This window comes from Streptomyces sp. NPDC001153, assembly GCF_053598315.1.
This window is the reverse complement of sequence record NZ_JBSFJZ010000005.1, coordinates 1-111,914: the sequence shown is the minus strand read 5'-3', so window position 1 is coordinate 111,914 and position 111,914 is coordinate 1. Positions and strand designations below refer to the sequence as shown.

Below are 111,914 nucleotides of genomic sequence, written 5' to 3'. Positions count from 1 at the left end.
CCATCCACAACAACGGCCACGGTCCCCACGGCATCTGGCCGAGCCCCGACAACACCAGGATCTACATCGCCCTGCAGAACTCCGACGCGGTCGATGTCATCGACACACACACGAACTCGGTGATCAAGACGCTTCACATCGGCCAGTCGCCCATGGCACTGGTGTACGTGGCGCGCAGTACGCCAGCAACCAGCACACACAACCTGGGCCGACAAGGACTGGGCATGCGCACGCAGATCCTCGCCTTGCGCGTATCGGGCAGCTCCGGCCAGGGCACGGCCCTGATCCGGGAACTCCCAGGCATCAACGAAGTCACCATCGGGGCCACCGGGTTGCCACCCAACCAGCAGTTCACCGCCTACGCCGGCGACGGCACCCGCACGACCGCACTGATGTCCATGATGAGCAACCAGTTCGGCAACATCGACGAAGCCCTGTCCTATTCGTACTTCTTCGCCAACCACTACACCTCCGTCGTCCTCAAGCCTGGAGCTCCGTCCGGCGAGCAGGAGTCAGGCACGGCAATGCCTCAGGCATCAGGACCAAGAGGGCAGGGCGGCGTAGTCGGTGTGGTCAGCGCGTGTCGGTGACGGGGCCACCGGTCAGCATAGTGATCGGGAATTCGGTGTCCTGAGCCGCCCCGGCCGAGGAAAGTCGACGTAGGCGCCGCCATCAGCCAGCGCCTCGGCTCTCTGCCGGGTCCGGTCCCACACCAGCACATCGAACCCGGCATGCGACAGATTCTGCGCGATGGGGCACGCATGGCAGCGGCGTCCACGACAGCGACCGTCGTCTGCCCATTCCCCTCCCGCCCAGCCGTCACACACCCTCCGGGGACGGGCCGGCGACGGGGACGGCCGCGGCCATCATCGAGTCGATCTCCTTCAGGTCGGCCTCGTCCAACGACAGATCTGCCGCCGCGAGGCTGTCCTCGATGTGGTGGGCACGCCGCGTACCGACGATCGCCACATCCACTCCCGGCTGAGCCAGGGTCCACGCGACGGCCAGTTGACTCACCGTCATGTCGCGGAATGCGGCGAACTCCTGGAGCTCGCGTACGACAGCGAGGTTGCGCCCATAGGTCTCGCCTCGGAAAACGTTGCTCTTCGCCCGCCAGTCGTCGGCAGGGAAGACGGTCTCCTTGGAGAGGATGCCCGATAGCAAGCCGTGCGCGAGGGGCCCGTAGACCAGGACACCGATGCCGTGCTGCCGGGTATAGGGCAGCACCGTGTCCTCGATCTCGCGGCGGAAGAGGTGGTAAGGCGGCTGCAGCGTCTCCACCGGAAGGGTGCGGGAGAACTCGGCCATCTGCTCGGCGGAATAGTTGGAGACGCCGACATGCCGGATCTTGCCCGCCTTGACCAGTTCCTTCAGTGCACCTGCGGTTTCGGCGAACGGCACCTTCGGGTCGGGCCAGTGGACCTGGTAGAGGTCGATGTGGTCGATGCCGAGCGCGGTCAGACTGGCGTCGACACCCTGGCGCAGCGCCCCGGGACTCGCATCCCGGGCGATGCCGGTAGCGGTCCTGCGCAGACCGCCCTTGGTGGCGATCACCAACTCGTCGCGCCGACGCCGCAGTTCGCCCCGCAGCGCGGCGCCGAGCAGTCTCTCCGAGGCACCGAATCCGTACGCCTGGGCGGTGTCGAAGAAGTTCACCCCGAGCTCGCGGGCCCGGTGGATGGCGGCCTTGGCATCGTCCTCGGCGAAGGCGCCCCAGTCGCCCCCCAGCTGCCAGGTGCCGAGGGCGATACGGGAGACCTGCAGGCCGGTCGATCCCAGTGTGGTGCTCCGCATGGTTGTCCTCCGTGCGTCATTGATCGTTCGGTGTCTCTGATGCTTAGGGGCAGGAGGCCCGTTCATCGGTCAGCCGGTTCTGGTGCCGATCACATGCCCGATGACGAAGACAGCGGCCACGGCGCCGACACCCACCGGGTGATCCCTCATGATCGCCGTCGCAACGTGCCTGGCGTCTCGGCAGCCGTGCCGGGACCGTGGCGGCTCGTCCGTGTGGCGACGGCGGCGAGGAGTGCCAGCACGACGACGGTGAACCACGTCGTCGCATCGGTCAGGCTCATGGACCGGCTGGCGACGCCCAGGCCGACGGGCAGCAGGGCCAGGCCGAGGTACGAGGCGAGGAACAGGCCGGCGAGGGCTTCGCCGCGCTGAGCCGGGGCGGCGGTGGCGGCCACGTGTCCGACGGCGGACTTGAACAGCACACCGGCACCGGCTCCGGCGGTGATCCCCGCGAGCAGGAACACGGGCAGACTGCCAAGGCGCATGCCGACTGCGAGTACGGTCATGCCCACCGCCTGGGCGAGCAGCCCGAGGTACCAGCGCGTCCGGGTGCCGAGCCGGCCGGTACCCGTCTGGGCCGCCGCGGCGGCTCCGAAAACCGCGAATACGACCAGTCCGGCCAACGCACGGGACGGCTGGTGCAGGACCCCGCCGAGGAAGCCTGGGACCACGGACGTGAAGAGCCCGAACACGGCCATGGACGTGAATCCGGCCGCGGCGGCGGCGAGATGTCCACGGTCGCCGTGCGCGCCCCGGACCCGCTGGGGCCGGTAGGCCGGCCTGACCGCGGGCCTGCGAACGGTCTCGGGGGTCAGAGCGATGGCAGCCACTCCGATCAGCAGCAGCACGACGAAGACCGCATACGGCAGTGTGAGCGGCGCGACCAGGTACTGGGCGAGCGCTCCCGCGGTGATGGGTCCCAGCCCGAGGCCACCGATGTTGGCGACGGTCGACACGATCTCGAACCGCCGCGTCGAGGCGCCGGGCAGGTGGGCGCCGTGCAACTCCTGCAGATACGCGGTGGCGGTCGCCGTCAGCATGCCGACGCCGAGACCGGTGACCAGCCGGGCGACGATCAGCACGGGCAGAGACGGCGTGGCCAGGAACAGCGCGGCTGCGAGCAGTTCCAGTGCCAGCGCCGAAGCCATGACCTTCTTGCGGCCCAGCCAGTCCGAGACGTGCCCGGCGAGCAACAGGCTGGTCAGGACCCCGATGGCGTAGACGGCGAACACGACGGTGACCGTGAAGGTCGAGAACCCGTCATGGGCCTGGTAGAGGGGATACAGCGGGGTGGGAACCGTGGAGAACGCCATCGCCGTCACGAACACCGCGGCGACCGTCCAGAACCCTGCGCCGTACCTGCGAGCGGCGTGTGTCTCCTCGTGCGGGCGGGCCTGTCGGGCGGATACAGGGTTCGCGTGCGGCTCCATGGCCGATGTCACTGACATCAGAGCACTCCGATCTTTGACGGTGGATTCCGTCGGCGGGGGAAGCAGGGGCGACCGCTCGTTCACCGCCGTTCGTGCCAACGCGCGGACGCGGCCGTTGTTTCCCATTGGAGAGTGATAGTCCAAGATGATGGTTATCGACGTAGGAGATAGCCGGCTCTCAGGCGGCCGACTGCGTCCCGCAACATGTCGTGCAGGCAAGGCGGCGCGTCACGACGACGAGGCCGATCACGCGCTTGCTGGGAGCTGGGGTGATCGTCGCATGGTCGGCGCACACGGCCAGACCGCAAAGGGAACATATGCCGATGGCGGCGCTATCATCCCGCCCCGCTTGGGTGCACTCGTAGCACGTCATTTCTGCCTCCTATGAGGGATTCAGGTGATTCCGGTGGTAGTGGGCCAGGGAATGCCGGCTCATCGGCGTCGTTCCTTCACGCCCGCTTTCAGGCGGCTGCCGAAGTCGGAGTCGGCACGGCGGAAGTTGTCGATCGCCCGCTCGACGATGTCGTCGCGGTCGGCGGAGACGCCGGCCAAGGCGATGGCCAGGTTGTTGATCAGGCGCTCCTTCCCCTCCTGCGGCATCAGTCGGTAGAGGTTGCCCGCCTGGACGAAGTCGTCGTCCTGGGCGTGTGCCGGTGCGGCGTGGTTGCCGGTGAGCCCGGAGACCCCGGTGGCGGCCCACAGCGGCCGGTCGGTCTGGGCCGGGCCGTCGAAGCTGTTCGGCTCGTAGTTCTTCGAGCCGCTGTGCCGGCCGTCGTACAAGGCCCCGTCGCGGCCGTAGGTTCGAGCCTCGGTGGCGTGCGGGCGGTTCACCGGCAGTTGGTCGGCGTTGATACCGACGCGGTAGCGGTGGGCGTCGCCGTAGGCGAAGAGGCGGCCCTGGAGCATTTTGTCCGGGGAGGGGCCGATGCCCGGCACGAAGTGCGCGGGTGAGAAGGCCGACTGTTCGACTTCGGCGAAGATGTTCCGCGGATTGCGGTTGAGCTCCAGCCTGCCGATCTCGATGGGCGGGTAGTCCTCGTGCGGCCAGACCTTGGTGAGGTCGAAGGGGTTGAAGCGGTAGGTGGCCGCGTCTGCCGCAGGCATGATCTGGACCTGGACCGTCCAGCTCGGGTACTCGCCGCGCTCGATCGCCTCGGGCAGGTCGCGCTGGTGACTGTCGGGGTCCTTGCCCGCGAGGATCTCGGCCTCGGCGGAGTCGAGGTTCCTGATGCCCTGGTCGGTCTTGAAGTGGTACTTGACCCAGAACGCCTCGCCGGCCGGGTTGTTCCACTGGTAGGTGTGCGAGCTGTAGCCGTTCATGTGGCGGTACGAGGCGGGGATGCCGCGGTCACCGAAGAGCCAGGTGACCTGATGGGTGGACTCCGGGCTCAGGCCCCAGAAGTCCCATACGCTGTCCGGCTCTTGTGAGCCGGTGTGGGGGCCGCGCTTCTGGGTGTGGATGAAGTCCGCGAATTTGCTCGGGTCCTTGATGAAGAAGATCGGGGTGTTTGTTGCCGATGAGGTCGTAATTGCCCTCCTCGGTGTAGAACTTGATCGCGAAGCCGCGCGAGTCCCGGACCGCGTCCGCCGAGCCGAGGCTGCCCGCCACCGTCGAGAAGCGGACGAACACCTCGGTCTGCTTGCCGATCTCCGAGAGGAACGCAGCCCGGGTGTACGTCGTCACGTCGGCGGTGACGGTGAATGTGCCGTACGCACCGGCGCCGCGCGCGTGCACGATCCGCTCCGGGATGCGCTCACGGTTGAAGCGCGCCAGCTTCTCGAACAGTTGCTGATCCTGGACGAGCAGCGGCCCGCCGCGGCCGGCCGTCTCGGAGTTCTGATTGTCCGCGACAGGCGCACCCGTCTCGGTGGTGAGAAGGGGACGCCCTCCGTCTTGTGTGGTCACCTTGTGCCTCCGCTGGCATGGATCGTTGAGGAAACCGGCATCGGACATGACTGCCCTCTGCCTTCCGCGTCCTTTGCGGTGTCGGTGTATCTGCCTGGTTTCGCGGCCGCCGGGCCCGTGCGAACGTGTCAGACGTGGCGATGATGTCGCCGTTCGCCCGGTCTGACGCGGTGAGCGACGAGCGCGGCGACGTCGTCGTCGCGGGTGCCGGGAACGTAGGCGTTCATGTCGTGGTGGAGGTGGTGCAGGAGTTGGCGGGGTGGGGCCGAGGCCCATCTGCGGATGCGTTGGGCGAGGGGGTAGAAGGTGCCGGTCAGGTCGCGGCTTTCGCTGATGCCGTCGGTGTAGAGCAGCAGGCGGTCGCCCAGGCCGAAGGGGATGGTGTCGAGCTGGTAGTGGTCGCCCAGAAGGGCAGCCATGTTGATGGGCGGCGAGGGTGCGCTGGGTTCCACCTCGCGCGCCTCGCCGTTGTGGAGCAGCAGCGGCGGTGGGTGTCCGCAGTTGACGAGGCGGGCGATGGGCTCGTCTGCGGGGATCTCGGCGAGCACGATGGTGACGAAGCGCTCGAGCGCGTCCTCGGGCAGGGCTTCTTCGACGTGTTCGTGCATGCTTGCTTCCAACATGTGTGCCAGATACGGCAGATCGGGCGCGTCCCGCACGTGCGCCCGGAAGGAGTTGAGCATCGTGGATGCGGCTTCGACGGCGGGAAGTCCCTTGCCGCGCACATCGCCGATGATCAGCCGTACGCCGTGCGGGGTCCGGCGCGCCTCGTAGAAGTCGCCGCCGATGCGGGCATGCGCGGCAGCGGCCTGGTAGATGGTCTCGATGTCGACGTGCCCGAGGTGGCGTGGGATCGGGGGCCGCAGTGCGTGCTGTGCGGTTTCCGCCACGCTGCGGACCGCAGCGAGGGTGCGCTCCCGGTGCTGCCGTACCCGACTGGCGTATGCAGCGGCCAGTGTGATGGCCGTGATCGCCACGACGGTGAACACACTGGGTGTCTGACCGAGATCGTGGTGGGTGGCGGCGAGGGCGATGCCGGCTATCAGGGCCAGCAGTCCGATGACCAGCGTGCCGGCCACGGGCCACATGGCGGCGGCCAGCGCCGGCGCCACGCCGAGCAACCGGTTGAACTGCAGGTTGGGTGTGAGTAGATCCGCGGTCGTGTCCAGCGCGATCACCAGCAGAGGGGCGACGAGCATGGACTCACAGGCGCCGCTCCTCTCCCGCATTCGCCCAGGAAGTCGTTTCGGGATGATCACCCGGGCGAGCGATGGGAGTTTGTTCCAGCGGGACGGGATGGGCCTTTCGGCCTGTACACCCATGGCTTCAGCTCCTCACGTCGAGTGGGACTGTTGGGTCCACACGGTCTTGCCGCGAGCGGTGAGGCGCGTCCCTTGGTGCTGTGTGAGCTCGGAGACGATGGACAGGCCGCGACCGCCCTCGTCGCTCGGGCGGGCCTTGTGCAGACGGGGAACGGCACCGTTGGTGTCGGAGACTTCGCAGATGAGTGTGTGACCGTCGTTGATCAGGCGCAGTTCTGTCGGCCCGGTCGCGTAGCGGAGGGCATTGGCCACGAGTTCACTGACGATCAAGGCGGTGGTGGAAGCGAGTTCGTCGAGCGTCCATGTCGCCAACTGCCGGCGGGTCCAGGCGCGGGCAGCGGCGACGGCCGCAGGGTCGGACGGTACGGCCAGACTTGCGACGTTCTTCGCGTCCAAGGCCTGTGCACGGGCCACGAGCAGGGCCGGCTCATGGCCCGGGTCCACATCGCGACGGGTGCTCTCGATGATCTTCCGCACGTCGAGGCCGGACCGGTTCACCACCTCATGGAGGTGTTCCGTGGCCGCGTCGCCGTCGGGGTGGGCATCGTCGATGCCACCGCTCTTGAGGAGCAGGACGGTACCTGGGGGTACGTCGACCTCGGCGCTCTCGTAAGGATGCCCATCGGTACCCAGAGCCGGATGGGAGGGCAGGCCCGGCGCGCCGACAACACCGTCGGGGTGGATGATCACCAGCTGCGAACCGCCGGCCCGGGACGAGGTGCAGCGCCCGGTGACGGGGTCGTACACCACCAAGAGGCAACTGGCGCCTGCATACTTCACATCGGACGGGAGCCGGCCCGACATCAGGTGCTCCCCCAGGCGGGTCGCCATGTCCTCCAGGCGCGCGAGTATCTCGTCCGGCGCCAGGTCCTCCATGGCCAGCGTGATGATCATCGCTCTCAACTGGCTCATGCCGACCGCGGCATCGACGCCCTGACCTCGTGCGGCTCCCACCACCAGGGCCACGCGTGCACCGGACAGCGGGATGATGTCGAACCACTCGCCTCCTGAGCCCTCCACCGGAAGCTCCCCTTCCGCAGCCTCGATCGCTCCGAAGGACGGAAGCGCCTCAGGAAGCAGCTTTCGCTGCAGGAGCTGGGCATGGACACGTCCCTGGATCCGGCCACGGACCGCGTCCAGACACTGCGCGGCCCGGTCCGCGAACCTGACGGCCGCCTGGAGGTCGTCCACGTCGAAGGGAGCGGACTCCGCCCGCCGATACAGGCCCACCAGGCCGAGAACGGCGTCCCCGACGATCAGGGGGATCACCATGGCGGAGTGGGCCCGTGCCTCCCGGATGCAGTGTGCGCGTGCAGGATCATGCACCGGCCACCGCCCGTCGCGGACCAGGTGGGCGATGAGGCGAGGGCGCAGATCGACGAGGGCCTGCCGGTAGGGGGTCGCACGCGGGATCCGGGACACGTCACCCACCGCGTACGCGGGCCTGACGTCGGTTCCCGGCTTGGACTGGAAGGCAGCACGTCGAAACAGTGTGCCGCTGGGCAGAGGGCGGGGTATGGACACGTAGCCGTGCAGTATCGGCTCCGACACCTCGATGGCGACGAAGTCGGCCAGTTCGGCCACCGCGGCATGAGCGAGCCTGTCTGCGGTCTGGAAGACGTCTGTGCTGGTGCCGAGGGCGGGACTCTCCGACCCTGGGCGGATGCAGGTAACCACGATGATCGTCCTGTGTTGATTGGACACCGGTTCGCGAGGCGCCGAGCGCGAACCCACCTCATGAACGCCGTCGATGCGCCGCTGGTGGATGTGTGACCGCGCAGTGGTGCTGCTGGGGTCCGTTCCTCCTCTACCGCTGAACTCTGCGGTGCTGGGGTTCCGGATCTTCTTGAGCTCCACTCTACTTTGTGGAGTGACTCCAGACAATGGAAACAGTTTAAGAACTTGACAAGGTACTGGAATTGCCCCCGGGACGCACCATGAAGACGACGTGCCGCGATGCAACGCCGTGCACGAAACCAGCACTGACCGGTGCCAAAAGCGCGCAGCTCCAGGCCTACGCCATGGCGGAGCGACGTTTGGACGTCGCTCCGCCATGGGGAGTCCGGCATGGGGCGTAGGTATCGCTGCGAGTCCGCGCCAGGAAGCGACGGGGTCCGGCAGTCGCGCGGGGCGGCGTGGGACAGCGGGAGCCGCAGCCGACGAGGCGGGATCCGGTCGACCGTCGACGTTCAGGATTCGCCGCCCGCAAGCGCGGCTTGGAGAGGAGGCCCAGGCGTCGCCGCATCTCGTGGACATGCGACGCCTGGGTCATGTGTCGGCGAGGCGATCAGCGCCGCTGGGCGGCGCAGCGCTCGCAGGTACCCCAGAAGGTGACTGCAGCTTCGTCGACCCGGTAGGAAGCGGGCAGGTTGCTCTCAAGGCAGGGTGCCGCACCGACCACGCATTCCACATCGATGATGTCGCCGCAGAGGCGGCACACGAAGTGGTGGTGATTGTCGTTGCGTTCGGGTTCGTACCGTGCCGGCAGGCCCGCGATCTGGGTGCAGCGGATCATACCCGCCTCCGTCAGCACACGAAGGACGTTGTACGTGGCTTGCAGCGACAGTTGACCCGTCACCTGCTGCGCCCGGGCCCGAATGGCTTCGACCTCGGGATGCCCGGGCAGCTCCTCGACAGCGGCGAGTACGGCCATGCGCTGCGCAGTCACCCGAAGCTGCGCGTCGCGCAGACGCGTGGCAGCTCGGGCCATCGGCTCCTGTTCTGCTCGATCCCCGTCTGCTGTCGGGGCATGGCGGGCGTCTGGGTGTCCGGCGCCGGTCGGCATCGATCGATTCCTGACCATCACTGCCTCCAGAGTGCACAAACTCGCCGTCGGAGTCGTTTGCACGCTTCATCCAGAATCTTTTATGTATCCAATCCTAGTTCTGGAGTGACTCAAGTCAATAGAGTCCTACTACTCAATGCCTGGCCGCGGCCAGTCATTCCGGACAGTCGGAGTTCTTGACGACCTCGACGAAGCCGGTGGGCCGGAGGCCGGGAGCGTAGAAAGTCGGCACATCCACCTTGATGTTCCCGAAGGCGGCGTCCGGCCGGTCCTCGATGCCCTCGGTGAACGCGGCAAGGATCCGGACCCCGGCCACCAGGGTCGGTGGGGCCATCGTCGAGCCTGTCGCGCCGGCGACATGGACCGCCGCACGGCCGGCCCAGAACGAAAGCCAGGCCCGCGAGCCGGAGGAGGCCGACCATCGTCGCCGCCACACCCAGCCCGGCACTCGTCGGCATGATCGGCGGGCTCGATGCGGTCCTCCGATCGGCGGCGCAGCAGCCGGGCACACGCGGCAGGAACGCCATCGGTTGATGCAGCCCCGGTCAAAGGGGAGGGCAGGCGTGCCGACACAGCGACACGGCTGGGCCGATTGCCGCGACCGACAGCTCGCGACGCCAGGGGGCCCGGGAATCCACACATACAGATCCCGAGCACCTCGAGCGCCCACGCGGCCGCGGTCTGCGCACGTGTCACACAGCGAGACACCCGGGAGCGCATGTGGGCGACGTGAGACACCTCACCTCACTAGTTCACCATTCAACCTCTTGCGCAGAAATATCTGGCTTGGAAGATTGATTGACATGGGCGTCCCACCCGGGGACGGATCCCGTCCTCACGAGACACCCGAGGAGGCCGCAATGCCGGCATCCGAGAACCGACCGCAGGGACTGCTCGCGCGGATCGGCCGCTTCTTCGGCCGGCCCTCCGGCAGGCACGCAGGACGCGTGTCCCTGCTCCTTTCAGAACAAGAGGAACCCATCATGTTCAACATCGCCAATGTCAAGGCCGCCCCCAGCCCGGATCTGCTGACCCCTGAGAACTCGGTGATGCTGTTCGTCGACCACCAGCCGCAGATGTTCTTCGGGACCGCCAGCGGCGACCGCACCGCGATCGTCAATGCCACCGTGGGCCTGGCGAAGGCGGCCAAGGCGTTCGGTGTGCCGACGGTGCTGACCACCGTGGCCGCCGAGTCCTTCTCCGGCCCGCTCCTGCCTCAGCTGGCCGAGGTCTTCCCCGGTCAGGAGATCATCGACCGCACCACGATGAACGCCTGGGAGGACAACGCGGTCGTCGAGGCGATCAAGGCCACCGGCCGCCGGAAGATCGTCATCTCGGGCCTGTGGACCGAGGTGTGCATCGTTCTCCCCGTGCTGTCCGCGCTCGGGCAGGGCTACGAGGTGTACGTCGTGGCCGACGCCTCCGGCGGTGTCACCCCGCAGGCTCACGAGCACGCCATCGAGCGGATGGTCAATGCCGGTGCCGTGCCGGTGACTTGGATCCAGGTCCTGCTCGAGCTGCAGCGCGACTGGGCCCGTGCCGAGACGTACCTCCCTGTCATGGAGATCGTCAAGGAGCACGGCGGCGCCTACGGTCTCGGCGTCGTCTACGCCCAGTCCGTCATCGGCGCCCACGCCGCGGGCTGATCCACCGGGTCGCCGGCCCGAGGGCGCCCCGCCCCTGGGCCGGCACCGGCCCGCAGCCAAAGACCTCGAAGTACCCGCCGTCCGGGGATGCAGCGGCGCAGAGGTCATCCCGCGTCCCAGAAGCAGCGGGCCTGCCACCTAGCGGCCGGCCCATGGACGGCCCACGTTCGCGTGCGCGAGCAATCCGAACCCGGCATGGGCCGTGACCCAAGGAAACGACAGTGAACCTCAATCATTCCTCGGCGCCCGGCGCGTCGGGCGGTCGTGAGCCGCTGCTGCCGGCCCTGATGACCGTGACGGCGGTGAGCGGGCTCATCGACGCGGTCAGCTATCTGGGGCTGGGCCATGTCTTCACCGCGAACATGACCGGCAACGTGGTCATCATCGGCTTCGCCGCCGCCGGCGTCCCCGGCTTCTCGGTGCTCGGCTCGCTGGTGTCGCTGGCCGCCTTCCTTCTCGGGGCGGGGGCGGCCGGCCGTCTGGCAACCGTGATGGGTCACTGGACGTCGCCGAGCCGGCTGCGCTGCATCCTGCTGCTGGAAACGGTGCTGCTGGCCACGGCCACCACGGTCGCCTTTGTCGCGAGCCATGCGCTCCATGCGCTCATCGCCCTGATCGCACTGGCCATGGGCCTGCGCAACGGGACGGTTCGCAAACTCGCCGTTCCGGATGTGACCACGACGGTGCTGACCCTGACGCTGACCGGACTGGCATCCGACTCGACTCCGGCAGGCGGTACCAATCCGCGTGCCGGCCGTCGGCTGGCCTCGGTGCTGGCGATGCTGGTAGGCGCGTTCGGCGGAGCCCTGCTCGTGCAGCACACGGGGCTCGGCTGGCCTCTGCTGGCAAGCACATTCGGTACCGCTGCCGCCGTCCTGGCCGTACCACGCGGCCCGTCCGCGGGCTGACTCAAGCCCGCCTGCCAGTCCCCCTCACTGCGGCCCCGGTAGCCGCTTCACCCCCCACACCCCCCATTTTTTGGGCTTGCTCATTGGAGATGATTTCCATGGCCACTATGCCCGTGGCTGGCCTCCCCCCGGTCAGCGACGACCACGTCGCCGACCTCGTGATCCGCAACGCCAAGCTCTACACCGGCGACCCGACAAACCCCCAGGCCAGCGCCGTCGCCATCAAGGACGGCAAGGTCACCGTGGTCGGTGACGACAACGACGTCGCCCGACTGATCAGCGGCCGGACCCGAGTGGTCGACGCGCTGGGCCACCGGGTCGTGCCCGGCCTCAACGACTCCCACCTGCACGTGATCCGCGGCGGCCTGAACTACGTCCTTGAACTGCGCTGGGACGGCGTACCGACGCTGCGTCAGGCACTGGCGATGCTGCGCGAGCAGGCCGCCCGCACCCCCAAGGGGCAGTGGGTCAGGGTGGTCGGCGGATGGTCGGCGGACCAGTTCGCCGAGAAGCGCCTGCCGACCCTGGCCGAGCTGAACGCGGCCGCTCCGGACACACCGGTGTTCGTGCTGCACCTGTACCAGTCCGCCCTGATGAACCGTGCGGCGCTGAAGGCGGCGGGATACACCAAGGCCACACCCGACCCCAAGGGCGGCCAGCTCGTGCGCGGCCGTGACGGGGAGCCGACCGGCATGCTCCTGGCCGCCCCCAGCGCGCTGATCCTGTACTCCACCCTCGCCGCGGCACCGACCCTGCAGGGCGAGGACCTGAAGACCTCCACCCGCCACTTCCTGCGCGAGCTGAACCGATTCGGTCTCACCTCGGCCATCGACGCGGCCGGCGGCTTCCAGAACTTCCCCGACAACTACGGCACCGTCATCGACCTCGCCAAGGCCGGCCAGCTGTCGCTGCGCATCGCCTACCACCTCTTCCCGCAGACCCCGGGACAGGAGATCGACGACCTCAAGCGCTGGATCGACATGGTCAAGCCCGGAGACGGCGACGCATGGCTCCGGCTCAACGGCGCCGGAGAGAACCTGACTTGGTCGGCTGCCGACTTCGAGAACTTCACCGAGCCCAGGCCCGAGCTGGCCGCGGGCTACGAGGGCGACTTCGAGAAGGCCGTACGGCTGCTGATGGAGAACGGCTGGGGCTTCCGGCTGCACGCCACCTACGACGAGACGATCCGCCGCGACCTCGCGGTCTTCGAGAAGCTCGCCGCCGAGGGCCTCTTCCCCGCCGGCAACCGCTGGCTGTTCGACCACGCGGAGACCGTCTCGGGCGAGAGCCTGGACCGCGTCGCGGCACTGGGCGGCGCCATGTCGGTCCAGAACCGCATGTCCTTCCAGGGCGAGGCGTTCGTACGCCGCTACGGCGCCGCTGCCGCTGCAGCCGCACCCCCGGTGCGCGCCATGCTGGAGCGCGGCCTGACCGTCGGCGCCGGCACGGACGCCACCCGGGTGTCCTCCTACAACCCGTGGGTCGCGCTGCACTGGCTCGTCTCCGGCCGGACCATCGGCGACCTGACGATCTACCCGCCGGAGAACCGCGTCAGCCGGGAGACGGCACTGACCATGTACACCCAGGCCGGCGCCAAACTCACCGGTGAGCAGGACGTCAAGGGCATCCTCAAGCCCGGCTTCTACGGCGACCTCGCCGTCCTCTCCGACGACTTCTTCACCGTCCCGGAGCAGGACATCCCGCACATCGAGTCCCTCCTGACCGTCACCGGCGGACGCATTGTGTACGCCGCAGGCGAGTACGAAGGTCTGGACGAGGCGATACCGGCGATCAGCCCGGCTTGGAGTCCGGTCGCCCACTACGGGGGCTACCAGGCCACCGTCAAGCCCAGCATCTCGGGCGCGCGACAGGCGGAGCTGCTCGGCCAGGCCGTCGCCGAGTCCGAGCAGCACCGGCACTGGCGCGCCCAGCGCGGCTTCGCGCCGGAGGCTCCGACCGAGATCTTCGACACCTGCTTCGTGCTCTGAGGCACCGCAACCGACCTCTACCGCACCACCCACCACGCACGAGGAGAGTGTGATGAACACCGGACTGCTCATCCTGAGGCTGGTCGTCGGCCTGCTGTTCGCCGGGCATGGGATCCAGAAGGTCAGCCACCGCCTGGGAGGTCACGGGATCGAGGGTGGAGCTGCGGAGTTCCGAGCGGACGGGTTCCGTGGCGGCCGGCTCACTGCGGCCGCCGCGGGCCTGGGACAGATCACCGCAGGTCTGCTGCTCAGCGCGGGAGCGCTCACCCCTTTGGCGGCCACCATCTCGGCGGGAGTCATGACGGTCGCGGCCACGGTGAAGTGGCGCAACGGGCTCTGGGTGCAGCACGACGGGTACGAGTACCCGCTCGTCCTGACCGTCCTGCCGGCCGTGCTGACGCTCACCGGGCCCGGCCGCTGGTCGGTCGACCAGGCCATCGGCCTGCTTCCCTGGGCCCCCTGGTGGGCGGCCTCGGCCGTCGGCCTCGGCATTCTCAGCGGGCTGACGACCCGCGCCGTCCTGGCACGGCCGGGCCTGCCCGTCTGAGTCATCAGGAACATCTGCGCCGCCGGCGCGTTGAGACTGGCATGGAGAGAGAGACGAGAGGGCGGCGGAGGGCGGAGCCCACGCCGCCCTCCGCCAATGGCGACGTCCGTAGTGGCGGCGAGAGCATCGACCGTGAGCTGCTCGACGGGTGGATGTTGGTGATGCAGGGCTTCCAGGCCACGCAGGACTCTCTCGCGAGCGAACTGGCCGAGCGCTTCAACCTCCGCCATGGCGCCGCCGAGGTTCTGGTGCGCTTGCTCACCGCGCCCAAGAACCGGATGCCGATGACACGCCTGGCACACGAGACACGCATGTCCAGTGGCGGGTTCACCAAGCTTGCCGACCGGCTCTGTGCGGCCGGTCTGACTCGGCGTATGACCTGTGAGGAAGACCGGCGCCTCATCTACCTCGAACTGACGGACCTGGGCAAGGACACGGCCCGGGCCGTCTCCGAGGCCGTTACGGGGATACTGCGCGACCGAGTCCTCGCCCCTCTCGGCCGCGACGGGTTGGGCAAGCTCGCCGATGCCATGCGCGCGGTGCGCGACGCCAATGACGATCCCGGGAAGTGACGTCGGCACGCGGAACGTCCGAGGACAGAAACGTCGTCTGCGAATGCACTTCCTCATGAGTGAAGCGCAATTACGGAGTTGCGGTGGAGGAAGGCGACGTCAGGCTGACCGTTCCGAGTATTCCGAATCCGCACCGACGCCTTCGTCATGGTGGTCCACCGGCCCGATAAGTGCCTCACTGATCTCACGCAATTGCTCAACCTGGGCAGGCGTCAAACGGTCGAGGAAATGAGAGCGCACGCAGGCGAGCTGGAGGGGAGCTGCGGCCCGCAAGGCATCTCTTCCCGCACCGGTCAACCGCGCCAGGACGATGCGGCGGCTGACGGGATCCGGTACCCGCACCACCCAGCCGTGCTCCCGTGTGCGGTCCACCAGATGGGAGAGTCTGCTGGTCGATATGCCCATCCGCCGGGCCAACTTGGTCAGGCCCAGTTGCCCCTCAGGGGCTTCCGCCAGCCAAGAGAGCATCTCATAGTGGATCTGCCACATGCCGGTCTCACGTCGAATTTCCTGTCCGACCTGCTCGGTCAGCCACCGTGCCGCACTACTGAAGACGCGCACAGAGTGCTGCGCGTCAACGCCGGCCGATTCAATGCTCTCCACAAGGACTCCTTGAATTTCGCGACACCCCTCAGTGTAATTTAATGTTGAACCAAATGGGAGTGTGACGTACGCACTTGGTCATACGCCTTTCCCGGTCACCAGCACGGCATGGGCGATTCCGGTGAGGTTGCCCTGTGCGACGAGGATCTCCTTGCGGTCCGATCCGTCGAGGCCGGCGGTGTAGATGCTGCCGCCCAGGTCGGTCACGTACATACGGCCGCCGTCCGGGTCGAGGGTGATGCCGATGCCTTCCATCAGGTGGGTGAGGAGGATCTCGGGCGAACGTACTGCGTTCCGCGGGTGCATGGGTGCGCGGTTCACTGTGTTGCCCCGGGGCGGGTCGCCGCGGTCCGTCCAGTACAACAGGCGCTGCGCGTGATCGAGTTCGAGGTCGATCGGCTCCGGCAGCCCTTCGAAGAGCACTTCGATGTCGCTGCGTTCGGCCGCGCTCTGCCCCTCGGGAAGGTCGATTCCGGCCCGCAGGATCTTCCCCTCCCCCGCGTCGCTCGGGCCCTTCTGGGACCAGTAGAGATGTCCGCCGGCCGGGTCGACGGCGACTCCCACGCACCACCTTCTCTCGTCCTGGCGGTCGTCGGCTCCCTGTCCCGTCTGCACGAGTGTCTCGACGTTCGAGCCGTCGAGTTCGCAGCGCATCACGCGCATGCCCTCACGATCACCCCAGTACAGCTTCCGGCCCACGGCCTCGAAGTGGAGCTGCTTCGGGGTGTGCGTGACGCCGCTCGGCACGATCGTCGTCCGGTTGCCTCCGTCCAGGTCCACACGCTCGATCGAGCCGTCGTTCTCCTCCGGCACACCCATGTTCGTCCAGTAGACGTGCCCGGCCGCCACATCGACCGCCACCCCGTCAGGAATCCTGCACCCGGTGACGAGGACCGTCTTGCCCGAGCCGTCGGGATGCACGCAGAACAGCCGGCCGCCACCGCTGGCTTCGAGTACGAACAGCCTTTCCTGCCGCTGCGTCATGCCCCCTCCTCTGTCACGGGGTCGGCTGTGGACCCCGGGGCGGAGGAGTCATGCCGGGTGCGCACGGCCAGCAGGGCCGAGAGCATCGCGTCGCGCCGGTCGGCCAGCTCGTCGACCGAGTGGCCGCCCGCCTCATCGAGGACTCCGGCCACGATCGTCTGCTGGAGCTCGGGTGTGAACTCCGGGGTGCCCAGGTCCTGCCAGGACGCCACCATCCGCGGCATGAGCGTCTCCATGAAGTGCTGGATGCCGCCCTCGCCTCCGCCCAGATGCCACAGCAGATGGGGTCCCATGACACCCCATCTGAGCCCCGGGCCCCAGGACACCGCGTCGTCGGAGTCGGCCACGTCGAGCACGCCCTCCTGGACCAGGTACACCACCTCGCGGTACAGGGCGACCTGGATGCGGTTGGCGACGTGCCCGGGAAGTTCCTTCTTGAGGTGGACCGGCTTCTTGCCGATCGCGGCGTAGAACGTCATGACGTCCTGGATCGTCTCGGGAGCGGTCCTCGTGCCGCCGACGACCTCGACCAGAGGGATGATGTGCGGCGGGTTGAAGGGATGCCCGATGACGGTCCGCTCCGGGCGCCGGCACTCGGCCTGGATGACGCTCATCGTGATGCCCGATGAACTCGACGCGAGAATCGCGTCCGGCGGCGTGGCCTCGTCGATGTCGGCGAACAGCTTCACCTTGAGCTCCGGCCGCTCTGGTGCGTTCTCCTGGACGAAGTCGGCGTCCGCGACGGCCTGACGCAGGTCGGCGGTGAAGCTCAGCCGGTCGGGCGAAGCCCCGGGCGCGAGCCCGATCGAGGCGGCCGCGTCCCAGGCCGCCTCCACGTACGACCGCAGAGCCGTCTCCGCGGTGGGGGCGGGATCGGTCGCCGTGACGTCGAAGCCGCGCGCGAGATAGTGCGTCGCCCAGCTCGCACCGATCGTGCCGGTCCCGACGATCGCCACGCGCTGGACAGGCCTGTGCTCATTCATGACTGGCTCACCGTTCCTGAGGGAATCGGACACGGGCGGTAGGGGGCTGACGTGACCGGCATCAACGGCCGTGCCAGACGGGTGCGCGCTTCTCGGCGAACGCCCGTGCGCCTTCCCTGGCGTCCTCGCTGGTGGCCAGCCCGCTGGTGATCTCGTCCTGGCGTGTGAACGCGTCGCTCTCGTTCAGGCCCTGGGTTTCGCGCAGGACCTCCTTGACGGCTGCGAGCGCCAGCGGTGCGTTCCCCGCGACGCGCCCCGCCAGTTCCCGGGCCACAGCCAACGCGCTGCCGGGTGGGGTCAGTTCGTTGACGAGCCCGTACTGCTTGGCTTCCGCGGCGGTCAGCGGCTCGCCGGTGAGCAGTACGCGCGCGGCGACGTGGTACGGAAGGCGGCGCGGCAGCCGGACCAGTCCGCCCTCTGCCGCCACGAGACCACGGGTTGTCTCGGGAAGCCCGAACCGGGCGTCCTCCGCGGCGACGATCAGATCGCAGGCGAGCACCATCTCGAAGCCGCCGCCGAGCGCCCAGCCCTCGACCGCGGCGATCAGCGGCTTGCGCACCGCCGCGCGGGTGAGCCCGCCGAATCCCCGGCCGGGGAGCACCGGCAGCTCCCCCTTGGTGAAGGCTTTCAGGTCCATGCCGGCGCTGAACACCCCGCCGCCGCCCGTGAGAACGCCGACCGAGAGTTCCGGGTCCGCGTCGAGCAGATCCACGGCCGCCGCGAGTTGTACCGCGACCTCGTGGTCGACGGCGTTCTTCTGTGCCGGACGGTTGATGGTGAGGGTCAGCACGCCGCCGCGGCGCTCGTGCAGCACCAAGGCCGCCGCTTCGGGCGCCGTGCTCATTGCGGCGCCTGCGCTTGCGTCGAGCCGGGAATCGCTCCCTGGGCGCGCAGTTCGGCGATGTCGGCAGGGCCGAATCCCAGCTCGGCGAGGATTCCGTCGTTGTGCTCACCCAGGTCCGGGGCCCGCTTCGCCGGGACTTTCTCGACGCCTCGCACGGTGACCGGGCTGTTGATGGTGTACTCCAGCCCGCTGACCCCTGCCAGCGGCACGACGATGTCGTTCGCGCGCAGCTGCGGGTCCTGTGCTGCCTGCTCGGGCGTCTGGATAAGGCTGTAGGTGACGCGTTCCCGGGTCAGGGCGTCCTTCCAGTGGGCGAACGGGCGTGAGCGGAACTCGGCGTCGAGCAGTTCCGTCAGCGCGGCGGAGTTCTTGACGAAGCCCTCGATGCTGGCGAAACGGGGGTCCTCGAGGAGCTCGGGATGCCCGATGGCCCGCGTGAGTCCCGGCCAGTGCGGGGGTGAGGCGACCAGCATGAACCACTCGTCGTCCGCGGTTCGGTAGGGATTGATCAGGGGGTTCGCCGGTGCCTTCCGGTCGTGCAGCTCGAACGGGGTACCGCCGGCGAGCGCGCCGGCCACGAGTGTTCCCGTCGCCCATACGCCTGCGGCGAGCAGCGACGTCCCGACACTGGCCCCTTGTCCCGTCCGCTCGCGGCGGTACAGGGCGGTCACGATCGCGGCGTAGATCGCGATCGCCGACATGTAGTCGCCGCTGCCCCAGACCGGCACCGTCGGCGGTGCTCCCGCGTCCCGGGTGGAGGCCAGCAGCCCGCTGCGCGACCAGGCGGCGGTGAGGTCGAAGCCGGGCAGCCCGGCGTCGGGACCGGCATCCCCGAAGCCGGTGATGTCGGCGTAGACGACTCTCGGGTTCCAGCCCGAGACCTCCTCGTAGCCGAGGTGCAGCTTCTCGCGCGTGCCGTGCGGGAAGTTGGTGATCACCACGTCGGCCCACTGGACGAGCCGCTTGAGAACCTCGGTGGCCGCCGGGGACTTCAGGTCGAGCACCATGCCCCGCTTGTTGCGGTTGGCGAGGTGCCAGCTGTAGTTGGCCTCGGCCCGGGGGCTGGGCGGCACGGAGCTGAGCCGCCGCTGGGGGTCCCCCTTGTCCGGTGGCTCGATCTTGATGACGTCCGCTCCGAAGTCGGAGAGTACGGTGGCCGAGGCCGGTCCCGCGATGAAGCTCGACGCGTCGAGGACCTTCAAGCCGGTGAAGACGGATTCGGTGGTCATGGTCATCACCTCACGAAGGCGCTCAGGCCGCCGGTCACAGCACGTCCGACGATGAGGGTCTGGATCTCCCGTGTGCCCTCGTACGAGTAGATGGCCTCCGCGTCGGCAACGAAGCGGCCGATCTTGTAGTCGAGGACGATCCCGTTGCCGGCCATCAGCTCCCGCGCCCACCCGACGTTCTCGCGCATCCGCACGGTGCACTGAGCCTTCGCCAGCGCGGACTGCTCGTCCCGGTACGCCCCGGCGTCCTGCAACTGGGCCAGTCGCGTCACCATCCCGCAGGATGCCGTGGCGTTGCCGAGCATCTTCACCAGCAGGTCCTGCACGAGCTGGAAGCCTCCGATGGGGCGACCGAACTGCTCGCGCTCCTTCGCGTAACTCAGGGCGATCTCGTAGGCGCCGAACATCACTCCCACCGCTTGCCACGCCACGCCGCTGCGCGTCTGGCGCAGGATCTTGGCGGTGTCCTTGAAGGAGTTCGCGTTCTGGAGCCGGTTGGACTCCGGGACGCGGCAGCCGTCGAGCACGATGTCGGCGTTCTGCACGATCCGCAGCGCCATCTTGTTCTCGATCTTCGTCGCGGTGAACCCGGGGGTGTCCCTCTCCACGACGAATCCCAGCACATGCTGTGTTTCGACGTCGCGGGCCCAGATGACGACCAGGTCGGCGAACGTCGCGTTGCCGATCCATCGCTTGGCTCCGTCGATGACCCATCCATCGCCGTCACGTCGCGCGGTCGTCCGCAGGCCACCCGCCACGTCGGATCCGCCGTGCGGCTCGGTCAGCCCGAAGGCGCCGATGTTTTCGAAGCGGCTCATCGCCGGCAGCCACCGCCGCTTCTGCTCGTCGGAGCCGCAGGCGAGGATGGTGCCCATGGCCAGACCTGTGTGCACGCCGAAGAACGTCGCCAAGGACGCGTCGAAGTGTGCGAGCTCCAGCGCGGTGAAGCCAGAGAAGAGGTTGCTCGGCCTGGATTCCGGGGAGTCGGGGTCGGCCCATTCCATCAAGCCCAGCTTCCCGAAGCCCTCCACCAGCTGGAAGGGGAACTCGGCCCGGGCCCAGTAGTCGTCGACGAGCGGGGCGGCCTGCGTGCGCAGGAATTCGCGCAAGGATGCGATCTTCCCCCGTTCCTTCTCCGACAGCAGTTCCTCATGGGCGTAGAAGTCGGCGGGCAGCAGCCCTGCGTCCAGGTAGGGACCGGACGGTGTCGGCAAGGTCGTCGTACCGCTCATGGCAATCTCCCTCAAACGCAGTGGGCATGGCTCGCAGGTCCGTGCCCTGGAGCCGACTCCTGCGCGGCGAATCGGTTCTCTGCCTCGATTGAACGAGGAGCCGGGGCCGGTTCCCCGGCCCCTCGCCGCTGCGGGGTGCCTTTGCCACCGCGTATCACCCCAGTGGCCCGCCGCAGCCCGGTGAGACAGAGGCGCGGGGCGCGCAGCATCAGCCCATCGGGTCTGTACAAGATCCGCCCAGGCCCCACCACGGCGGCTTCTGGCATGGCCTCGCGAAATGCCTGCGCCAGACCCGGCCCGCGTCTCTTCCTCGGCTGCCTGGTGGGAGCCGGTGAGTCGGCCGCCGTGCCGACGCAGCTGTTCCTCCAAGGAAGCCAGCAGGAACGTCTCGAGGCAGTGGTCGGGATGCGCCCCGTCCCGGCAGGCATCCGCAGCGTCGGCTACCGCCAAGGCGACCGCGAACTGGCCGTCAAGGACCAGAGGCTGGCATGAACACCCAAAGATTCCTCGTCCCCACCCTGCGGGCGGCGACCGCCGCAACCCTCGCCGCGGGCGGATACATCCACGCCCAGCTCTACATCGACGGGTACCGCTTCATCCACATCATCGGCCCCCTGTTCCTGCTCCAGGCCAGCGCATCCTTCGCACTGGCTGCCCTGCTGCTGATCGGGACACCACCCCCGCTGCTGAGGGTCTCCGAGGCAGGCGTCGCGCTCGGCGCCCTCGGCGGCTTCACCGCTTCGCGCACCATTGGCGTGTTCGGATTCACCGAGCGCGGTCTGCAACCGGCACCACAAGCCGTCCTCAGCCTCCTCGCCGAAACCGGCACGCTGCTGCTCCTCGCCGTCTGGCAAGTGAGCGCGACCAGACAACGCCGCGCTGCCCGACGGGCCGTCAGTACACCCATCCGGAACCGATACATCACCCGCACACCACCCAACTGAACCACCACCACGACGGGTCACGTCCGCTGGAGTGGTGTGCTGACGGCCACTCGGTGATCTCGTTTCGAGGCTATGCGGTCCTACCTTGTTCCTGGGTTGGAGGGGCCATCGTAAGGTCCAGAGACTCAGAGGCACTGGGTATGGCTTCTATGCGGTTGCCCTCGATGGTTCTACTCACCTGGCTGCCCGGTGTCTCACGACGACTCGGCCGCTGATCAGGAGCTGCGACCGCCTTCGGGTGGATCGCTGAGTAGGACCGCGCCGGCGAGGTCGTCCGGGAGAACAGCGCATCGAGCGACCGGAGGAACTGGTGGTCCAGATCTGGGCGGGTACGGACATCGGCAAGACCCATCACCATTGCGTGGTTCTGAACGCGGAGGGCGAACGACTGCTGTCGCGGCGCGTCCTGAACGACGAGCCGGAGCTGCTGGCCCTGCTCGCCGACGTACTTGCCCTCGATGTGGATGTGGTCTTGGCGGTCGACGTCGCCGATGGCATGGCCGCCTTGTGGATCAGCGTGCTGCTCAACCACGGCCAGCGCCTCGTCTACATGCCCGGCCTGGCCGTCAACCGGGCCTCGGCCGGCTACCGGGGCATGGGCAAGACCGACGCCAAGGACGCCACCGTCATCGCCGATCAGACATCCGCCTGGATGCGTCGCGATCTGACGGTCCTGCGGTCGGACGACGAACAAGCCATCGCGGGCGAAGGCGGTGGCCCGATGTCAGTCCCGCTTCATCAGCGCGCGCAGTCCCTCGGTGTCGACGAGGTGGGCGCGGGAGGGAAACACCTTGTCCAGCAGGATGCGGTGGACGTCTTGGTCGCGGTCGGCGACGCCGTCGGTCAGGACGTACACGCGGTAGTCGCGGTCGGCGGCGTCGATAAGTGTGGACAGGACGACGCCGCTGGTGCTGATGCCGGCCAGGATCAGCGTGTCGATGCCGCGGGAGGAGAGCTGCTCGTAGAGATCGGTGGTGGAGCCGGCCCCGTAGCGGATCTTGCGGACGACGATGTCGCCGTCCTCGGGGGTCAGGCGGTCGTGGATCCGGGTGATGCCGTCCTCGTGATGCATACCGCGGGCCGCAGCTACCGCGCTGAACGACTTGTTCGTTTCGGGAATCGCCGCCCAGTCCTCCTCGGTGAAGGCGACGCGGACGTGGCCGATGGTGCCGCCCGCGGCGCGGAAGTCGGCGATTGCATCTGCGACCCGGTCGACGAGCGCGTCAGCGTCGGGAGCGAGAGGAACGATGCCGTTCTGAAAGTCCATGGCCAGCAGTGCGGTCCGCTTGGCTATCGGGGCGGGGAGGATGGGGGTGGTCATGTGTGGTGCTCCTTGCGGATGTTGAGCCGGGGTTCGGGAAGGGGCGTGTCGGTCAGGATGTTGTGACGCGGCGCATGAGGCGGCGGTCGAGCACGGTCAGGAGGAGGACGGCGACACCCGCCACCACCAGGACGAGGCCGAGGGAATGCAGACCCTGGTCACTTGCGCCGTCGCGGAAGACGATGCCGCCGATCACGGACGACGTGATGGTGCCGAGGTAGCCGAAGGTGCGGAACAGGCCGGAGGCGGTGCCGATCTGGTCGGCGGGCGCCGCTTGATAGAGCGCTGTCTGGTTGCCGACGGTCGTGGTCGCGCTGGTGACGCCGAAGACGAGCGAGACCAGCACGAGCGCGATGACCGGGCTGCCGGAGTCGAGCAGCATGATGCCGGCCGATCCGAGCAGCATGCTCAGTGCGGAGGCGATCACCGGTCCACGGACCAGGTTGCGGCGGGCGAGTGGCCGGGAGAGCAGGGCGGAAACGGCTCCCATCGGCAGCAGCATCAGGCCCGTCTCCAGAGTGGACAGACCGTAGGCGGCTTCCATCCACTGGGTCAGGCCGAACATCATCGAGTAGACGCCGAGCAGAGTGAGGGCCTGGCGCAGGTAGGTGCGGGCCAGGGCACCGTTGGAGGCCAGGCCCCGCAGGTCAAAGAAGGGCGCAGAGCGGCGCAACTCCCACCAGGCGGTGAAGGCCGCGGCCACGAGGAAGACAATCAGAGCAGCCCACGTGACGTGCGGCAGGGGCATCAGGAAGACGACCAGAGAAGTCATCGTGGTGGCGAAGCCGATGATGCCGAACAGGTCGATTCGCGCGGCGATCTGACGCAATCCGCTCTGCGCGGCCTCGCGCTGCGGGTCCTTGGGCAGCCGCAGGGCCATCACCAAGGCGATCAGCGTGACCGGGATGTTGATGAGGAAGGCCCAGCGCCAGCCGGCCGCTCCCACGAGGAGTCCGCCGACGGGCGGACCGATCGCTGCGGTGGCCATGCCGGCGATGGCGAGCCCGCCGAGCACCCCGCCCGGTGGCTGGTCCAGTCCGGCCTGTTCGGCGCGGCGCCGGATCATGACCATGGCGCAGGGAAACGCGGCCGATGTGCCCAGCCCGATCAGCACGCGGGCGACCGTGAGCATCGCCAGATTCTGGCCCGGACTGCCGATGACACCGCCGAGCAGCACGAGCACGATCCCGGCGAGGAAGACACGCCGGGCGCCGAGGACCTCGGCGAGCTTGCCGGCTGTCGGTTGGGCAACAGCGCTGGCGAGGTAGAGGGAGGAGACCAGTACGGCCGTGGCGCCCACCGCCACGTTCAGCTCGGTCGCGATGGGGACGAGCGCTGTGGCGATGATGGAGCTGTTGATCGGGTTGAGACTGGCACCCACGTACAGCGGCGTGGTGAAGGTCCACGTAAAGGGATTACGGATGGCACCGGTCGATATCGAGTCGACCTCGGCAGTGCCGGTTCTCATATGGCGGCCTCGTTCAAGTCGGCGTCGGCGAGCCGCTCGAGCAGCTCGATCGCCTTGTCCATGTCCTTGCGTTCGTGCGGAGCGACGACCTGGTCGATGGCGCGTGCCAGATAGGCGGCGCGCCCCGTGAGCAGCTTGTCGATCAGCTCCGTCGCGGAGTCGTCGGCGCTCATCAGCTTTTTGCGGCCGTCTTTCGGGTCCGCCTCGCTATGCACCAGGCCCGCGGCCTTCAGTACGGCGAGGCTTTGGGCGATGGCCTGCCCGCTGACGTGTTCGATCGACGAGAGTCGGGCGGCGGTGACCGGGCCCTCGCGGACCACGCTCGCCAGCACGCCGAGCTGTGTGGCGCTCAGCCCGGTCGCATGCTGGCCCGACTCCGTACGCATCCGCGCACGAAGCCGCTTGATCGCGTCGTTCAGGCGCTGTGCGGTCGCGGTCGACTCCTGCGACTCGGGGTTCTTGTTCATGCCTCCACCGTAAAACTACCCAAGTAACTTGTCAAAGTTACTTGGGTAGTTTTATGCGCTGCTCCGATCGCCACAAGGCAGGAGGTCGTTCACCTGCCAGCCGAACGACCGAGGAGGGGCACCAGGCGGGGCTCCGTGGCGGCTCTCGTAGGCATCCACCGAGGGGGGAGCGACTCACTCGCCATGCAGCGGATCGACATCGATGTCCGCCTCGGCTGGCCACCGGTGGCCAGCCTCCCTGTTCGCCGGGGTGCCAGGCGCCGAGGCGTCCGCTTCGGAGGATCCTCAGTTGCCCGTCTGCTGCATAGCGCTGATGTCGTACCCGGTGAGCAGCGCGGTGAGGATGCCAGTCAGACGGAGTTCGACGTCGCCGATGAAGTGGGACAGTTGCGTGCCAGGCCATGGCTCCCAGCGCAGGTGGAGACGGGGCGTCCGGCTGGCGTGACACGGCCACGACGCCGTCACCCGGCTTCCCGAGGTCGCCCACACCCAGCATGTCGCCAACGTGGCCAACGTCAGCAGCTACGTCACCATAGAGACGCTCCCCGCCGGAATCCCGTGATCCTGCGGCAGACGTGATCAGAAGGAGTGTTCATGCCCCACAACGTTGCCGACCTGATGCGCCGCAACCTCCTCGATGTGTTCAACGAGCCGGATCCGGAGCGGCGCAGCGCGGCCATCGCCCAGACCTACGCCGAGGACGTCGTGTGGCACGAACCCGACCGTGTCGTCCACGGCCGCGCGGCCCTCGCCGAGCGTGCGACGGAGCTGCGTGCGCAGGCCCCGGACTGGACCTTCCGCGCCGATGGCCCCGTCTCCGTCACCGACGACCTCGGCCACCTGGGCTTCCGGTACGGTCCGGCCGACCAACCGCCCGTGGTCACCGGGATGGACATCGCCCACTGCAAGGACGGTGTCATCATCGAGCTATACACCCTTGTCACCGGATCCCCTCAGCCCTCCTGAATGCGCCTGTCAGTCCTGGGAGCACAGTGCCATCATCAGAGGGACGGGCACGGAAGTCGTCCGGCCGGTGGGCTCCAGCTCGCCCGTCTCGGGGTCGACGGCGAACTGGGCGATGTTGTCGGCCGTGCTGTTGTTGACGTAGAGCGGTCGTCCGCCGGGGTCGATGACGAAGTTGGTCGGGCCGCTCACGCCCTGGCCGGTGTGACCGACGGCGGAGAGCGTCCCGGTGGGCCGGTCGATCCGGTAGCCGGTGATGGTCTGTGAGCCGCGGTTGGAGGCGTAGCGGAAGTCACCCGACGGGTGGACGGCGATCTCGGCGCCGCTGGGCGGGCCCGGGTAGCCGGGTGGTGCGGTCGCGACGGTCTGCAGGATCTCCTGGACCGTCCCCGTCGTGGCGTCGTAGGCGAACACCGTGATGGTCGCGTCGAGTTCGCCGATCACGTGCAGAGTGCTGGCGTCGTCGGTGAAGGCGAGGTGGCGGGGTCCGGTGCCGGGCGGCAGGGGCGCCCGGCTGACCGGTTCGAGGCGGCCGTCCGTGAGCCGGAGGATCCGTACCTGGTCGATGCCGAGATCGGCGGTGGTGAGGAACCGGCCGCCCGGGTCGAAGACGACGGCGTGCGGGTGCGCCGAGTCCTGGCGTGGGTGCGGCCCGCTGCCGGTGTTCTGCAGCGTGCCGCTCACGGGACCGAGCCGCCCGTCCTCGCCAACGGGGAGCACGACGTACGCGCCGCCGTAGTAGTTCGCCACCACCACATGGCGTCCGTCCGGAGCGACCGCGAGATGGGCGCAGCCGCTGTCGTGCAGCGACACCCGGTTGAGGAAGTCCAGGGTGCCGGTGCCCGGATCGATGGCGAAGGCGTCCACCGCGCCGACGCGTCCCGTCTCGCCGTCCTCCAGCGAGTAACAGGCATACAGGAAGCGACGGGACGGGGCGCACCTCGGCCGTGGCGGACGGTTCCCGCTCGGGCGGCAGCCACTCGGAGCGCAGCCTGCCGGCTGGCTCGTTCCACGGCTTTGCCCAGGTTCTGCCACGTGGTAGCGGTCCGCACACTGCTGCGCCCGCGGAGCACCACGGCGGGCGCCGTCACCGAACGAGGACCCGCGATCCCTGCAGATCGCCTCGGCTCCGGGATGGGACTGCAGCCAGGCGGCCAGCGTGTCGCCGATGTAGTCGTCCAGGACGTCAACGACCCGGTGGCTCTCGACGTCGACCAGCACAGTGCCGTAGCGGTGCGACCGCTTCAGGGCGAACTCGTCAACCCCCAGGATGCGCGGGCACTCCACGACCGGTTCAGGCAGCGCGAGTACGAGGGACAGCAGGGTCACCCGGCTGACCACGACGTTCAGCATCCTCAGCAGCCGGGCCCCGGCACTGCCGGCCAGAGCCAGCCCGACCGCCTGCGACATCCCCAGTAGCAGAGAGGTGTAACGGCCGTACCGGATGGTCATTCCGTCGACCTGCTCGGCGAACGTACGGCGTCGGCATTCCCGAGTGTCACAGAACAAGCGCCGCACCGTCAGCTCGATCACCACCGGTCTGCCGCCCACCGCGGCATCGGCCAGGTGCCGCTGGTGCCGGCTGTGGACTCGTCCGGATGTCGTCCCGCAGTCCGGGCACGGCAGCGAGTAGTCGTCGCGGGTCCGGGCCGTGACACGCAACCCCCCGCTCTCCACGACCACTTGCTCCACCAGCACCTTCTACCAGGTGCGGAAACACCATTCCGAGCAGGTCCTCACACACTGCGGACGATGGCACTGCCGTGACGGTCTGTCACCTCGTCACGAAAATCTTGCGAGACCCGATTCAAGTGGCCGTCGCTGCGGTTACGCAGAGTAGCCGGGGCCCATTCGCGTCGAGCTCCCGATGCTGGCGTAACGCAGCGGGCAAGTCTCATCCCGAGTGGGGGCTCTCAGCGAGCTGCGATGCCCTGGCCTTGGTAGATCTCGTCGTAGTAGTGGATCACCAGTGGGCGGGTGAGCATGGCCTCGAAGGTAGCGGTGAAGCCGTGCTCCGTGCGCCAGGTGAGGTAGTCGGTGTAGTTGTGTGCCTCGGTCCATTGGGTCAGGCCGGTCACGTGGTCGGGGTCGTTCTGGTCGCGCAGGATGCGGATGTCTTCGCAGCCCTCGTGTTCAAGGCTCTCGCCCAGGATGTCCAACAGCAGCTTCGCGACGTCGTCGCCGCGGCCGGTTTGGGCGAACAGCTCGGCGGTGACCAGTGTGCTCATGGGATGTTCCTTCCACGAATGGCGACGGACTCGGCCCGGTACCGGCGAGCGTGCGGCCCGAGCACCGCGCGGAGGCGGGGGCAGCCATCGCCGGGGAGCCGCCCTCAGTAGGGAGAGGGCTGGTTGTGCACGATGACCAGCGAGGTGATCTTGCCGTCGGCGACCGTGAGGTAGTTGGTGAGCACCAGTTCGTCGGGCAGGTTCGTCTTGTCGTATTCGCCGTCGTAGCGCGCCCGCACGACCATTAGGTTGCCGTGACGCGCGAACTCCGTGACCTTCATCGTGACCTTGTCACCGACGATCTCGCGGTCCAGCCAGGCTCGGATCGAGGCGGGATCGGCGAACTCGCGGCTCGCGTCGTTGACCACGGCGTCGTCGGCGAAGGTCGCCAGGACGGCGTCCACGTCGAAGGCGTTGACCGCCTCGATATAGGCGGCGACAACATCGGGCAGAGCTGTGGCCTGGGTATTGGTGTTCATGGGAAGTCTCCTCGTAAGGCCTCGGCGCTGTGCGGCGCCTACCGCCGACCCTGGGGCCTACCTGTACGGGAGGGTCAACCGGAGATCGTCCGCTGGACCCTCCAGTTGGGGGAGGGTTGACACTGGTGCCATGCACACGGGCATGACGGTCGGCGAGTTCTCCCGCGCGACCCATCTGAGCGTCAAGACGCTGCGGCACTACCACGACGTCGCGCTGCTCACGCCGGCCGATGTGGACCCGGTAACCGGCTATCGGTACTACTCCCCGGACCAGGTGCCCACCGCTCAGGTGATCGTGCGCCTGCGGAACCTGGACATGCCGGTGGCGGACGTGAAGGCGGTGCTGACCGCCGAGGACGTGAGCACCCGCAACCAGCTGATCGCCGCGCATCTCGCGCGCCTGGAGAACCGGCTCGCGCAGGCGCAGAGCGCCGTCGAATCGCTGCGCGACCTACTGGCCCGGCCCGTGCATGGGTCGACCGTCGAGTACCGCACAGTCCGTGACCAGGCGGCCATCGGGATCCGCGAGGTCATCGACCGCCAGGACCTCGCGGGCTGGTGGCAGGGGGCGCTGGGCGAGCTGCACGGCTTCACCACCGCCCGCAGACTGCGCACCACCGGCCCGATGGGCGGTCTCTTCGCGAATGAGCTGCTTGAGGACGAGCACGGGGAGGCGCTGGTGTTCGTCCCGTTCGACGGTGAAGTTCGCCCGGTCGGCCGGATCGACGCCGTGGTCGTGCCCGGCGCGGAACTCGCGGTCGCGGTTCACCGCGGGACTCTGCAGACCATAGATCTCACCTACGGCGACCTGGGCACCCATGCCGCGCGCCACGAGATCAGTGTTGACGGCCCGCTGCGCGAGTTCTATCTGCGCAGCCCCCTCGATGTGACCGTCGAGGACGAGTTGGTCACCGAGGTCGGCTGGCCCATCTTCCGCGCGAGCAGCTAGCCGGGCCGTTCGGACGGTACCGACACGGCGTCCTGCTCGCATGAGGCCGTCACCGACGGTCACCTCGTCACGAAAATCTTGCGAGACCCAATCTCAGCTGGCCACTACTGACTTTGTTGGAGCAAGGCGCCGGCGAGCCACTCGGGCGGTTGCGGCCTCACCCGCTGTGGCTGTCCGCCCTGCGGCACCGTCATGTGATCTGATCACCGCCTTGATGGCGATGCAACGGCTTCTTGCGCGCCCTGACCCGCCTGATCTCCAGCGATCACGTAGTCGTGCGCGGAGCGCGACCACGAACTGCACGTGATGTGGCGCTACGCCGGAGATGACAGCATGTGTACACAGGCACCGCCTGCCAATGCGGCAGGTCTGACTCTGTTGCAGCAGTCATGTTGCGTGGCGCTCGGCTTCGCTGCGGCTGCCGGCCTTGCTTTGGTCACCCCTCCCCCACCGCTGGGAGCGGCTCTCACCGCAAGACTGCCAGGAGACGACCTACATGATCGCGATTCATCTCGTTCAGTTCGGGGAGCCTGAGCAGAGCCTGAAGGTGGTCGACGTTCCCGAGCCACCGGCTCCCGCAGCCGGCCAGGCGCTGGTCCAGGTCGAGTACGCCCCGCTCGACCACCACGACCTGCTCTTGGCGAAGGGCGTCTACCCGGTCCGCCCGGTACTGCCGAGCGTCATCGGCAATGAGGGTGCCGGCACGGTCCTGGCCGTGGGGGCGGACATCACTGACGTCAGCCCCGGCGACACGGTCCTGCTTCCCTTCGGCACCTTCGCCTGGTCCGAGCAGGTCCTGGCGGAGGCCGCGAAGCTGACGGTCGTCGACAAGGCCATCAGCCTCGATCCCATCACGGGAGCGCTCCTTGTGGGGTCGCGTGACCTGCCCGCCGGCTCGTGGGTGGTGCAGAACGCGGCGAACAGTGGGATCGGCCGTTCCGTCATCGCTTTCGCCAAGGAGCGCGGACTTCGCACGATCAACATCGTCCGCCGAGAGAAGCTGGTCACCGAGATCGAGGAACTGGACGCTGACATCGTGCTCGTCGATCATCCGGACGTGGCCGCGCGGGTGCGTGCGATCATCGGCGACGATCCGGTGCTGCTGGGACTCGACGGCGTCAGCGGAGAGGCCACCTCACTGGTGCTGGACGTGTTGACCGAGGGCGCCTTGCTGGTGATCTACGGCTACATGAGTGGCGAGCCCTTCGCCCCCGATCAGGACATGTTGCGGACCAAGAACATCACCACAACGGAGTTCTGGATGTATGACGACGAGTATCTGCCCCGTCATCCGGCCCTGAGCGCAGAGTCCGCGCAACCGGTCGCCGATGGCAGGCTGACGTTGCCCTCCGCTCCCGTCAAAGTGCACACGAGCCGGTGTCGGGCAACCGAGTGGTCTTTGCTCACGATCAAGGAACAGCACCATGACCCCACACAACATCATTGGCGTACTCGGTGCAGGAGAGGTGGGCCAGGCGGTCGCCGACCAGGCCGTCCGCCACGGCCATGAGGTGGTCATCGGCAACAGCCGGGGCCCCGACACCCTCCAAGCCCTCGTGACCAAGCTGGGGCCGATGGCTCGCGCAGCGACGGCCGAGGAAGCGGCCGAGCCGGGGCTCGTGTTCCTCTCGGTGCCGTTCTTCGCCGTGCCGAAACTGACCGGCCTCACCGACTGGTCCGGAAAGATCGTCGTCGACACGACCAATCAGTTCGCTGCGGCCAACCCCTGGCGGGGCAGGTACGACGTCGGTGACCTCACGGGCAGCGAGTGGGTTGCCGAGCACCTACCCGGAGCTCGGGTCGTGAAGGCTCTCAACACCCTGTTCGCCCCCTTCATCGCTGCGGACCCCCGGCATGCCGAAGGCCGGCAGGTGGCCTTCTACGCGGGTGACGACACCGATGCGAAGGCAACCGTGGCCGCATTGCTGGGCGAATTCGGATTCGCCGCGCTGGACCTCGGCGGCCTGCGTGAGGGCGGGCGACTGATGCAGTTGGACGGAGCACTCAGCGCGAAACACTTGCTGCTGCAGGACGTCGGCTGACGCCGCGGCCCAGGTCTGCGCACATCCGTCGCGCGGGAGGAGAACCATGAACCGTCGTGTCGTCTGCACCCGTGGGGGGCTGCCCGCCGACGTCCTGACTGTCATCGAGGAGCCGGAGCCGGCAGCACCGGGGAGTGGTCAGGTCCTCATCCGTACCACGGCATTCCCGGTGCATCCTGGTGATCTGCAGGCCGTCGAGGCCTACCCGAGGAAAACTGCACAGCCGGTTCCAGCCGGTGTCGAGGCCACGGGCGTGGTGGAGGCAATAGGGCCACATGCCCGTGTGGCCCCAGGTGTCGAAGTCGGCGGGCGCGTAACGGTCTTCCCTCAGCCAGGTGCGTGGTCCCAGTGGATCGTGGCGAACGCCGACGTGGTCGTCACCGTACCGGACGAGCTGTCGGACGAGGTCGCAGCGCAGATGCTGGTGAATCCACTCACCGCGGTCATGCTGCGCCGTGAGGCGGAGGAGCACCAGGCCATCGGATACGACGGTGTTCTGGTGCAGACCGCTGCCGGCTCGTCGGTCGGGCGGCTGCTGACCGGCACGTGCGAACTCCACGGCCTCGGTCTCGTCAACGTCGTCCGCAGCAACCGAGGCGCCGCCGAGCTGCGCAAGCGGTTCCCGAACGTTCCGGTCGTGTCGACCGAGCATCCAGGCTGGGCCGACGAGGTCCTCGAGGCGGCCGCCGGCCGCCCGGTGGGTGTGGCCTTCGACCCGATCGGCGGGAAGCTGACGGAGAGCCTTCTGGACCTGTTGACGCCGGGCGGGAAGCTGGTCAGCTACGGGCAGATCGCCCAGGAGCCGATCTCGGTGCACGCGTCGAAGCTGCTGCACAAATCGCTGACGCTGCAGGGCAAGAACGTCGGCCGGTGGCTGTCCGAGGTCTCCGCCGAGAGGCGGGCATCCGACGTCGCCGCCGCGAAGCTGATCGCGCTGGCGCTCAAGGACCAGTTCGAAGTGGCCGCCACGTACGGCCTCGGCGCACTCGCCGACGCCGTTGAACACGCAGTACGGCCCGGCAAGGTCGGCACCGTCCTCGTCCGCCCTTGGTAGCTGTTTCGGATGGGACACCCCGGGCCCACGGCGCGCATCTGCCGAGCGGTGACCGGCTCGCGTCCGTGTCACGGGCTACGCGACCCACTGCCACCGGGCGTATCGGCTCATCGGGCTCCGGTTGCGCCCCGGCGACGTGCACCGCACGCTGCTCGTATGGACCGCCCCCCGGAAGGCAGTTTGCTGCCCATACTGGTGACGGGCGCGGCGGGTAGCGTCGGCGCTGTCGGCCGAACCGTGGTCGAAATTCTCCGGCAACGGGACCTGCCCGTGCGAGCCATGGTGCGTCGTGACGACGAACGGGCGGAGGCGCTGCGCGCGACGGGTGCCGAGGTCGTCGTCGGAGACCTCACGCGTGCGGGCGATGTGGCTGACGCCCTGTCCGGTTGCGGGCGGATGTACTTCGGCATGGGCGTGTCGGCGCAGTATCTGGAGGCTGCCATGACGGTGGCGGCCGTGGCGCGTGCGTACGGGCGCCTGGAAGCGCTCGTGAACATGTCGCAGCTGACCGTCTCCGAGATGGACCTCACCAGCACCTCCGAGTCCGTGCAGCAGCGGCACCACTGGCTGGTGGAGCAGGTCCTCGGCTGGTCAGGCCTGCCCGTCGTCCAGATCAGGCCCACCGTGTTCATGGAGAACCCGCTGTTCCGTGTCGGCTTCTCCTCGATCGCGAAGGACGGAAGCATCAGACTGCCCTTCGGCCAGGCGAAAACCTCCCCCGTGGCAGCCGGGGACGTCGCCGCGGTCGTGGCGGAGATCCTGGCCGATCCGTCCCGGCACACCGGCCGCATCTATGAGCTGACCGGCCCCCGCTCGGAGGACATCTCCGCCATGGCGGAGGAGGTTTCCGCAGCTCTGGGCCAGCCGGTCAGTTACACCGACGTCGGCCTGCAGGAATGGATCGACGACGACCTCAGACCGCTGGGGCTGCCGGACCACGTCTTCCAGCACATCTCCACCATGGCTCGCCTTCACGCGGAGAACCGATACGACCGCAAGGCGGACGGCGTCGAGCAGGTCACAGGGCGGCCTCCGACCGGGGTGGCCGAATACGTCCGTGAGAACCCCAGCCTGCTCAGTCCCTGAAGCCGAATAGCCCTCGACGCGTGGCCGCCACCGCTCCACGCCGCCATGGGCTTCGAGGACATCCGAGACCAGGGCGCTCATTGTCCTCTGCTGTCCCAGTGAGCCGGGTGCCGTCCAATACCACCTCTCGCACGTCTACTCGAAGCTCCGCATCTACTCCCGCAGCGAACTGGTTGGGTCAAATCCCTCGCCCTGTTGGCGCTTTCAGCGCGACATGCCCGTAGGCACGCTGGGCCCTGCCGAACGTGGAGGAGTCGGCGGCTCGGGGCACCGTGTGAGTCACATCTCCGGCTCCGACCAGAAATCGGGCGGGACGATACCGACGGAGCGGCCGTGGGGGTCCAGGAGGCGTCCCATCAGCTTGTCCTGCCGCAGGGCGATGACGCGGTCGACGATGTCGAGGCTCGGGTGGGCGGTGGCGAGCTGGGTCTCCAGGCGCAGGACGTCGCTGACGGAGTGCAGGCTGGCCTGGAGGATGAGGTTGTGAGGGCCGCTGACGGCGGCGCAGTTGCGGGTCTCGGGCAGACGGACGAGGGCGTGCCCGATCTCGGGGAGATCGGCGGGTGGGACTCTGGCCCAGAGGGTGGCCGCGACCGGCCAGCCACCGAGGGGGCGGGCGAAGTCGCACCGGAACCGCAGCAGGCCGCGTCGGGTGAGCTGTTCCGTGCGGCGTTTTGCGGTGTTGAGGCTGACGCCGAGGTCGCTCGCCAGGGTCTGGTAGGGCGCGCGGCCGTCGTGGGCGATCCGGGTGATGAGGGCGCGGTCGAAGGGCGTGATCTCGCCCGGGGCGACAGGGGTCTGGGACGGGGGCGGGCCGGTCAGCTGGGCACGCTGGGCGGGGTCCAGGGCGGCGATGCGCCACCGGCCGCCCTCGGTGAACATGTGGGTGACGATCCGGACTTCCACGGCGGTGATGCCGGGAAGGTGCGGGAGCAGGTCGAGGGTGTAGCGGGAGAGGGTCGGCAGGTCGCGGGTGGCGGCGATGGCCAGGATGTCGTGGCCGGCGGCCGCGCGCTCGATCGTGAGCATGTGGGGGTGGGCGCTCAGTGCCTGGGCGACCCCGGTGGTGGCGCCGGGAGCGCAGTCGATCACGACGAAGGCCACGCAGATCTGCTCGAACAGGCGTGGGCCGGGTGAGAATCCCACCCAGGCGGCGCCCTGCTCGGACAGGCGGCCGAAGCGGCGGGCGACGGTGACCGGGTCGACCTCCAGGGCACGCCCGAGCTCGGTCCATGAGGCCCGCGGCTGCAGTTGAAGGGCGTTGATCAGCGCCAGGTCGTCCTCTGTCAGCAGCGCTGGTGCATCATCCTGCATGAGCCTCTCCTGAGAGGCAGAATCCTGCGTTTGGCGGCTTTCACGCGTCACTCTCCCATTGTGGACTTCAGGGGCCCGCACCTGTCGAGCGTGAGGAGGGCCGGACCATGGCGTACGGCGACTATCAGGACGAGATCTACATGGACGGGCTGCGCGGGGTCGTGCCGTGCTTCCCGATGACCTACGACGAACTGGAGCCGCTGGCTCAGGCCGCGATGCCCGCCTCGGTGCGCTCCTACGTCACGGCCGGAGCCGGCGACGAGCGCACCCAGCGGGCCAACGTCACCGCGTTCGAACGCTGGGGTCTCGTCCCGCGGATGATGGTGGGGGCCACGGACCGGGACCTGTCCGTCGACCTGTTCGGGATGCGCCTGCCCTCACCGCTGTTCATGGCCCCGGTCGGCGTGATCGGGCTGTGCGCGCAGGACGGCCACGGCGATCTCGCCACGGCCCGTGCCGCCGCCCGCACCGGCGTGCCGATGGTCGCCTCCACCCTGACCGTCGATCCGCTGGAGGAGGTCGCCGCCGAGTTCGGCGCCACCCCGGGCTTCTTCCAGCTCTACACGCCCACCGACCGTGAGCTGGCCGAGAGCCTGGTGCACCGGGCCGAGAAGGCCGGCTTCAAGGGCATCGTGGTCACCCTGGACACCTGGATCACCGGCTGGCGCCCCCGCGATCTCGCCGTCAGCAACTTCCCCCAGCTGCGGGGAAACTGCCTGACCAACTACACCCGCGACCCCGTCTTCCGCGCCCGCCTCGCCCGCAGCCCGGAGGACGACCCGGCGGCCGCGGTCGCCGAGTGGGTGCGGATCTTCGGCAACCCGCTCACCTGGGACGACCTGTCCTGGCTGCGCTCGATCACCGACCTGCCGCTGATCCTGAAGGGCATCTGCCACCCGGACGACGTCCGCCGCGCCAAGGACGGCGGCGTGGACGGCATCTACTGCTCCAACCACGGCGGCCGCCAGGCCGACGGCGGCCTGCCCGCTCTCGACGCCCTGCCCGGCGTGGTCCAGGCCGCCGACGGCACGCCCGTCCTGTTCGACTCCGGTGTCCGCACGGGAGCCGACATCATCAAGGCCATCGCCCTGGGCGCCACCGCCGTCGGCATTGGCCGCCCCTACGCGTATGGCCTCGCCTACGGCGGCGAGGCCGGCGTCGTCCACGTCCTGCGGTCCCTGCTCGCCGAAGCAGACCTGATCATGGCCGTCGACGGCTATCCCACCCTCGCCGACCTCGCCCCCGAGGCCATCCGCCGCCTCACCTGACAGCCGCCGACCAGCCGGGGCGGACGCATCGGCGAGACCTCGCTCACCGAGTGGTCGGCCATGGTCCACCTCCTCAGCGACCCGGGCCCAGCCCTCCCATCAGGCTCGTCATCGAACAGTGTGTATGTCATGACAAGTACCTATTTGTACAGCAGGATCAGATTGGCGCACGTTTCCGGCACCCCACGACGCCGAAGACGGCACTCGACACCGCACGGAATAGCGCGCACCCCTCCACCAGACCCGTCGAACCAGAAACCCAGCCCCAGCAAGGAAGTCGATGGCAACCATGACTGAGAAGTCCACCGTCCGCAGCGTGACCTACGACCTGCTGCGAACCTTGAAACTCACCACGGTCTTCGGTAACCCCGGTTCCACCGAGCAGCCGTTCCTGCAGGAATTCCCCGAGGACTTCACCTACGTCCTGGCGCTGCAGGAGGCTTCCGTCATCGCGATGGCCGACACCTTCGCCCAGGTCACCGGCCGCCCCGCGCTGGTCAACCTGCACTCCTCGGCCGGGATGGGAAACGCGGTGGGCAACCTGGTGGCGGCCTACCACGGCAACACACCCCTGATCATCACCTCCGGCCAGCAGCACCGGGAGCTGGTGATCGGCGACCCGTACCTCGGCAACCGAGAGGCCGTCACGCTCCCCAAGCCGTGGGTGAAATGGTCGTACGAACCGGCCCGCGCCGAAGATGTACCGGAGGCCTTCATGCGGGCCTACGCGGAGGCGCTGCAGCCGCCGACGGGCCCGGTGTACCTGTCGATTCCGATGGACGACTGGAAGCGGCCCCTGTCCGGCTTCACCCGGGTGCGGACGGTCAGCGACCGCGTCGCCCCCGACACCGCGCGGCTGCGCATGTTCGCCGATCGCATCTCGGCCAGCCGTCGTCCCGCGCTGGTCTTCGGTCCGGAGGTGGACCGGGCCGGCGGCTGGGACGCGGCCGTCGCGCTGGCGGAGAAGCTGCGCGCGGCCGTCTACGGCGCCCCGCTGCTGGACCGGGCTTCCTTCCCGGAGGACCACCCCCTCTTCGGCGGCCCGCTCGGCATGTCGGTCAAGACCATCAGCGATCGGTTGACGGGCCACGACCTGGTGGTCGTGATCGGCGCGGAGGTGTTCCGCTACTACCCCTATGTGCCCGGGCCGTACCTGCCGGAGGGCGCGGAGCTGCTGCAGATCACCGGCAACCCGGCGGTGGCCGCGGCGGCCCGGGTCGGCGACAGCCTCCTGGGCGATCCCAAGACGGTGATCGAGCTGCTCCTGGACATGGTCGCCGAGGGATCGGAGCGGACCGCGCCGGAACCGATGCAGCGGCCCCGCGAGCTCCCCCAGGCGCCGAACACCCCGCTCACCCCGCCGGAGGTGTACGCCACCCTCAGCAGGGTCCGGCCGGCCGACGCGGTCATCGTCAACGAGTCGACCTCCACGATGGCGCAGCAGATCGAGTGGCTCCCCACCAACCGGACCGGATCGTTCTTCGCCACGGCCAGCGGAGGCATCGGCTGGGGCACCCCGGCCGCTGTGGGCGTCGCACTCGGCGACCGGGACAGGGGCGCCGAACGGCCGGTGATCGGCCTGATCGGCGACGGCTCCTTCCAGTACTCCGTGCAGGCCATCTACACGGCCGCCCAGCACAACCTCCCGATCGTCTACGTCGTCATGCGCAACCAGGAGTACTCCATCCTCAAGTCGTTCGCCGTGCTGGAGGAGACCCCCGGGGTGCCGGGGCTCGACCTGCCCGGGCTCGACATCGCCTCCGTCGCCCGGGGCTTCGGATGCCGCGCGGTCGACGTGGAGACCACAGAGGACCTGGAGCGCGAGTTCAAGTCGGCCCTGACCGCCGGCACCACCACCGTCATCGTCGTCGCCACACAGCCCCAGAAGGCGATGTTGTAGGCCACGCGGATCGCACCGTCGAAGAAAGAACAGCGGAGAGAGGACAACAAACATGGACTTCGGACTGAAGGACCGGGTGTACATAGTCACCGGCGGCACCCGCGGGCTGGGCATGGCCGCCGCGCGCGAGCTGGTGGTGGACGGCGCGCGGGTGGTCGTCAGCGGCCGCGACGAGAAGTCGGTCGCCGCCGCTCAGGCGGACCTCGGCGGCCCGGCGCAGGCAGTCGGCATCGTGGCCGACAACGCCGACGCCGACACCCCGGACCGACTGATCGCCGCCGCCCGCGACGCATTCAAGCGCCTGGACGGAGTGCTCATCAGCGTCGGCGGGCCCCCGGCAGGCACCTCGGACACCATCGACGACGACCAGTGGCGCACCTCCTTCGAGTCGGTCTTCCTCGGCGCGGTGCGGCTCTCCCGTGCCGTCGCCGCCGAGCTGGGCGACGGAGGCGCCATCGGCTTCGTCCTCTCCAGCTCCGTGTACGAGCCCATTCCCGGGCTCGCGATCTCCAACGCCCTGCGGCCGGGCCTGGCCGGCTACGCGAAGAACCTCGCCAACGAGCTGGGCCCCAGAGGCATCCGTGTCGTCGGCCTCGTGCCCGCCCACATCGAGACCGACCGGGTACGCGAACTCGACGCACGGCACGGTGACGCCGACGCCGCCCGCGAACGCGCCACCGCCGGCATCCCCCTGCGCCGCTACGGAACCCCGGACGAGTTCGGCCGCAGCGCCGCCTTCCTGCTCTCGCCCGCAGCGTCGTACCTCACGGGCGTGATGCTGTCGGTCGACGGGGGTGTGCGCAGAGGCTTCTGACGGAAGCCACGGCGAACTCTGTGAAGGTGGGCACGCGCTGCCGAACCAGGTGAAGAGTAGGAGTGGTTGCGCCGAACCGAGGGTTGAACAGCGTAGGCGTCCTTGCAGTTGTCCATGGCGGAGGCCCTCGACCAGTCCGCCGGACAACAACCCACTCTCGCTCTCGGACAGTTCGACATGGGTATCGTCCAGCACCACTCACACGCGCACCATCCGCCGTGCTGTGCTGATCCGCGCGGGCCGATGCCTTACGCTGCCGCGCCCTCGCAGGGTCAGATCGCGAGGTCCACGTGCATCTCCCGGACGGGAATTTCAGCGGGCTCGTTCACACTGATCCGCTGGCCGCCACTCGCAGTGAAGCGGACCGCGTCACCCGCGGCCAGCGCGCCGGTACCTTCGAGTTCGACCGAGCCACGGGTGACGAACACGTGCACATAGGGAGCCTCGGGCAGCTCCACCGGCCGACCGGGCCGCGTGCATCGCCGTGTGACGGTTCCGGATACGGATGGCGGCATCGCCGTCATGCCGAGCCATGCCCGAGGAGACCGTCACCAGGGCGCCCGGCAGCAGGTAGTCATGGATTTCCAGCTGTTCATAGCCGGGCGTCACGCCTGTCTCGTCGGGCACGACCCACATCTGGATCAGGTGTACGGGGTTGGTGTGGCGCTCTCGGCCGAGGTGCCAGGAGTCGTTCTTCTCCGAGTGCAGGATGCCGGTGCCGGCGCTCATTCGCTGGGCAAGCCCCGATAGATGAGTCCGGAGTTGCCCACGGAATCCTGATGTACCAGCGCTCCCTCCAGCACCCAGGTGACAATCTCCATGTCCCGGTGGGAATGGGTGCCGAAGCCGGTGCCCGGCCGGATGGTGTCCTCGTTGTGGACCAGCAGCAGGCCGTGGTGGGTGTTGCCCGGATCGTAGGGCCGACCGCCGACCCAGACCGAGTGCCTGTCGCGAAGCCACGTCGCGTGGGTCTCCAACCGGTCGTCGAACCGGCGGACATCGATGAGCGGAGCGGGTGTGGTGCGCACGGGGGCGTTCTTCCGCGTCGAGGTGTGGTTCGCCGGAAACCGGCCCGGTCGCGCGGCACGGTGCGAGCGGGCCGGGACCGCGGGCCGTGCGAGGGGGGCCGGAGAAGGAAGGGGTGCGTCTGTCCGGCAGACGCAGATCTTCCTCGCGATCGGCCGGGTCGGTCAGTTGGCTGCGGCGGACGACGTGACGGCGGAGGCGAAGTCCGGCTGCACACCCAGCTGGGCGAGCATGACGCTGAGGCCGACGTAGCAGTTGAACTCCTTGATCTTGCCGTCTTCGACGTACCAGAAGTCGGCAGTCGGGATGCTGAGCTTGGCGCCGGTCGGCTGGATGACCCCGGCGGGCGTTTCGAACGGCCCGGTGAAGGTGCCCTCGATCGTCAGCTCGACGGCGACGGTGTTGCCCATGACGTGGAACCGGTGGAGCTCGCGGTGGACGTCAGGCGCGAACGTGCCCATGAAGACGACCAGGTCACCGAGGTGCTCACCCCGGTAGCTTTCCGCCGCGACGACGTTGTTGAACACTCCGTCCTCGGAGAAAAGGTCCATGAACCCCTGGACGTCCAGGACGCTGCCCTCGGCCGCGTGGTAAGCCGCCCTGACCACAGCTTCTGCGTCGGTAGCCATCGCAGTTCTCCCCTTCCTCGAAGTTAATCAAATGCTTGATTAAAAATATGCCGACAGTACGAGACCTTGTCAAGCAATCGTTTGAGCTATTTGGTCTTCGGCAACTTTGCCCTGGTCAGCGGCCTACTGCGGCGTACCCGCAGAACGCCCCGGCCACCACGGGGACCAGTTGCCGCTCGATCTGCCCGGCGGACACAGCGGCCAGCTCGGTACCGATGGGCGCCAGCGCGAGCCAGTTCAGCAGGCCCGCCGCGCACCGCGTACGGAAGATCAGTTCCTGCTCGTCGACTCCGGGAAGGTTCGCCGTCAGCACCCGGAGGGCATCCCGGCGAGTCTGGTCGAACTTCCCGGCCAGCCGCTCCCACCCCTCGGGCGGATCGATTCCGACGCGCGCCACGGTCCGCATCACAGCCAGCTCCTGTCCACCGGCCGCCAGCGCGCGCACCATCGGCCGGGCAAACGCAGACGCCAGCTCCTGGAGCGTCGAAGTGGGGCCAAGGGAATCGAGTGCCCGGATCTGCGCGTCCAGATACCGTTCCAACGCATACTCGATCGCCGAGTCGCACAACGCCTTCAGTGACCCGAAGTGGTAACTCACCGCGGCGACATTGGCTCCGGCGCGATCTGTGATCTCGCGGAGGGTCACACCCTCCTGGCCTCGCTGTGCGAGCAGCTCCAGAGCGGCCGTCAGCAGGCCGTCCCGCGTGCGCTGACCAGCCTCTCGACGCAGATCCGTCTTCTCCGCCCGCACCACAGCATGAACTCAAGCAGTCGCTTGAGTTCATTGTCAAACAGCTGCTTCAGTGCACCGCCGGCGCCCCTCCCCCGATTCCCCACTACGGCTGCTGGTCGCGGCCTGCGTCTCCGAGTTCCTTGAGCAGCAAGGTCAGGGTCGCGAGCCGCTCGGGTCCGAGCAGCTCCTCGATCCAGCGGCTTGTCTCCTGTGCCTGCTGGCGGCCAAGGGCCGCTCGTTCGTGCCCGGCAGGAGTCAGGGAGACCAGTTGCCGGCGGCGGTTACCGGGGTCCGTGCTCTTGGTGATCAGGCCGCGGGCCACGAGCCGGTCGAGAAGCGGAGTGAGCGTCGACCGGTCGACCGCGGCGAGGGCGCCCAGCGTCTTCTGGTCGAGGCTTCCACGCTCGTCCAGGACGTGAAGCACCGCGAACTGCGGAGGAGTGAGGTCACCGCTGCGCAGCTGCCACGAGGCGTTCACCGCCTGCGAGGCGCGTCGCAGCTGGTGGGCCATGCCGTCTTCCAGCGTCCCGTCGTATCGCGCTCCGGTCGTCATAAGTACAGGCTACCTCCGTATACGGTCAGTCGGTACACGGACTGTTTGCAATCGGAAGTTTCGGCAGCTACATTGTTCCGTGTACGGACTTACCGTGTACGGAAGGTGCATCCCATGTCCCGACGTGTGATCTTGGGGATGACCGGAGCGACCGGCGCCGTCTTCGGTGTCGAACTGCTTCGCCGGCTGCGGGAGCAGCCGGATGTGGAGACTCATCTCGTTCTGTCCCAATGGGCCAGGGCGACCATCCATCTGGAGACCGACCTGTCGGTCCGCGAAGTCACCGACCTGGCCGACGTGACCTATACGTGGAACGACCAAGGGGCGGCAATCTCATCAGGTTCATTCCGCGTGGACGGAATGATTGTCGCGCCGTGCAGCATGAAGACCCTCGCCGGAATCCGAACCGGATATGCCGACGGTCTCATCCCCCGAGCTGCCGACGTCACGCTGAAGGAGCGCCGCCCCTTGGTGCTCGTACCGAGGGAGACTCCGCTCAGCGAGATCCATCTCGAGAACATGCTGGCGCTCTCGCGCATGGGAGCGAGGATCGTGCCGCCGATGCCGGCCTTCTACAGCCGTCCGAAAACCATTGACGAGCTCGTTGAGCATGTCGTTGTCCGAGTCCTGGACCAACTCGATATCCAAGTGGCTTCGGCGCAGCGCTGGGACGGAATGCCGCGCCCCTCCGAACTGAAAGGCGTAACCAACTGATGTCTGAAATCAATGACTTCCGGTCCTACATCTCCGCGCTCGAAGAGCTGGGGGACATTCAACGGATCTCACGCGTGATCGATCCGAACCTGGAAGCGTCGGCCATCACCCGTCGGTCCACCGAGAACGGCAGGCCCGCCCCGTTCTTCGAGCACCTCAGCGGAGTCGACGAGGGGTTCCGCATGATCGGCGCCCCGGGTGCCCTGTCGAGCATTCCCGGGCATCCGCTGGCGCGGGTCTCCCTCTCTCTCGGCCTGCCGTACACGACGACTGCGGCCGAACTGGTCGAACACCTCAGGGAAGCAGGCACCAGGGAACTGCTCCCACCTCGGCGGGTGGCATCCGACTCGGCGCCCTGCAAGCAGAACATCCTGACGGGTGACGAAGCCCGTCTCGACCGGTTCCCCATTCCACGCGTGCACCAGGACGACGGCGGCCCCTACGTCAACACCTGGGGCGTGATCATCGCCAGGACGCCGGACGGCCGATGGACGAACTGGTCCATCTCCCGGATCATGAAGATCGACGACCAGCACATGACCGGACTGGTGCTGCCGAGCCAGCACCTCGGCATGATCTGGCGCGAGTGGGAGGCCATCGGTGAGCCGATGCCCTACGCCCTCGTGCAGGGAGGCGACCCCGGCATTGCCGTCGTCGGCGGAATGACCGTCCCGACCGAGGTCGACGAGGGCGCGTATCTCGGAGCGGTGCTGGGCAAGCCGGTCGACGTCGTGAAGTGCGAGACGAACGATCTGGAAGTGCCCGCCTCCGCCGAGGTCGTCATCGAGGGACACCTGTCCGCGACCCGCGACGCCGTGGAGGGTCCGTTCGCGGAGTTCCACGGCTGGGCACTGCCCGAGACGTCGCCGCAGCCGCTTTTCAGCATCGAGGCGATCACCTACCGGGACGACCCGATCTGGCCGCTGGCCGCCGCCGGCCGGCCTGTCGACGACTCGCACGTCGCACCGGCTGCCGGCATCTCCGCAGAGGTCGTCGCGGTCCTGCGGAAGGCGGGACTGCCGATCACGACGGCCTGGCTCCCGCTCGGTGCCGCCTGCTTCTGGACGGTGATCACCGTCCCGCAGAACTGGCGCGACTCGCTGCCGGGGATGGACACCGCGCGCTTCGTGCACCGCATCGGCGAGGTGCTGAACGGCACCCGGGTGGGGCGGCTCTCCCCGGTCGTCTACGTCCTCGACGACGACGTGGATCCGTCGAACGACTCGGATCTGCTGTGGGCACTGGCCACCAGGGTGCACCCGTCCCTCCGCCAGGAGCAGTGGCACGGACCGATCATGCCGTGGTACCCGTGCTTCACCGAGGAGGAACTGCACAACGGCTGGGGAGCCATCGTCGTGCACGACGCCCTGCTCCCGGCGGTGGGAAGCGGACGCGTACCGCCCGCCACGTTCGACGGCGTCTTCCCGGCAGATGTGCGCGCGAAGGTCCTCGCCGCCGAATCCGAGTCGGCAGGCGGCACCGGCTCTGCCGCATCGCGCTGACGCCTGGGTGCCGCGGATCGCGGGAGGTATCCACCAGGTGGCCGTCTCCCGACCGGCATGCTCGGCCGCCGGCCCCGAGAGACTCTCGCTCGGAGCCGGTCGGCTGCCACCGCCCGGGTGAATGAGTCATCACGACAAGCCGCCGGCCGAGTGACCCATGGGATTTGGCGCTCACCTGGCGAGGTACCGATCAGCGTGCGTGTCGGACCGACGCGGACAGCGGTCCTCAACGACGGCCTCGAGACCTCCATCCGTCAGGCACGAGAAGGTGCGGCCGCCAGCCCGATGCGTCAAGAAGGGGACAGACGTGACCCAGCAGAATGTGACAGTTGCTGTCACGGGAGCGGGCGGCACCGGAGTGGCCAAAGCCTTGCTCGCCTCACTTCAGAGAGACGACCGGGTCGGCCACGTCAACCTTCTGGTGTCGGCCAACGGGCGCAAGCTGGTGGCTTTCGAATTCCAGACCGGCGAAGATCCGGACTCGGTGGTCCAGGCCCTGGAGGCCACGTCGACGAAAGTCCGCTTCCTCGATCCGGCCGACATGTCAGGACCGGTGACCAGCGGCAGCTACCCCACCGACGCCATGATCATCCTGCCGTGTGCCGCCGGCGTACTCGGACGCATCGCTCACGGCCAGACCGAGAGCCTCATCGAGCGAGCCGCGGACGTGATGCTCAAGCAACGGCGCAAACTCGTCCTCTGTCTCCGGGAAGCACCGCTGAACCTCATCCACCTGCGCAACATGGTCGCCGTCACGGAGGCGGGAGCCACCGTGTACCCGATGATCCCGACGTACTACAACGTGCCGGAGACACTCGCGCAACTGCGGGACGAGTTCGTCGAACGCGTCCTGCAGTTCCTGGGCCTGCCCGGCACCGATCGCTACCAGTGGGACGGCACCGACACCACAGCGCGACGCGAGCACACTCAGGCGCGGTAGCGGACCGTGGCCGGCAGCTTCGGGCGCGTTCGCCTCCCGTTGCTACTCACCAGCGGTCCTGGGTTCGCTGATACGGCGGGCGGCCTCAACGACCGCCGCCCGGTGCAGGGCCAGCCGCTGTGCCGACCAGGACTGGCCGGCCTCCTTGGGGTCGACGCCCTCGGCGGCCCAGAACCACGCCTGGGCGGCGGCGAGAACCATGGTCAGGAGATCGGCAGGCTCCATCTCCCGGGCGAGGTCACCACGCTGCTGCGCGTCGGCCACTTCGGCCGTCTTGTGAGCGAAGGCCTCGGCCTCGGGTCCGGTGGCGGTGGGGCGCTCCAGCAGTTTCCACAGTCGCAGGCGCATCAGATCGGGCCGGGCGACGAGGTGGTCGAAGATGGCGCCGGCGTATCCGGGCAGGTCCTCGACGTCGAACGGCACAGACTCGGCGCCCGCGGTCAGCGCACGCCGCAAGACCTCGTCGAACAGCTGCTCCTTGTTACCGAAGTAGACGTAGATCAGCCGCTTGTTCACCCCCGCGGTCTCGGCGATGCGGTCCACTCGGGCACCGGCGATGCCGTACGCGGCGAATTCGGTGAAGGCGGCGTCGAGCAGCCGGGCCTTGGTGGCGCTGGAGTCCCGTGACATGCCCGCCACACTAGCAAGTAACTATCTAGTTATTGACACGCGCGGGCCGCAGGCCTACGGTCGTGTATCTATCCAGTTAGTTACCCCTGTCGACAGAACGGGAACCCTCATGGAACACCGCGCCCTGGGCAGCCAGAGTCTGATCGTCGGCGCGCAAGGCCTCGGCTGCATGGGCATGAGCGCCTTCTACGGCGCCACCGATGAGACCGAGTCGCTGGCCACCATCGACCGCGCGCTGGAACTCGGTGTCACCCTGCTGGACACCGCCGAGAGCTACGGCCCCTTCATCAATGAGCAGCTGCTCGGCAAGGCGCTGGCGGGGCGGCGGGATGCCGCGGTGGTCGCCACCAAGACCGGCGTGGAGATCACCGACGACGGCAGCGTGCTCGGCCTCAACGGAAGGCCCGAGTACGTCCGGCGGGCCCTCGAACGCTCGCTGCGGCACCTGGGCACCGACCACATCGACCTCTACTACCTGCACCGCATCGACCCCAAGGTGCCGATCGAGGAAACCGTCGGCGCCCTGGCCGAGCTGGTCGCCGAGGGCAAGGTGCGGCACATCGGGCTGTGCGAGGCCTCGGCGCAGACCATCCGGCGGGCACACGCCGTGCACCCGCTCACCGCCGTCCAGACCGAGTACTCACTCTTCGAGCGGGGCATCGAACAGGACGGGGTACGCGACACGCTGCGGGAGCTGGGGATCGGCCTGGTCGCCTACTCCCCGCTGGGACGCGGCTTCCTGTCCGGGGCGATCACCAGCCCCGACGACTTCGCCGAGGACGACTGGCGCCGTACCGACCCCCGGTTCCAGGGCGAGAACTTCGCCCGCAACCTGGACGTCGTCCGCGAGGTCCGCCGCATCGCGTCCGACAAGAACGTCACGCCTTCGCAGCTGGCGCTCGCCTGGGTCCAGCACCAGGGCGCCGTGGCCATCCCCGGCACCAAGCGCCGCCGCTACCTCGAGGAGAACGTCGCCGCGACCGAGGTGACTCTGACGTCCGACGACATCGCCGCGATCGAGGCCGTCGCCCCGCACGGCGTCGTCACCGGCGACCGCTACGCACCCGAGCTGATGGGGACGCTCAACGGCTGACCGCCGACCGGCCCGTCACAAGATTCATTGCGAGGCCACACCCCCCGTGGCCCCCGACACACAGCACCAGGCCCCCCACGTCTTGAGCGGCTCCCGTGCCACCAGCCGGCCATACGGTCCCGGATCAGCGTGGACTCCTGTCGGCCGTTCGCCGTCTTCCCGGTGCCCCGGCCAGACCCCGTACCGGCGGTCCGGCATCACCTTTCGACCAACCCCCATTGCCGGGGCCGCCGAACGCAATCGGCAACCAGGCCGCACGCGTTGAGGCCCTCGGTGTTCTCAGATCAGGAGACTCGACTCATGTCCGTGCCTCAGACACCCCCCTCGTTCGGGGCAAGCACAACCGCCGCCGACGTGATCGACGGCGTCGACCTTCACGGCCGCCGGGCCGTGGTGACCGGAGCCAGTTCCGGAATCGGCGTGGAGACTGCTCGGGCGCTCGCAGCGGCAGGCGCCGACGTCACCTTGGCAGTGCGTGACACTGACGCGGGAGCCCGGGTGGTGGCGCGCCTGGAGGCCGAACTGCCCCCGAAGTCCGGGAAGTTGGCCGTGGGGCGACTCGACCTGGCCGACCGCTCGACGGTCGCGGCGTTCGTGTCCGCCTGGACGGGACCGCTGCACATCCTGGTGGGCAATGCCGGAGTGATGGCCCTGCCGGAACTCACCCACACCCCTGACGGCAGGGAAACCCAGTTCGCCGTCAACCACCTGGGGCACTTCGCCCTCGCCGTCGGCCTTCGCCCGGCCCTCGCGGCGGCGGGCGGCGCTCGGATCGTCTCGGTGAGTTCCATCGGCCACCTCTTCTCACCGGTGGTCTTCGACGACCTGGACTACCGCTTCCGCCCCTACGACCCCTGGACCTCCTACGGTCAGTCGAAGACCGCCAACATCCTGTTCGCCGTCGGTGCCGCGGAACGATGGGCCGACGACGGCATCACCGCCAACGCGCTGATGCCGGGCAACGTCGGCGACACCTCCCTGGCCCGGCACATGGACATGCAGCAGGTGGCAGACTTCATCGCCTCGGGCGCCATCGCGCTGCCGCCGCATAAGACGGTGGAGCAGGGTGCCGCGACTTCGGTGCTGCTGGCAGCCTCGCCGACGGTGGAGGGCATTACCGGCCGTTATTTCGAGGACTGTGCCGAGGCCGAGCCAGTCGCCGAGCGGGCCGGTGCGGTCGCCGGTGTAGCGCCCTACGCCCTGGACCGGGAGAACGCGGCCCGGTTGTGGGCCGTGTCCGAGGATCTCGCCCGCTAGCCACCTACGCTGCCGGCATGACGTCTCGACACGAGCAGTGGGCCCGGCTGCGCAGCCAGTTGTGGCGCCCGCCGCGTGCCCATGGTGAGCAGCCGCGCGAGCGGGTGGTCGGCCCACTCGAACTGTTCTACGACCTCGTCGTGGTCGTACTGGTCGCCCAGGCCGCCCACCACTTGGCCGGGCATCTGACCTGGCGCGGACTGGGTGAATTCGCCGTGGTGTTCGCGCTGGTGTGGATCGGCTGGTTCAACGGCAGCCTCCACCACGAACTGCACGGGCACGAGGATGCCCGCGGCCGGAGCATGTTCCTGCTGCAGATCCTGGTACTGGTCCCGCTGGGTGCGTTCATCCCGGAGGCGGGCGGTGCACGCGGAGTCGCGTTCGCCATGGACGCGGGGGTGTTGTTCGCAGTGCTGGCGGTGTTGTGGCTGCTCGCCGCACGGGGAGACAGTGCTGAATTCCGCCGCCCCAGCAGGGTGTTCGTGACGGGGACGGCCGTGTGTGCGGGCGTGCTGGCCGGGAGCGCCGCCCTGCCCGCAGGGCTGCGCATGCTGACGTGGGGTCTGCTGGCGGCCGCGTACCTGGCGTGGCTTGCTGTCATGCTGGGGTGGGCGTTCCCGGAACGGGCGGTCGCGCTCAGCGTGACCGACGCGCTCGCCGAACGGTTCGGCCTGCTCATCATCATCGTGCTGGGCGAGACCGTGACGGGAGTGGTCGACGGACTGCCCCACGAGCCGACCAACGCGCTCACCCTCGCCGTCGGGCTCGTCGCCGTGGTTGTCGGCTTCGGCGCCTGGTGGACGTACTTCGACTTCGCCGGACACCGCTTGCCGAAGACCACACGCGGGAGCACCATGCTGTGGATGCTGGTGCACCTGCCGCTCACGGCGGCGGTGCCGGCGGCCATGGGGGCCGCCATGGTCGGTTTCGTCGAGCATGCCCACGAGAAGGACGTGCAGCGCAACGCAACGCCCAGACAGCGGTTGCCCCCTACGATGTCAGGGCGCTGCCCGGCGTCCCTGTCGCCGTGCCGCTTGGCTGGCCAGAGCTGGATGAACCGGGCCTCACCGCGAAATGGTGGACGATCGCGGCGATCGGCGACCGCCTCGGGCACGCCCTGTGCCGGGGCCGCTCACTCGCGCCCGCCCGACGTCGCCTGGCCGCGCTGCACGACGGTGGCCGATCTCGGCTGGACTGCCGCGGCGACCCGCAGCGCCGCGATCCCGACCACCGACGCCTCCGGACAGCCACCCCGACCGCGCATCCTGCCCGGCACGGGCAGCAACGGCCGGATGGCCGCCCAATTCGCGTCCGTCATGCCCGTCGGGCAGTACTGCTGCCGGGACCAGTTGTCGGCAGCGTTTGCGAACCGGTGGGCCAGGCAGTCACACGCCAGGGCGACGGAGCTGAACCGTCCGGTCGGCGTCGCGGAACACTGCGGCATCGGGGACTCCCACTTGAAGGGCATGTCACAAGATCGGAAAGACAGCAGATACGGAGAACTGAGGGAGCCGCCCCATGTCGGAACACCGGACCCCGGACGACTACGTGACGTTCGCCCTGGTCGACGTCTTCGCCGACACGCCACTGACCGGCAACCCGTTGGCCGTCGTCGACGTGAGCCACCTCGACGACGACCCGCCCGTCGCGTGGATGCAAAAGGTGGCGCGTGAGTTCAACCAGGCCGAGACCACGTTCGTCCTGCGTCCGAAAGCCACCGCGGGCCGGAATGCGGCGGCCCGACTGCGTTCCTTCACCGCAGGCGGGACCGAGGTCTTCGGGTCCGGCCACAACGCGTTGGGAGCGTGGTGGTGGCTCTTCGAGACCGGCCGTGTGACACGACCGGACGACGGTGGCCGTATCTCGCAGCAGATCGGCGACCGGCAGTCGGACGTCCTCGTCCTCGAAGACACGCTCGGGATGGTGCAGGAGCCGGCACGCATCGGCCGGCCGGCGGAGCCGGCGGCTGTAGTCGACGCGCTGCGGCTGAGCCTTGAGGATCTCGACCTCTCGCTGACCCCACGGAGTGTCGACACCGGCGCCAGTCATCTCCTTGTCGCGATCAACGACACCGCGGCGCTGGCACGATGTGCGCCCGAGAAGGCCGCGTTGGTCCGGGTGACGCGCACGTGCCAGGCACAGGGTCTCTACGCGGTGTCCATCGGAGACGAACGCCCCGTGACCAGCGTGTCGGCACGATTCTTCAACCCCGGCTCCGGGCTCGACGAGGACCCAGCCACCGGAAGCGCCGCCGGGCCGCTGTGCGCGTACCTGGACCACCTCGGCCTGCTCAGCGTCTCCAAGCGACTGGCCATCGCACAGGGCGAGTCCATGGCCCGTCCCAGCGTCATCAACATCCATCTCGATGACCGTTCCCGGCCAGTCGTCACAGGCCGATGCGCCATCTCCGCCGAAGGCCGGTTGAGCGGAGGAGAGTTCAATGTGGTGAGGTGATCGGCCTCCCCACCCATCACGGCTCAGTCCTGCCAACAGAGCGGACCATGGTCTCGTCAACACTCAGGCTCCAGTCACCGGCCGAGGCACCTCCCAAGCACCGGGGCGACGATGCGCCGTTTCCGAAACGGTGAGTCACGGAACGCCACGGCCAGCCAATCGGACTCCCGTTCGACACACACGCCTGCAACCTCGTTCAGGATCCCTTGCGTGCGCAGCAGATACCTGCCGCCCTCCGATAGCCGCGCACCCCCCGATTTTGACAGCCAAGCTTGCAAGCTTTCCTGTCGAAGTTTTGTGGTTGCTTCATGCGCTGTTCCGACTCCGAGCCCGAACCGCTCTCGCATCATGCGCTCGCGGAGGCGGCCCACGAGCTGCGTTCGGCCATGCATCACCTGCTACGCGTTATGAGCGTGGAAGAGGCCGACGGCGATCCGGGCAGCCAGCTCACACCGTCGCAGTCCTCGCTGCTCAAGCGGGTCCGCAGTGCCGGTCCCAGCACTCCGGCCGATCTGGCCAGGGCAGAGTGGGCGCGGCCGCAGTCGGCGTTGGCCACGCTCAAGCCCCTGGTTGAGGCGAGCCTGGTGGAACGGTACCCGCACCCGACGGACGGGCGGCAGATCCTGATCGTCCTGTCCGAGCGGGGCCGTGACCTGCTCGCCGAGCGGGACACCACCCGCAGTGATGTGCCGGCGGTGATGATCGCCGAACGGCTGAACCCGGCCGAGCAGCGCACCGTCGCCGAGGCCGCCACCCTGCTGCGGCGCCTGGGCGATCACCGAGCCCGGGCAGCACACGGCGCCACCGCCTCCGCGACGGAGCGGGCGCCACCAACGCTCTCTCGTGTACGGCAAGGACACACCCATGAGCCTCACCCCCTTCGACGACAAGACCGCCCTGGTCCTGAGTTCACCGAGCCGGCCGACGGCCTGGCCAAGGACAGCGACATCCTGATCACCAAGCGGCACTGGGGTGTTAGTCAGGAAGACCACCCGGAACCCCGCACTCCGGTTCACGACGGGGCGCGCGAGGCCACGATCAACGTGGTGGTCAACTCGATGTGCGCAGTCAGCGCGGCAACGGCGGCGTCGGCGTCGCCGTCGATCGCGTGCTGAAAGATGGTGGCGTGCTCCTGGGCCGGTTCGCGCGCGGCGTCGGACGGGTCGATCGCTTCCGACCAGCGGCGGTAGAGGCAGGCGCTGTCCCGCAGTGCCGTCGCGATCGCGTAGAGACGAGGGCTGCCGCACCCGGCGACCAGGGCGTCGTGGAAGTTCGCGTGGGCGGCTTCCCACGCCGGGGTGACGCGGGTTGGAGTGAACACGTCGCGGCGAGGTGTGTCGGCAAGGATGAAATGGGTCGCAACGAGCCGGGCACGCCAGTCCATGTCGCCCCGCTCTATGCCACGCCGCAGGGCCAGGCACTCGATGTCCGTCCGCGTCCGGGTCAGATCGAGTAGGTCATCGACGGAGATCGGCGTGACCTGGAAACCAACCTGCGGGTTGGCCAGTACCAATCCCTGCTCGGCCAGTCGGCTGAGCACCTCCCGGATCAGCCCGACGCTGGCGTCGTAGGCCTGGCACAGCGGCGTGAACTTGAGCCGCTCGCCCGGCGCGAAGCGCCCGCCGAGGATGTCAGCCCGCAGCCGAGCGTGCACCTCGTCCGTACGGGTCTTCGCACTGGTTGACATGGACGGCAGGATACACAACTTCGAAGTGACCCTGGATATTCGAATATCTCTTGACTCCTCGAATATTCAGAGCCGAGACTTCTGCCCCATGACCCCTACGACGAAGCGCAGCGTCGTCATCACCGGTGGCGGGACGGGCATCGGCGCCGCCACCGCAGAACTGTTCGCCAAGAGCGGGCACGACGTCACGATCACAGGTCGACGTAGTGACGTGCTGGCCACCACCGCCAAGCGGTTGGGGGTGACCCACGCCGCGTTCGACGCCGCCGACCCGGCCGCCGTTCGGACGGCGCTCGACCAGCTGCCGGCCACCATCGACGTGTTGGTCAACAATGCTGGCGGCAACACCGACCGTCGCCGTCCGCCCGTCGCCGCGGGCGACCTTGCCGGTGTGGCCGACGCGTGGCGGGCCAACTTCGAGGCCAACGTGCTCACCACGGTCCTGGTCACTGAGGCACTCAAGCCGCGGTTGGCGGACGGAGCACGCATAGTCACCGTCGGTTCGGTGGCTGCCAAGCAGGGATCCGGTTCGTACGGCGCAGCCAAGGCTGCCCTGGAGGCATGGAACGTCGAGACCGCGAGGACGCTGGGTTCTCGCGGGATCACTGCCAATGTCGTGGCACCGGGGGTCACTCTGGACACCGAGTTCTTCGCCGGCACGGTGTCCGAGGAGTGGGTCGCGGCACGGGTGTCCGCCGCGTTCAACCAGCGGCCCGGCACCCCGAACGAGATCGCGGAGGCGATCTTCTTCCTCGGCCGGCCCGATTCCGGCCACCTGACCGGCCAGGTGATCCACGTCAACGGCGGCGCCTACGCGGCGCGGTGACCACGTACTGGACCGGGCTGTCGTGCGGGCCGCCCGGCGGCGGGAATGCCAACGGCGAGGCTTTCGGACAATGGCCCCGGCCGACGTGCCCCTCGTTGTCGTGGCAATCGTCTTGGCCAGTGTTGCCCGGTGTCAGCGACCTGCTGGACTCATGAGTTCTTGAGCGTCTGGATGACCGGGGCCGTTTCCATGCACTGGACTGAAGGAAGGGTCGCGACTTTGGTGGTGAGATAGGTGTACAGGGCGCTGGGGTCCGGGCACAGCACACTGGCGAAGAGGTTCGTCGATCCGGTGGTCGCGGCGGTGAAAGGGACCTCGGGATGGGCGGCCAGGGCCTGGCCGGCTGCCACCATTTGGTCCGGGGCTACCGACAGCCAGAGCATGGTCTGGTGGGCCATGCCGAGGCTGCGGTAGTCAAAGTCGACGTCGAAGTAGAGGGCCCCGCTTGCCCTCAGGTCGGCGAGGCGGCGCCGCAGGGTGGTCGCGGGCCGGCCGGTGGCCGTGGCCAGCGCCGTGACATCCGTGCGGCCATCGCGCTCAAGCAGGGCCAGCAACTGCTTGTCAGTGTCGTCCAGGTCGACTTGTGGTCCGTCCGCGGCGCGTGGGGACTCCAACTGGGCCACCTGCTCGGGGGACAGTGCGTGGACATAGCCTTGTGGTCCCCCGAAGAACACGTGGAGCAGGCAGTTGGCGCTGACGTTGGTCACGCGCGGGGTACGGGGCAGTTTTCCCAGCAGGAGTGTCGCGCTGTCGCGGCCTGTGGGCGCCCGCACGATGGCGACGATCTCAGTGCCGCCGGATGTCAGTTTCACCCACGAGGTGTCCGGCCGGCGGGCCAGCGATTCGCCGATAACCCGGGCGGCGTCGGGGGTGCACCGGACCCGGACGAACCATGCGACCTCGCCTACTCGCGCTGGGTCGGTGCGGCCGGTGACACGGATCTTCTTGGCCGAGCGCAGGGAGGCGTAGCGGCGGGCCACAGTCTGGTCGGACAGTCCGAGCACGCCGGCGATCTTGCTGAAGGGTGCTCTCCCGTCCACCTGCAGCGCATGGATGATCTTGAGATCGAGCTCGTCGAATGTCACGGATATCGCCACTGCAGGCCTGCCTATGTCGAAAATCGCCATTTACAACCGGCCGGCTGGGCACTGGGCCCGCCCAGGGCCGAGCATCAATGTGCTCCAAGCCATGGAGAATTCAGCCCCTCACCATCCACTCAAGGAGGCTTCTATGACCAGGATCAGCACCGGAAAGACATTGCTGACCCTGACCTCTCTCGTGACGGCGTATGGCAGCTACTTCTTCGACTGGAACGAAACCCACATCTACAACCCCAACTGGCCGCCGCACGCCAAGTTCCACAACGCTCAGACCATGAGCATGGGCACCGCGGTGGGCATGGCCGGCCTTTACACGCTGTGGGGCCGCCGCGGCCCCTGGACCCGGGACCGCCTGCAGGTCAGCACCGCCGCCGCGTCCGTCTACTGGATCACGCAATTGTCGTCGACCCTCTTCCCGGGAACAGCCCTGTTCGACGGGCCATGGCCCGCGTCCGCCCTTGACCGCGCGGACGCCGGGGCGTCCGGACCGGGCAGCGGCCGGGAACAGGAGGAACAGGTCCCGGCGAGGCCGCCCAGGGTCCGTGGCCCGCAGACCGTCGTAGCGAGCGTCTCGCTGGCACTGAACGTTCTGGCTTACGGTCTGGAGAGTCGGCGTCTCGCGCGAGGATCTGAATAGCAGTCAAGGGTGGCGCGCAGCGCCATCGCGACAGCGAGGCGACCGGGCAGCGCCTGGAGCAGGCCGGCTTCGTCACCCGCAAGCCCTCTCCGCTCAACCGTCGGGCTGTCGTCGTGGCCGCCACTCGCGCGGGCCAGGCCCTGCGCGACCGGGTGCAGCGGGCATGGAGCGACCTGGAAGAGCTCACCGCCGCAGGGCCGGCGGACGGGGAGCGCGAAGAAGCCCTGCGGGTGCGGAGACGGATCGAGGCGAACCTGACGACCGCTCCGGCCGCCACCGACTCCGCGGGCGGGGCCGCGGCCACCTGAACGCGTTCAGCCGCTGCCCGGGCCGCTTTCGGTGGCTCTGGGCCGTCCGCCGTACCCGGAGTGGTCATACCGCGGGCGCCTTCCGCCGAGCGGCTCGGACGTCGAGGGTGTACTGGACGGCCAGGCACCCGAGCGTCCAGGAGGCGAGCACGAGCAGGCCGCTGGCCAGGTGCGCGCAGTGGTAGTAGCCGGCGCCGCGCAGTGCCCGGACGGCGGCGGCCGGAGGCATGATCTGCGCCAGGGGAGCCAGCCACGGCGGCAGGAAGGAGGGCGGCAGGATGCCCCCGGAGGTGGCATTGCCGAAGATCAGCAGCACCACCGACGCCACAGGCATGCCGATCGGACCGCATATGCGCAGCAGCACTCCGGCTGATACCGCCGTGGCCATGGCCAACAGGCCCGCGATCACGGCCACGGTGGTGAACGCGGCTGGCAAGGCGTGGAAGGCCTGGTGGCCGAGGAGCGCCACCATGACGCCGCTCGCGGCCGCGAAGACCGCGGTGGAGGCCAGCCGGGCGGCCAGCTGCAGGCGCGGGGCGATCTGGTAGGAGGCCACCGAGAACAGGAAGCCGGCCAGCACGACGCCGAAGGAGGCGTAGAAGACCGACAGTCCGCGGGCATCGCCGGGCGCCAGCGGTACAACGTCCTCGACCACTACCGGGTGTCCGACCACCGAGGTGACGGCGGCCTGCAGGCCGGCGACAGTGGACGGCCCCTGGGCGCCCGCCGCGAGGAGCACCGTGCTATTGCCCTCGGTGACCAGGGCGGCGGGCACCCGGTCGTGCGTGACGGCGTCGCGGGCGGCGTCGGCGCCGGCGTAGCGGTGGAAGGTGTAGGCGTCCGGCGCGGTGTCGTTCAGGGCGAGCTCGGTGCGTGCGGCCGTCCGGTCGGAGGCTGCGATGCCCAGTGGCTGGTGGTGAGCCGTGGGCGCGTGGAAGGCCGCCAGGTACACCGCGACGAACACCGTTCCGATCGCCAGCGCGGTCACCACCGGGACGAGCATGGCCTTGCGGATCGCGGCGCCTGCGGCGAGTACCGGAGTGGGGACACCCGGCTCGGTGTCGAGCAGGGCATGGCGGCCGCGTCGCTCGCTGTTCTCAGGGCGGGAGCCCAGCGGCACGTCGACGGACGCCCCCGCCGAGGGGTCGGCCGAGGAGGTGGAGGGGCTCGACTCGACACCCTCGGGGTACGTGTGCGGGGGAACGGGCGTGGTGTGCTGCATGTGGGTATCTGCCGCTTACGCGCGGCCTGCGGTAGGGACTTCTTGTATGAGCGCCAACTGGGCTTCATCCGTGCGGACTTGCCTACGGAGCGCCTGGGCCGGGCCAGTCCGCGTCAGCGGCTGCCGGCCGGCCGCATGACGCCGGTCACGCAGCGGGGTGGCGGGACCGGCGCCGGTCACGACATGGGCCGTCGACGGCAGCGGGCCTCGGTCGAGAAGGCTTCTAGAAGAAGCCGCCGTCCACGGGCAGCGTGCGGCCGGTCATGTAGGCGGCGTCGTCGGAGGCGAGGAAGGCATAACCCGCGGCGATCTCCTCGGGCTTGGCCAGACGGCCGAGAGCGCCGTGGACCGACAGCCACTGGGAGAGCGGCATCGAATCCCTGAGCAGGGGGTGCTGATAGCGGGCGCCGTGCTCCGCGGCCATGTCGGTGGCGGTGCCGCCGGGGGCGATCGCGTTGACTGTGATGCCGCGCCGGCCGAGCTCCGCGGAGAGGTTGAGGACTATGGATTCCACAGCCGCCTTGGACGAGGCGTACAGGGTGTGGCCGAACACGGCGCGGGAGGCGCTCACCGAGGAGGTCAGCACGATCCGCCCGCCCTCCCGCATGTGGGCCGCGGCGTGCTGGACGGCGAACAGCTGACCGCGAGTGTTCACGGCGAAGACGTGGTCGAAGTCGGCCGGGGTGATGTTCTCCAGCGCGTCGAAGTGCTCGATGCCGGCGCACGAGGCCAGGACGTCGAGCCGGCCGAACTCGGACACCGCCTGCTCGACCAGGGCCCTGGTCTGCTCGGGATCGGCGACGTCCGTGCGCACGGCCAGTGCCCTGCCGCCGTCGGCCGTGACCGTGTCGACCAGCTCGTCCGCCGCCTGCTTGTTGCCGCGGTAGCCGATGGCGACCGCGGCTCCCTCTGCGGCCAGACGCGCGACGACCGCCGCGCCGATCCCCCGGCTGCCTCCGGTCACCACCGCGGCCTTGCCCGCGAAGCGGCTGCTGCCCAGTGAGGTCATAGGTCTTCTTTCCTTCCCGTGTTGACGAACCGGCTCTCGGGACACACCGGGTGCACCAGCCGCGCCGCCGCCCCCTGCCCACGAATGCAAGGGAGGTCGGGGCTCTGGGTCCAGCCATCGCGTTCCACGGGCCGACACGGACCAGGCTAGCACTAACCGCAGTAAATCCTTCACTTATCCTGGGTGTCGTACGCTCGGCACGCACGCGGAGCACGACGACAGCAGAGGTGGACCACCGTGACCGGCAGCACCCCAGGGCGAGACGGGACCCCGCAGCTGCGCGCCGACGCCGCACGCAACCGCGCCCAGATCCTGACCGCGGCGCGCACCGCCTTCCGTGAGTCGGGCACCGCCGTCCCCCTGGACGAGATCGCCCGCCGGGCAGGCGTGAACATCGCCACCCTCTACCGACGCTTCCCTGACCGCGACGCCCTGATCGCCCAGGTCCTCCTGGACGGATTCGCCCTCGTGCTCGACACCGCCCGCGCGGCGGCGAAGCAGGCGCAGACCGACCCGTTCACGGCTGTGGAGACCTTCCTGCAGGACCTCATCGACAACCGCGACCTGCTCTCACTGCCCCTGATCGGGGGCCCGATGACGAACAAACCCCAGGCCCGCGAACTGCAACGGGAGATCGCCGCCGCACTGGAGGAGATCCTCACCGAAGGGCGCACCCGCAAGGCTCTCCGGCCCGACATCACAGCCGTCGACCTGATCACCACTGCCGCGCTGATCTGCCGCCCCCTGCCCTACCTCCCACCCCAGCAGGCCACCGCGCTGGCCGCGCGACACCTCGGCGTCTTCCTCGACGGGCTGCGCCCGGAACGCACCCGCACCCTGCCGGCAGCTCCCACCCACGAGGAGATGACAGCCCACCTCGTCCCCGAAGGCGGATCGGCCGACACCCCGACCGAGCCCTGACCCGCAGCCATGCCCGCTGTGGGGCCTGCCTTCCCCGTCCGGATGGCAGGCCCCGCAAGCTTTTCTGGATACCCGCCGGCGATGGCCGCGGTGATGGCCCTGTCCGGCTGGACCCTGGAACGCTTCGGCGCCCGGACGATGTGGAGCACGAGCATCCGCCTGTGCCTCCTCGGGTCGGTACTGTGCGGCACCGCCGGGGATGCCCGCAGTCTCATCGCGTTCGGGATCCCGTCCGCGTTGGGCCCGGTGGTCGGTGGCGCCATCGTCGATGACTGGAACTGGCGCTGGATCTTCTTCATCAACGTCCCGGTGTGCATCGCCGCCATCGTGCTCGCCTGGCGGACCATGCCGACCAGGCGGTCACGCACCGCCGGGAAGCTGGATGTCCTTGGCCTCCCGGTGCTCTCCCCGGCCTGCGCCGGGGTGGTCTTCGGCCTGAACGAGGCCAGCAAGCACATTTCGTTCGCCGATCGGCACGTCGTGGTCCCGCTGGCCATCGGGGTCCTGCTGCTCGCAGCGTTCGCGGTGCACGCGCTCCGCACCGACAACCCGATCCTGGATCTGCGGTTGCTGAAGGTCCGCGGCTTCCTGTCCTCATCGGCTGCGAAATCGTCGACACCGAGGATGCGCGGGGTGTCGTAGAGCGGGTCGGGCATCGCCCCGATCCGGTTCAACAGTCCCATCCGCCCCGCCGTCACTCCCAGGGCGTTGGCCCGTCCGAGCTCCGGCCCGGCCGGTCAATGCGAGCGCGATCCGGTCCGGCACCGCGCCCAGTCGATCGGTGCACCGGGGCGTAGGGGATGGTCAAACCCGGTATCTGTGCGACGGATGTGCGCTGAGAGCAGGAGCCGTCAGCGCAGACGAATCGCCTCACCGACAGCAAGGGTCCGCACGGCGTGCCCGGCCACCGGGAGATCCTGCAGACGGCGCTCGTAGCGGTCCTGCACACGAGCCGATGCCCGGCCACAGGCTGGACACGAGCCCGCGTCGCGGCGGCCGCTCAACCGCGCCACCATCCCGCACGCGCCGTACGCCGCCGCGGTGACCAGTACCTCGAGGCCCTTGAACAGCACATCCTGCCAGGTGAGTTCGTCGCGGTTCATGTTCTGGGTGCCGCCAGACCCGCTTTCCGGCCGTGCCGGCTGCGGGGCCCACCACCGCTGGTGTTCGGGTCGCCTCCGCGGGTTAGCCGGTCGCCGCGGGGACGGGGAGGTGATCAGCGCCGCGTGCTGCCGGCCTCCACAGCAGTCGCGGTCGTGGACGTCGCCCTGCCGGACAGGCCGGGGGAAGGAGACCTTCACAGCCCGGGCGAGGCCGTGGTGCCAGGTGCTCGATGACGTCGCGGTCGCGGATCCCGCCCATCGCGATGGTCTGGCAGCCCACCAGGCGGGAGCCCTCCAGCTTGATCGTGCAGGTGTCCGCCTCGTGGTACTCGGCCCCGCTCACCCGCACCGTGCGGTCATCGAGCGCGGTGTAGCTGGCGCGTCCGGTGTCCAGGGCACCGGACGGCTCGTTGATCAGGTAGGGGTTCGCGTTCTCGTACAGAGTGGCCGTCTGCTCCGGGAAGGTCACCCGGGCGGCTGCGCAGCAGGCCGTCGTTATCGACTGGGCCACGGCGCTCAGCAGGCTCGGTCTCAGCTGGCGGCTCCTGCTTCTGCTCCTCGAATTCGGTGCGCTTCGGCCGGCGGTGTGGCACCGTGGGGCCGCTGGGCCCGTCGCTCTCCCCCGTGACGACGGGCCAGTTCTCGTATCAAGCGTGCACCCCGGCGAGCCCTGGGTGTGAGGCCGACACGAACGGCACCTGCTTTTGGAGGCCAGGCGGCGACGCTTCGTCCTCATCCTGGCCCCACAGCACTGGTCAGCCGTCATTCAGAGGGGCAGTTGTCCCACAGCTGGGAGAGCTCCCGGGGAATTCCGACGCAGCCGCCGCTGAATGGGGCGGCGCTGTGGCTGTAACCCCAGGGCCGGCCGCCCCGGAGGATGAAGTACTTGCGCGCACTGCCATCGTCCTGGATGCCGACCTGCTCCTGGCGCGTCGCGCCCGGGGTGAGTTCGAAGGCGGTCGCGGCGTACCGCGTGTCCCCGCACTGCCCGTAAAGGAACTGGCCCGGGCGCGGCTTGATGTGGTGGAAAAGGGCGTTGTGGCTGGTGTACGCCCGGGTGACCGCCGTCTTGACCGCCGCGGTCGCGACCAGGTTCCGGCATCCGGTGATCTTCGCAGACGCAGCCGGCACCGTCTGGGCATCGCCTGCAGCCGCGGTGGCCGCCGGCTGAGTCCCGCCCGGAGCCGCTGCAGCCGAACCGCCCGCATGAACCGAACCAGCCCCAGAACCAGTACCGGTACTGCTGCACGCGCCGAGCAGAAACACGGCGGACACCGCGACAGCGGTCGAAGCCATCGCGCGAGGCATAGTGGAACGCATCAGAACTGGTCCCCCCCAGAAAGAGCACATGACGTGGAAACAGGCAGGTCGCGCCTGTCCCGTGCACGCCATTCTTTCGGCCGTTCTCGACAACAATCCCCCCGTCCCGTCACAGCCCTGCAACGACAAACCGCCCATCCTGGGTTCGACGGGCGCCCCACTGGCCTCCTTGGTCCGGCACCCCAACCCAGGTGTTGGAGGAGCTCCTGAATAACCTCGCAGACGGCGACGGCTGGGACGCGGCCATCGGCGCTCCGGTGATCGAGAAGATGGCCACCGCCCCAGGCATCAGACATTTGCGCGGGTCAGAAGCGCGGCAGATGGTGCACCACCAGCAACCAGGGAACTGCTGAGACGAACGTGCAGCGCGCCGAAGGCCGGATCCCCTATCTCCGGTCGAGTCACCCACTGCGCGGCGGCCCTGGGGCCAAGGGCTCAGATGCCGGTGCTCGGAAATCACGAGGGAGCGTTTCCGTACCACTCGATCCGCTGCCCGGCAAACCGCGGTCTACAGCGGAGGCTCAGGCCCTGTCGTCGAATGTGACCTTGAGGACCTTGCATGCCCATGCAGTTCATGAACGCCAAGCAGACCGCCGAGTATCTGAACATGTCGATCACATGTGTGTACCGAGATGCACCCAAACTCGGACTCGTCCCCTACAAGTTCGGGAACGGCCGTAGCGCCAAGCTGCAGTTCAAGGTCACCGATGTGCACGCCTGGGCTCGGCAGCAGAAGCTCGGCTGAGTTCCTCCACGCTGGATTCCTGGCCGCCGGCGCGGCCAGGAATCACCCGCCGCGTCAGGCTGCGAGTGCCATGTCCAGCACCTGCGCCGCCTTGCCGATCGATCCCGGCAGAAGGTGCCGGTAGATCTTGAACGTGACGTCGACGCTCTTGTGTCCCATCCACTCGGCGACGTCCGTGATCGGGATGCCGTTGCTCAGGCAGTTCGACGCGTAGAACTGGCGGTTGCCGTAGAGGACCATCCCTTCCGGGACGTCCGCCTTGCCCGCTGCCCTGATCCGCTTCCACTGGTTGTCCATCCCCCAATGCGGATACGGCTTGCGAGGGTCGGTCGGCTGACGCAGCAGGTAGCCGTCAAACGTGCCGTACTTTTCGGCGTACCACTCGATCGTCTCCCTGATACGAGCGGGAAGGGGCACATCGCGGTACTCCCCCGCCTTCCTGTGCTTGAGCGGCCCGTACCGGCGAGTCGACAACACGACCTGCTCAGTGACCCGGTACACGTCATCGGCCACGACGTTGTCCAGGTTCACCGCGAAGGCCTCGCCGTTCCGCAGGCCGCAGCCGCTCATCAGGTCCACGACCAGCATGAAGGCGTCGTCACCCGCGGCCCGTATCGCTCGAAGCTGTTCGAGAGACGGGATCACCGCCCGAGCCGGGTCGTACTGAGGCGGCTTGACGCCATCCAACGGGTTGTCGGAGAAAATACCGAGCCGATGCGCATCGAGGAGAACCGCGCGCAGCTTGTCGAAGGCGTTGGACTGCGTGGCCACACCAACACCATTGCGTTCCATGGTTCGGATGAAGCCGTCAACCACCTTGTGGTCGAAGGAGTTCATCCGCCGACTGCCGAGCGCCGGGTAGAGGTGGTGCTCCAGCAGCGAGTCGAGGTGCCGCAGCGACGAGACAGCCAGGTGCCGCTGGCCGGCCTTCCACTCCTCGACATACTCCTCGAAGCGCATCCGCCCGTACTTCTGGATTCGCTCCGCCTTCGACTGGGACCGAGGCATCGCCTTCTTCTGGTTGTAGACCTCCATCAAACGCGCGATCGCCTTGTCCTGGGTTCCGAAGCCGGACTCCTCCGTATGCTTGCCCCCCCGCGGGAGCGCGCGTGCCGCCATGCGGTGCTGTCTCCTCGGCGTCCAATGCTGACCTTTTGCTGACGTCCGAGGGTCTTCGATGCCCCTGACCTGGGAAGAATCGCCAATCACGTGATATGTGGTGGGATTTCGCGGGGCGCACCCAGTCAGAGATCGAGCAGGCCCGCGACGACTGGACGAAAGGGACCCGATTCGGCGAGGTGAAGGGGTACGAAGGGGGGCCGTTGCCCGCGCCGGAGCTGCCGTCGGTACCGTTGAAATCTCGGGGTCGAGCGCGCTGAACTGGCATTTTCGCAGTTCTCATCAGGCCGATGCTGACCCAATACTGACTTTACTGACGGATGCTCAGCTTCGTGGGCCACCTGCCCGCACTCCACCGTGTTCAGAAGCTGACGTTGCTTCGTGCTCGTCGAGCGACTGGGTGTTTCCCCCGGGGGGGGATCTCGAGGTGACGGTGGTGGGGGGCGTCACGATCGGGCCAACTCGGCGCACCCACCGTCTTGGGTACCGCGTCGACGGCAGCGACACTGTGCCGAACTCGCCCCAAGCCTTCACACGACCCCGAAGCCGAACTCGCGTCGCCGACCGGGTGACACCGCCCGCCAGGCGGAGTCGCCGCTCACCTACCTGATGAGCCGCGCGGGCCGGGTGGCGACGTAGAGCAGGTACTCGAGGGGACCGCGCCGGAACAGCCGCGTCCACACGGCCGCCAGGAGTACGGCAGCCGCCAGGAAGCCGAGGAGTACCGGCAATGCGCTCATGGTGTCCCCCTCGGTCGCGGGCACGTACCAGACGTCGGCGAAGAACCAGAGGGCGACGATGTGCAGGACGTAGTCGGTCAGCGCGATCATGCCGACCGCCGCGATGGGACTGGCCAGACGCGTGAGACGCGGCATCCGGTCGGCGACGGTCAGACAGCCGGCCACCACCACCAAGGCGACGCCCGTGTTGCCGAGGATCGAGAAGGACGTCTGGCTGTGCGGTGCGGCGACCAGCAGCCAGGCGGGCGGGACGCCGTTCTCGGGTTCGCCGACGGTGTCGGACCACCATGCCGACGACGCTGGTTCGCCCGTGGCGGCCGCGATGGTGGAAAGAGCGTGCGGGACCAGCCGCAGGGCCAACCAGGAGCCGCCGTAGCCCAACAGAGCGAGCGCCCCGCCCGCAACAGCCAACCGAGACCGGATGCCCGACCGCGAGAGATCCAGCCGGGCCACAGCCATGCCCGCGACGAGGAACGGTGTCCAGGTCAGAACCGGATACGCGCCAGTGAACGCTAGTTCGAGAATGCCGTCCGTGCCGCTGATCCGGGCCAGCGGGTCCCAGGCCGTGACAGCGTCTGACCAGGTCCCGTCCTCGATCGACCTCCGTACCGCGTACAGGGCCTGGGGCAGGATCAACGCGCCCGCGGCGGCGATGAGCGCGAGCGTCCGCGCCCGCAACCGGTACAGCGGGAGAACAACCAGGAAGAGCAGTCCGTAGAAGCTGAGGATCACCTCCACCGTTGTGTCGAGAGCGGTCAGGGCGTATCCGAGCGCCAGGAGGACAACGGCCCGGATGACGATCCTGGCCACTGCCTGACGGCCGGAGCGCCCGGTGTGGGGGTGCGGCCGGCCGGTGATGATGACCAGCGAGAAGCCGGCGAGCAGCGCGAAGAGGGCGGAGGAGCGGCCCCGCGCCGTCTCCAGCAGGAACCCCACCGGCCCGCCCACTGTCACGTCGGGGCCGACATGGGCGGAGTACATGCCGAAGACTGCGAGGCCACGGGCCAGGTCAATGCCGATCAGCCGTCCGGTCGACGGCATTGCACCAGCAGGGGCGGAGGGGCGCTCCGCCTCAAGGTCATGCGGCGCCTGCGTGGGCGCAGCCGGCGTTGCGTTCTGCGTCATGTCTTCAGGTCTTGCCAGGCCACCGCCCCACATCACCCGACGCGTTTCCGAAGGCCCCCCGCCAACCTGCCGAAGCCACTCCGGCCGACTGGCTGGGGCCGCGCCGCCAATCGGCGGGAATCGCCTCCGGCCCGACGAAGGACGGCTGCCGCGGTGGTACGCATCGAGTGGCGAGCATGTGAGGAGCGGAGCGCAGGTGATCCGGGTACTGGTGGTCGACGACGAGGCTCTGATCCGCACGGGCTTCACGCACATCCTGAATGCGGCAGACGACATCGAGGTAGTGGCGGCGGTCGACGGCAGCCGGGCCCTGCCCATGGTGCGTGAGTCACAGCCTGACATCGTTCTCCTGGACATCCGGATGCCGGACGTGGACGGCCTCACCGTCCTGGCCGACATCCGCCGCATGCCGGATCCTCCCGTGGTGGCCATGCTCACCACCTTCGACACCGACGAATACGTGGCGACCGCACTGCGCTCGGGAGCCGCCGGCTATCTGCTCAAGGACACCGACCCCGAGCAGCTGCCCTATCTGGTGCGAGCCCTGGCCGAGGGCGGGACGGTGCTGTCTTCCAAGATCACTCGCACCGTGGTGGACGGATACCTCGACCAGGACGGTCGCGAGCCCGCCGCCCGCCTCACCGCCCGGCTGACCGAGCGCGAGCGGGCCGTGCTCATGCTCATGGCCGAGGGCCTGGCGAACACCGACATCGGCGAACGTCTGCACCTGAGCACCGGCACGGTCAAAGGCCACGTCAGCACCGTGCTCGGCAAGCTGCAGGTCAGCAGCCGCGTTCAGGCCGCCCTGATCGCCGAACGCGCGGGTCTGCTGGCGCCGCCCCAGGGCGCGGACGCCCGGTGAAACCGAGAGGACTGTCGGCTGCGCTACTGGACGCCTCCCTGGTCCTGGTCGCGCTGGCGGACGCGTGGGTTCATGTCGACATCGAGGCACTGCCGGCCATGGTCTGGCCGCTCCTGGCCGGCCTCGCCCTTGCACTGCGCCGCCACAGACCGCTGCTGGCCTTCACGCTCACGATCCCCGCCGCCATGACCACCGACGCGGTGTTCGCCACCACGGCCGCCCTGTACGCTCTCGCCTCGTTCAGCCGCCACCGCGTCCTGCTGGCGGGCTGCGCCCTGGCCTACGCGATCACCGACTTCCTGCCCTGGCCGTGGTCGTCCCTGAAAGCCAACGAACTCACCCACGCCGACACGCTGTTGCACCTCACCTACACGTTGGCCACCGCAGCCGCTCCCGTCTTTCTGGGCCAGCTCGTACAGGCGCGCCGCGACCTCTCCCAACGGCTCGCCGAGATCTCCGAGGCCCGCGAGCACGAACGGCTGCTCACGGCCCAGAGCGTCCTCGCACAGGAGCGCGCACAGCTTGCCCGGGAGATGCATGACGTGGTCTCCCACCAGGTCAGCCTCATCGCCGTCCAGGCCGGAGCACTCCAGGTGGGCAGCCGGGACGCCGAGACCAGACACGCCGCAACCACGATCCGTCAGCTCAGCGTGCAGACCCTCGAGGAGCTGCGGCACATGGTGAGCGTGCTGCGCGCCTCCGGCAGTCGCCACACAGAACTCACCCCCCAACCGTCCCTCGCCACCCTGGAGCGGCTGGTCGAAACCAGCGGCATCGACGCGGAACTGAAGACGGACCTGCCTGACGACCTTCCTCCCACCATCCAGCGCGCCGTCTACCGCACCGTCCAGGAGGCCCTGACCAACGTCCGCAAACACGCCCCCGGTGCCAGGGCCATCGTCCACATCACTCACGCGGACGGCACCATCCGCACCACCGTCGCCAACAGCGCCCCCACCCGGCCCGCGCTCCTCCTGCCCGGCGCCCATCACGGCCTCATCGGCCTGCGCCAACGCGCCGAACTCCTCGGCGGAACCATCAGCTGCGGGCCGACGCCCGACGGCGGCTACGAGCTCAACCTGGAACTGCCGGCCGCCAACTCGCCATGACCCTGCATGCGGATGAAGGCGTGATGGTCGCGGATGGTGTCCAAGACCTCGGCGAGCTGGCCGCGGGCCGCAGCCGAGCGCAGGTGGTCCAGGTAGTCGCGGGATTCAACGTGAACGTTGATCCCGGTGGGCCTACGCCCCTATGTCCTCCTCCCGTCGGACGGCAAGCCGGTTCGCCTGCCGGGGCCATCGACCGGGTCGACCAGTATGTGGCGTTCGCCGGCTTCTCCTCCAGCGTCTCGACTATGACCCGCTCCACATCGGCATCGGTGTTCTTCCTGGCGACGCCTGACCTGGGCTCGTCGGACAGGCCCTCCAGACCGCGGGCGAGGAAGCGGCTTCGCCCGGTGCGGACCGTGTCCGGAGCGGCCTTCAGCCGCCGTGACACCTCCGTGATCGAATGCCCCTCGGCACACTCCGGAACGATCCGGGACCGCAAGGCCAGAGAGCCTGAGCCGTCGACCGTCGACGCACCCGTCCCTGCAGCACAGCCCGCCGTGCATCCGTCACCGACAACGGCGGGATCAGGTCACTAGGCCTCCGGGGCCAGGGTGTCCACCTGTGCGGTGTCAGTGGTGTCGGCGATGTCGAGCATCTGATCGCCGTACAGGTCCTGCAGCCAGTTGGTCTGGTAGACGGTGTCGAGGTAGCGCTCGCCGAGGTCCGGCGCGATGGCCACCGCTGTGACGACACTCCCGTCATGTCGTGCGAGCCAGTCCGTCGCGGCGCTGACCACCGTTCCGGTGGAGCCGCCGAACAGGAAGCCGCGTCTGGCCATGCGCCGACACATGCGGATGGTGTCCGTCTCCTCCACCTGGATCACCTCGTCCACATAGGACTCGTCGAGCAGCGGCGGGCGCATGCTCATACCGAGGCCCGGGATCATCCGGCGGCCCGGCTCGCCGCCGAACGCCACGGAACCCACGCTGTCCACGGCGACGATCCGCACCGGCCGGTGCCGCTGCCGGAAGTAGCGCGCGCAGCCCATCAGGGTCCCGGTGGTGCCCGCCCCGACGAAAAGGACGTCCACTTCCGGGAACTGACGGGCGATCTCCGGGCCCGTCGTGCGGTAGTGCGCCCACCAGTTGCCCTCATTGGTGTACTGGCTGAGCCAGACGTACCGGTCGTCGGAGGCGCACAGCGCACGGACGTACTCGATTCGCGTGCCCAGGAAGCCGCCGTTGGAGTCCTGGTCGGCAACGATGTGCACCTCGCTGCCGACCGCTTCCATCAGCAGCCTGGTCGAGAGGTTGCACCGGGAGTCCGTCACGCACAGGAACCGGTAGCCCTTGCTCGCGGCGATCACGCTGAGTGCGACCCCCAGGTTCCCGGAGGACGACTCGACGAGGACGGAATCCGGTGCCAGGATTCCGTCACGTTCGGCGCTCTCCACCATCTCCTTCGCGGCCTTCAGCTTGATGGAGCCGGCGAAGTTGAACGCCTCGCACTTCAAATGGAGCGGGTATCCGCAGATCGACTCCAGATCGATGAAGAGATCGCTCTGGTTGAATTCGTACGGAGCCGAAACGACAGGCACGACAGACCTCCTGGTGCCGGGCCGAGGACGACAGCCTCAGCCGTAACGGCGAAGTTCGTGGAAGAAGTCATCGATGAGACGGAGGTTCCCCTCCCGGGACACCTTGTCGTAGACATACTTGCCGACGGCGAGGTCGAGGACGCCGAGCCCGAACGGTGAGAAGACCACCGGCCGGCCGGGTGGTGGTGTGGCGCGCCCGGCCATGACGTCGCTGAGCGTTCCGTTCAGGAAGTCTCGGTTGCCGGTGAGCTGTTCCACCAGGTGGGGCGACGTGTCGGCCTTCAGGCAGTGCTCGACGTCGTCGACGAAGTTGGCCGAGCCCAGCAGGACCTCGGGGGCGAGGTCGCGCAGGGACACGTGCAGGACCAGGGGGTTGTGGCTGAACCAGGCCGGGTCGGTGACGTGTGGCCGGCCGGCGATGGTGGCGAAGACCACGAGGTCGCTGGCGCGGACGAGGTCCTCGGCGCTGTCGTGGACCGTGATCGCTGCTGTGGTGCCGGCCTGCCGCAGATAGCCGCAGAAGCCGGTGGCGCTGCCGGCGGACACATCGTGCACGCCGACCGCCTCGAAAGCCCAGCCGGTGGCGCTGAGGAACGTGTGGATGTAACGGGCGATCAGGCCCGTGCCGAAGAAACCGATGCGGGTGGGGCGGGGACGGCTGCGGCTGAGCCAGTCGGCCGCCAGTGCCGCGGACGCCGCGGTCCTGGTGGCGCTGATGATCGAGCTCTCCAGGCAGGCGAACGGGTAGCCTGTGTCGTGGTCGTTGAGGATGAGCACCGCGGAGGCCCGCGGCAGCCCGGCACTCACGTTCTGCGGAAAACTGGAGATCCACTTCAGACCGTCCACGGGGACCGACCCGCCGAGGGAAGCCGGCAGTGCGATGATCCGCGCAGTGGGACGGTCGGGGAAGCGCAGGAAGTACGACGGCGGGTTGACCGTGTCTCCGGCGTCGTGCAGCCGGTAGGCGGCCTCGACCAGTTCCACGAGCTGCTTCTCGCGCCCGCTCAGTGCTTGCTGCACCTGTTCACCGCTGATCACGGCGAAGGTCGGCAGGGAAGCCGGTTCGCGCGTGGCCGGCCGGGTGGCGGTCGGCAGTACGTCGGTCATCGCTCGCTCGCCTCCGAAGCCGGGCAGACGTCGGCCGGCCGGAGGGGCTCGGCCATGCCGACCAGCACCTGCCGCTCTCCGGTGAAGGCCTCTCGGCTGTGCGCGGTGCGGATGTTGTCCACGAGCAGCAGGTCACCGGCCTGCCAGGGTTCGCGTCGGGTGTGCGCCTCGTAGGTGGAGTTGATCAGCTCGACGACGTCCGCACCGATCGGGCTGCCGTCGCCGTAGCGGGTGTTGAACGGCAGTCCGTCCTCGCTGTAGACGTCCACCAGGTACTCGCGCACCTCGGGGGCCAGCGTCCACTCGTTGAGGAAGGCGATCTGGTTGAACCAGCAGCGCCGGCCCGTGAGCGGGTGCCGGACGACGGCGCTGCGGCGCTGCTCCGTGCGCAGTGTCCCGTCGGACTGCCAGGTGAAGTCGATGGAGTTGCTCCGGCAGTAGCGCTCGATCTCGGAGCGGTCGCCGGTGCCGAACGACTCCACCAGGCTCGCCCCGATCTCGTCGTTGTAGGTACGGGTCAGGATCCAGCCCTCGCGCTCGAACCGTTCGGTGAGCCCGGTGGGCAGGGCCCGCAGCACCTCTTCGGCATCGGCCACCGCCGTCGCCCCGCCCTGCTCGGGCGCGGCCAGGCAGGCGAACAGCATCAGACCGGGCACCTCGAGCAGGTAGCTGAGCTCGTGGTGCATGCACATCGGCTGGTTGGCGGGCCAGGTCGTGGACGCGTACAGGCCGAGGCCGTGGGCCTGACGGGGTGCGAAGGCCTCCCTCTCCGCCATCAGGCCGTCGGCCAGACGCGCGAAGACGGCGCCGACCTGGTCGACGTCCCGCAGCCCGAGCCCACGGACCACCAACGCCCCGTGTTCGGTGACCTGCGCGCGCAGCGCCTCGCGGAACTCGGCCGCCCAGCCGGCGGCGTCGTCGAGTGGGTCGACGTGCAGCAGCGCCGGTCTGTCCGGTCGCAGCTCCACATCGAGTGCTGATGTCAGGGATGAGAAGGGCAATTCGGATTCCTTTCGGTCGACCGCCGGGGATGCGACGGGTCTCAGGAGGAGGCAAGTGGTACGACGGTGCTCAGGACGGCCTGTGCCGCCTCGGCCGGACGGGTGCGAAGGAAGTGGTGGCCGCCGTGGGCGAGCTCGTGCAGACTGACGTGTTCGGCCAGGAGCAGCCAGTCCATGTGGTGGTCGGCGTAATCGGCGGTGTGCGGGTCGTCGGCGGCGACGACCACGGTGACCGGCGTGGGAAGCCTCACCCTCGGCGGCGCATCGAGGACCTCGCGGAAGTAGCGGTGTGCGCCGAGGCAGTCGTGCCGGTAGGCCGCACCGATGTGTTCGGCGTGCCGCTCGTTCAGCTCCGCCAGTTCCGTATAGCCGGTGTCCGCGGTCAGCCGCGCCGCGATCTCGGCGTCGCTGCGGCTGTCGAGTTCGCCGATGGCCGTGTGCCGGTCGGTGGCCGTACCGAGCAGGTGCGCACCGAGGAACAGCCGCGTCACGCGCACGCCTCGCTGCAGGAGTCTCCTGGCCGTCTCCATGGCCGGCGCGGCGCCCGAGGAATGGCCCCACAGCATGACCCGGGTCAGGCCGCGCGCCGTGATCTCGGCGGCGACCTGCTCGGCCACCTGCTCGATCGAGGCGAACGGTCCGGGGGGTGCGGCCAGGTTGTGACCGGGGAGCTCCACGGCGAGGACCGCCACTCCGCCGGCCGCCAACGCGCTCGCCATCGGCTGGTAGTTGACCGCGTTGCCGCCTGCGTAGGGGAAGCACACCAACGCGCACTCCGGCACACCGCGGCCGTCCGACAGGGGCACCAGCAGCTCTGGGCGCTCCCGGGCCGTGCCGTCGATCAGGGCGGCCAGGTCGGCGAGCACCGGGTGCCGGGTGATGTCCTTCAGGGACACCACGCGGTCGAGCGCGAGGGTGAGTCTGACCGCGGTCAGGGAGGTGCCCCCGGAGTCGAAGAAGTGGTCCGTGCGGCGAATCTGCTGCTCGGGCACCCCCAGCAGCTCGGCCCAGGCCGCGGCCAGCCTCCGCTCGGTGGGGCTGAGCGGGCCGGCGTCGTTCCCCGCCTCCCTTTCCGGTGCCGACTCCTCGGCCAGTGCGGTCAGGGCCTTGCGGTCGATCTTGCCGTTGGCGGTCAGCGGGAGGCTGTCCTGCCAGTGGAAGGCCGACGGGACCATGTAGGCGGGCAGCGCCGCGCCGAGGGCCTCACGGAGTGCCTGCGGCAGCTGCCTGCTGCCGGAGTAGAAGGCGATCAGCTGCTTGCCGCCGCCGGACCGCTCGGCGACGACCACCGCGCCGTCCCGTACTCCGTCCACCCGCAACAGGCAGTTCTCGATCTCGCCGATCTCGATCCGGAAGCCGCGGATCTTGACCTGGCTGTCCCGGCGGCCGAGGAACTCCAGTTTGCCGCCGGGGTGCCAGCGCCCCCAGTCCCCGCCCAGGTAGAGCCGTTCACCCGGCCGGTACGGGTCCGTCCGGTACGCCTCCCGGGTCCGCTCGGGATCGTTGACGTACCCCCGGCCCACGCAGACACCGGAGAACGCGATCAGCCCCGGGGCGCCGAGCGGTACCAGGGACAGGTACTCGTCCACGACGTAGACGCGCACGTTGTTCACGGGCCGCCCGAGCAGCACCCGGTCGGGCACCCCGTGAAGGATCTCGTGGTTGGTGTCGTCCGACGTCTCCGTCAGCCCGTAGGCGTTGAGCAGAGCGATGCCCGGCTGGACCGCGAACCAGCGCTGGACCAGCTCCCGTTTGAGTGCCTCGCCGGTGACCGACACGCACCGCAGGTCCGGCAGCGTACGCGGATGCTGCTCCAGATACGAGACCACGACCTCGAGATAGGACGGCACGACCTGTGCCACACCGACCCGGCCACGCTCCAGTGTGTCGACGAACCGCTCCACGTCCGTGATCACGTCCTGCTCGACCAGCAGGGTCCGCCCGCCGGCCAGCAGCGGGGCCATGAGCTGCCACAGGGAGATGTCGAAGCACTGCGGGGCGGTCTGGGCCACCACGCACCCCGCGCCGATCGCCAGGTCCTCGATCTTGGCGTGGAGATGGTTGAGCATGCCCGCGTGCTCGCACATCGCCCCCTTCGGCTCACCGGTGGAGCCGGACGTGAAGTAGATGTAGGCGAGTTGGCCGGGGTCGACCTGAACGCCGAGGTCATGGTCGGCGTGCGGTTCGGCGTACGCCGTGTCGACCAGCAGCTTCTCGACTCCCGGCAGGGTGGCCAGCGCCTGGTCGAGGGTGTGGGTGCTGCCGGACTCGGTCAGGACCAGTCGGCACCCCGCTCGCGACAGCGTCGCCGCGATACGGCCGGCCGGGAAGTGCGGCTCGATCGGCAGGTACACGCCGCCCGCCTTGAACACCGCCAGCACCGCTGCCGGCCAGTCGAGGTTGCGCTCGGTGACGACGGCGACCACGTCCTCCCGGCCCAGGCCCCTCGCCAGCAGAGCTCGCGCCAGTCTGTTGGCGCGCCGGTCGAGCTCGCCGTACGTCCACTCCTGCTCGCCGTGCACGGCCGCCACGGCCTGTGGATGCGCCCGCACCCGCTGCTCGAACAGTTCGTGTGCCCGCGCGTCGGGCAGCGGCCGGCGGGGCCCTGCCAGACCTTCCAGCTGCTCCTGAGCCTCGTCCGCCGACAGCAGGCTCTGCCGCGTGTGGTCGGCGTCCGGATCCGCCGTCATGAGCCGCAGCGCCGTCAGGTGGTAGCCGCCGATACGTGCCGCCGCCGCGGCGTCCAGCACATCCGTGCGGTACCGCAGGCGCAGCCTCAGATGTCCGCCCCGGTCGGACCAGCGCACGTGCAGGACACCGTCGTCGGCGTGGGTCTCGTCGGCTCCGATGGGACCGAACACGACCTCGTACGGCGGCTCCGTCAGTCCGAGCTCCCGCCGTAGCTTCTCCACCGGGAACTCCCGGTGCTCCAGCACCTCCGCCTCGGCGTGCTGGGCGGCCGACAGCAGTGCCAGCCAGGACCCCGGGGAGACGGCCGCCCGGCACGGCAGCGGCTCGCCGCGCACACCGGTGGTGTAACCCGTGACCACGTCCGGCTCGACGGACAATGCGGCCAGCACCTTGAGGTGTGCGGCCAGCATCAGAGCGCTGACCGGCAGTCCCCGGTGCCGGACCAGTTCCCGTACCGCCTCCGTCACCTCGTCCGGCACCGCCATCTCGTGCTCGGCCGCTCCCGGCACCGGCTCCCGAACCCAGCGCGGCACCGTGGTGCCACTGCCGGCGGTCAGTACCCGGCTCCAGAACTCCTGGTCCGCTTCCACGCGCGTCCCCATCGAATGGCCTTCCTCAACTCGTCGCTGTTGTGGCGGAGTTGGCTGTTGACGTTCCCCGGCCGACGCCGGTGGACCGGTTGCCGCTCTCCGGCATGTCCACCGCGGGATTGCCGCCCCAGTGTGCGTTCCGAGGGACTTCCTCGCCCTTCATGAGGAAGGAATCGGGTGCCAGCACCGAGCCGTCGCCCATGGTCACCCCGTAGTGCACATGGGCGCCGACGCCCAGCGTGCATCCGGCGCCGAGCGTGGTGCCGTCGGACTTGAAGGTGCCGTCCTCCTGCGAGTGGCACTGGATCTTGCTGCCGGCGTTGAGGGTGCAGTCGTCGCCGATGGCGGCGAGCGTCCGCTCGGTGAGATAGCAGCCGTCGTCGAACACCCTGTTGCCGATGCGCACGCCCAGCAGCCGCCAGACCAGGCTCTTGAAGGGGGTGCCGTTGAAGAGGTTAAGGAAGTGGTCCGGGACCTTCCACAGCCGCTCGTGCCACCAGAAGTACGGGTCGTAGATGGAGCACAACCGGGGGCGCAGCGCACGGAACGATGTGATGCAGCGCTCCACCAGGATGAAGTACACGGTGGAGAAACCGAGTGCGATCGCCAGGTATCCGGCGATCACCACGTGTCCGATCACGCCGTACAGGTCCACCGAGACGAGACCGAACAGGGTGAGCGCGAAGGTGTGCAGCCATCGCACGAGCAGCATGAGCGCCATGGACCGAAGGTTGTAGCGGTTCTTCGCGGCGAGCCGGTGGCGGAGTGTGTCGCCTGTCCTCAGATGGTCGAACCGTGCGTCTCGGTCCACCGTTCGGGGAATTTCGAAGCACGGTGAGCCGAGCAGCCCCACGCCTTCGCGGACCTCGCCGTCGAGGGGAATCATCACCTTGGTCGCGAGCAGGCAGTTGCCCCCCGTCCTGCCGCCTGCGGGATAGGCGATGTTGTTGCCCAGGAAGTTGTGCGGCCCGATCGACACCCTGGACAGCCGGAAGGACGTACTGGAGAAGTCCGCGTTGAGGATCGAGAGTCCGTCGGCGACCATCGTTCCGCTGCCGACGGAGACCAGAAGCGGCGTCTCGTGCTGCACTTCGGTGCCGAAGTTCGACCCGGTCTGCTCGACCCGTGACAGGTCGTACCCGAGTCCGCGGAGGTAGTGCACGATGTAGGAACTGTCACCGAAGAGCCAGGCGAAGAACCTGACGTTCGTCATGCGAGCCGTGGCCCGGTGCAGCGCGTAGTGGAAGCCGTAGAGCGGGTAGACCTGGTCGGGCTTGACGAACAGACCCAGCAGACGCGGCACGGTGCACAGGGCCACCAGCCCCAGGGCGGCGCACCCGAAGAACAGCACGAGGGAGAGCACCAGCGCGTCGGAGAGCAGTTCCGACCGGGACAGTGCGGCCGTCTGCGGGTCGAGTCGCTTGCCGATCGCCGGTACCTCGGTGAACAGCATGTACGCACCGCCGACGACCAGCGGGATGTACAGGAGGAACAGCTGCACCAGGGTGCCGAGGCCGAACCAGGCCCGGCGCGCGGTGCCGCATCCGGCCGGAGCGACCCTGACGTAGTCGATCCGCGTGGGCTCCGCCGGAGATCCGTGCCAGTGCTCACCGTCCGGGACCGCCTGGCCGCGGTGCAGGGCGGACGCATGGCCGAGCTGGGCACCGTGGCCCATCGACGTGTCGATGTCCAGGACGGTCTTCTCACCGACGACGACATCGCGGCCGAGCGTGATCCGCCCGGTCTGGATGTGTCCCGCGTGGGCCCGGTAACCGAGGAAGAACGAGTCCTTGCGGATCACCGTGCCCGCGCCGATCGTCAGCAGGTCGGTGCAGACCGGGACGGAGTGGGAGAGGATCGTGACTCCCTTGCCGACGTGTGCGCCGAGGGCCCGCAGATACAGCACGTACAGCGGAGTCCCGGTGAAGAAGACCATCGGGTTCGCGTGGAGCAGCGCCTTGACGAGCCAGAAGCGCAGATACGTCAGGCCCCAGACGGGGAATTCGCCCGGTCGCCAACGGCCGATGAGGAGCCATTTCGCGACGACCGGGAACGCACACAGCGCGACGAACCCGATGCCGCCGAACAGCAACGACCGCAGGTAGACGTGCGCGAGGCCCGAACCGGTGGCGATCCACTCGTAACCCGCGGCGGTGACGAATCCGGAGACGAGGGAGTAGCTCAGGAAGACCAGTAACTGGAAGGTTCCGCAGAGAAGATGGTTCCACCGGTGCCCGGCCGGCCCCGGAGTCGGCGACGGCACGTGCGCCGGCGCCGATGGGGCGTCCACCGCGTCGACGCGAGCCGGAGCAGCCTCCCCGAGAGCCGCCGCCAGGCTTCGGATCGTGGGGTGCTGATAGATGTCCCTCATGGATGGGGACGGCAGATCCGCTCTCTTCCGTATCCGCGCGCAGAACTGGGCCATGACCAGGGAGTTGGCGCCGAGATCGGCGAAGAAGTGGCTGTCGACCGGAACGCGCTCAGCGCCCATGAGGTCGGCCAGCGCCTGCGCGAGCTCCCGCTCGGTCTCCGTCCCTCTGGGGGCGGCGTCACTCAGGACGACGGCAGGGTCGTCCGGCTCCGACAGGACCTCTGAGGACTGATCCGCCATGCGCTCTCCTCTGGAACGTGGATGTTCCTGATCACGAACCGGCGGATCCAGTTTGTCTATATAGGGGGCAAGTTGCCACTTATTTCCTTGATTCCACCCTGCGCTCGGTCTGGGAGGTTGGGGCTTTTTCCCTTGTTTCCGGGCTAGGAAAGGGAGCCCGCACGTCATCCACTTGGCGGTCCCCCAGATGCCGCGGAAGGATCCGGCGAGCGCCGTGATCGGGTTGGGCGGCAGCGCCGATCGAGCCGGGCATGGGGCGCCGGTCCGATCCGCCGCCCGTAAGCCGTCGATCGCCTTGCGGTCGAGGCAACTCAGCCGTCGGCCGCCGGGCGCCAGGTGGAGGTGGTGCTCCAGGAGTGAGCGGAGGTGCCGCACCGAGGCGGCAGCCAGGTGGTGCCGCCGGTGCCGCTGAAGGCACGAGGCCGTATGCGCTGAACTGGCATTTTTGCAGTCACGGAGAGCATGCGGCAACGTCAGCTTGTGAACATCGTTGATGGAGATCCCGGCCCGAGTCACATCGAGACCGGCCCGAGTTCGTCACCTGAAAAGCGTTCGTCGCCCGTCGTCCAGCGGCGCTAGCCTCGCCGGTCATGGGAGCACGAGCGCAGTACGTGGTGGTCGAGAACGGCGCCTGGCAGCGGTACTACTCGCACTGGGCCGCCAACCGGGTGGTCGACGATCTGCTGCCCGGTCCGGTCGCGGCGACACGCTGCTTCCGCGCCAACCGGGAGATCGACGAATGGCTCGACGACGTGTGGTGCGAGGGCGCCGCACTCGTCGACCACGACCGCCGGATCCTGCTCTGGTTCGCCTTCGAGGGCAGCTGGGCCGACCACGTGGCCGCCCGCGCCGCACTGGCCCGGACATGGCCCGGCTGGGACGTCCGCTTCGCGCACGACGGCATGGGTGACTTGACCCACCACCTGGGACTCGGCAGGGACCTGACCCGTGCGCCGGGCTGGTTCGAGACCTTCGAGCCCTCCGGGTTCGCGGCCACCGAGTACACCGAGCCCTGCTCTGTCGTCTCCCTGCGCCTGCCCGACGGGAGTGTTCGCGCGTGGGGCAGCGACTGGGAGCCCATCGAACACCTCGCCTCCGGCCCCCGCCTGATCGACCTGCTCGTTGCGTCGCCGGCCACCCCCGCACTCACCGACATGCCGTACGGCGGCGTCCACTTCGACCCTCAGGCACGCACCGTCTCGCTCTGGGCGGTGCAGACCGTGGCCGGCATCCACAACTGGCCGTTGCCGGGCTGGGAGAACTGGGTCCTGGACTTCCACGGCGACGACCACACCCAGCAGGCCGCGCTGCTCCCCGCGGACTTTCCCTTCCCGCAGCCCCCGCTCACGGACGCACTGCGGCGACTCAGCGACAGCATCGGCACCACGCCGCCCGACCACGGCGCGCTCCTCGCCCCCGCCACGGCTGCGCCTGGTCCGCAGGGCACCACCGCCGTGGTGAACCCCGCTGCGCTGGTGCCGCACGAACCGGCCGATCCCACCCCGGCTGAAGTAGCCGAGCTGCGAACGGCGCTCGATGCGCTGCTCGCGGCGGCGGAGGCGGACTGACCGCTGTCCCAAGGACTACCCGCGCCTGCAAGGTGCTCGGCCGGGCGCTGCCACGCGAAGATCCGCCGGACCGGCCGCAGAGCGGACCGAGGTCGCCGAGTTCCTTGTGGAGGTCGGCGCGCCCAGCTCGGCAATCCATGGCTCCCGTACCTGAGCGAGGAGCAGATCGAGTCGGCGGCCTACGCCTTCTATCTGCGCTCGGTGGGCGCCGCCTTCCACCCGGCCAACACAGAGCCGGTCTGCCGCTCGATCAGTTGGCCTTGTCCGAGTCCGGGATGCCGTTCCTGGTGGCTTTCGTGTAGGCCTGCTCGACGGTGAGGCCCTGGTAGGCCGCGGCGGAGGCGGGGAGGCCGCCCAGGGGCCACGGGCTGGCCGGGGCACATTTGACCGTGTCGCCGGCGCTCTCGGTGTCGGCGCCGGTCGTCGCCGCGCCGATGTTCGCCGGGGGCTTGGGGGCCGACGGGACGCCTTTGGGTTTCAGGTCGGGGCCGACCACGACATGGATCGAGGTGATGCCGGAGGCCATGGTGAGGGAGGAGGACGGCAGGCCGAGGACGGCGGCCACCTGCTGGGCCTCACGCTTGTGGATCGGGTCGGAGGTGGGGTACTCCACCTTGCTCGCGGTCACGGTCGGCGTCGGGCCCCCGCTCACGACGGAGTTGGAGTAGCCCTTGCCGACCAGCTCGCTCTGCACTGCGGCCGCGCGGCCGGTGATCCCGGTGCCGTTGAGCACGTGGACCTCGACTGTCGACGGGTCCACCGACTGGTCGGTGGAGGCGGTGGCGCCCGGCGTCGGCTTCGACGACGAGGTGGTCGGTGTCAGCGACTGGTCGTTGGCGATCGCGTCGAAGAGCTGCTGCGCGTTCGGCCCCGGCACGAGCCATGCCTTCGGGTTGTAGGGATCCTGGGCGGTCTGCATGGTCGTGAAGGTGATGTGGTCGGCCGGTATGGATCCCAGCGTGTTGGCCAGGGTGACCAGCTTCGTGACGCCGGCGAGCCCGTCGTCCACCGCGAACGCCTTGGAAGCGGCCTCCGCCAGGCTGAAGACGTTCGTGGGGTCGGCCAGCGTGCTGGCGCTCTTCATCTTGTGGATGAGGGCGCTGAGGAAGATGTGCTGGGTCTGGGTGCGGTCCGTGTCGCTCGCGGTGCCGAAGGCGTGCCGGGTGCGCAGGAACTCCAGGGCGCCCTGGCCCACCAGGGTGTGGGTGCCCTTGGAGAGCTTGAGGTGGGAGCCCGGATCGTACACGTTGCCGGTGGTACAGACCTGGACGCCGCCCACAGCGTCGGACATGCTCACCACACCACCGAAGTCCACCACCATGAAGTGGTCGATGTGGACCCCGGTCAGGGCGTTGACTGCGGACACCGTGCAGCCAGGACCGTAGTTCAGACTGTTGGTGATCTGGTCGTGCCGGGGGAAGTGGTACGTCTTCCCGTTCTGCGTGCAGTCCGGGATCTGCACGTCGGTGTCGCGCGGGATGCTCATCACCGTGGCGTTCTTGTGGTCCGCCGAGACGTGCAGCAGCATCTCGACGTCAGCGTGCGGCAGCGACGGGTCCGAGCCGCCCAGGTTGCTGTCCAGCGCGCTGTTACGGGTGTCGGAACCGATCAGCATGATGTTGATCGCGCCGGGGATGACGGCGCCTTTCTGCGGCTTGGAGCCGGTGTCCAGGGCGCTGTGCTTGATGTTGCTGTTGAGCTGGTAGATCCACGCGCAGCCTGCCGCGGCGACGAGTATCACGAAGGCGCCGGCGCCCATGGCTATGCGTTTGGCCCGCTGCCTGGGCTTTTGCTTGCGCCTGCGGCCCGGGGTCGCGCCGTTGTCTCGTGCGGGTCGGCCCGCCGGGTTCAAGGTGTCCTGGGACGTTGTCATGAAGGGCGTACTCCTTGTGGCTGGGAAGTCCGGCTTCCTGGGCGTCGTGGCGCACCTGCGGACGTTCGTGCATGGGTTTGATCACGCTGCGCGGGGAGCCGCCGGCGGCGCCGCGCGGGCATCACCGCACGGCTCGATCCGTGTCGCGTGCCCCCGCCCGTCGGATGGCCGGGCCGGTGGCCGGCTTACTGGGCTGGGCGTCCGGCCTTGCATGGGTCCGCGTCACGGTCCCGGCGCCCACTTGGGGCTCGTCGCGATGGCGATCAGCTGAGCGGCGCTCAGGATCGGCGCGGACCTCACAGGGGCGCGGTCCGGGTACGAGGCGGACGACAGGGTCATCAAGACGTCCATCCCGTCGGATCGCAGCGCGTCGACCACTTGGTACGGGGCCATGCCCGGCTGATGCTGGATCTGCTGGGTGTGGACGAGCGTCCCGTCGGGCAGCGGGGATGTGACGGTCAGCATGTAGCCGTGCTGCTGGCGCAGTTGGTCTTTGACCAGTTGGTGAGCCGAGATCGCCAGCCAGCAGGCCCCCCGTCCGTCATCGAGTTCCACGTACCGCACAAAGCTCTCAGCGCCCGCGGCAGGAGGCCTCCCCGGGGCCACTGTGATGCCGGCGGGCACCAACGCCCTGAGCCGCAGGAGCACCGCCTCGGACGACCAGGCCCAGGGGGTGATGCTGGGCACCGCCGGAGGTGAGGCACGTGGCGTGGGTGTTCGGGGCGGTGGCGTCGCTGGGGCCACCGCGACCGTGTGGGGTTCACCGGCAGCGCCGGTCGGGTGCTCCGGTTCCGGCAGCAGCAGGCCGGTTATGCCTCCGGAGAGCAGGACGGCCACGCAGGCGAGCAGGGCCGCCCGCTGCCTGCGTCGGCGCCGGCCCCGGCGTACGCCTTCGGAGAGGATCACGAGCACATCGGGCTTGCACGAACTCAGCTCCGCTCGGCGCGTGTTGGTGAAGTCTTCCTCGATCGGCATGGCGCACGGCTCCAGAAGAGGGAGGAGGGGACGGGTCGGACAGCGTTCAGTGGTGCGCGAGTTCCGTCAGATCGCAGCCGAGCAGCTCGCGCAGTCTGCCCAGAGCCCGCATGCTGCGGTTGCGTACCGCCCCGGGGCGTATCTGCAGGATGTCCGCGGTTTCTTCGACGCTGCGGTCCTCCCAGTACCGCAGCAGCAGGACCGCCCGGTCCCAGGGCGACAGATGCCCCATCGCGTTCAAGAGCGTCACCCTCAACGGCGCGTCGGCCTCGGCGGGCGCGGGCGGCTCCGGCACAACGGACGTCGGCAGCTCGGCGCTGCTACGGCGACGACGGTGGGTGAGGAACGTGTGCACCAACACCGTCTGGGCGTACGCAGCAGGATTCTCGACCTGCCCCATCCGGGGCCACCTGGCGCAGAGGCGCCCCAGGGCCTCCTGGACCAGGTCCTCTGCCAGGTGCTCGTCGCCGCTGCACAGCACACACGCCGAGCGGAACAGCGATCCCGAACGCGCTGCCGCGAACGCGAGGAAGCTCTCTTCGTCGCGGCGCCTCATCCAAGATCCTTTCGATCGGCTCACTGTAACGACGCCGCGAGCGTCCCTCCGCGTCCCATCTTCGTCGAAAGAATCTTCAGATACTCGCAAGGGCACCCCTCGGGATGAGTCGCGCACGGTGCGCAGAGCAAGGTGCCGCCGACCGACTCCGCGCTCGCCTCACCTCACCGCCCACCCCGCAGACCGGCGCAAAGCGCACCTAACGGAACTCGGCCAGCCTGGGCCGCAGCCCGAGCAAGGACAGCAGGGCAGCCGCCGCAAGCGAGGCGCCCGCCCAAGGCAGCAAGCCGCTCACCATTGCGCGGCCGTCCCGGACGGAGGACGTGAAGTGGGCACGGTTGATGTCCGTCACCTGGTCCAGGGCGGCCATCCATGCTCCGAAGTGCGCGTTGGAGGTGTCCGGTTCCCAGCCCATGCAGAATTCGGCCGCCTCGCGCTCCTTGCCGGAGACCATCAGTGCACGGATCCTGCGGTCGTCGCGCTGGTAGACGGCGTAGGCCTCCACCGTCTTCTCGGCCGCGGCCCGCTCTCCGGGGAAGGTGATGTTGTCCAGCTCGCGGCGGAACTCGCCGGTGAAGCGCAGGTCTCGGTGGTCGGCCTCGTACGCCTGCCAGGTGGTGCTCAGTTCCGAGTCGTACGTGGAGAGGGTGGCGCCTTTGAGGCCGTACAGCGCTTGGGACTTGGCGAGGAACGAGTCCGCGTACTGCTCGCGGCGCTGCGGGTCGAGCAGGTAGCGGCTCTCGTCGGCGTTGGCGTCGTAGGCGATGGCGCGGGCGCGGGAGAGGGCGACGACGGAGTCGAAGGCGTCGTGCCGGGCCACCCGCAGGTGTTCGGCGGAGGCCGACAGCATCCCGGACCCGAGGATCACCGCGAGCAAGGTGCAGACCGTGGCGGCCAGCACCCCCGGGTTGAGGACCCGCCGGAACACGCGGGCCAGATACCACTGCAGGGCGCCCAGCACGGCCAGCAAGAGCACACCCAGGACCAGGACGGTGACGAGTTGCGCGGAGAGGGTGGATCGGGCCGAGGCGTACTCGGCGTCGAAGGCCGCGTTGTTCGACGACACCAAGGTGTTGGCGGCGGGCACGAGTCGGGTGCGCAGCAGGTCCGTCGCGCGGCGGTGGTCGGTCAGAGCGGCCGGTCTGCCGCCAGAGTGGCCGTCGTTCTCCAGGGCCCGGCCTATCAGCTCCTGGTACTCGGCGAAGTCGTCGGTCAGCGACTCCACGGTCTTCTCGTCGGACCCACTGCCCTGCGCGGCGACGGCGAGCGCACGCAGATCGTGTCCGATCTCGCGCCGGGAGGCACTGTAGAAGCCGACCGCCTTCTGGTACGGGGTCTGCAGGCGTCCCTTCCCCGCGTCGCCGTTCGACAACAGGATGTTGGCGGCCTGGGCGTCCATGTCGTTCAGCGCCAGCTTGAGATCGGCGGCGCTGGTGGTGCGGGGAGCGTCTCGGTCGGCCACGCTGCTCCAGGTGCCGAGGGCGGCGAGCCCGGCCACGAGCAGGAGCCCGGCGAGGGCGGCGGTCAGAAGGACCGTGGCCGCGCGCAGAAGACGCAGCCGTGCGGGCACGGTGGCCCAGTAGCGGCGGCGCAGAGCGGCCCGCGCGGCCACGGCCTGCCGCGACAGGCGCCGTCCCGGACCCGGTCCGGCCGTCCGCGAACCCCCTCGCTGCCGCGGTCCGGGGCTGCCCCCGCGCGGGGCGACCGCCGCACTCCGTGGCGCTGCGCCTTCCTCGGTCCGAGGATCCTGCGCCGACCCGGCCGTGAGCGTCACGGTCCCTCCAACGTCACACCACGGACGGTCGCCCGTCCCCCGTTGATGATCAGTCTGCGACGGGATTCGGCCACCGGCGGCGCACGTTGACGGGTCCCTGACGGTTCCTCAGCCTCGTTTGACGGCACTTTGACGTCCGGGGCGCAGACGCCGTATGGGTCGCGCAAATTCCCCGCCCGGCACGACAACTGTCGCCGCACACAGGGCTAAATTCGCTGTCAGCCGCCGGTGGGGGCCGCGGGCGTCAGCGGCCCCCACGGCTGAGGAGTCGTCACTCCGAAGCGGCGCGACGGCGGTGTGGTGCGTGTCAGAAGAGGCAGGCACCCGCGCACGATGTTGTCGTCGTCCCGTGCCGACGTCCGTGCGCCACCGTGTGGTGCCGGGGCTCCGGCACCACACGGACCGCGGCCGAAGTCCCCGTCTCCCCCCAAGACACGAAGGTGTCCATGTTTCCCGCTGCCCCCGAACAGGCCCCGCCGACACGCCCCCGGGGCAGATCCCGGACCGGACCGGAGGGAGGGGCTCGCCGCCGGGCCCCGAGTGGACTGTTCGAACCCGCCCAGCTCATCCGCTCCTTCCCCGAGGCGCTGCGCAAGCTGCACCCGCGCATCCTGGTGAGGAACCCGGTGCTGTTCGTCGTCTCCGCCGGCGCGGTCCTCACCACGCTGTCGGCGTTACTGCACCCGGCCGTCTTCACCTGGGTCATCAGCACCTGGCTGTGGCTGACGGTCGTCTTCGCCAACCTCGCCGAAGCCGTCGCCGAGGGCCGCGGCAAGGCGCAGGCCGAGTCGCTGCGCAAGGCCCGCACCGACACGGTGGCACTCCGCCTCCTGCACTGGAACTACGTTACGAACCTCGCCACCGCCCGCACCGAGGCCGTCGCGGCCACCGAACTGAAGCCTCTGGACGTCGTGCTCGTCGAGGCGGGCGAGATGATCCCGGCCGACGGCGACGTCGTCGACGGCGTGGCCGCGGTGGACGAGTCGGCGGTCACCGGGGAGTCGGCGCCCGTCATCCGGGAGGCGGGCGGCGACCGGAGCGGTGTCACAGGCGGTACCACGGTCCTGTCCGACCGGATCGTCGTCCGTGTCGGTGCCCGGCCCGGGCACAGCTTCCTGGACCGCATGATCGCGCTGGTCGAAGGCGCCTCCCGGCAGAAGACCCCGAACGAGATAGCGCTGAACATCCTGCTGGCCTCGCTGACCGTCATCTTCCTCCTGGTGGTCGTCACGCTCCAGCCGATGGGCGAGTACGCGGGCGCCGCGCAGTCGACGACCGTGCTGGTCGCCCTCCTTGTCACGCTCATCCCGACCACGATCGGCGCCCTGCTCTCCGCGATCGGCATCGCCGGCATGGACCGGCTGGTGCAGCGCAACGTGCTCGCCATGTCCGGCCGTGCGGTCGAGGCGGCGGGCGACGTCAACACTCTGCTGCTCGACAAGACCGGCACCATCACCCTCGGCAACCGCGAGGCCGCCGCCTTCGTCCCGCTCCCCGGCATCGACGAACGTCAACTGGCCGACGCGGCCCAGCTCTCCTCACTGGCCGACGAGACGCCGGAGGGCCGCTCCGTCGTCGTCCTCGCCAAGAACGGGTACGGCCTGCGGGCACCGGCCGAGGGCGAGTTGGCGAACGCCCGTTGGGTGGCCTTCAGCGCGCAGACCCGGATGAGCGGCGTGGACCTGCGCTGGGAGAACGGGGCCGTCTGCGCCATCCGCAAGGGCGCGGCCCGGCAGGTGATCGAGTGGGTGCAGATGTACGGCGGCCAGGTGCCGCCCGAGGCGCGGCTCCACGCCGATGCCGTGGCCGCCTCCGGGGGGACGCCGCTGCTGGTCGCGGTGCACGACTGGGACGGGCCGCGCGTCCTCGGCCTGATCCACCTCAAGGACGTCGTCAAGGACGGCATCCGAGAACGCTTCGCCGAACTGCGCCGCATGGGCATCCGCACGGTGATGATCACCGGCGACAACCCCCTGACCGCCCAGGCGATCGCCGAGGAGGCGGGCGTCGACGACTACCTGGCAGAGGCCACCCCCGAGGACAAGCTCGCCCTGATCAGACGGGAGCAGGAGGGCGGCAAGCTGGTCGCGATGACCGGTGACGGCACCAACGACGCGCCCGCCCTCGCGCAGGCGGACGTCGGCGTGGCGATGAACACCGGTACGTCGGCCGCCAAGGAGGCCGGCAACATGGTCGACCTCGACTCCAACCCGACCAAGCTCATCGAGATCGTCGAGATCGGCAAGCAACTCCTCATCACCCGAGGGGCCTTGACGACCTTCTCCATCACCAACGACGTGGCGAAGTACTTCGCGATCATCCCGGCGATGTTCGCGGGTTCGTACCCGGGCCTGGAGTCGCTGAACGTGATGGGCCTGCACAGCCCGACCTCCGCGATCACCTCGGCGATCATCTTCAACGCGCTGATCATCGTCGCCCTGATCCCGCTCGCCCTGCGCGGGGTGCGTTACACCCCGTCCTCCGCGCACGACCTGCTGCGCCGCAACCTGCTCGTCTACGGCCTCGGGGGTCTCGTCCTGCCGTTCGTGGGCATCAAGCTGATCGACCTGCTGATCTCGGAGGTGCCCGGCCTCGGGTGAACCGCGTCCAGCCGCCTGGCTCGCTCGTCACGGTCCCGTATGCGTACGTCAGGGCCCCGTCAGAGAACGGCGTTCGGCGTCGTGAGCCGCGCTGACCGGAAGCGCCCGCGTCCCGCCGACGCCGCTTTCCGTGACCCGAGGGGCGCCGTGATCGGCTCCGGCGCCCCTCGTTCATCCTTTCTCACCGCACGTCCACCGCCCCTCGCGGGGCCGCATCGGCGTGCCCGCAACCCCGGATGGGATCATGTCCAACTCCACACTTTCGTCCCGTACCGTCCTGGTGACCGGCGCCACCTCCGGCATCGGCCACGAGACCGCGCGGCAGCTCGCCGAGCGCGGCGCGACCGTGCTGCTGCACGGCCGTACCGCCGAGAAGGCGCGCGCGAGCGCCGACCGCCTGATCTCCTCGGCCGGCGTCGACGGCGGTCAACTGTGCACCTGTGCGGCCGACTTCGCGCGCCTGGACGAGGTCGAGACCTTCGCGCGCAAGGTGGTCGCCGAGCACCCGCATCTCGACGTCCTCGTCAACAACGCGGGATGGCCGCCCCCGAGCGGCACACCGTCACCGCCGACGGCAACGAGATCGCCTTCCAGGTCAACTTCCTCGCCCACTACCTGCTGACGTGCCTGCTGGAGCCGGCGCTCACCAGCGACCCGGGCGGCCGGGTCGTCAACGTATCGTAGAGCGGGAGCAGGGCCGTGTCGCAGACGCCGGGGTGGACGGAGACGGCGGTGACGCGCGGGTCGGCCGCGAAAACCGTGAGGGCGAGCTGGGACTGGGCGTAGCCCACCAGGGTGTCTCCCCCGCCGAGGGCGCCGCCCACGTCGTGCGGCCGTCAACGGTGCCTACTACGACCGCGACGAGCGCGTCGACCCGGCCCCGGCCGCGACCGAGGACCGCACGATCCGCCGCCTGAACAAGCTCGCGGACCTGCTGGTCGGCCGCACCGCCTGAAGAACAGTCCCCGGAAGCGGATCCCGTTGCCCTGCGCTCGGACATGGTCGGGGGACGTGCGGGTGCCCCGGGTGCGGGCGGTGGTGTTCGCCATGGGCCTGGTGATGCGCACCGGCACCGGGCTTCACCGCCTTCCTGCCTGGAAGCGCGAATCGATGGGCAACAGGAGAGCGGAGCTCTCGCGGAGGAGCCGCCCCGGGCAATGACCCGAGCCTGTCGCGGAGCGGCACGGTGACGCAATGGATTCTGTCTCCTGGGGTCGTCTGCGGGCCCGGGCATCACGGTGGCGAACCCGGGTGCGTCACCTGCTTGCCCGGCGGTGACCGTTGTGGCCAGAGGACGGGCGTGCGTGTCGCCGAGCTCGGCACCCGGTGGAATCCACGGGGACGGTCCAGATGCTCTCCCCCGCCCCGTCGACGGCCCACCGCAGCAGCCGCTCGTGGGCGGCCTCGAAGGAGCCGAGCTCCGCGGGCGTGGCGCAACCGGACAGATGACTTCCGATCAACCGCATCAACTGCCCAGTCCGTCAAAGAGACACCTGCGCCCCGGGCCCGGCACCGGAACAGCGGCATGCTCGGCGTTTTGGCCACCGCCGCGCCATCCCCCCGCCCTTGCGCCGCAAGGGTCGATGCAGTCCGCACGCTCCGACGCGCCCTCAACCGCGGGGTTACCGACACGACCGAAACACATGTGTTCGAAATTCCGGCTGGTTCGTTGAACCGCACGAACCAGCCGCACAACCGTCAAGGGGGATGGCGTTGACTTCGGCCAATACACCAGCACAACCGACTGGGCACGACCACAAGGGCGCGGCGGCTGCCGACCCCGGCTCTCCGGGCTCCGAGCCGGCCCGTGCCGCGAGGCTGCGCCCTGTGAGGAGGTTCTTCCGACGCGTGCAGATGGCCGAGCCGGAGGTCTCCGACGCCGAGCTGGAGCTCTTCGGCGGCCCTCTGCGTTACGACTTCGGCTGGTCGGAACACGAGCGTGCCCGGCTCGACTTGACGATGACGTCGGCTCTGCGCTCCATGCCCAGGCTGGTCGGGGCGACCTTGCGGATGGCATGGCAGGCGGACCGCCGCGCTCTGCTCACGGTGGCCGTCAGCGAGATCGGGCAGGGCGTCGCCGCGGCCGTCGGGTTGCTCGCGGTCAACGCCGTCATGCACGCGCTGCTCGGCTCGGGCACCCCTGCGCAGCGGCTGCAGGCGGTGCTGCCGGGCCTGCTCGCCGCCGCCGGAGCTGCCGCGGTCAACTCGGGCCTGGCCGGATGGTCCACCTCGCGGGCGGGCCGGCTGGAGCCGTTGGTCGAGCGGATCGCCACGACCCAGTACCTGGCCGCCGCCGCGTCGGTGGAGCTGGAGGCCATCGAGGACCCGGAGTTCCGGCGGCTGATCGACGTCGCCCAGTACGGCGCCGGATCCGCCCGTCGCATGATCGGCGCCTGCGTGGCCGCGCTGAACGGGACCATCTCCCTGATCTCCACGGCCGGTGTGCTCACCATCCTCCACCCGGTCCTCCTGCCGATGCTGATCCTGATCGCGGCGCCGCGCGGCTGGGGTGCGATGCGGGTGGCGCAGGAACGGTACGTGTCGGTGATGAGCTGGATCGAGCACGTGCGGGCCAGTCGCCTCATCGGCAACCTGCTGACCGAGCGCACCGCCGCACAGGAAGTGCGCATCCACGCCGTCGGGCCGTTCCTGCTCAGCCGCTACGAGCGTATGGCCGAGAGCGCCGAGGCCGAGCAGGAACGGCTGGCCGCCGGCAAAGCCGTCACCGAGTGGGTGGCCGCCGCGCTGTCCGGCCTCGCCATGGCGGCGACGTACGCGGCCATGTTCTTGCTGATCATGAGCGGGCACATGAGTCTGGCCGTGGCCGGGACCGCCGTCATCGCCGTCCGGTCCGGCTCGGCGAGCCTGGGCGCGCTGGTGATGAACGTGAACCAGCTGCACGAGGAGTCCCTCTACGTCCGCGACCACGCCCGGTTCCTGGACGAGGCGGCGCGACGCACCATTCCCAGCGGGGGAGATCCCGTCCCGGCGCAGGTGAAGCAGGTCGTTCTCGACCGGGTCGGCTACCGCTACCCGGACCGGGAGACTCCGGCCCTGAACGGGGTCTCACTCACGCTGCCCATGGGTTCGGTCACCGCCGTGGTCGGCGAGAACGGCTCCGGCAAGAGCACTCTGATGAAGGTGTTGTCGGGCCTGCTGCTGCCGCAGAGCGGGACCGTGTGGTGGGGTGAGGCCGACGTCGCCTCCCTCGACCGCTCCGAAGTCTTCGACCGCGTCGCACTGCTCACCCAGGACTTTCAACGCTGGCCTGTCACGGCGGCGTTGAACATCCGGATCGGCCGGCCGGCCCGGCAGGCCGGTCCCGAGGACCTGCAGCCGTCCGTGGACTATGCGGGTGCGGGACCGGTCATCGCGAAACTTCCCGACGGCCTTCGAAGCCTGCTCGCCAGGATGTTCCGCGGTGCCAGTGAACTGTCCGGCGGCGAGTGGCAGAAGATCGGGCTCGCCCGGACCCACTGGCGCAGCTCCAGCTCGGATGCCGACGGCGTGCTCATCGTGGACGAGCCCACCTCCGCCCTCGACCCGGAGGCCGAGATCGCCGCTTTCGACCGCATCCGCCGGCTGGCGGCCCCGAACCGGGCCGTCGTCCTGGTCACCCACCGCATGTCCGGCGTCCGTCACGCCGACCGCATCTACGTCCTGCACCACGGACGGCTCGTCGAGCACGGCAGCCACGACGAACTCATGGCCGCCCAAGGGCGCTACGCCTCGATGTTCGAGGCGCAGGCCGCCCAGTACGCCCCCGCCGGCACCATCCCCCGCCCCGGCTCCCCCACCGTCCCGGATCCCGCATGACCCGCTCGAACGGCCCGGGCGTGACGACGTCACGACCCGCACGGCCTGGGCCGGGGGGACCCAGCCGCTCGCTCGCCCGGGCAGCCAGACGCTGCCACGGCCGTTCCAGCCGCCCGGCACCGCAGCGCCCCCTTTGGTGCTGTCCCCGCTTCTCAGCCTCCGCCGGCCCATCAGGACAGGGCCCCGGCCGTCCCGCCCGCTCACAGAAGGAGCCGAATGACGACCACCCCAGCCACCGCCGACCACTGGGAGCCGCTCTGGTCCGGCGGACGCCGGTACCGGGAGGTCACCGGCACCGAGGCCGCGCTGCTGGCCGACCATGTCGGACCGGGCCGCGGACGCCCGGCACTCGACATCGGCACCGGCGAGGGCGCCCTCGCCCGCCACCTCGACCAGCTCGGATACCGCACCACCGGCATCGACTTCGCACCCAGCGCCATCGCCGCAGCCCGGAACACCCCATGCCCCCAGCACGGCGATGGGCCGGCCTGGCGTGTCATGGACTTCGCCACGGACGACCTGGGCTCCCTGCCCGATGCCGCGTATGCGGTCGTCACCTGCCGCCTGGTCTACCGGTGGATGGGCGACAAGCCGGCCTTCCTCGGCCGCGTCCGGCAGATCCTCGCCCCCGGCGGGACCTTCTGGGTCGTCACCGAACTCGCCGGCCGCCGCGAGGCCGGTGATCCCCGCCGGCACCTCGGGATCAGCGCCGCCGAGGCCGAGATCCTCACCGCGGGCTGGTCCGTCGTACGCACCGCCGATCTCGACGTGCTGCGGTGCTACGCACTCCGCCCCTGAACCTGGGAGCCAACGCGTTGGACATGGAACAGCAGACCCGCCTCGCGTGGGAGGCGTACGGAGAACACCACCTGCGGCGAGGTACGCCCCTCACGGAAGTGGACCGGATCACCTGGGGTCCCGCGGCGAACGGACCGGGGGACGACCTTCTCGGAGACCTCAGTGGCCTGCGCGTCCTGGACCTCGGCTGCGGCCCCGCCCGGCACGCCGCCCACCTGGCCCGCAGCCACGGCGCACAGGTCGACGGCATCGATGCTTCCCCCGGCCAGATCGAGCGGGCCCGCGCCCGCTATGCCGATGTGCCGGGCCTGCGGCTGGTCCTCGCCGACGCTGTCGAGCACCTGGGCACGGCAGCGCCGTACGACGTGATCTACTCCCTCAGCACCCTCCACTTCCTCGACCCGCACCGGCTCCTGCCCGCCGTGGCGGCCGCCCTCAAACCCGGGGGCCGGCTGTACTTCACCGTGCTGCACACCAACTCCGCCGGCGACGGCCCGACCTCGACCGTCACCCCGCGCCCGGAGATCCTCCGCCTGACCGGCGGCGACGATCTCACCGTGCACATGTGGGTGCTCACACCCGAGTTGTGGGAAGACCTGCTCGCGCAGTACGGGCTCCGCGTGCAGGGCATCACCGTCCTCGACGCGCCGGAGGAGCACAACCACGCCTCCTACCGGCTGTTCCAGGTCCACCGGCCGGCCCGGATCACCGCCCGTCCCCGCACCGCGAAACCGCCTGTCCCCCACGCGGCCGTGGGCGTGGGCGCCGTGTTGCTGGGGCCTCGGGGACTCCTCCTGGGCCGGCACCGGCTGGGCACGCGGGAGCTGCCCGGCGGGACCGTGGAGCCGGGCGAGTCACTGCAGGAGGCAGTCGTACGCGAACTCGCCGAGGAAACCGGCCTGTACGCCGATCCCGCCGACGTCCGCGTCCTCGGCATGCTCCTCGACCAGGTCGGCGACGTCGTCCGCATCACTTTCGGCGCCCTCGTCACCCGCTGGCGCGGAGAGCCTGCCGACCAGCCCGGCGAGAGCGTCGGCGACTGGCGCTGGTGGCCACCGGACGCCCTGCCCCCGGACCTGTTCGAGTGCAGTGCCCAGATCCTCACCGCCTGGCGCCCCGACCTGCCGATCGACCATGCACCCGCCCGCTTCACCCCGGTCACCGACCTGAACACGACCACCCCGGCGTGATCCCAGCCCTGACCGGGAGGGACCGCACGGACAACCGGACGGTGGCCCCGCTGCCGCCTCACCCAGCGCCGATACGACAAGGAGCGATGCCGTGACCACCCCCCGCCGTGCCACGCCCGCCGACGCCGAAGGCATCACCCGCCTGCGATCCGATCTGATCCTCTCCCGACCGCTCGACTCGGCCTGGCTGGCCCTGTGCCGAGACCAGCTGGCCGAACGCCTCCAGCCTGGTGGCGATGCCCGGGCCTACGTCGTCGAGGCACCCGAGGGTGGACTCGCCGGCTGCGCCCTGGCCCTGGTCAGCCCCGTGCTGCCCGCGCCCCGGTACCCGCAGGGACTGGCCGCACGCATCCAGGCCGTGGCCACCCGACCCGGCCACCGACGCCGTGGCTACGCCAAGGCCGCCCTCACGGCACTCCTCGGCGACCTGGAGCAGGAGGGCATCACCCTCTTCGAACTGCACGCCAGTGAGGCGTCCAGGCCCCTGTACGAGGCACTCGGATTCGTCAGCGATCCGGCACTCATGCGCAGAACCGCTGTGCCTCCGCAGTCCCGCGAGCATCACGCGCGCGCCACAGCCACCGACGCCTGGGACACGATCCGGCGTCTGGCCGACACGTTCAGCCACCTCGACACCGGGAACGGCCTCCGACCAGAGGAGCAATGGACCCTGCAAGTGCTCAAACTCGCCGAGGAGGTGGGCGAGGCCGCACAGGCCGTCATCGGTGCCCGGGGCGCCAATCCCCGAAAGGGGCACAGCCACACATGGACAGACGTCCAGGACGAGGTCGCCGACGTCGTCATCACCGGCATGGTCACCCTGGCACGACTGCGCCCCGACGCACGTGAACACTTCACTGCCGTCCTGGCCCGCAAAGCCGTGAAGTTCCTTCACCCGCAAGAAGGATGAACGCAGGAGCCGGGGCACCCGAGGCCGTCGTGAACACGCTCGTCCAGGTGGGTGACCGGACCGCGCCGGGAGTCGAACAGGCGGAGGTCTCCTGCCGGCACCCTCGCCCATCGCTGACGCACACCCTCGGCGACCCGGTGTCACCTTGCTGCCGCACCGGATTCACCCGGTTGGACGGTGCTGTCGTGCCTGCCCCCCGCCCATGGGTGAACGCTGAGATGCCCCAGGAGTCCCAGCGAAAGCGAGAACGGCATGACGGTAAGGGTCCTGAGCTCACTGCGCCGCACACTGCCCCTCCGCTTCGCGACGGCGGGATGCGCCGCTGCCCTGTGCGCGACGACCACCACCCCTGCCTTGGCGGGTGACGCCGGTGCGAGCGGCGGGAAGCCGACCATCGTCCTGGTGCACGGCGCGTTCGCAGACTCCTCCAGCTGGAACGGAGTGATCGAACGACTCGAACGTCGCGGTTACACGGTCATGGCCCCGGCCAATCCGCTGCGCGGTCTGTACAGCGACTCCGCATACATCGCCTCGGTACTGCAGTCGATCAGAGGTCCCATCGTCCTGGTCGGCCACTCCTACGGCGGCGCCGTCATCAGCACGGCCGCGGCGGGCAACCCGGAGGTGAAGTCACTGGTCTACATATCCGCGCAGATGCCCGACGTCGGGGAGAGCGGCATGTCGCTGGCCGCCCGGTTCCCCAGTGCGATCGCCACCGCCACCACCTCCGTGCCCTATCGAACAGGTGAGGCCGGCGGGGCCGATCTGTACCTCAAGCGGGACAAGGTGCACCCGGTCTTCGCTGCCTGCCTGCCCATGAGCCAGGCGAACCTGCTCGGGGTCACCCAGCGCCCGGCCGCGACGACCGCGTTCTCGCAGACCGCCAAGGTCGCCGCCTGGAAAAACATCCCCTCCTGGGCTCTCGTGAGCCGCCAGGACAGGACCATCAACCCGGACCAGGAACGCTTCGAGGCCAGACGCGCCAAGTCCCACACCGTGGAGATCAACTCCTGCCATGTGTCGCTCATCGCGCGTCCCGACGCCGTCGCCGACTTGATCCTGCAGGGCGCGACCGCTGCCGGCTCGGCGCGCCCCGGCTCGCGGACACCGGCTGCGACGGGCACCCCCAGCGCGCCGCCGCGCTCGGCGGCATCGCGAGCACGTTCCTGACCCACGCGCTTCAGGCTGTGCCGGGGCCGACCAGCACATTGTCGCCGGAGCGGCCGGCGAGGTAGTCCTCGATGTCGGCCATGGTGGTCCGGGCGATCTGTCCGACGGCGTCCCTGGTGAAGTACGCCTGGTGCGAGGTGACCAGGACGTTGCTGAAGGTCATCAGCCGTGCGAGGCGTTCGTCGGTCATCACCTCCAGCGACTTGTCCAGGAAGAACACGCCGGCCTCCTCCTCGTACACGTCGAGGCCGACACCGCTCAACCGGCCCGCGCGCAGCGTCTCCAGCAGGGCGTCGGTGTCCACCAGCCCGCCGCGGCTGGAGTTGACCAGGATCGCGTCGTGCTTCATCAGTGCCAGGGCCGTGGTGTCGACGAGGTGACGGGTCTCCGGCAGCAGTGGCACGTGCAGGCTGACCAGGTCCGCCTCGGCGAACAGCCGCTCACGCGGGACGTACTCCATCCCGAGGGCGAGGCAGTCGGGATTCTCCGCGATGTCCCAGCCCAGCATCCGCATCCCGAATCCGTGGGCGATCCGGGTGAACGCCGCTCCGATCCTGCCGGTGCCCACCACCCCGGCCGTACGGCCGCGCAGGTCGCGGCCCATCAGCCCGTCGAGCCGGAAGTCGAACTCCCGGGTGCGGTGCGCGGCCCGGACGATCCGGCGGTTGACCGCCAGCGCCAGTGTCCAGGCGAACTCGGCGACCGAGTACGGCGAGTAGGACGAGACCCGGCCGACCGTGAGCCCCAGTTCCTTGGCTGCGGTCAGGTCGATGTTGTTGTAACCGGTGGACCGCTGGGCGATCATCCGCGTGCCGCCCTTGGCCAGGGCGCGCAGGACCTCGGCGTCGAGGGTGTCGTTGACGCTGCTGAGGACGACCTCGTTGCCCGCGGCCGTCGGGACGGTGTCGCGGTCCAGGAACAGCCCGAGACAGCGCAGTTCGTGCCGGCCGGCGAACGCCTTGTCGAACGCCTCCCCCAGCAAGGGCTCCTCGTCCGCGAGAACGCCGTACGCGATGATCTCCACCTGCACTCCTCCCGCCGGAACAAAGCGATCGCCTGTCCACCGTAGGCCGAGGCCGCCGGGGTGGAGAGGGCCGATGGGCTCGGGCAGCCGGGTCCATCGGCCCGGACGCCGGGCACCTCGGCGCCGGCTGGGCACGCTCACGTGTGGGGGACGACGGCCAGCGGGCAGCGGACGTGGTGGACCGCGGCATGGGTGACGGGGCCGAGGCGCGGAGGCGTCGGCCGTTCGGCCAGGCGGCGGCCGACGACCAGGAGGCTCGCCGCGGAGGCGGCCCGGACCAGCGCGATGGAGGCCCTGCCCTCCACGACGGTCTCCAGGACCTCGGTCCGGGGGTGCTTCTCACGCCACATGTGCAGGACGGCGGACAGGAACCCCCGCCACTCCTCGGCCCGTTGGGGCTCGTCGACCAGTGCGATGTCGCCGGGGCCGAGGCCGATCGCGGACGGTGGCTGCCAGGCGTGCACCACGCGGAGCCGGGTGTGCCGCAGCCGGGCCGCCTCGAAGGCGAACTCGATCACTTCGTCGCAGGGGTCGGCGAGGTCGATGCCGAGCACCACGTCCAGGTATCCGGTCCGGGTGGACGGGCTGCCGTCGGCATCCGGTACGTGCTCGTCCTCGGCCTCCTCCCCCGCTCGGACGAGGACGACGGGACGGGTGGCCCTCGCGACCACGCCCAGGGCGACCGAGCCGACCAGAAGCCCGGTGAAGCCGGTCAGGCCGCGGGAGCCCAGCACCAGCAGCTCGCACTTTTCGGCGGCCTTCAGCAGGGCTGCGGTCGCCGGTCCCTCGACCTGCCGGTCGGTGAGGCGGACGTCGGGTACGGCGCTGCGGAGGCGTTCCTCCGCCTGGCGCAGGGCACGGCGCGCCGGGTGGCGCTGCGCGGCGTTCGCGGACTCGCCGCCCGTCCGGTGGGGGTGCCGGTGCCAGGCGTGCACCAGTCGGAGCGGTCGGTCCCGGCGCACCGCCTCGCGGGCGGCCCACTCGGCGGCGGCAAGGCTCTCCGACGATCCGTCAACTCCAGCGATGACCGGCGAAAGCATGGTGCGCACCTCCTGCGCTTCGGTCTGCTCGGTACTGCCGGCGTCGAGCCACGGCCACCCGGCGGGCAGGGGCCGCAAGGTCTCCCCCAGGCCCGTTGGACCCGTGGATGTGGTTCTCCGTGGGCCAGGCATCACGCCGTCCTGGTGCGCGAAGCTCCACGAGCAGGGTGCCCACCCGGCGGTGGTGCAGTCCGTCGGACACGGCGACGGGGATCTCCGCCGGCTCCTCCTCGCCCGCCGTGTCGTACCGGCGAGGCCGATCGCATCGGGCCAGCCTCTCAGCAGCCGGTCGCCGCCGTCACGCCCGCTGGGGTACGACGGCGACCGGGCAGGCGGCGTGGTGCAGCACCGTGTGGGCGACACGGCCGAGCTGGAGGCCGTAGTGGCCCTCTCGCCGCCGGGCTCCGACGACCAGCAGGTCCGCCTCCGCCGAGACGGCCGACAGCACCTGGCGGGCGGGGCCCTCGACGGTACGCCGGTGCGTCTCGACATCGGCCGGGGCGTCCTGCACGGCCGCTTCCAGCACCGCCGCGGCCCGCTGCTCATGCTGTCGGGCCGCGTCGCCCGACCAGCGGCCGTTGTCGTTGCTCTCGTGCGCGGGGCACCGCCATGCTCGTACGGCGTCCAGCGGCACCCCGCGCAGCCGCGCCTCCTCGAGGGCGAAGCGCACGGCCGCCGCGCTCCCCGCGTCCCCGCCGACACCGACGGCGATGCGGCCGCGCACCCCGGACCGTGCCTGGTCGTCGTGGCTGCCGCGCAGCACGATGACCGGGCAGTGCGCGTGACCGGCCACCGTCACGCTGACGGAGCCGAGGAGCGCCTCGGCGGTTCCGCTCCGGCCGCGGGAGCCCAGGACGACAGCCGAGGCGGTGCGGCTCTCCCGTACGAGGGCGTATTCGGGCTCTTCCGGCAGTACGTCGGTGGAGATCTTCACGTCGGCCTGCCGGCGCCGGGCCCGCCGCTCGGCGGTCGCCACGATCTCCTCGGCCATCAGCTGCTCGGAGGGCTTGCCGAGGTCCGCGGCGAGGGAGACACCCTCGTACCGCTCCCACAGCGAGGCGTACACCAGGCGGAGCGGCACCCCGCGCACGGCGGCCTCGTCGGCCGCCCAGTCGACGGCCCGCAGGCTCGGCTCGGAGCCGTCCACGCCGACGACGATCGGGAGGTCCATCGCTGTCAGCCCTCCATCCCGAGGTCGTGGACGAACCGGGTCCGGCCGGCCGCGTGCAGCTGGAAGACCTCGGCGGAGTCGACCGCCTCGAACGCGGCGTCGTTCACCGCGAGCGCGATCGCGGCGTGGGCGCCACCGTGCTGCTTGAGTACCTGGCCGGCATCCTGCTTGCGGGCGTCGATGACGAGGTCGGCGCCGAGTTCCCTGGCGAGTACGAGCTTGTCGTCGGTGACGCCGATGGCGGCGACGGTGGAACCGGCGATCGCCGCGCACTGCAGGGCGAGGTGGCCGAGGCCTCCGATATCCCAGCCGGACAGGCAGTGCTCGCAGCGCCCGCAGGCCTTGACCGGCCAGGGCACGGCGACCCGCCGGCCGACGGTCAGGTGAGTGACCCCCTCGCCGACGGCCTCGACCTGGCCGACGCCGGGCTCGGGATCGGGGCGCTCCTCGATGACCAGGGGTGCACCGAAGGCTCGTACCACAGCTGCCTTCATGATGTCTGCTCCTCGGGGTGGGTCAGTCGTGCGGGACGACGGCGACGGGGGCGGTGGCGTGGTGCAGGACGGCATGAGTGACGGGTCCGACGTGGGCACCGGCGGGAGCCCGGCGGATGCGCCGGCCGACGACCACCAGCGAGGCCTCGCGGGAGGCGTCGATCAGGAGGTTGGACGGGCTGCCGAAGCGCGACTGCGCGACGACCTGGACGTCGGGGTACTTCTGCTGCCAGGGGGCCAGCACCTCGGTCAGCGCGTCGGCGTCGCTGTCCGCCAGCAACTGCTGGACTCCGGGGTCGGGCGCCATGCCGTAGGCGTGGTACGGCGTCGGGTTCCAGCCGTGTACGACTCGCAGCGGCGCGTCGCGGCGGACGGCGGCGTCGAGGGCGAACCGGATCACGGTCTCGTCGGGGCTGCCGAGGTCGAGTCCGAGGACGACCGGGCGGAACGAGGTGGCGGTGGACCGGACACCGGCCGCGCCCGTCTCGTGCTCGTCCGCGGCCTGCTCACCGGCCCGGACCAGGACGACGGGCCGCTCGGCGTGCGCCACGACCGCGAGTCCGACCGAGCCGACCAGGAAACCGGCGATCCCGCCCAGCCCGCGCGAGCCGAGGACCAGCAGTTCGGCGTCCTTCGCCACGCCGACCAGGGCCTCGGCGGGCGAACCGCTCAGCTGCTCCGTGCTCACCTCGGCATCGGGGTGGCGCAGCCGCAGACCCTCGGCGGACTCCCGGAGAATCCGCTCGCTCCAGTGCTGATAGGTCTCGGCGCCGAGGAACGGGGCGTGCGCCGTCGGGGCCGGTGCCGGCTCCCAGACCTGGACGAGCTTCACGGGCAGTCCGCGCAGCTCCGCCTCGCGGGCGGCCCACTCCGCGGCGGCGCGGCACTCGGGCGAGCCGTCGAGACCCACGGTGATGGTGCGGGGCATGATCTCCACCTCCTGAATCGGGAAACCCGATTCCAGCGTCGTGTTCAGGGGTTGCGCGGGCAGGGACCGCTGCCCCTCGTCCCTCACTCACTCTCGTCCGGTGCACGGCGTCCCGCCGCGTGCCGAAGGTCTCCATCGGGTGGGCTGAACGTCCCTGCCCGGCGGGCTGTTTGGTGTGCGAGCCGGACTCAGCCACTGCAGCGTGCTCAGCCGGCCGTGAGGTCCGGGCGCATCAGTGTGCCCGAGCGGCCGTGCACGATCTCGTACGCCGCGCCCAGGGCGCCGATCGCGGCCAGGCCGCCGACGCGCTCGACGAAGCGGGCGGCGGCCTCGGCCTCGGGGCCCATCGAACCGGCGGGGAACTCACCAGTGCACCGCAGTTCAGCAGGTCGTGGAGGGTGCCGGTCTCCACGGCCCGCTCCGGCGCGGGTGAGGCGACCACCCGGCGCCGGTGGAAGCGGCGTGGTCTGCCGAGATTGCCGCTGACGCGCCCGGAGTCGCGTGGTGCCGGTGCCAGACCGGCGTAGTCGCGAGCCGGTCGGCGCTGCCCCACCTCCGCGGCGTACGACGGTCCTGTGGGCCGTGATCCGTGACGGATCGTGCCACCAGCCACACAACCGGTCACGGCCGCGTCACGACAGCATGGGGAAGATCAGCATGGGGAAGCTCCTTGTGCGGGTCGCTCGCGGATGGGTCCGGCCGGTGTCGCAGGAGGGTCTTCAGACCCTGCCCCGAGGGCCGGTCGGCCCTCTTCCCGGCGACCCGTCCCGGTTCCACTCTCGTAGGCAGCAACCGCGGCAGTCCTCTCGGGACACGACGTCAACCAGGCTGCGGTGCCGCGTCCTTGCGACTCCGAAGAGGTGGGGCACTCCTTCCCGCGGTCCCCCACGAGTGGCAAGGACGTCCGCGCGGGTCTCGTGTCGGGGGAGGCACGACGCTCGCACGACGGCCGTCGCCCTCGTCGGCACAGGGGCGACGGCCGTTGTCGTCGGCACACGGGCGAGGGCGGTTGTCGCCGGCCGAACTCGCCGGCCCTGCCCGGCTGTTCGCACCGCACCTGCCGCACCTGGGCGCCGAGGCGACGACCCGGGTGCGGGGCCTGCGAGTTCGACGCCACGGCCGTACGTTCCCTGTGCCAGGACGACCCGGCCCGCGGCCGGGCCGTGTGCCGGGGCCACGGTCTGGGCGGACCGCAGCGACGTCGAGCCGGCGCCGCTAACCCTCCGAGACCGGCACCCGCCAGACGATCGTGGTGCCGCCGTCGGGCGGGCCGGTGAACGTCAGGTCCCCGCCCAGCTGTTCGGCCCGTTCGGCCATGTTGCGCAGTCCGCTGCGGCGGCCCTCCGGCCGGATTCCCACGCCGTTGTCGGAGACGGTGAGGCAGAGCTCGCGGCCGTCGGTCGTCAGTACGACCTCGGCGCGGTCGGCGTGCGCGTGCCGGGCGGTGTTGGTCAGGGCCTCCGAGAGGACGGCCACCACGTGGTCGGCGACCTCCTTGGGTACATGAGTGTCCAGCAGGCCCTCCATGCGCAGGCTGGGCGCGAAGCCCAGCACCGGTGCCGCCTCGCCGGCCACGCGCACCGCCCGGGTCCTCAGGCCGGGACCGTCGGCGCCCTCACGCGTCCGCAGACCGAAGATCGTCGACCTGATGATCTTGATGGTCTCGTCCAGGTCGTCCACCGCGCGCAGCACCCGCTCCGAGGCCTCGGCGTGCTCGATGAACCGGCCCGCGCTCTGCAGGGTCATGCCGGTGGCGAACAGCCGCTGGATGGCCAGGTCGTGCAGGTCCCGGGCGATACGGTCGCGGTCCTCCAGCAGCCTGATCTGCTCGGCGTCCTGCCGGCGCTGCGCGAGCTCCATCGCGACGGCCGCCTGCGCGGCGAATCCCTGCAGGGGCTGGGTCTCCTTGCCGGTGAACACCGTCCGGCCCGCCGCACGGACCAGCAGCACCACGCCCCGCACGCCCTCGCCGGTTCCGATCGGGACGGCGACGGCCGGACCGAGTCCGGTGAAGCGTGCCGGAGCGGCCGAGTCCCCATCGCCGCGGGACACATCAGGGCTGCTGACGGGCGCGGCGGTGGCGAAGGCACGGCCGATCAGGCTGTCGTCGACCGGAAGGACGAGGCCGCTGTGGCCCTCCGCCTCCTGTCCGATCGCGAGTTCCACCGTGAGGGCGCCGGTGTCCTCCATGGGCACCGCGACCACGGCGAGCACCGCGTCCGTGATCTCCAGGGCCCGTTCGGCGATCAGTCCGAGGGCCTCACCGCGGCCGCTGCCGGACATGAGGCTGTGGGTGATCTCCGCGCTCGCCTGCAGCCAGCGTTCCCGCAGCCGGGACTCCTCGTACAGGCGGGCGTTGTCGATGGCCACGCCCGCGGCGACGGCAAGGGTGGACAGGACCGACTCGTCCTCCTCGTCGAACTGTGCCCCGCCGCGCTTCTCGGTCAGGTACAGGTTGCCGAACACCTGGTCGCGCACCCGGATCGGTACGCCGAGGAAGGTGTTCATGGGGGGATGGCCCGGCGGGAAACCGTACGAAGCGGAGTGTTCCGAGAGCTTGGCCAGCCGCAGCGGCTCGGGGTGCCGGATCAACTGGCCGAGGATGCCGTGGCCTTCGGGGTAGGGTCCGATCCGGGTGATCTGCTCCTCGCTGACGCCGACGGTGAGGAAGTCCGACAGCCGTTTCCCGTCCGGTCCGATCACGCCGAGGGCCGCGTACTCGGCCTCGACCAGAACGGCGGCCGCTTCCACGATGCTGCGCAGTGCCTGCTTGAGGTCCAGCTCCCGGCCCACCGAGAGGACGGCCTCCAGCAGGCTGTGCACCCGGTCCCGAGTACCGCGCGCCGCGTCCAGGCGCGCCTGCAACTCTGCGAGCAGCTCGTCCAGCCGCAGCTGCGGCAGTCGCACCTGCGTGCCCTCGGTGCTTCCCACCAGTGTGTCCTCCAAGCCCCTCGCGCACCCTCGGCCCGTCGTTCCGGCCGGGGGTCACGGTAGCGGCTCCCGAGGGGAGGCGGTTCCGGGGCTCAGGATCCTTCCTGCCGCTGCCGGTCGTGGACCTGAGTGGCGATGACGGCGGCCTGGATACGCCGTTCGACGCCGAGCTTGGCGAGCAGCCGCGAGATGTGGTTCTTCACCGTCTTCTCTGCAAGGTAGAGCCGCTGACCGATCTGGCGGTTGGTCAGCCCCTCTCCGATCAGGGCCAGGATCTCCCGCTCACGTTCCGTCAGGCCCTGCAGCTCGTCCGGCTCCTCCTCCTGCTGCTCACCGCCGCGCAGCCGGGCCATCAGCTTGGTGGTGGCGCTCGGGTCGAGCAGGGACTGGCCGCTGGCGACGGTGCGCACGGCGGACACGAGGTCCGAGCCCTGGATCTGCTTCAGGACGTAGCCGGACGCGCCCGCCATGATCGAGTCGAGCAGTGCCTCCTCGTCGTCGAAGGAGGTCAGCATCAGGCAGGCCAGGTCGGGCATCCGGGAGCGCAGTTCCCGGCACACGGTCACGCCGTCGCCGTCGGGCAGGCGTACGTCGAGCACGGCCACCTGCGGGCGCAGCGCGGGGACGCGCACCAGGGCCTGCTCCACCGTGCCGGCCTCGCCGACCACGCTGATGTCGGGCTCGTCGTTCAGCAGGTCGCGCACGCCGCGCCGCACCACCTCGTGGTCGTCCAGCAGGAAGACCCGGATCGTGCTGTCCTGCTCGCCGTCCGCCATCGAAAACTCCTTGTTCTGCGTTCCGCACCGATGTCCGCCGATGGACAGGACCGACCCCGCCCACCGAGATCCTTCTCGTTTCCGGGCCCACGGACCAGGGCCGGTCGGCCCTGATTTCACCCTGTCATGACAGCCCCAGGGGCGCCGGAGGCCCGCGCGCCGCCGTCCGGGCACCGACCTCGCGCCGGGACGGGTGGCCCGGGCACGAACTGGCCGGGGACGCCGGCTCGCGTTGCCCGGTCCGAGGCGCTCGACGCGTGGATCGACGGCCGCGGCCGCGGGAGAGGTCATGGCGGACCCTGCGGTCACGGTTCACGGAGCAACGCGTGTCGGACGCGGCACGGATGATGGAGCGTCATCGGGTCGACCGGCTGCCTGTGGTGGACGGGGAGGACCGCATCCTCGGCATCGCCACCCGTCGTGGCCTGCTGCGGTCCTTCCTCCGTACGGACGAGGAGATTCGCCGGCAGGTGATCGAGGAGGTTCTGCCGGGCGGGAGGGGTGCCTGGCTCCCTGAACCGGACGCCGGCCGGCAGCTCAGCGGGGCGGCGGGGCTTGTCCCGGATCCTGCTCGCGCACGGTGCGCCCGGCCGAGGAAACAGGGCCGAACGGCCCTGGTGTGCGGGGCCCCGGAGCCGTTCCAATGACCCGATCGATCTGTCCGTGGCCTCGGGCTCGCCGCCGCCGCGGACGGACAGCCGCCCGCGACCAGGAGGACAGCGCACATGCCGTACCGGTACATCGCTCGTCCCAACGGCGGCAGGGCGCGTGGAAACCCCGCCACGTCGGCCGGAGACACAGCGCAGTGAGCAGCGAGTCCGTACGGAAGCCCGCCATGACCATCGACAACGTCCAGACCGTTCCCCCGGGGCCGCGCCGCAGCGTCGAGCTCGACAGCGACGAGGCACTGCGGCTGCTGGGGAGTGTCTCCCTCGGCCGGATCGTCTTCACCCGCCAGGCACTGCCCACCGTCCGCCCGGTCAACCACGTCCTGGACGACGGCGACATCGTCATCCGCACCCATGAGGGTGCGGCCCTGACCTCACGCACCCGTCAGGCCGGTGCACCGGGCGTCGTCGTCGCCTACGAGGCCGACGCCATCGACCCGCACACCCATCTGGGGTGGAGCGTGGTCGTCACCGGGTATGCCCACCTCGTGACCGATCCCGGGGAACTGGCCCGCTACCAGGCGTTGCTGCAGCCGTGGGTGAACCGGACCATGGACTACGCGGTGCGCATCCACCCCGATCTGATCACCGGTGCCAGGCTCACCACGGCCGAGGAGTCCGACTCCGCCTGACCACGGTCGCCTGATCGCCTCCGTTGCAGCTGCGCACCGCAGTCACGCGGAGAGGTGCACGCCGTACATCGTGTGGCCGGCGAGGAGTTCCCGCCCGCTGACCAGTTCGGGCTCGATGCGCACGTACACCTCCTCGGGTGAGGGCACCCAGGAACACAGGCCGATACGGTCCAGGCGTCTCAGCTCGGCCTCGTCGGTCACGACCTCGGCGCGACCTGTGACGACGACGCTCCAGCCGGCCTGCGCGACCGCATCGACCGCGTCCGCTTCGAAGGCCACGACCGCGCCGTCGACCGCGCGGGCCAGTTCCGAGGCCGCCGCGGTGCGCAGCACGACGGCGCCGTCGTGGTCCAGACGGAAATTGACCGGCAGGACGGCGGGCAGCGCCTTGCGCGTGTGGACGATACGGCCGACAGGAGCCGTCGCCAGCAGGCGCAGGCACTCTCCACGACCGAATTCGCGGAAACCGTCGTTCGGGTACATGGTCAGCCCGTCTCTCGCCCGGTGGGAGGATGCACGCTCCATGCTGCGCAGGGAGACGGCGGCGGATGAGGGGCCACCGGTCCCGGCCTCGCCGGAGAGCGGCCCACCGGTGAGCGCCACAAAAGGGGCCAAACCGCCCTTACCGTTTCCCGGCCAGCCACTCCGCCAGGACAGCGGCCTGGCTGTGGTCCACGTCCTTGGTGGCGGTCAGCAGCATGAGCCTGTCGTGTGCTGCCAGGTCGCGCAGATGTTCGGCCGCCTCGCGGTGCTCCGTGTCGCGCAGCTCTGCCAGATAGCGGCGGCGGAACTCGGTGAAGCGGCTGGGCTCGTGGCCGTACCACTTGCGCAGGTCGCTCGACGGGGCGACGTCACGGAGCCACTCGTGCAGATGCGCGTCCTCCTTGCGCATGCCCCGTGGCCAGACCCGGTCGACGAGCACGCGCTTCCCGTCCCGCGGTGAGGTCTCCTCGTAGACTCTGCGATAGGCGATCTGTCTGGCCATCGCGCTGCCCTTTCCCCAGGTCGGCCGCCCCGGCCTCGAGCGGACGGGCGACTTCGCGCCCTGCTGCGGAGCGGACGTTCTCGACTCGTCCATTTTATCGGGGACCGGTCAGGTCACCTCGGGCCCTCGTCGCCGGGCTCGCCGTCCCGGACGAGCACACGCGGCGCCAGGTGGGGGCGTTTCCGGTCGACGGGTACCCGATGGAGCATGGAGGGGGACGCTCCACGGCGTGGGGCCGTGTGCGTCACTCCGTCGGTGGTGAGATGGGCGATGAAGGGTTCGATCAGGATCGGAAGTGTGCGGAGTGTGACGGTGCGCGCGCACTGGAGCGTGCCGTTGGTCATGCTGCTCTTCGCGTACGGTCTGGCCGACCGGACGCTGCCCGCGTACGCACCCGGTCTGTCGTCCCTCGCGTACGCGACGGCCGGGGTTGCCGGCGCTCTCCTGCTGCTCGCCAGCCTGGTGATGCATGAGACGGCACACGCGCTCATGGCCCTGCGGGCCGGGGTGCCGGTGCAGGACATGACGCTGTGGGCACTGGGCGGAGTGACCCGGATGGACCGGCCCGCCACGGCGCGGACGACGTTCGCGGTCGCCGTCAGTGGGCCGCTCGCCAGCCTGCTGCTCGGCGGGGCCGCGGTCGGCGCCGCGGCAGGGGTCCACGCGACACTCGACTGGCGACTCCCCGTCGTCGTACTGGGCTGGCTCGGCGGCACCAACCTGCTGCTGGGTGTCTTCAACCTGCTGCCCGCCGCTCCGCTCGACGGAGGCCGGGTGCTCCAGGCCGCGCTGTGGTGGCGCACCGGCGACCGCGAACGGGCCCAGCGCGCGGCCGGGCGCACCGGACAGATCATCGGCATGGCTCTGGCCGTGGTGGGCTGGCTCGCGTTCGCCAGGGGTATGACGGGCGGACTGTGGCTGATGGTCGTCGCGCTGTTCGTGGCGGGCGCCGCCGCGGCCGAACGCCGGTGGGCGCAGCTGGCCCTGGCCGTGCGCGGGGTGCGGGTGGCCGACGCGATGACCAGTCCGGTGGACACCGGCCCCGACTGGCTGACCGTGGACCGTTTCCTTTCCGACGTGGCCGCCCGGACACGGCATTCGGTGCTGCCGCTGCTGGACTTCGAAGGCCGGCCGAGCGGGGTCGTACAGCTGCGCCGGCTGATCGTCGGTCCGTCCGGCGAGCAGCAGGCGCGTCCCGTACGGGACCTCGCGACACCCGTCTCCCAGTGCACCATCGCCGCACCGGACGAGCAGCTCACCGCAGTCCTGGCACGGCTCGGCACCGACGGCGGGCTGCCCGTCCTGGTCATGGACGGCTCCCGCCTGGACGGCATCATCACCGCACACGACATCCAACGGCTCTACCAGCAGTACACGGCACGCAAGAGCGACGGGACGGCAGCGCCGAGCGGCGGAGCGGGCCGCGAGGGGATCACCACGTAGCCGACGAGCCCCGGATGGCTCAGCGCACCGACACCGGCGCAGGGCACGCGGTGCCACCGCCTTCCCCGGTCGCAGCACCGCCAGGACCTAGGCCTTGGCGCCAAGTCCAGGAACCGGCCCCCGCTTGTGCCCGCTCCCGTACGCCGGAGCGGAGGATGCGGGAGTGGCGGGTTCGGGGCACGGTGGGGGCGGGGCCGGTTTCCGGCCGATTCCTCCCGAGCACCGAGCACCCGAAGGAACCTTGATGTCCGTAGCCACAGACTTGCTCGTTCCGGCGCTGCGCGAGGTCCGTGAGACCAAGGCGGCGCTCGCCGACCGCTTCAAGGCCCACCTCGCCGTCACGCCCCCCGGTGAACACCGGGATGTCCTGGAGCGCCGCCTCGGCGACGCCCGCGGCCACGTCTACCGCATCGACGAACGCCTGGACACGTTGCACCCCCGCGGGATGATGCAGAGCGTCCTCGGAGGCGCCTGGCAGCTCACCGGGCATGCGGCCCGGCTGCCCCTCGAGATGGCGATGTCGGTTCCGGCCGCCGTGTTCCGGGGCCGGGGAACGGCCACCCAGCTGCGGCTGCTGAAGAACGCCGAGGACGAGTACGCCGTCACCGCACTGGCCCTGGCCGTCTGCCGGGCCGCCGAACGCATCGCCCAGGAGTCCGGGGACGGCGTCACCACCGAGCTGCTCGGCTCCATCCGCCATGACGACGAGGAGGCGCTGGAGGAGCTCGCCGACGCTCTCGAGCAGCACGCCGAAGCCGCGGTGGCGGCCAGCGAGACCACGGACGGATCGGGTGTGGGCGGTGCGGCCCTGGCGGTGCGGGAGTGGAGCAGTTGGCTGCGGGAGACGGCTGAGCGCATGCCGGGTGCGGACCGGCTCCAGGGCGCCCCGCGGGGAGCCCTCATCAGCGAGGTCGAGCTGCCGATCCCGGACTACCGCAGGCTCAGCACCAGGATGATCATCGACCGGCTGCCGCACCTGGCGCAGACGGACCTGGCCATGGTCGGCGCCTACGAGCGTTCCCACGCGGGCCGCCCGGCTGTCCTGAGCCGGATCGCCGCCCTGCTCGGGCCGGTGCCCTGGCCCGGTTACGACAGCATGACCGCGGAGGAGGTCGTCAAGCGGCTCAATGACGCGGAACCCAGGCACTGCCGGCGGGTTCTGGAGTACGAGCGGCGCCATCAGGCACGTTCCACGGTCCTCAAGGCCGCGGAGAAGGCCGCCGAGCGAGTGCCCGCCTGATTGGTGCGGCTCGCGCTGCCCCGCTGGACGGCCCCGCGGTCGCGCCGCCGGACTCACACGGTCGGCCGCGGGGCTCGGGGGTGCTGCCGCCGGTAGGTCCACAACCGGTCGACAAGGGTGAAGCCGAAGGAGCCGAAGAGCCCGGCCGCGGCCTCGCCCTCCGGGGTACGGTCCGGGATGTCGTCGATGACGAGGGCGACCTCGCAGGCACCCTGTTCGGCCAGCAGGGCCAGGGCCTGGCCGAGCAGCTTGCGGCCAAGGCCCCGGCGACGGTGGGTGTGACGGGTCTCGATCCAGTACACGGTGGCGGTGCGGCCGGGTCCGGCACCGACCACCGCCTCCGCGACCGGCTCGGCCCCGTCACGGACGATCAGCCGGTGCCCGGGAGGGACTTCGCAGGGAAAGACGTCGGCGACCAGCTTGGCGGGCGACGGCTCGCCCGGTAGCGCGCAGTACAGGTAGGCACCCTGGCAACGGCCGGTGAATCCGGCCTCCACCAGAGCGTCATGGGTCACGGCGCGACGGACACGGGGCAGGCCGCCCGGCCCCAGTGGCCCCGGCGGGGCGCCGACGAACGCGTCGATCTTCGGGCAGTGGGCGAGTTCGGCGCATGCGTGACCGAGGAGGGCACGCAGCACGGGCGGATCCTCGCGGCCGTAGGCCCAGCAGATCACGCCGGTGCGGGCATCCGTCCAGGACACGTACGCGACGACGCCGCGGGGGCGCTCGTCGGCGTCGGCGAGGACGCCGATACCCGGCCGGGCCGACGTGGCCCAGCCGGCCAGGGCGAGCGGACGGCTCCGCGCGGCGGCCAGCTGCTCCGGCGTGCAGCGCTGCTGCCCCGGCAGGCGGTCCGCATCGATCAGCTCCTGCACCCCTGGCTCGTCCTCGGGGCGATAGGGGCGCATGGTCGCGCCACTGGGGCTGGGTGAAGAGGCCATGGTGTCGGTCCGCACAGGTGCTGACGTTCTTACCGGCTACGTTCTTTCCTACCCCCTACGTCCCAGCGTCCTCCGATTCGTCGTCGATGTCACGGGCGGGCGGAGCCGATGTCACGGGCGAGGCGGAGATCACGCGGCGGCCACGGCCTGGCCGGCGGCGGTCAGCAGGGAGCGCATCTGATCGATGACCGGCTGGTGCAGCGGCAGGGTCAGATGTCCGACACCGGGCACGAGCACGTTGCGGGCCTTGAGGTGGGGATGGTCGATGCGGCCCCTGGCGGCCGGTACGACGGCCTCGTCCAGGTCGCTGTAGAAGGCCACGAACCGGGTCCGGCAACCGGTGGCGGGCCCGGCGAGCTCTGTCAGCACATCGCTGCCCGGCCGCAGCTGGCGCAGCAGCGGATGGGGCGGAGCCAGCAGTGCCGTCGCGGTCCCCGCGTGCGGGGTCGCCAGTGTGATGAGCAGGGGGACACACCGGTCCCCGCCGAGGCGCTGCACGTAGTAGCGCGCGATCAACCCGCCCAGGCTGTATCCGATCAGGACCACGGGCCGGGCCCCACCGCGGGCGTGGACCGTCTCCACCTGGTCGCCGAGAACCCTGGCCGCCGTGCGGATGTCCGGGCTGAGCGCGTTGTAGCTGACGGTGACGAAGGGACCCGCGCCGCAGCCGTCCAGGCCACGCCGCAGGGAGGACGTGACCCACTCCCGGTCGGCCAGGCCGTGGACCAGGAGCACCGGGACCGTCGCGTCGGCCGACGGTGGCCTGCTCCACTCCGTCGGCCGCGCGGGCCGGGCGTGACCGATCCATCCGGTCAGCTGCTCCACGCCCTCCACGGCGATATCGACCGGGAGCCTGACCAGGCGTACGGCCGCCCGGCCGGCCTCGGCGCCGAGACCGCGCACCGGCGACAGGCCCGGCACCGACAGTTGGGTGCTGAAGGGAGTGCCCGTACCCGCTCACCTCCCGACCTACGCCCCGAGGTGCTTCTATCTATTCCCCGTGTTCCCCCAAAACGCTGCACGCGCCCCTCTGATTCCCTCCCGCCACCGTGGCTGCGCCGTCGATACCGGTCTGGAGGGTGGTGTCGTGGTGGAGAACGCGCGTACGCCGTGGTCGGCACGGCGTGCCCCCCTGGCTTCCTCGCCCGGCGCGCGGCGTCGATCGCAGTCGCCGGAGCGATGACACAACCGCCCAGGCAGCCGCCACGGCCGCGCGTAGGGCGGCCCGGGCCCGGACTGCCGTCGCGGACACGTTCGCCCACCCCGTCGCCGCCCGGCCCGGCCCGGCTCGCCCGGCGGCAGCCGCCGTCGCCGCGCCCGGATCCCCGGCTCGGGGAGCTGATACAGGCCCTGGTCCCGCATCTGCACGCGTTCGTCCGCGAGGTCTGGCCGCCCGAGGCCGAATGGCGGCGGGCGATCCACTCCTCACCGGGCCGGTCGTATCACCACCGACCGCCGGCAGGAGTTCGTGCCGTTCTCCGACGTCGTCGGCCCGTTCTTCGTGGACTGCTCGCCGGAGATCCCCAGGAGCGGCGACCTCATCCCCGTACGTCGAAGCCTCCCCGCCCGTCGAACCGCACCTCCCGGACCTCGTCGAATCCGTCCGCCGGCGATGGCTTGCGCAGCCGCTTCAGTGTGGTGAGAACGCCGACGTCCGGGACACGGTCACGGCCCTCACGTGCGGCGTTGCGTCGCAGCGAGCCGGCCGCGTCCGGAGGGAACCAGTAGGCCGTGACCGTCGCCCCGTGCGTGTGGGCCAGCTCCACCAGCGTGCCCCACTCCTGCGGCGAGGGGTTGGTGTTGTCGACCGCCACCGGCCGCCCCGCCACCAGATGCTCCTCCACCAGTCGCATCTGCCTCCGCTGCTTGTTCTTGGCGCCCCGCGGAAACAGGTCCTTGCTGACCAGCGCGTACTGACCGGACAGGCACCGCGTGTAGAAGGTGGACTTTCCGGAAGCCTGCAGCCCGACCAGGACGGCCACGTCTACGTCGATCGCCATGACCGCCACGATGACACGTGAAGGCCGGCGTCCGACAGCCCGCGTGTCTCACGGCCCCTGCCGACCGCGACGGCGGCGGGGGCGGGCGGCGCACTCGAGCGGTCCGAGCCGAACAGTGTGGATGCGTACGAGGGGAGCGAATCGTCATGCCCCGTCCGGCCGGCGATCGGATGCCTGTACCTGCTGCGTCGCGGCGGCCACCGCGGGCAGGTGCGGCAGACGCACACGGTGGTCATCGCCTCGGCCGCGGTGGTGTCGCTCCTCGCCGGACTGGCGTGGTACGGATTCGGCATCCCGCCCGGCCGGCGAGTACTGGGCTGGCTGCATCCGCCGAGGACGGCGCGGTGCGCACCGGCCGGGATGCGGTGGTCATGGAGAACGCACTGCTCCGGGGCGGGGCGAACCTTCGCCGGGACGACCGGCTCCTCTCCTGCTGACCGGAGCCGAGGAGGGAATGGCTGCGTCTTCCGGGGGGTACGCAGCCGGGGTGGCCGGTGCCGCTGTGAGTCTGTTGCGGCGTACGGTGCCCCGGGCCGGGAAGGCCGGCTCGCCGCGCACCGTACTGGTCGTGATGTGCGTCGGCTACTTTCTGGTGCTGCTCGACGTGACGATCGTCAACGTCGCGCTGCCACGGATCGGTTCCGGGCTCGGCGCCGACGTGAGCGGCCTGCAGTGGGTGGTCGACGGCTATGCGCTGGCGCTGGCGTCGCTGATGCTCACCGCCGGCACGCTGGGCGATCTGCACGGCCACAAACGGATCGTGCTGATCGGGCTGATCGTCTTCGGGGCGGGCTCGCTCGCCTGCGGCCTGGCCCCCGGTGTCGCGGTGCTGGTCGCCGCCCGCGTCGTGCAGGGAATCGGAGCCGCCCTGCTGCTGCCCGGAACATTGGCGATCATCAGTGACGCCTTCCCCGAGGGGGCCGGGCAGGCGAGGGCGATCGGCGTGTGGGCGGGCATCGGCAGCCTCGCCCTGCCCGCGGGGCCGCTGCTGGGCGGGGCGCTGGTCGACGCCTTCGGCTGGCGTGCGATCTTCCTCCTCAACGTGCCGATCGTGCTGCCGGCCCTGGTCTGGGCCGGGGCGATCGTCCGAGAGTGCAGGGAGCCGCAGACCAGGGGTCTGGATCTGCCCGGGTTGCTGGTGGGGAGCCTGCTGTTGCTGGCGACGACGTTCGCGTTCATCCAGGGCGGGCGCTCCGGCGCCGGGTCCGCGCCGGTCGTCGCGACCGTGGTCGTGGCCCTGGCGGCGCTCGTCGCGCTGGTCCTCGTCGAGCGGCGCCGCGGGGATCGGGCCATGCTGCCGCTCGGACTGTTCCGGCGCGCGGGATTCAGCGTGGCGAACACGGCGGCCGGGACGATGAACCTGTGCACCCTCGGCACGCTGTTCGTCCTGATGCTGTTCCTGCAGTCGCTCCAGCATCGCCCACCGCTCGAAGCGGGGCTGGCGATCGTCCCGCTGTTCGCGCCGCTGGCCGTGCTGGCGCCGTTCGGCGGGCGGCTGACCGGCTGGACCGGGGCCCGCCTGCCGGCCGGTGCCGGGCTGCTCCTCGCCGCGGCGGGGCTGGCACTGCTGACCCGGGTGACGCCGTCGTCGGGCTACGGCACCATGCTGCCCGCGTTCCTGCTGTGGGGCGTCGGACTGGGCCTGCTGACCCCCGCCGTCGTCGCCGCTGCCATCGCCGCCGTGCCCGGCGAACGCTCCGGACTCGCCTCGGCCATCAACAACACCGCGCGCCAGGCCGGCGGTGCGATCGGCATCGCGGTGGCCGGTGCCGTCGCCGGCCGGCCCGGCAGCGGCGCGCACTTCGTACACGGCTTCCACACCGTCGCGCTGGGCTCGGCACTGCTCTACCTCGTCGCCGCCGTCCTCGCGCTCCGCCTGCTGCCCGGTCACCTGCTTCCTTGCCACCGCCGGTCCCGATGACCCCTTGGCCCAGCTCCTGTCGAGGGCGGTGGTCCGACATCCAGTGGTCTGGCACGCGGCCCCCTCCTTGAGCTCGGTCAACCCCTGTTGATGCGGTAATTACTTGGCTGTTCAGGAGGCCGACCGGGAAGGCCAGCAGGGCCTCTTGGCACCCGGATTGGTATGGCTCATCCGGCTACCAAGAGGCCTTGAAGGCAGGCGTTCAGGTCCACGCAGAGGGAGCAGTGTCCTGGGTGGTCGAGACGCCCTTCATCATTCGTCAGTTGGTGGCGAGGGTCTCAGTGATCCGGGACAGGGTGGCCGGGGTGGTGGTGGACAGGTTGGTGAACAGGTTGGCCGTGACCGTCCCGCCTGCGGAGACAGCCCACAGGTCGGGGATGCCGTCGCGGTTGGCGTCGGCGGCCTGCAGGGTCAGTGCGGCTCTGGTGTTCCACCCGGTGGCGACCGGGTAGGCGGTGTAGGTGAGGTTGCCGGTGCTGGGGTCGGCGGCCAGGTTCTTCCACAGGTCGAGTTCGCCGG

103 protein-coding genes and 8 pseudogenes (1 of these 111 running past the window's edge) are annotated in these 111,914 nt (G+C 69.6%); 49 read left to right on the top strand and 62 right to left on the bottom strand.

All coding sequences use genetic code 11. From position 1 onward, the window contains the following. A protein-coding gene (locus ACWDEN_RS07255) for a hypothetical protein (protein ID WP_450857783.1) crosses the window boundary here: on the top strand, positions 1–590 show its 3' end. Its footprint begins 997 nt before the window's first position; 590 of the gene's 1,587 nt are visible here — the last part of the coding sequence; the start codon falls outside the window, past its left edge; it ends in the stop codon at positions 588–590. Positions 591–819: 229 nt separating this feature from the next. Here the strand turns inward: ACWDEN_RS07255 and ACWDEN_RS07250 are convergent, their stop codons facing one another. From ACWDEN_RS07250 to ACWDEN_RS07215, 8 genes and pseudogenes are all read right to left on the bottom strand, one after another. Next, entirely contained in the window at positions 820–1,794 is a 975-nt protein-coding gene (locus ACWDEN_RS07250) for an aldo/keto reductase (RefSeq protein ID WP_450857782.1), read from the bottom strand. A gap of 146 nt (positions 1,795–1,940) precedes the next feature. Beyond that, entirely contained in the window at positions 1,941–3,242 is a 1,302-nt protein-coding gene (locus ACWDEN_RS07245; protein ID WP_450857780.1) for an MFS transporter, read from the bottom strand. A 160-nt stretch (positions 3,243–3,402) separates the two neighbouring features. After that, positions 3,403–3,597 (bottom strand): DUF2180 family protein, encoded by a 195-nt coding sequence (locus ACWDEN_RS07240; protein ID WP_351605489.1) that lies wholly within the window; start codon positions 3,595–3,597, stop codon positions 3,403–3,405. Between the two features lie 59 nt (positions 3,598–3,656). Beyond that, positions 3,657–5,178 (bottom strand): annotated as a pseudogene (locus ACWDEN_RS07235) (catalase). 80 nt (positions 5,179–5,258) lie between these two features. After that, positions 5,259–6,359, bottom strand: coding sequence for a PP2C family protein-serine/threonine phosphatase (locus ACWDEN_RS07230; RefSeq protein ID WP_450857777.1), 1,101 nt, complete (start codon positions 6,357–6,359; stop codon positions 5,259–5,261). A gap of 105 nt (positions 6,360–6,464) precedes the next feature. Then, positions 6,465–8,129: an ATP-binding SpoIIE family protein phosphatase gene (locus ACWDEN_RS07225; protein WP_450857775.1), complete on the bottom strand. Its 1,665-nt coding sequence runs from the start codon at positions 8,127–8,129 to the stop codon at positions 6,465–6,467. A gap of 610 nt (positions 8,130–8,739) precedes the next feature. Then, positions 8,740–9,162 (bottom strand): Fur family transcriptional regulator, encoded by a 423-nt coding sequence (locus ACWDEN_RS07220; protein ID WP_450857773.1) that lies wholly within the window; start codon positions 9,160–9,162, stop codon positions 8,740–8,742. A gap of 229 nt (positions 9,163–9,391) precedes the next feature. Next, positions 9,392–9,571, bottom strand: a complete 180-nt coding sequence (locus ACWDEN_RS07215) for a hypothetical protein (RefSeq protein ID WP_450857771.1) — start codon at positions 9,569–9,571, stop codon at positions 9,392–9,394. A gap of 649 nt (positions 9,572–10,220) precedes the next feature. On the opposite strand from ACWDEN_RS07215, the gene ACWDEN_RS07210 reads away from it, so the two are divergent. The 5 genes from ACWDEN_RS07210 (at position 10,221) to ACWDEN_RS07190 (ending at position 14,898) form a co-directional block, all read left to right on the top strand. Then, the gene (locus ACWDEN_RS07210) at positions 10,221–10,883 is read left to right on the top strand and encodes a hydrolase (RefSeq protein WP_228626459.1); all 663 of its coding nucleotides are present in this window, start codon (positions 10,221–10,223) and stop codon (positions 10,881–10,883) included. Positions 10,884–11,170: 287 nt separating this feature from the next. After that, the gene (locus ACWDEN_RS07205; RefSeq protein WP_351605476.1) at positions 11,171–11,791 is read left to right on the top strand and encodes a YoaK family protein; all 621 of its coding nucleotides are present in this window, start codon (positions 11,171–11,173) and stop codon (positions 11,789–11,791) included. Positions 11,792–11,889: 98 nt separating this feature from the next. Further along, the gene (locus ACWDEN_RS07200; protein ID WP_450857769.1) at positions 11,890–13,779 is read left to right on the top strand and encodes an amidohydrolase; all 1,890 of its coding nucleotides are present in this window, start codon (positions 11,890–11,892) and stop codon (positions 13,777–13,779) included. A 52-nt stretch (positions 13,780–13,831) separates the two neighbouring features. Then, positions 13,832–14,326, top strand: coding sequence for a DoxX family protein (locus tag ACWDEN_RS07195; protein WP_351605471.1), 495 nt, complete (start codon positions 13,832–13,834; stop codon positions 14,324–14,326). Positions 14,327–14,367: 41 nt separating this feature from the next. Continuing rightward, positions 14,368–14,898 (top strand): MarR family winged helix-turn-helix transcriptional regulator, encoded by a 531-nt coding sequence (locus ACWDEN_RS07190; protein WP_351605468.1) that lies wholly within the window; start codon positions 14,368–14,370, stop codon positions 14,896–14,898. A gap of 99 nt (positions 14,899–14,997) precedes the next feature. On the opposite strand, the gene ACWDEN_RS07185 is transcribed toward ACWDEN_RS07190, so the two are convergent. The 6 genes from ACWDEN_RS07185 to ACWDEN_RS07160 form a co-directional block, all read right to left on the bottom strand. Next, entirely contained in the window at positions 14,998–15,501 is a 504-nt protein-coding gene (locus ACWDEN_RS07185; protein ID WP_351605465.1) for a MarR family winged helix-turn-helix transcriptional regulator, read from the bottom strand. Positions 15,502–15,579: 78 nt separating this feature from the next. Further along, positions 15,580–16,485, bottom strand: coding sequence for a 3-hydroxyacyl-CoA dehydrogenase (locus ACWDEN_RS07180; protein ID WP_450857766.1), 906 nt, complete (start codon positions 16,483–16,485; stop codon positions 15,580–15,582). Next, positions 16,482–17,468, bottom strand: a complete 987-nt coding sequence (locus ACWDEN_RS07175; protein ID WP_450857764.1) for a 3-hydroxyacyl-CoA dehydrogenase NAD-binding domain-containing protein — start codon at positions 17,466–17,468, stop codon at positions 16,482–16,484. The genes ACWDEN_RS07180 and ACWDEN_RS07175 overlap by 4 nt, the downstream gene beginning before the upstream one ends. Before the next feature lie 61 nt (positions 17,469–17,529). Then, positions 17,530–18,312: a crotonase/enoyl-CoA hydratase family protein gene (locus tag ACWDEN_RS07170; protein WP_450857762.1), complete on the bottom strand. Its 783-nt coding sequence runs from the start codon at positions 18,310–18,312 to the stop codon at positions 17,530–17,532. Beyond that, a complete protein-coding gene (locus ACWDEN_RS07165; protein ID WP_450857760.1) occupies positions 18,309–19,541 on the bottom strand; it encodes a CaiB/BaiF CoA transferase family protein in 1,233 nt (410 codons plus the stop codon). Before ACWDEN_RS07165 ends, ACWDEN_RS07170 begins: the two co-directional genes overlap by 4 nt. Before the next feature lie 5 nt (positions 19,542–19,546). Next, the gene (locus tag ACWDEN_RS07160; RefSeq protein ID WP_450857758.1) at positions 19,547–20,773 is read right to left on the bottom strand and encodes an acyl-CoA dehydrogenase family protein; all 1,227 of its coding nucleotides are present in this window, start codon (positions 20,771–20,773) and stop codon (positions 19,547–19,549) included. A gap of 264 nt (positions 20,774–21,037) precedes the next feature. On the opposite strand from ACWDEN_RS07160, the gene ACWDEN_RS07155 reads away from it, so the two are divergent. The 3 genes and pseudogenes from ACWDEN_RS07155 to ACWDEN_RS07145 form a co-directional block, all read left to right on the top strand. Next, positions 21,038–21,265 (top strand): hypothetical protein, encoded by a 228-nt coding sequence (locus tag ACWDEN_RS07155; protein ID WP_351605449.1) that lies wholly within the window; start codon positions 21,038–21,040, stop codon positions 21,263–21,265. Beyond that, positions 21,262–21,717, top strand: coding sequence for a hypothetical protein (locus ACWDEN_RS07150; protein WP_351605446.1), 456 nt, complete (start codon positions 21,262–21,264; stop codon positions 21,715–21,717). Before ACWDEN_RS07155 ends, ACWDEN_RS07150 begins: the two co-directional genes overlap by 4 nt. 310 nt (positions 21,718–22,027) lie before the next feature. Continuing rightward, positions 22,028–22,417: pseudogene (locus ACWDEN_RS07145) on the top strand (IS110 family transposase); the annotation flags it as partial. 24 nt (positions 22,418–22,441) lie between these two features. Here the strand turns inward: ACWDEN_RS07145 and ACWDEN_RS07140 are convergent. Genes ACWDEN_RS07140 through ACWDEN_RS07130 form a run of 3 tightly spaced genes read right to left on the bottom strand, consistent with a single transcriptional unit; the run spans position 22,442 to position 24,973 of the window. Further along, entirely contained in the window at positions 22,442–23,038 is a 597-nt protein-coding gene (locus tag ACWDEN_RS07140; protein ID WP_351562526.1) for a cysteine hydrolase family protein, read from the bottom strand. Positions 23,039–23,090: 52 nt separating this feature from the next. Continuing rightward, positions 23,091–24,506 carry an MFS transporter gene (locus tag ACWDEN_RS07135; protein WP_450857755.1) on the bottom strand — a complete coding sequence of 472 codons (1,416 nt, stop codon included), beginning with the start codon at positions 24,504–24,506 and terminating at the stop codon, positions 23,091–23,093. Next, positions 24,503–24,973: a MarR family winged helix-turn-helix transcriptional regulator gene (locus ACWDEN_RS07130; protein ID WP_351623435.1), complete on the bottom strand. Its 471-nt coding sequence runs from the start codon at positions 24,971–24,973 to the stop codon at positions 24,503–24,505. The genes ACWDEN_RS07135 and ACWDEN_RS07130 overlap by 4 nt, the downstream gene beginning before the upstream one ends. Before the next feature lie 594 nt (positions 24,974–25,567). Here ACWDEN_RS07130 and ACWDEN_RS07125 point away from each other — a divergent pair. After that, a complete protein-coding gene (locus ACWDEN_RS07125) occupies positions 25,568–25,939 on the top strand; it encodes a nuclear transport factor 2 family protein (RefSeq protein WP_351623434.1) in 372 nt (123 codons plus the stop codon). Between the two features lie 9 nt (positions 25,940–25,948). On the opposite strand, the gene ACWDEN_RS07120 is transcribed toward ACWDEN_RS07125, so the two are convergent. The 3 genes from ACWDEN_RS07120 to ACWDEN_RS07110 all read right to left on the bottom strand — a co-directional run bounded on the left by ACWDEN_RS07120 (position 25,949) and on the right by ACWDEN_RS07110 (position 28,643). After that, entirely contained in the window at positions 25,949–27,628 is a 1,680-nt protein-coding gene (locus tag ACWDEN_RS07120; protein WP_351608094.1) for an ISL3 family transposase, read from the bottom strand. A gap of 221 nt (positions 27,629–27,849) precedes the next feature. After that, positions 27,850–28,164: a putative quinol monooxygenase gene (locus tag ACWDEN_RS07115; RefSeq protein WP_351562536.1), complete on the bottom strand. Its 315-nt coding sequence runs from the start codon at positions 28,162–28,164 to the stop codon at positions 27,850–27,852. Positions 28,165–28,268: 104 nt separating this feature from the next. Next, entirely contained in the window at positions 28,269–28,643 is a 375-nt protein-coding gene (locus ACWDEN_RS07110; protein WP_351608091.1) for a nuclear transport factor 2 family protein, read from the bottom strand. A 130-nt stretch (positions 28,644–28,773) separates the two neighbouring features. On the opposite strand from ACWDEN_RS07110, the gene ACWDEN_RS07105 reads away from it, so the two are divergent. The 5 genes from ACWDEN_RS07105 (at position 28,774) to ACWDEN_RS07085 (ending at position 33,774) form a co-directional block, all read left to right on the top strand. Next, positions 28,774–29,592, top strand: a complete 819-nt coding sequence (locus tag ACWDEN_RS07105) for a MerR family transcriptional regulator (RefSeq protein ID WP_351562540.1) — start codon at positions 28,774–28,776, stop codon at positions 29,590–29,592. Positions 29,593–30,088: 496 nt separating this feature from the next. Then, positions 30,089–31,102 carry a zinc-dependent alcohol dehydrogenase family protein gene (locus ACWDEN_RS07100; RefSeq protein ID WP_450857753.1) on the top strand — a complete coding sequence of 338 codons (1,014 nt, stop codon included), beginning with the start codon at positions 30,089–30,091 and terminating at the stop codon, positions 31,100–31,102. Beyond that, positions 31,059–31,634 (top strand): NADPH-dependent F420 reductase, encoded by a 576-nt coding sequence (locus tag ACWDEN_RS07095; protein WP_351608085.1) that lies wholly within the window; start codon positions 31,059–31,061, stop codon positions 31,632–31,634. The genes ACWDEN_RS07100 and ACWDEN_RS07095 overlap by 44 nt, the downstream gene beginning before the upstream one ends. A 46-nt stretch (positions 31,635–31,680) precedes the next feature. Beyond that, positions 31,681–32,688 carry a zinc-binding dehydrogenase gene (locus ACWDEN_RS07090; protein ID WP_450857751.1) on the top strand — a complete coding sequence of 336 codons (1,008 nt, stop codon included), beginning with the start codon at positions 31,681–31,683 and terminating at the stop codon, positions 32,686–32,688. A 156-nt stretch (positions 32,689–32,844) separates the two neighbouring features. Beyond that, entirely contained in the window at positions 32,845–33,774 is a 930-nt protein-coding gene (locus ACWDEN_RS07085; RefSeq protein WP_351608082.1) for an NAD(P)H-binding protein, read from the top strand. Between the two features lie 279 nt (positions 33,775–34,053). On the opposite strand, the gene ACWDEN_RS07080 is transcribed toward ACWDEN_RS07085, so the two are convergent. After that, entirely contained in the window at positions 34,054–35,088 is a 1,035-nt protein-coding gene (locus tag ACWDEN_RS07080) for an Lrp/AsnC family transcriptional regulator (protein WP_351608079.1), read from the bottom strand. A 107-nt stretch (positions 35,089–35,195) separates the two neighbouring features. Between ACWDEN_RS07080 and ACWDEN_RS07075 the strand changes: the two genes are divergently transcribed. From ACWDEN_RS07075 to ACWDEN_RS07065, 3 genes are all read left to right on the top strand, one after another. After that, positions 35,196–36,356, top strand: a complete 1,161-nt coding sequence (locus ACWDEN_RS07075; protein WP_450857748.1) for an alpha-hydroxy-acid oxidizing protein — start codon at positions 35,196–35,198, stop codon at positions 36,354–36,356. A gap of 280 nt (positions 36,357–36,636) precedes the next feature. Further along, positions 36,637–38,256 carry a benzoylformate decarboxylase gene (gene mdlC, locus ACWDEN_RS07070; protein WP_450857746.1) on the top strand — a complete coding sequence of 540 codons (1,620 nt, stop codon included), beginning with the start codon at positions 36,637–36,639 and terminating at the stop codon, positions 38,254–38,256. Positions 38,257–38,308: 52 nt separating this feature from the next. After that, on the top strand, positions 38,309–39,070 hold the full coding sequence (locus ACWDEN_RS07065) for an SDR family oxidoreductase (protein ID WP_450857744.1): 762 nt from the start codon (positions 38,309–38,311) through the stop codon (positions 39,068–39,070). A gap of 272 nt (positions 39,071–39,342) precedes the next feature. On the opposite strand, the gene ACWDEN_RS07060 is transcribed toward ACWDEN_RS07065, so the two are convergent. The 5 genes from ACWDEN_RS07060 to ACWDEN_RS07040 form a co-directional block, all read right to left on the bottom strand. Beyond that, on the bottom strand, positions 39,343–39,528 hold the full coding sequence (locus tag ACWDEN_RS07060; protein ID WP_450857742.1) for a hypothetical protein: 186 nt from the start codon (positions 39,526–39,528) through the stop codon (positions 39,343–39,345). Between the two features lie 267 nt (positions 39,529–39,795). Continuing rightward, complete coding sequence (locus ACWDEN_RS07055) at positions 39,796–40,098, bottom strand: pirin family protein (protein WP_450857740.1); 303 nt, start codon at positions 40,096–40,098, stop codon at positions 39,796–39,798. A 162-nt stretch (positions 40,099–40,260) separates the two neighbouring features. Next, positions 40,261–40,725 carry an ester cyclase gene (locus ACWDEN_RS07050; RefSeq protein WP_450857738.1) on the bottom strand — a complete coding sequence of 155 codons (465 nt, stop codon included), beginning with the start codon at positions 40,723–40,725 and terminating at the stop codon, positions 40,261–40,263. A 115-nt stretch (positions 40,726–40,840) separates the two neighbouring features. Further along, positions 40,841–41,479 carry a TetR/AcrR family transcriptional regulator gene (locus tag ACWDEN_RS07045; RefSeq protein WP_450857736.1) on the bottom strand — a complete coding sequence of 213 codons (639 nt, stop codon included), beginning with the start codon at positions 41,477–41,479 and terminating at the stop codon, positions 40,841–40,843. A gap of 82 nt (positions 41,480–41,561) precedes the next feature. Beyond that, entirely contained in the window at positions 41,562–42,011 is a 450-nt protein-coding gene (locus ACWDEN_RS07040; protein WP_067051826.1) for a MarR family winged helix-turn-helix transcriptional regulator, read from the bottom strand. Positions 42,012–42,125: 114 nt separating this feature from the next. Here ACWDEN_RS07040 and ACWDEN_RS07035 point away from each other — a divergent pair, with 114 nt between their 5' ends. From ACWDEN_RS07035 to ACWDEN_RS07025, 3 genes are all read left to right on the top strand, one after another. Next, positions 42,126–42,725, top strand: a complete 600-nt coding sequence (locus tag ACWDEN_RS07035; RefSeq protein ID WP_158916923.1) for a non-oxidative hydroxyarylic acid decarboxylases subunit B — start codon at positions 42,126–42,128, stop codon at positions 42,723–42,725. Then, positions 42,725–44,227 carry a UbiD family decarboxylase gene (locus tag ACWDEN_RS07030; protein ID WP_450857734.1) on the top strand — a complete coding sequence of 501 codons (1,503 nt, stop codon included), beginning with the start codon at positions 42,725–42,727 and terminating at the stop codon, positions 44,225–44,227. The genes ACWDEN_RS07035 and ACWDEN_RS07030 overlap by 1 nt, the downstream gene beginning before the upstream one ends. Positions 44,228–44,534: 307 nt before the next feature. Beyond that, positions 44,535–45,167 carry a UbiX family flavin prenyltransferase gene (locus ACWDEN_RS07025; protein WP_351224914.1) on the top strand — a complete coding sequence of 211 codons (633 nt, stop codon included), beginning with the start codon at positions 44,535–44,537 and terminating at the stop codon, positions 45,165–45,167. Positions 45,168–45,209: 42 nt separating this feature from the next. Here the strand turns inward: ACWDEN_RS07025 and ACWDEN_RS07020 are convergent, their stop codons facing one another. Then, positions 45,210–45,797, bottom strand: coding sequence for a TetR family transcriptional regulator (locus tag ACWDEN_RS07020; protein ID WP_450857731.1), 588 nt, complete (start codon positions 45,795–45,797; stop codon positions 45,210–45,212). Between the two features lie 109 nt (positions 45,798–45,906). Here ACWDEN_RS07020 and ACWDEN_RS07015 point away from each other — a divergent pair, with 109 nt between their 5' ends. The 6 genes and pseudogenes from ACWDEN_RS07015 (at position 45,907) to ACWDEN_RS06990 (ending at position 51,716) form a co-directional block, all read left to right on the top strand. Further along, positions 45,907–46,890 carry an aldo/keto reductase gene (locus ACWDEN_RS07015; RefSeq protein WP_351608052.1) on the top strand — a complete coding sequence of 328 codons (984 nt, stop codon included), beginning with the start codon at positions 45,907–45,909 and terminating at the stop codon, positions 46,888–46,890. A 300-nt stretch (positions 46,891–47,190) separates the two neighbouring features. Beyond that, positions 47,191–48,147, top strand: coding sequence for an SDR family NAD(P)-dependent oxidoreductase (locus ACWDEN_RS07010; protein WP_450857729.1), 957 nt, complete (start codon positions 47,191–47,193; stop codon positions 48,145–48,147). A gap of 17 nt (positions 48,148–48,164) precedes the next feature. Beyond that, a pseudogene (locus tag ACWDEN_RS07005) lies at positions 48,165–49,085 on the top strand (low temperature requirement protein A); the annotation flags it as partial. After that, positions 49,007–49,699 (top strand): non-homologous end-joining DNA ligase LigD, encoded by a 693-nt coding sequence (gene ligD, locus ACWDEN_RS07000; protein WP_450858002.1) that lies wholly within the window; start codon positions 49,007–49,009, stop codon positions 49,697–49,699. The pseudogene ACWDEN_RS07005 and the gene ligD, both read left to right, overlap by 79 nt. Further along, a complete protein-coding gene (locus ACWDEN_RS06995) occupies positions 49,666–50,601 on the top strand; it encodes a PhzF family phenazine biosynthesis protein (protein WP_450857727.1) in 936 nt (311 codons plus the stop codon). Before ligD ends, ACWDEN_RS06995 begins: the two co-directional genes overlap by 34 nt. A 308-nt stretch (positions 50,602–50,909) precedes the next feature. Then, positions 50,910–51,716, top strand: coding sequence for a MarR family winged helix-turn-helix transcriptional regulator (locus ACWDEN_RS06990; RefSeq protein WP_450857725.1), 807 nt, complete (start codon positions 50,910–50,912; stop codon positions 51,714–51,716). Here the strand turns inward: ACWDEN_RS06990 and ACWDEN_RS06985 are convergent. Continuing rightward, complete coding sequence (locus ACWDEN_RS06985; protein WP_450857723.1) at positions 51,614–52,288, bottom strand: GntR family transcriptional regulator; 675 nt, start codon at positions 52,286–52,288, stop codon at positions 51,614–51,616. The genes ACWDEN_RS06990 and ACWDEN_RS06985 overlap by 103 nt on opposite strands. On the opposite strand from ACWDEN_RS06985, the gene ACWDEN_RS06980 reads away from it, so the two are divergent. After that, complete coding sequence (locus ACWDEN_RS06980) at positions 52,287–53,114, top strand: SDR family NAD(P)-dependent oxidoreductase (protein ID WP_450857721.1); 828 nt, start codon at positions 52,287–52,289, stop codon at positions 53,112–53,114. The genes ACWDEN_RS06985 and ACWDEN_RS06980 overlap by 2 nt on opposite strands. Positions 53,115–53,263: 149 nt before the next feature. Here ACWDEN_RS06980 and ACWDEN_RS06975 read toward each other — a convergent pair whose 3' ends face one another. Beyond that, a complete protein-coding gene (locus ACWDEN_RS06975; RefSeq protein WP_450857719.1) occupies positions 53,264–54,199 on the bottom strand; it encodes an Lrp/AsnC family transcriptional regulator in 936 nt (311 codons plus the stop codon). Positions 54,200–54,344: 145 nt separating this feature from the next. Here ACWDEN_RS06975 and ACWDEN_RS06970 point away from each other — a divergent pair, with 145 nt between their 5' ends. Both ACWDEN_RS06970 and ACWDEN_RS06965 read left to right on the top strand, forming a co-directional pair. Continuing rightward, positions 54,345–54,851, top strand: coding sequence for a DUF6640 family protein (locus ACWDEN_RS06970; protein WP_351608035.1), 507 nt, complete (start codon positions 54,345–54,347; stop codon positions 54,849–54,851). Between the two features lie 113 nt (positions 54,852–54,964). Next, positions 54,965–55,159 (top strand): hypothetical protein, encoded by a 195-nt coding sequence (locus ACWDEN_RS06965; RefSeq protein ID WP_450857717.1) that lies wholly within the window; start codon positions 54,965–54,967, stop codon positions 55,157–55,159. A gap of 64 nt (positions 55,160–55,223) precedes the next feature. Here the strand turns inward: ACWDEN_RS06965 and ACWDEN_RS06960 are convergent, their stop codons facing one another. Continuing rightward, positions 55,224–56,381, bottom strand: coding sequence for an ABC transporter permease (locus ACWDEN_RS06960; RefSeq protein ID WP_351608030.1), 1,158 nt, complete (start codon positions 56,379–56,381; stop codon positions 55,224–55,226). Between the two features lie 223 nt (positions 56,382–56,604). Continuing rightward, positions 56,605–57,390: an SDR family NAD(P)-dependent oxidoreductase gene (locus ACWDEN_RS06955; protein ID WP_351608027.1), complete on the bottom strand. Its 786-nt coding sequence runs from the start codon at positions 57,388–57,390 to the stop codon at positions 56,605–56,607. Positions 57,391–57,627: 237 nt separating this feature from the next. Here ACWDEN_RS06955 and ACWDEN_RS06950 point away from each other — a divergent pair, with 237 nt between their 5' ends. Both ACWDEN_RS06950 and ACWDEN_RS06945 read left to right on the top strand, forming a co-directional pair. Further along, positions 57,628–58,311 (top strand): TetR/AcrR family transcriptional regulator, encoded by a 684-nt coding sequence (locus ACWDEN_RS06950; protein WP_450857714.1) that lies wholly within the window; start codon positions 57,628–57,630, stop codon positions 58,309–58,311. A gap of 81 nt (positions 58,312–58,392) precedes the next feature. Next, positions 58,393–58,953: an MFS transporter gene (locus ACWDEN_RS06945; protein ID WP_450857712.1), complete on the top strand. Its 561-nt coding sequence runs from the start codon at positions 58,393–58,395 to the stop codon at positions 58,951–58,953. A gap of 209 nt (positions 58,954–59,162) precedes the next feature. Here ACWDEN_RS06945 and ACWDEN_RS06940 read toward each other — a convergent pair whose 3' ends face one another. The 3 genes from ACWDEN_RS06940 to ACWDEN_RS06930 all read right to left on the bottom strand — a co-directional run bounded on the left by ACWDEN_RS06940 (position 59,163) and on the right by ACWDEN_RS06930 (position 60,545). Continuing rightward, positions 59,163–59,414, bottom strand: coding sequence for a transposase family protein (locus ACWDEN_RS06940; RefSeq protein ID WP_351608023.1), 252 nt, complete (start codon positions 59,412–59,414; stop codon positions 59,163–59,165). 82 nt (positions 59,415–59,496) lie between these two features. After that, the gene (locus ACWDEN_RS06935; RefSeq protein WP_450857710.1) at positions 59,497–59,925 is read right to left on the bottom strand and encodes a hypothetical protein; all 429 of its coding nucleotides are present in this window, start codon (positions 59,923–59,925) and stop codon (positions 59,497–59,499) included. A 251-nt stretch (positions 59,926–60,176) separates the two neighbouring features. Then, a complete protein-coding gene (locus ACWDEN_RS06930; protein ID WP_351608018.1) occupies positions 60,177–60,545 on the bottom strand; it encodes a hypothetical protein in 369 nt (122 codons plus the stop codon). A gap of 748 nt (positions 60,546–61,293) precedes the next feature. Between ACWDEN_RS06930 and ACWDEN_RS06925 the strand changes: the two genes are divergently transcribed. Next, a complete protein-coding gene (locus ACWDEN_RS06925; protein WP_351608014.1) occupies positions 61,294–61,479 on the top strand; it encodes a hypothetical protein in 186 nt (61 codons plus the stop codon). Between the two features lie 54 nt (positions 61,480–61,533). On the opposite strand, the gene ACWDEN_RS06920 is transcribed toward ACWDEN_RS06925, so the two are convergent. Then, entirely contained in the window at positions 61,534–62,598 is a 1,065-nt protein-coding gene (locus tag ACWDEN_RS06920) for a tyrosine-type recombinase/integrase (protein WP_450857707.1), read from the bottom strand. 95 nt (positions 62,599–62,693) lie between these two features. Here ACWDEN_RS06920 and ACWDEN_RS06915 point away from each other — a divergent pair. Further along, positions 62,694–62,858, top strand: a pseudogene (locus ACWDEN_RS06915) (pirin family protein); the annotation flags it as partial. Positions 62,859–63,200: 342 nt separating this feature from the next. On the opposite strand, the gene ACWDEN_RS06910 reads toward ACWDEN_RS06915, so the two are convergent. Continuing rightward, positions 63,201–64,463, bottom strand: coding sequence for a DUF418 domain-containing protein (locus ACWDEN_RS06910; RefSeq protein ID WP_450857705.1), 1,263 nt, complete (start codon positions 64,461–64,463; stop codon positions 63,201–63,203). Positions 64,464–64,659: 196 nt separating this feature from the next. Here ACWDEN_RS06910 and ACWDEN_RS06905 point away from each other — a divergent pair, with 196 nt between their 5' ends. Then, positions 64,660–65,325: a response regulator transcription factor gene (locus ACWDEN_RS06905; protein ID WP_351608003.1), complete on the top strand. Its 666-nt coding sequence runs from the start codon at positions 64,660–64,662 to the stop codon at positions 65,323–65,325. Then, on the top strand, positions 65,322–66,434 hold the full coding sequence (locus ACWDEN_RS06900) for a sensor histidine kinase (RefSeq protein ID WP_351608001.1): 1,113 nt from the start codon (positions 65,322–65,324) through the stop codon (positions 66,432–66,434). The genes ACWDEN_RS06905 and ACWDEN_RS06900 overlap by 4 nt, the downstream gene beginning before the upstream one ends. Here the strand turns inward: ACWDEN_RS06900 and ACWDEN_RS06895 are convergent. From ACWDEN_RS06895 to ACWDEN_RS06870, 6 genes are all read right to left on the bottom strand, one after another. Then, on the bottom strand, positions 66,400–66,822 hold the full coding sequence (locus ACWDEN_RS06895; protein ID WP_351607998.1) for a helix-turn-helix domain-containing protein: 423 nt from the start codon (positions 66,820–66,822) through the stop codon (positions 66,400–66,402). The two genes, ACWDEN_RS06900 and ACWDEN_RS06895, sit on opposite strands and share 35 nt — an antisense overlap. 144 nt (positions 66,823–66,966) lie before the next feature. Continuing rightward, entirely contained in the window at positions 66,967–67,971 is a 1,005-nt protein-coding gene (gene sbnA / locus ACWDEN_RS06890) for a 2,3-diaminopropionate biosynthesis protein SbnA (RefSeq protein ID WP_351607997.1), read from the bottom strand. 36 nt (positions 67,972–68,007) lie between these two features. Further along, positions 68,008–69,078: a 2,3-diaminopropionate biosynthesis protein SbnB gene (gene sbnB, locus ACWDEN_RS06885; RefSeq protein ID WP_351607995.1), complete on the bottom strand. Its 1,071-nt coding sequence runs from the start codon at positions 69,076–69,078 to the stop codon at positions 68,008–68,010. Beyond that, on the bottom strand, positions 69,075–70,079 hold the full coding sequence (locus ACWDEN_RS06880) for a TauD/TfdA family dioxygenase (protein WP_351607994.1): 1,005 nt from the start codon (positions 70,077–70,079) through the stop codon (positions 69,075–69,077). The genes sbnB and ACWDEN_RS06880 overlap by 4 nt, the downstream gene beginning before the upstream one ends. A 41-nt stretch (positions 70,080–70,120) precedes the next feature. After that, positions 70,121–73,372 carry a non-ribosomal peptide synthetase gene (locus ACWDEN_RS06875; RefSeq protein WP_351607991.1) on the bottom strand — a complete coding sequence of 1,084 codons (3,252 nt, stop codon included), beginning with the start codon at positions 73,370–73,372 and terminating at the stop codon, positions 70,121–70,123. Positions 73,373–73,385: 13 nt separating this feature from the next. Further along, positions 73,386–75,971: a Pls/PosA family non-ribosomal peptide synthetase gene (locus ACWDEN_RS06870; protein WP_450857701.1), complete on the bottom strand. Its 2,586-nt coding sequence runs from the start codon at positions 75,969–75,971 to the stop codon at positions 73,386–73,388. Positions 75,972–76,561: 590 nt separating this feature from the next. Between ACWDEN_RS06870 and ACWDEN_RS06865 the strand changes: the two genes are divergently transcribed. Continuing rightward, complete coding sequence (locus tag ACWDEN_RS06865) at positions 76,562–77,539, top strand: hypothetical protein (protein ID WP_450857699.1); 978 nt, start codon at positions 76,562–76,564, stop codon at positions 77,537–77,539. A gap of 250 nt (positions 77,540–77,789) precedes the next feature. Here the strand turns inward: ACWDEN_RS06865 and ACWDEN_RS06860 are convergent, their stop codons facing one another. The 4 genes from ACWDEN_RS06860 to ACWDEN_RS06845 all read right to left on the bottom strand — a co-directional run bounded on the left by ACWDEN_RS06860 (position 77,790) and on the right by ACWDEN_RS06845 (position 82,555). After that, positions 77,790–79,412, bottom strand: coding sequence for an LCP family protein (locus tag ACWDEN_RS06860; protein ID WP_450857697.1), 1,623 nt, complete (start codon positions 79,410–79,412; stop codon positions 77,790–77,792). Positions 79,413–79,634: 222 nt separating this feature from the next. After that, positions 79,635–80,387, bottom strand: coding sequence for a hypothetical protein (locus tag ACWDEN_RS06855; RefSeq protein ID WP_450857695.1), 753 nt, complete (start codon positions 80,385–80,387; stop codon positions 79,635–79,637). Positions 80,388–80,433: 46 nt separating this feature from the next. After that, a complete protein-coding gene (locus tag ACWDEN_RS06850; RefSeq protein ID WP_450857693.1) occupies positions 80,434–80,943 on the bottom strand; it encodes a SigE family RNA polymerase sigma factor in 510 nt (169 codons plus the stop codon). A gap of 199 nt (positions 80,944–81,142) precedes the next feature. After that, on the bottom strand, positions 81,143–82,555 hold the full coding sequence (locus ACWDEN_RS06845) for a hypothetical protein (protein ID WP_450857691.1): 1,413 nt from the start codon (positions 82,553–82,555) through the stop codon (positions 81,143–81,145). 608 nt (positions 82,556–83,163) lie between these two features. Here ACWDEN_RS06845 and kdpB point away from each other — a divergent pair. Further along, on the top strand, positions 83,164–85,317 hold the full coding sequence (kdpB, locus tag ACWDEN_RS06840; protein ID WP_450857689.1) for a potassium-transporting ATPase subunit KdpB: 2,154 nt from the start codon (positions 83,164–83,166) through the stop codon (positions 85,315–85,317). Between the two features lie 244 nt (positions 85,318–85,561). Next, positions 85,562–86,272, top strand: a pseudogene (locus tag ACWDEN_RS06835) (SDR family NAD(P)-dependent oxidoreductase). Between the two features lie 276 nt (positions 86,273–86,548). Here the strand turns inward: ACWDEN_RS06835 and ACWDEN_RS06830 are convergent. Next, a pseudogene (locus ACWDEN_RS06830) lies at positions 86,549–86,744 on the bottom strand (hypothetical protein); the annotation flags it as partial. A gap of 427 nt (positions 86,745–87,171) precedes the next feature. Here ACWDEN_RS06830 and ACWDEN_RS06825 point away from each other — a divergent pair. The 5 genes from ACWDEN_RS06825 (at position 87,172) to ACWDEN_RS06805 (ending at position 93,201) form a co-directional block, all read left to right on the top strand. Continuing rightward, positions 87,172–89,133 carry an ABC transporter ATP-binding protein gene (locus tag ACWDEN_RS06825; protein WP_450858000.1) on the top strand — a complete coding sequence of 654 codons (1,962 nt, stop codon included), beginning with the start codon at positions 87,172–87,174 and terminating at the stop codon, positions 89,131–89,133. Between the two features lie 216 nt (positions 89,134–89,349). After that, positions 89,350–89,931 carry a class I SAM-dependent methyltransferase gene (locus tag ACWDEN_RS06820; RefSeq protein ID WP_450857687.1) on the top strand — a complete coding sequence of 194 codons (582 nt, stop codon included), beginning with the start codon at positions 89,350–89,352 and terminating at the stop codon, positions 89,929–89,931. A 23-nt stretch (positions 89,932–89,954) separates the two neighbouring features. Further along, complete coding sequence (locus ACWDEN_RS06815; protein WP_450857685.1) at positions 89,955–91,121, top strand: bifunctional class I SAM-dependent methyltransferase/NUDIX hydrolase; 1,167 nt, start codon at positions 89,955–89,957, stop codon at positions 91,119–91,121. A gap of 91 nt (positions 91,122–91,212) precedes the next feature. After that, positions 91,213–92,031, top strand: coding sequence for a GNAT family N-acetyltransferase (locus ACWDEN_RS06810; RefSeq protein WP_450857683.1), 819 nt, complete (start codon positions 91,213–91,215; stop codon positions 92,029–92,031). A 252-nt stretch (positions 92,032–92,283) separates the two neighbouring features. Continuing rightward, positions 92,284–93,201, top strand: coding sequence for an alpha/beta fold hydrolase (locus ACWDEN_RS06805; RefSeq protein ID WP_450857681.1), 918 nt, complete (start codon positions 92,284–92,286; stop codon positions 93,199–93,201). 10 nt (positions 93,202–93,211) lie between these two features. Here the strand turns inward: ACWDEN_RS06805 and ACWDEN_RS06800 are convergent, their stop codons facing one another. The 9 genes and pseudogenes from ACWDEN_RS06800 to ACWDEN_RS06760 form a co-directional block, all read right to left on the bottom strand. Next, the gene (locus ACWDEN_RS06800; RefSeq protein WP_450857679.1) at positions 93,212–94,225 is read right to left on the bottom strand and encodes a 2-hydroxyacid dehydrogenase; all 1,014 of its coding nucleotides are present in this window, start codon (positions 94,223–94,225) and stop codon (positions 93,212–93,214) included. Between the two features lie 137 nt (positions 94,226–94,362). Then, entirely contained in the window at positions 94,363–95,265 is a 903-nt protein-coding gene (locus ACWDEN_RS06795) for a universal stress protein (protein ID WP_450857677.1), read from the bottom strand. Between the two features lie 298 nt (positions 95,266–95,563). Next, the gene (locus ACWDEN_RS06790) at positions 95,564–96,436 is read right to left on the bottom strand and encodes a universal stress protein (protein WP_450857675.1); all 873 of its coding nucleotides are present in this window, start codon (positions 96,434–96,436) and stop codon (positions 95,564–95,566) included. A 5-nt stretch (positions 96,437–96,441) separates the two neighbouring features. Then, positions 96,442–96,930 (bottom strand): zinc-binding dehydrogenase, encoded by a 489-nt coding sequence (locus ACWDEN_RS06785; protein WP_450857673.1) that lies wholly within the window; start codon positions 96,928–96,930, stop codon positions 96,442–96,444. Between the two features lie 22 nt (positions 96,931–96,952). Next, positions 96,953–97,858, bottom strand: a complete 906-nt coding sequence (locus ACWDEN_RS06780; RefSeq protein WP_450857671.1) for a universal stress protein — start codon at positions 97,856–97,858, stop codon at positions 96,953–96,955. Positions 97,859–98,064: 206 nt separating this feature from the next. Beyond that, positions 98,065–98,247, bottom strand: a pseudogene (locus ACWDEN_RS06775) (carbamate kinase); the annotation flags it as partial. 56 nt (positions 98,248–98,303) lie between these two features. Beyond that, positions 98,304–98,410 (bottom strand): annotated as a pseudogene (locus tag ACWDEN_RS06770) (transposase); the annotation flags it as partial. Between the two features lie 663 nt (positions 98,411–99,073). Continuing rightward, positions 99,074–100,789 carry a sensor histidine kinase gene (locus ACWDEN_RS06765; RefSeq protein ID WP_450857669.1) on the bottom strand — a complete coding sequence of 572 codons (1,716 nt, stop codon included), beginning with the start codon at positions 100,787–100,789 and terminating at the stop codon, positions 99,074–99,076. 92 nt (positions 100,790–100,881) lie between these two features. Next, positions 100,882–101,565, bottom strand: coding sequence for a response regulator transcription factor (locus ACWDEN_RS06760; protein WP_351607935.1), 684 nt, complete (start codon positions 101,563–101,565; stop codon positions 100,882–100,884). Positions 101,566–101,891: 326 nt separating this feature from the next. Between ACWDEN_RS06760 and ACWDEN_RS06755 the strand changes: the two genes are divergently transcribed. Together ACWDEN_RS06755 and ACWDEN_RS06750 are read left to right on the top strand one after the other, a co-directional pair. Further along, positions 101,892–102,212 carry a CBS domain-containing protein gene (locus tag ACWDEN_RS06755; protein WP_450857667.1) on the top strand — a complete coding sequence of 107 codons (321 nt, stop codon included), beginning with the start codon at positions 101,892–101,894 and terminating at the stop codon, positions 102,210–102,212. Positions 102,213–102,400: 188 nt separating this feature from the next. Next, positions 102,401–102,865: a pyridoxamine 5'-phosphate oxidase family protein gene (locus ACWDEN_RS06750; protein ID WP_450857665.1), complete on the top strand. Its 465-nt coding sequence runs from the start codon at positions 102,401–102,403 to the stop codon at positions 102,863–102,865. 42 nt (positions 102,866–102,907) lie between these two features. Here ACWDEN_RS06750 and ACWDEN_RS06745 read toward each other — a convergent pair whose 3' ends face one another. Then, positions 102,908–103,348: a pyridoxamine 5'-phosphate oxidase family protein gene (locus ACWDEN_RS06745; RefSeq protein WP_351607929.1), complete on the bottom strand. Its 441-nt coding sequence runs from the start codon at positions 103,346–103,348 to the stop codon at positions 102,908–102,910. A 139-nt stretch (positions 103,349–103,487) separates the two neighbouring features. Then, complete coding sequence (locus tag ACWDEN_RS06740) at positions 103,488–103,850, bottom strand: DUF488 domain-containing protein (protein ID WP_450857663.1); 363 nt, start codon at positions 103,848–103,850, stop codon at positions 103,488–103,490. 270 nt (positions 103,851–104,120) lie between these two features. On the opposite strand from ACWDEN_RS06740, the gene ACWDEN_RS06735 reads away from it, so the two are divergent. Both ACWDEN_RS06735 and ACWDEN_RS06730 read left to right on the top strand, forming a co-directional pair. Further along, positions 104,121–105,293, top strand: coding sequence for a site-2 protease family protein (locus tag ACWDEN_RS06735; protein WP_351607923.1), 1,173 nt, complete (start codon positions 104,121–104,123; stop codon positions 105,291–105,293). A gap of 244 nt (positions 105,294–105,537) precedes the next feature. Further along, complete coding sequence (locus ACWDEN_RS06730; RefSeq protein WP_351607920.1) at positions 105,538–106,533, top strand: hypothetical protein; 996 nt, start codon at positions 105,538–105,540, stop codon at positions 106,531–106,533. Between the two features lie 53 nt (positions 106,534–106,586). On the opposite strand, the gene ACWDEN_RS06725 is transcribed toward ACWDEN_RS06730, so the two are convergent. The 3 genes from ACWDEN_RS06725 to ACWDEN_RS06715 form a co-directional block, all read right to left on the bottom strand. Beyond that, positions 106,587–107,474 carry a GNAT family N-acetyltransferase gene (locus ACWDEN_RS06725; protein ID WP_450857661.1) on the bottom strand — a complete coding sequence of 296 codons (888 nt, stop codon included), beginning with the start codon at positions 107,472–107,474 and terminating at the stop codon, positions 106,587–106,589. A 129-nt stretch (positions 107,475–107,603) separates the two neighbouring features. Continuing rightward, positions 107,604–108,395, bottom strand: a complete 792-nt coding sequence (locus tag ACWDEN_RS06720; protein WP_450857659.1) for an esterase/lipase family protein — start codon at positions 108,393–108,395, stop codon at positions 107,604–107,606. Positions 108,396–109,012: 617 nt separating this feature from the next. Beyond that, entirely contained in the window at positions 109,013–109,474 is a 462-nt protein-coding gene (locus ACWDEN_RS06715; protein ID WP_450857657.1) for an AAA family ATPase, read from the bottom strand. A 454-nt stretch (positions 109,475–109,928) separates the two neighbouring features. Here ACWDEN_RS06715 and ACWDEN_RS06710 point away from each other — a divergent pair, with 454 nt between their 5' ends. Then, positions 109,929–111,395: an MFS transporter gene (locus ACWDEN_RS06710; protein WP_450857655.1), complete on the top strand. Its 1,467-nt coding sequence runs from the start codon at positions 109,929–109,931 to the stop codon at positions 111,393–111,395. A 259-nt stretch (positions 111,396–111,654) separates the two neighbouring features. Here the strand turns inward: ACWDEN_RS06710 and ACWDEN_RS06705 are convergent. Continuing rightward, the coding region (locus ACWDEN_RS06705) for a hypothetical protein (RefSeq protein WP_450857653.1) at positions 111,655–111,914 on the bottom strand (260 nt) is incomplete at its 5' end.

Excerpts from the sequence above, each read along its gene's own strand:
- ACWDEN_RS07250 (WP_450857782.1), bottom strand. The coding sequence starts at position 1,794 with ATGCGGAGCACCACACTGGGATCGACCGGCCTGCAGGTCTCCCGTATC.
- ACWDEN_RS07245 (WP_450857780.1), bottom strand. The coding sequence starts at position 3,242 with ATGTCAGTGACATCGGCCATGGAGCCGCACGCGAACCCTGTATCCGCC.
- ACWDEN_RS07240 (WP_351605489.1), bottom strand. The coding sequence starts at position 3,597 with ATGACGTGCTACGAGTGCACCCAAGCGGGGCGGGATGATAGCGCCGCC.
- ACWDEN_RS07230 (WP_450857777.1), bottom strand. The coding sequence starts at position 6,359 with ATGCGGGAGAGGAGCGGCGCCTGTGAGTCCATGCTCGTCGCCCCTCTG.
- ACWDEN_RS07220 (WP_450857773.1), bottom strand. The coding sequence starts at position 9,162 with ATGGCCCGAGCTGCCACGCGTCTGCGCGACGCGCAGCTTCGGGTGACT.
- ACWDEN_RS07215 (WP_450857771.1), bottom strand. The coding sequence starts at position 9,571 with ATGGCCCCACCGACCCTGGTGGCCGGGGTCCGGATCCTTGCCGCGTTC.
- ACWDEN_RS07210 (WP_228626459.1), top strand. The coding sequence starts at position 10,221 with ATGTTCAACATCGCCAATGTCAAGGCCGCCCCCAGCCCGGATCTGCTG.
- ACWDEN_RS07205 (WP_351605476.1), top strand. The coding sequence starts at position 11,171 with ATGACCGTGACGGCGGTGAGCGGGCTCATCGACGCGGTCAGCTATCTG.
- ACWDEN_RS07200 (WP_450857769.1), top strand. The coding sequence starts at position 11,890 with ATGGCCACTATGCCCGTGGCTGGCCTCCCCCCGGTCAGCGACGACCAC.
- ACWDEN_RS07195 (WP_351605471.1), top strand. The coding sequence starts at position 13,832 with ATGAACACCGGACTGCTCATCCTGAGGCTGGTCGTCGGCCTGCTGTTC.
- ACWDEN_RS07190 (WP_351605468.1), top strand. The coding sequence starts at position 14,368 with ATGGAGAGAGAGACGAGAGGGCGGCGGAGGGCGGAGCCCACGCCGCCC.
- ACWDEN_RS07180 (WP_450857766.1), bottom strand. The coding sequence starts at position 16,485 with ATGACGCAGCGGCAGGAAAGGCTGTTCGTACTCGAAGCCAGCGGTGGC.
- ACWDEN_RS07175 (WP_450857764.1), bottom strand. The coding sequence starts at position 17,468 with ATGAATGAGCACAGGCCTGTCCAGCGCGTGGCGATCGTCGGGACCGGC.
- ACWDEN_RS07170 (WP_450857762.1), bottom strand. The coding sequence starts at position 18,312 with ATGAGCACGGCGCCCGAAGCGGCGGCCTTGGTGCTGCACGAGCGCCGC.
- ACWDEN_RS07165 (WP_450857760.1), bottom strand. The coding sequence starts at position 19,541 with ATGACCACCGAATCCGTCTTCACCGGCTTGAAGGTCCTCGACGCGTCG.
- ACWDEN_RS07160 (WP_450857758.1), bottom strand. The coding sequence starts at position 20,773 with ATGAGCGGTACGACGACCTTGCCGACACCGTCCGGTCCCTACCTGGAC.
- ACWDEN_RS07155 (WP_351605449.1), top strand. The coding sequence starts at position 21,038 with ATGGCCTCGCGAAATGCCTGCGCCAGACCCGGCCCGCGTCTCTTCCTC.
- ACWDEN_RS07150 (WP_351605446.1), top strand. The coding sequence starts at position 21,262 with ATGAACACCCAAAGATTCCTCGTCCCCACCCTGCGGGCGGCGACCGCC.
- ACWDEN_RS07140 (WP_351562526.1), bottom strand. The coding sequence starts at position 23,038 with ATGACCACCCCCATCCTCCCCGCCCCGATAGCCAAGCGGACCGCACTG.
- ACWDEN_RS07135 (WP_450857755.1), bottom strand. The coding sequence starts at position 24,506 with ATGAGAACCGGCACTGCCGAGGTCGACTCGATATCGACCGGTGCCATC.
- ACWDEN_RS07130 (WP_351623435.1), bottom strand. The coding sequence starts at position 24,973 with ATGAACAAGAACCCCGAGTCGCAGGAGTCGACCGCGACCGCACAGCGC.
- ACWDEN_RS07125 (WP_351623434.1), top strand. The coding sequence starts at position 25,568 with ATGCCCCACAACGTTGCCGACCTGATGCGCCGCAACCTCCTCGATGTG.
- ACWDEN_RS07115 (WP_351562536.1), bottom strand. The coding sequence starts at position 28,164 with ATGAGCACACTGGTCACCGCCGAGCTGTTCGCCCAAACCGGCCGCGGC.
- ACWDEN_RS07110 (WP_351608091.1), bottom strand. The coding sequence starts at position 28,643 with ATGAACACCAATACCCAGGCCACAGCTCTGCCCGATGTTGTCGCCGCC.
- ACWDEN_RS07105 (WP_351562540.1), top strand. The coding sequence starts at position 28,774 with ATGCACACGGGCATGACGGTCGGCGAGTTCTCCCGCGCGACCCATCTG.
- ACWDEN_RS07100 (WP_450857753.1), top strand. The coding sequence starts at position 30,089 with ATGATCGCGATTCATCTCGTTCAGTTCGGGGAGCCTGAGCAGAGCCTG.
- ACWDEN_RS07090 (WP_450857751.1), top strand. The coding sequence starts at position 31,681 with ATGAACCGTCGTGTCGTCTGCACCCGTGGGGGGCTGCCCGCCGACGTC.
- ACWDEN_RS07085 (WP_351608082.1), top strand. The coding sequence starts at position 32,845 with ATGGACCGCCCCCCGGAAGGCAGTTTGCTGCCCATACTGGTGACGGGC.
- ACWDEN_RS07080 (WP_351608079.1), bottom strand. The coding sequence starts at position 35,088 with ATGCAGGATGATGCACCAGCGCTGCTGACAGAGGACGACCTGGCGCTG.
- ACWDEN_RS07075 (WP_450857748.1), top strand. The coding sequence starts at position 35,196 with ATGGCGTACGGCGACTATCAGGACGAGATCTACATGGACGGGCTGCGC.
- mdlC (WP_450857746.1), top strand. The coding sequence starts at position 36,637 with ATGGCAACCATGACTGAGAAGTCCACCGTCCGCAGCGTGACCTACGAC.
- ACWDEN_RS07065 (WP_450857744.1), top strand. The coding sequence starts at position 38,309 with ATGGACTTCGGACTGAAGGACCGGGTGTACATAGTCACCGGCGGCACC.
- ACWDEN_RS07050 (WP_450857738.1), bottom strand. The coding sequence starts at position 40,725 with ATGGCTACCGACGCAGAAGCTGTGGTCAGGGCGGCTTACCACGCGGCC.
- ACWDEN_RS07040 (WP_067051826.1), bottom strand. The coding sequence starts at position 42,011 with ATGACGACCGGAGCGCGATACGACGGGACGCTGGAAGACGGCATGGCC.
- ACWDEN_RS07035 (WP_158916923.1), top strand. The coding sequence starts at position 42,126 with ATGTCCCGACGTGTGATCTTGGGGATGACCGGAGCGACCGGCGCCGTC.
- ACWDEN_RS07030 (WP_450857734.1), top strand. The coding sequence starts at position 42,725 with ATGTCTGAAATCAATGACTTCCGGTCCTACATCTCCGCGCTCGAAGAG.
- ACWDEN_RS07020 (WP_450857731.1), bottom strand. The coding sequence starts at position 45,797 with ATGTCACGGGACTCCAGCGCCACCAAGGCCCGGCTGCTCGACGCCGCC.
- ACWDEN_RS07015 (WP_351608052.1), top strand. The coding sequence starts at position 45,907 with ATGGAACACCGCGCCCTGGGCAGCCAGAGTCTGATCGTCGGCGCGCAA.
- ACWDEN_RS07010 (WP_450857729.1), top strand. The coding sequence starts at position 47,191 with ATGTCCGTGCCTCAGACACCCCCCTCGTTCGGGGCAAGCACAACCGCC.
- ACWDEN_RS06995 (WP_450857727.1), top strand. The coding sequence starts at position 49,666 with ATGTCGGAACACCGGACCCCGGACGACTACGTGACGTTCGCCCTGGTC.
- ACWDEN_RS06990 (WP_450857725.1), top strand. The coding sequence starts at position 50,910 with ATGCGCTGTTCCGACTCCGAGCCCGAACCGCTCTCGCATCATGCGCTC.
- ACWDEN_RS06980 (WP_450857721.1), top strand. The coding sequence starts at position 52,287 with ATGGACGGCAGGATACACAACTTCGAAGTGACCCTGGATATTCGAATA.
- ACWDEN_RS06985 (WP_450857723.1), bottom strand. The coding sequence starts at position 52,288 with ATGTCAACCAGTGCGAAGACCCGTACGGACGAGGTGCACGCTCGGCTG.
- ACWDEN_RS06970 (WP_351608035.1), top strand. The coding sequence starts at position 54,345 with ATGACCAGGATCAGCACCGGAAAGACATTGCTGACCCTGACCTCTCTC.
- ACWDEN_RS06960 (WP_351608030.1), bottom strand. The coding sequence starts at position 56,381 with ATGCAGCACACCACGCCCGTTCCCCCGCACACGTACCCCGAGGGTGTC.
- ACWDEN_RS06955 (WP_351608027.1), bottom strand. The coding sequence starts at position 57,390 with ATGACCTCACTGGGCAGCAGCCGCTTCGCGGGCAAGGCCGCGGTGGTG.
- ACWDEN_RS06945 (WP_450857712.1), top strand. The coding sequence starts at position 58,393 with ATGGCCGCGGTGATGGCCCTGTCCGGCTGGACCCTGGAACGCTTCGGC.
- ACWDEN_RS06940 (WP_351608023.1), bottom strand. The coding sequence starts at position 59,414 with ATGAACCGCGACGAACTCACCTGGCAGGATGTGCTGTTCAAGGGCCTC.
- ACWDEN_RS06925 (WP_351608014.1), top strand. The coding sequence starts at position 61,294 with ATGCCCATGCAGTTCATGAACGCCAAGCAGACCGCCGAGTATCTGAAC.
- ACWDEN_RS06920 (WP_450857707.1), bottom strand. The coding sequence starts at position 62,598 with ATGGCGGCACGCGCGCTCCCGCGGGGGGGCAAGCATACGGAGGAGTCC.
- ACWDEN_RS06910 (WP_450857705.1), bottom strand. The coding sequence starts at position 64,463 with ATGACGCAGAACGCAACGCCGGCTGCGCCCACGCAGGCGCCGCATGAC.
- sbnB (WP_351607995.1), bottom strand. The coding sequence starts at position 69,078 with ATGACCGACGTACTGCCGACCGCCACCCGGCCGGCCACGCGCGAACCG.
- ACWDEN_RS06875 (WP_351607991.1), bottom strand. The coding sequence starts at position 73,372 with ATGGGGACGCGCGTGGAAGCGGACCAGGAGTTCTGGAGCCGGGTACTG.
- ACWDEN_RS06870 (WP_450857701.1), bottom strand. The coding sequence starts at position 75,971 with ATGGCGGATCAGTCCTCAGAGGTCCTGTCGGAGCCGGACGACCCTGCC.
- ACWDEN_RS06865 (WP_450857699.1), top strand. The coding sequence starts at position 76,562 with ATGGGAGCACGAGCGCAGTACGTGGTGGTCGAGAACGGCGCCTGGCAG.
- ACWDEN_RS06860 (WP_450857697.1), bottom strand. The coding sequence starts at position 79,412 with ATGACAACGTCCCAGGACACCTTGAACCCGGCGGGCCGACCCGCACGA.
- ACWDEN_RS06855 (WP_450857695.1), bottom strand. The coding sequence starts at position 80,387 with ATGCCGATCGAGGAAGACTTCACCAACACGCGCCGAGCGGAGCTGAGT.
- ACWDEN_RS06850 (WP_450857693.1), bottom strand. The coding sequence starts at position 80,943 with ATGAGGCGCCGCGACGAAGAGAGCTTCCTCGCGTTCGCGGCAGCGCGT.
- kdpB (WP_450857689.1), top strand. The coding sequence starts at position 83,164 with ATGTTTCCCGCTGCCCCCGAACAGGCCCCGCCGACACGCCCCCGGGGC.
- ACWDEN_RS06825 (WP_450858000.1), top strand. The coding sequence starts at position 87,172 with ATGGCCGAGCCGGAGGTCTCCGACGCCGAGCTGGAGCTCTTCGGCGGC.
- ACWDEN_RS06820 (WP_450857687.1), top strand. The coding sequence starts at position 89,350 with ATGACGACCACCCCAGCCACCGCCGACCACTGGGAGCCGCTCTGGTCC.
- ACWDEN_RS06815 (WP_450857685.1), top strand. The coding sequence starts at position 89,955 with ATGGAACAGCAGACCCGCCTCGCGTGGGAGGCGTACGGAGAACACCAC.
- ACWDEN_RS06805 (WP_450857681.1), top strand. The coding sequence starts at position 92,284 with ATGACGGTAAGGGTCCTGAGCTCACTGCGCCGCACACTGCCCCTCCGC.
- ACWDEN_RS06795 (WP_450857677.1), bottom strand. The coding sequence starts at position 95,265 with ATGCTTTCGCCGGTCATCGCTGGAGTTGACGGATCGTCGGAGAGCCTT.
- ACWDEN_RS06790 (WP_450857675.1), bottom strand. The coding sequence starts at position 96,436 with ATGGACCTCCCGATCGTCGTCGGCGTGGACGGCTCCGAGCCGAGCCTG.
- ACWDEN_RS06785 (WP_450857673.1), bottom strand. The coding sequence starts at position 96,930 with ATGAAGGCAGCTGTGGTACGAGCCTTCGGTGCACCCCTGGTCATCGAG.
- ACWDEN_RS06780 (WP_450857671.1), bottom strand. The coding sequence starts at position 97,858 with ATGCCCCGCACCATCACCGTGGGTCTCGACGGCTCGCCCGAGTGCCGC.
- ACWDEN_RS06760 (WP_351607935.1), bottom strand. The coding sequence starts at position 101,565 with ATGGCGGACGGCGAGCAGGACAGCACGATCCGGGTCTTCCTGCTGGAC.
- ACWDEN_RS06750 (WP_450857665.1), top strand. The coding sequence starts at position 102,401 with ATGACCATCGACAACGTCCAGACCGTTCCCCCGGGGCCGCGCCGCAGC.
- ACWDEN_RS06745 (WP_351607929.1), bottom strand. The coding sequence starts at position 103,348 with ATGTACCCGAACGACGGTTTCCGCGAATTCGGTCGTGGAGAGTGCCTG.
- ACWDEN_RS06740 (WP_450857663.1), bottom strand. The coding sequence starts at position 103,850 with ATGGCCAGACAGATCGCCTATCGCAGAGTCTACGAGGAGACCTCACCG.
- ACWDEN_RS06735 (WP_351607923.1), top strand. The coding sequence starts at position 104,121 with ATGAAGGGTTCGATCAGGATCGGAAGTGTGCGGAGTGTGACGGTGCGC.
- ACWDEN_RS06730 (WP_351607920.1), top strand. The coding sequence starts at position 105,538 with ATGTCCGTAGCCACAGACTTGCTCGTTCCGGCGCTGCGCGAGGTCCGT.
- ACWDEN_RS06725 (WP_450857661.1), bottom strand. The coding sequence starts at position 107,474 with ATGGCCTCTTCACCCAGCCCCAGTGGCGCGACCATGCGCCCCTATCGC.
- ACWDEN_RS06715 (WP_450857657.1), bottom strand. The coding sequence starts at position 109,474 with ATGGCGATCGACGTAGACGTGGCCGTCCTGGTCGGGCTGCAGGCTTCC.
- ACWDEN_RS06710 (WP_450857655.1), top strand. The coding sequence starts at position 109,929 with ATGGCTGCGTCTTCCGGGGGGTACGCAGCCGGGGTGGCCGGTGCCGCT.